Raw genomic sequence first — 114849 nt, forward strand, 5'->3', positions numbered from 1 at the left:
GCCATCGACCGGACCACCTACAAAGCCACCATCAGCATCAACATGATCCCGGCCAGCCCTTGACGCGCTACCCCAGCCCTAACTGAACGGCGTTGCCTCTAGGGGGCCGCGACCCGCTCGCGGCGCAGGACCGAGACCGTCATGGTCTCGTCCACGGCGTCCGGCGAGAGCACGTGGTCGAGCACCATCACCGCGCACCCGCTGATGCCCGCGCCCGCCCCCAGCCGGCTCGGCTCTATGCGCAGCCGCCGGGTGGCCAGGGCCGTGGAGCGGCGGTAGACGACCTCGCGGATGCTCGACACCAGCGGCCCGAACGCCTCGGCCACGTCGCCACCCAGCACCACCACGGACGGGTTGAGGATGTTGACCGCCCCGGCCAGCACCTCGCCGATATGGCGGCCGGCCTCGCGCACCGTGGCCATCGTCTCGGCGTCGCCCGCGCGCACCAGCGCGGTCACGTCCGCGATCGTCTTGACGTCCTTGCCCTGCGCCCGCAGGTCCCGCAGCAGCGCGACGCCGCTGGCCACGGAGTCGACGCAGCCGGTGTTGCCGCAGCGGCACAGCACGTCGCCGCCGTCGATCACGGGGATGTGCCCGATCTCTCCGGCCGCGCCCAGCGCGCCGCGCAGGATGCCGCCCCCGGCGATCACGCCCGCGCCGATCCGCGTCGAGATCTTCACGAACATCAGGTCGTCCAGGTCGGGGTAGGCGCCGCGGTGCTCGCCGATGGCCAGCACGTTCACGTCGTTGTCCACGAGCACGGGGACGGGGAAGCGCTCGCGGATGATCGGCGGGATCACCACGCCGGTCCACGAGGCCATCACGCGGGCGCTCTCGGTGCGCCCATGCGCGAACTCGACCGTGGCCGGCACGCCCATCCCGACGCCTCTGAGCATCGAGCGGGGCCGGTCGCCGAGCAGCTCGTCCCAGGTGTCCATGATCACCGGGAGCACGACGTCGGGCCCCTGCTCCACGTCCATCGTGAACTCTCGCCCGGCCAGCTCCTGCCCCGCCAGGTCGCAGACGGCCACCCGGGTGCGGCTGGCGCCGAGCGCCGCCACCAGCACCACGCCGCCCGCGGCGTTGAACTCCAGCCGGACCGGCGGCCGCCCGCCCGTGGACGGGGCGTCGTCGCGCTCCACGACCAGGCCGCGCTCCAGCAGCTCGCCGACGCGCAGCTGCACCGCGGGGCGCGACAGGCCGGTCACCCGGCCCAGGTCGGCACGTGTCACGGCCTCTCCGGTGCGGATGAGGCGGAGCACCTCGCCACTGGTGGCAAGGGTCGCGGCGGTACGTCGAGGCATCGGCCAAGTGAATCACATGAGGTTAGGTCATGAAAAGTCCCGACTTTTTTATCTCAAATGCCAAAACTCCGCTTGTGTGAGACCCAAACTCTCGTTAGTGTCCGTTCTGTCCCTGCTTGGTAGATCATCGGAGTCCGCAACCGTGTCCCCCGTGTCGACAACCAGCCCCGCCCACACCGCCGACCTCGTCGTCTTCGGCGGGACCGGCGACCTGTCCATGCGCAAGCTGCTCCCGGCGCTCTACCACAGCGACAGGGACGGCCGGCTCTCTCCGGAGACCCGAGTCATCGCCATGTCCAGGGGCGGTCTGACCGACGCCGACTTCCGCGGCAAGGTGGACGCCGAGGTACGCGACCGGGTCCCGATCGACGACCCCTCCGTCTGGCAGCGCTTCCTCGGCCGCCTGCACCACGTGTCGGTCGACGTCGGAGGTGCCGACAAGTCCGGCTGGGCGGCGCTGACCCGGCTGCTGGCCGGGCACGAGCAGCGTGACCGGGTCTTCTACCTGGCCAGCCCGCCCCGGACGTTCGGCCCCTTCTGCCGCGAGCTGGAGGAGGCCGGGCTGGTGACGCCGCGCTCGCGCGTGGTGCTGGAGAAGCCGCTGGGCCACGACCTGCCGAGCGCGCAGCGGATCAACGACGAGGTCGGCGCCATCTTCGAGGAGCGCCAGATCTTCCGCATCGACCACTACCTGGGCAAGGAGACCGTCCAGAACCTGCTGGTCCTGCGCTTCGCCAACGCCTTCCTCGAGCCGATCTGGAACTCCCTGTGGATCGACCACGTCCAGATCACCGCCGCCGAGACCGTCGGCACGCCGGGCCGGCGCGGCTACTACGACCACGCGGGCGCGCTGCGCGACATGGTGCAGAACCACCTGCTCCAGCTCCTCACGCTGACCGCGATGGAGCCGCCGGCCCGCAACGACCGCGAGGCCATCCGCGACGAGAAGGTCAAGGTCCTGCAGGCGCTGCGCCCGATCACGGGCACTGAGGTCGACCGCTTCACCGTGCGGGGCCAGTACACCGAGGCCGGCGAGATGCCGGGCTACCTCGACGAGCCCGCCTCCACGCCGCCGACCGAGGCGTCGCGCCGGGTGGAGACGTTCACCGCGATCCGGGCCGAGATCAAGAACTGGCGGTGGGCGGGGGTGCCGTTCTACCTGCGGACCGGCAAGCGGATGCCGAACCGCAGGTCGGAGATCGTGGTGCAGTTCAAGGACGTGCCGCACTCCATCTACCCCGGCGGCACGCCCAACCGCCTGGTGCTGCGCCTGCAGCCGGAAGAGGGCATCGAGCTGCACATCATGGCCAAGGAGCCGGGCGCGGGCGAGGTCATGCTCAAGCCGGTGCCGCTGTCGCTGAGCTTCGGCAAGACGTTCACCGCGCGGGTGCCGGAGGCGTACGAGCGGCTGCTGACGGACGTGCTGGCCGGGAACCCGACGCTGTTCATGCGGCGTGACGAGGTGGAGGCGGCCTGGCGCTGGATCGACCCGATCCTGTCGGCCTGGGAGTCGTCCGAGGAGCTGCCCGAGCCCTACCCCGCCGGCACCACCGGCCCCGCCGGAGCCCACGAACTGCTCGGCCGCAGCGGTCGTGAGTGGCACGAGGAGGACGTGTGAACAATCGATTCCGGGTTCATGGACCCGACGAAGGAGGCACCGTGAACCCCGTCATCCAGGACGTCACCGACCGCATCGCCGAGCGCAGCGCCACCAGCCGGGCCGCGTACCTGGCACGCATCCGGCGCGACGGCGAGGCCGCCAGGGCGAAGGGCCCGGCCCGCGCCCACCTCGGCTGCGCGAACCTGGCGCACGGCTTCGCGGGCGCGCCCGCCGAGGACAAGCTCGTGCTGCGCGGTGCGGCGAAGCCGGGCGTGGCGATCGTGACCAGCTACAACGACATGCTGTCTGCGCACCAGCCGTACGAGACGTACCCGCCGGAGCTGAAGGCCGCAGTGCGCAAGGCCGGCGGCGTGGCGCAGGTGGCCGGCGGCGTGCCCGCGATGTGCGACGGCATCACGCAGGGGCGGCCCGGCATGGAGCTGTCCCTCTACAGCCGCGACGTGATCGCGATGGCGACCGCGATCGCGCTGTCGCACGACATGTTCGACTCGACGCTGCTGCTGGGCGTCTGCGACAAGATCGTGCCCGGCCTGTTCATCGGCGCGCTGCACTTCGGGCACCTGCCCGCGATCTTCGTGCCGGCCGGGCCGATGGCCTCGGGCCTGCCGAACAAGGTCAAGGCGCGCACCCGCCAGCTCTTCGCCGAGGGCAAGGTCGGGCGCCAGGAGCTGCTCGACGCCGAGGCGAAGTCGTACCACTCCCCCGGCACCTGCACCTTCTACGGCACCGCCAACTCCAACCAGGCGCTGATGGAGGTCATGGGCCTGCACCTGCCCGGCTCGACGTTCGTCAACCCGCACACCGAGCTGCGCCACGCCCTCACCGAGGCCGCCGGGCGCCGCGCGGTGGAGATCACCGCGCACGGCTCGGAGTACACGCCGATCGGCGAGCTGGTCGACGAGAAGGCCATCGTGAACGCCTGCGTCGCCCTGCTGGCCACCGGCGGCTCCACGAACCACACCCTCCACCTGGTCGCCATGGCCGCCGCCGCGGGCATCGTGCTGACCTGGGACGACTTCGCCTGCCTGTCGCAGGTCGTGCCGTCCCTCACCAAGATCTACCCGAACGGCCAGGCGGACGTGAACCACTTCCGCGACGCCGGCGGCATGCAGGTCCTCATCGGCGACCTGCTGGACGAGGGCCTGCTGCACGGGGACGTCATGACCGTGGCCGGGCCCGGCCTCGACCGCTACCGCGAGGCTCCCGAGCTGGTGGACGGCGAGCTGGTGTGGTCGCCGGTCACCGGCGGCAGCTCCGACCTGGACGTCCTGCGGCCGGTCGCGGCGCCGTTCTCGCCGGACGGCGGGATCCACATACTGTCGGGCAACCTGGGCCGGGCCGTCTCCAAGGTGTCGGCGGTCAAGCCTGAGCACCTGGTGATCGAGGCGCCGGCCAAGGTGTTCGACGACCAGCTGGACCTGCTGCGGGCGTTCGAGGCGGGCGAGCTGGACGGGCAGGACTTCGTGGCGGTCATCCGTTACCAGGGGCCGAGCGCGAACGGCATGCCCGAGCTGCACAAGCTCACGCCGCCGCTGGCCGTGCTGCTCGACAGGGGGCAGCGGGTGGCGATCGTCACCGACGGCCGCATGTCCGGCGCCTCGGGGAAGGTGCCCGCGGCCATCCACCTGTCGCCCGAGGCCGCCGACGGCGGGTCGCTCGCTCTGGTGCGGGAGGGCGACGTGATCAGGCTGGACTCGTCGGCGGGGACGCTGGAGCTGCGGGTGCCCGCCGAGGAGCTGGCCCGCCGCGTGCCGCAGGGCCGCCCGCTGAGCGACGCGCAGTGGGTGGGGACCGGGCGCGAGCTCTTCGCGACCTTCCGCCGGATGGCGGGGCACGCGGAGCAGGGCGCCGGGATCTTCGGCGTCAGCGGCGCCGAGTCGCCCGACCACGGCCCCGGCCTGGGCTTCCTCGCCGAGGCCGGCACCTCCCACCTGGAGACGGGCGCCCCGGTGGGCGCCCAGCACGCCGGGCTGGCCCGATGACACCTCGCTGCCGGTACGACGGACAGCGGCTCCCCGCGCACACCCGCCCGTCGCGCGACGGGCGGGTGTGAGACAGCGGATGGGGCTCACCACTCCATCCGGTCACCGTGGGATCCTTCGGTGTGTGACTCCTCCGCTCCCCAAAGGGATCGGCTTCGCGCTCTCCCCGACCGGGGTGAGCGACGGACCGGCCCTGCCCGTTTCGAACCCGAGAACCGTTTCAGCGGCGCGACACCCCAGCCGGGTGAATCCGGCGGCGCCCTCAACAGACCCGATGGCGAGCGATCTTGACGCCGCCCTGGATGCCGGAGGTATGCGGTGAGTGCCTTTGACCTTCCGTGGCTGGTCGCCGACATCGGCGGGACCAACGCCCGGTTCGGCCTGGTCACCTCGCCGGGAGCGCGGCCGACGAACGTCGCGGTCCTGGCCGGGGCCGACTATCCGACCCTCCCCGAAGCCGTAGCCGCCTATCTCGCGGAACACGCGGGCGGAGTGCGACCGGGGGCGGCGTGCCTGGCCGTGGCGGGACCGATCGACGGCGACCACTACCGGCTCACGAACTCCGCGTGGGCCGGGTCCGCACGGGATCTCGACGTGCCGTACGCGGTGCTGCTCAACGACTTCGAGGCGCTGGCCGTGTCGCTGCCGCACCTGGAGGGCGACGACCTGGTCTCGCTGGGCGGCCCCGAGCCGGGTCACGGCGTGAAGGCCGTGCTGGGCCCGGGGACCGGGCTCGGCGTGGGCGGGCTGGTGCCGTCGGAGCACGGCTGGACGCCGATCCCGGGCGAGGGCGGGCACGTCACGGTGCCCGTGGTGGACCGGCGGGAGCTGGAGATCGTCAAGGTGCTGCAGGCGCGGGGGCTGGCGCACGTGGTGGCCGAGCACGTGCTGTCCGGGCCCGGGCTGGTCCGGCTGCACCGGGCGCTGGCCCAGGTGAACGGCGTCACCGCCCCGGAGCTGACCGCCTCGGACATCGTGACCCGCCTGGACGACTCGCTGTGCGCGGAGACGGTGGAGGTGTTCTGCGGGATGCTGGGCAGCTTCGCCGGGAACGTGGCCCTGACACTCGGCGCGCGCGGCGGGGTGTATCTGGGCGGCGGAGTGCTCCCCCGTATCGTGGAACGCGTGCGCACCAGCAGCTTCAGGACGCGCTTCGCCGACAATCCCGACATGGCCCACTACCTGGAGGCCATCGGCACCGCGCTGATCGTCGCCCCGCAACCGGCGTTGACGGGCGCGGCGGCCTTGCTGGCCCAGCGCGCCCGCAGGGAACTGGTGGGGTGACACCGGCCCGCCCTTGCGGGACCTGTACGTGACTAGACGGCCATGACCGGCCGACGAGGAGAAGAAGAACTCATGAGCTTGCTCGATCTCGCCCCGGTGATCCCCGTCGTGGTGATCGACGACGTGGAGAGCGCCGTGCCGCTGGCCAGGGCTCTGGTCGCCGGCGGCCTGCCGGTCATCGAGGTGACCCTGCGCACCCCGGCCGCGCGCGAGGCCATCGCCAGGATCGCGGCCGAGGTGCCCGAGGCGACCGTGGGGGCGGGGACCATCCGCAGCTCGGAGGACATCTCGGCCTCGGTGGCCGCCGGGGCGAGGTTCCTGGTGTCGCCCGGCACGACCCTGTCGCTGGTCGAGGCGCTGGATTCGAGCGGCGTCCCGTACCTGCCGGGGGCGGCGACCGTGTCCGAGGTGATGGCGCTGGCCGAGCGGGGGGTCAAGGAGCTGAAGTTCTTCCCCGCCGAGGCCGCGGGCGGCATCCCCTACCTCAAGGCGCTGGCCGGGCCGCTGCCGGACGTGCGGTTCTGCCCGACGGGCGGGATCCGGGTGAACACGGCGGCCGACTATCTCGCGCTCCCGAACGTGGGGTGCGTCGGCGGCACCTGGCTGACCCCGGCCGACGCGCTGGCCACCGGTGACTGGGGCCGCGTGGAGAAGCTCGCCTCGGAGGCCGCGGCCCTGCGCTGAGCGCGGCGGCAACGGGCCGGCGGCCCTGGAGGCAGCGGCTCGCTCCGCTGAGCCTCAGCTCCAGATCGACACGTGGATCGGCGGGCGGAAGCGGCTGCGGGGGATGCCGTCGTCCGGGGTGCGCATGAGCTGGGTGGCGGCCGGGGTGGTGAGGAAGTCCAGGAACGTGCCCGCCGCCGCCGACCGGTTCGGGGGTTCCAGGGTGGTGGCGTACCAGTACGCGGCCAGCGGGGTGGCGGCGGTCTCGATGACCACCAGCTCACCCCTGCGTAACTGGGAGGCCACCAGGTGGGCCGTGGCGGGTGCGACGCCGGAGCCCTCGGCGGCGGCCTTCCAGGCGGCCGTCTGGTTCGCGAAGACCCGGACCTGGGACTCCGGGACGCGCAGCAGCCGCAGCAGCCGGCTGGTGTCGCTCAGCGGGTCCGTCCCGGAGGGGCCGACCAGCCAGTGGTCGCGGCGGCCGCGGGGCGAGCCGACCACGATCAGGCGGCAGCGCAGCACCGGGCGGCTCACCAGGCCCTCGCCCGTCGCCTGGGCCCCGAGGGCGACGTCGGCCAGGCGGCTGGACAGCAGGAGCGGGATCTCGGCCGTGGCGGCCACGCCGGTGGTGGCGTCCACCGACTTGCGCTGGGTGAAGAGGCAGACGAGCGGCCCGGCCACGTACTCGGCGAGCCCGGCGTCCATGACCACGTGCAGCCCGGCGCCGCGGCCCGGCTGGACGGCGGCGACGGCCTCCGCGCCGAGCGCGACGATCTGGGCGGCGATCCCGAGCAGCCGCCGCCCGCCCTCCGTCAGCACCATCCGGTCGCCGGCGCGGGTCAGCAGCGGGTCGCCGAGGTGCCTGCGGAGCTGGGCCAGCGACTGGGAGACCGCGGGCTCGCTCACGCCCAGCGCCCGTGCCGCCGCCTTGACGGATCCCAGACGGGCGACGAAAACGAACGCCCCGAGCTGGCTGAGTGTCACCCACCCTTCATAGTTCTCCGGTCCCCATTAAGGAATCCCTTATTTGCGGATTGTCGCGACAAATCGGCACTAGCAATGTGCAGTCATGCAGGTTCCCGCGAGGTTCGAATACGAGAGAGCGGACAGCGTGCCGCACGCGCTCGAACTGCTGGCGCGCTACGGCCCCGAAGCCAGGATCGTCGCAGGTGGGCACAGCCTCATCCCGATGATGAAGCTGCGCCTGGCCCAGCCGGAGGCGTTGATCGACATCAACGGGCTGGCCGAGCTGGGGCGGATCGCCGTCGAGGGTGACGAGCTGGCCATTGGCGCGCTGGTACGCCACACAGAGCTGCTGGACAGCAGCACCGCCACCGACCTTTTCCCGATATTTCGGGATGCGGAGCGAGTTATTGCCGACCCGATAGTGAGAAATCGGGGGACCGTTGGCGGCTCGCTGTGCCAGGGCGACCCTTCCGAGGATCTGGCCGCCGTCTTCTCGGCGCTGCGGGCGCGGGCGGTCATCCAGGGCGCGGACGGTCCGCGTACCGTGCCGATCAGGGACTTCCACGAGGGCCCGTACGAGACCGCCGTCGGGCCCGGCGAGCTGCTGGTCCAGCTCCGCGTGCCGATCACGCCGGGCACGGGCAGCGCGTACGAGAAGGTCGAGCGGCGCGTGGGCGACTGGCCGGTCGCCGCGGCCGGAGCGGTCGTCACGGTGCGGGACGGCGTGATCGTACGGGCGGGCATCGGGCTGACCGCGGTCGGCGCCGAGCACTTCTGCGCCCCCGAGGCCGAGAGCCACCTCGAAGGCAGGCGGCCCGGCGAGGAGGCGTTCGCGGAGGCGGGCAGGATCGCCGGCGAGCACTGCGACCCCCACGCCGACCAGCGCGGCCCGGCCGACTACAAGCGGCACCTGGCCGCCGAGCTGACCCGGCGGGCACTGGCCCGGGCAGCGGGGAGGATCTGACATGCGCATCACGGTCTCGGTGAACGGGCAGCCGTACACCAGAGAGGTCGAGCCCAGGCTGCTCCTCGTGCACTTCCTGCGCGACGAGCTGGGTCTGACCGGCACCCACTGGGGCTGCGACACCTCCAACTGCGGCGTCTGCACGGTGCGACTCGACGGCGTGCCGGTCAAGTCGTGCACGGTGCTGGCGGTGATGGCCGACGGCCACGAGGTCAGCACAGTGGAGGGCCTGGAGAGGGACGGGGAGCTGGACGCGGTGCAGAAGGGGTTCGTGGAGTGCCACGGGCTGCAGTGCGGGTTCTGCACGCCCGGCATGCTGCTGACCGCACGCGCGCTGCTCGACCGCGTGCCCGACCCCGACGAGGGCCGGATCCGCGAGGCCATCTCCGGGCAGCTGTGCCGCTGCACCGGCTACGAGAACATCGTCCGATCGATCCGCTGGGCTGCCCAGGAGGAGGCGAAATCATGAGCTACGGGCGCATGCACCGCAAAGAGGACGCCCGCTTCATCAGGGGCCGCGGCAACTACACCGACGACGTCCGGCTGCCCGGCATGCTGTACGGCGCTGTGCTGCGCAGCCCGCACGCCCACGCCAGGATCGTCTCCGTCGACACGAGCGCCGCCGAGGCCCACCCGAAGGTCAAGGCCGTCATCACCGGGCAGACCCTGGCCGGGCTCGGCCTGGCCTGGATGCCGACGCTGTCGCAGGACACCCAGGCGGTGCTGGCCACGGACAAGGTGCGCTTCCAGGGCCAGGAGGTCGCGTTCGTGGTGGCCGAGGACGCCTATTCGGCCCGCGACGCGCTGGAGCTCATCGACGTCGAGTACGACCCCCTCGACGCCGTCATCGACGCCAGGAAGGCCCTCGACCCGGACGCCCCGGTCATCCGGGACGATCTCGAAGGGCGTACCGGCAACCACATCTTCGACTGGGAGGCCGGCGACCGCGCCCGCACCGACGCCCTGTTCGAGCAGGCGGAGGTGACGGTCGCCCAGGACCTGCTCTATCCGCGCGTGCACCCGGCGCCGCTGGAGACGTGCGGCGCGGTCGCGGACTTCGACAGGGTCACCGGCAAGCTGACCGTCTGGTGCCCCACGCAGGCGCCGCACGCCCACAGGACGCTGTACGCGATGGTGGCCGGGCTGCCCGAGCACAAGATTCGGGTGATCTCGCCGGACATCGGCGGCGGCTTCGGCGGAAAAGTCGGGATTTATCCGGGCTACGTCTGCGCCATCGTCGGCTCGATCGTCACCGGCAAGCCGGTCAAATGGATGGAGGACCGCTCCGAGAACCTCATGAGCACCGCCTTCGCCCGCGACTACCACATGCGCGGCGAAGTGGCCGCGACGCGTGACGGCCGGATCCAGGCGATCAGGGTCAAGGTGACCGCCGACCACGGCGCGTTCAACGGCACCGCCCAGCCGACCAAGTTCCCGGCCGGCTTCTTCCACGTCTTCTCCGGCTCGTACGACATCGAGGCCGCCCACTGCGAGGTCACCGGCGTCTACACGAACAAGGCCCCCGGCGGCGTCGCCTACGCCTGCTCCTTCCGCGTCACCGAGGCCGTCTACCTGGTCGAGCGCATGATCGACGTGCTGGCCGCCGAGCTGGACCTCGACCCGGCCGACCTGCGGATGCGCAACCTGCTCAGGCCCGAGCAGTTCCCCTACCACTCCCCCACCGGCTGGGAGTACGACTCCGGCGACTACCCCAGGACGCTGCGCCTGGCCATGGACATGGCCGGCTACGACAAGCTCCGCGCCGAGCAGGCCGACCGGCGGGCCAGGGGCGAGCTGATGGGCATCGGCGTCAGCTTCTTCACCGAGGCCGTCGGGGCGGGCCCGCGCAAGCACATGGACATCCTCGGCCTGGGCATGGCCGACGGCGCCGAGCTGCGGGTGCACCCCACGGGCAAGGCCGTGCTGCGGGTCTCGTGCCAGTCGCAGGGCCAGGGGCACGAGACCACGTTCGCCCAGATCGTCGGGCAGGAGCTGGGCATCCCGGCCGACGACGTGGAGGTGGTGCACGGCGACACCGACCAGACGCCGTTCGGCCTGGGCACGTACGGCTCGCGCTCCACCCCCGTCTCCGGCGCGGCCACGGCCATCGTGGCCAGGAAGGTGCGCGACCGCGCCAAGATCGTGGCGGCGGCCATGCTGGAGGCCGCCCCGGAGGACCTGGAGTGGGCCGACGGCAGGTGGTCGGTGGTGGGCGACCCGTCCACCGGCAGGTCGATGGCCGAGATCGCGCTGGCCGCGCACTCCAGCCTGGAGCTGCCGGAAGGCGTCGAAGGCCACCTGGACGCGGTCACCGTCTACAACCCGCCCAACCTCACCTACCCGTTCGGCGCCTACATCTGCGTGGTCGACGTCGACCCGGGGACGGGGCAGGTGAAGGTGCGCAGGTTCGTGGCGGTGGACGACTGCGGCGTGCGGATCAACCCCATGATCGTTGAAGGGCAGATCCACGGCGGGCTGGCCGACGGGGTGGGGATGGCGCTCATGCAGGTGATGGCGTTCGACGAGGACGGCAACCACCTGGGGGCATCGTTCATGGACTACCTGCTGCCGACCTCGATGGAGTGCCCGTCGTGGGAGCTGGGCGAGACCGTGACGCCCTCGCCGACGCACCCGATCGGGGCCAAGGGCGTGGGCGAGTCGGCCACCGTCGGGTCTCCCGCGGCGGTGGTCAACGCCGTGGTGGACGCGCTCAGGCCGTACGGCGTGCGGCACGCCGACATGCCGCTCACCCCGGCGAACGTCTGGCGCGTCATCAACGGCGACCCGTTCCGCACGGACCTGGCGATCCCGTGAGTGAGCGCAGCGAGCGAACAATCAAACACAGCCGAGCCTCGCTCATGCGTCCGACGGAGGAGGGCGCATGAGCGAGTTTCTTGGCATGCCGGCGTCCCGGCCGCGGCCGGCCGCCGACCTGGACGCCCGGGTCGCGCGGCTGCGGTCGGGGCGGGAGCCGTACGTGCTGGCCACGGTCGTGCGGGCGCAGCGGCCGACCAGCGCGAAGGCGGGCGACCGCGCGCTGGTGCTGCCGGACGGGACGATCGAGGGGTTCGTCGGCGGCGTCTGCGCCACCGACACCGTCCGGGCGCAGGGCCTGCGGCTGCTCGAACCCCGGCACGCGGGGCGGGCGACGCTGCTGCGCATCACGCCGGAGGCGGGCGAGCCCCACGAGGAGGAGGGCCTGGTCGCCGTGGGCCAGCCGTGCCTGTCCGGCGGCACGCTGGAGATCTTCCTGGAGGCCGTGCTCCCTCCCGCGCTGGTCCACGTGCACGGCGACAGCCCCATCGCCCGGGCCTTCGCCGCCGTCGGCACCGCGCTGGGGTACCAGATCGAGACCGGCCCCGGGGTCGCCGCCGGCGCCGACGCCGTCCTGGTCGCCTCGCACGGGATCGGCGAGGAGCCGGTCCTGCGCGACGCGCTGGCCAACGACGTCCCGTACATCGGGCTGATCGCCAGCCGCAGGCGCGGCGCGGCGGTGCTGGCGCGCGTGGAGGGAGGCGAGCGGGTGCGGGTTCCGGCGGGTCTGGACATAGGTGCCAGAACGCCCGGTGAAGTGGCGGTTTCCGTGTACGCCGAGATCATCAGCCTGCGTTAACGGACGGCAGCCGGGTACGCCAAGGGAAGGACAACCGCAGCCCCGGGAAGCCCCTTTCGCTCTCCGGAGAGCGAAAGGACATCAATGCCGACGGAACTGATCCGCCAAGAGCAGCGCATGACGGACGACCGCCCCGTTGCCCAGCCGGGCAGCCTGGAGCGGGGGATCGACATCCTGCTGGCGCTCAGCGCCGCCTCCCACCCGGTCAGCCTCTCGCAGCTGTGCCGCATCACGGGCCTGCCCAAGACGACCGCCCACCGCATCCTGGGCGTGCTGTGCTCGCGCGAGCTGGCCAGGCGGGTCGGCAACGGCTACCTGCCGGGCGAGCTGCTGGAGACGATGGCCGGCATCACGCGGGCCCGCGTGCCCGGCACCCGCAAGGTCGTCCTGCCTTACCTGCTCTACCTGTACGAGGCCACCAGGCAGACGGTCAACCTGGCCGTCCCCTCCGGCCTGGAGGCCCGCTACGTCGAGCGCCTCTACAGCCACAACCGCGTCGACTCCCGTTCCGACGGCATGGACCGCGCGCCGCTCCACTGCACGGCGACCGGCAAGGCGCTGCTGGCCTTCGACCCGAGGCTGCGCCAGGAGCTGCTGGCCCGTGGCTCGTTCGAGCGGCTGACGCGCCGCACGATCACCACGATGGCCGGGCTGGAGCGCGAGCTGGCCCAGGTCCGCCGGTACGGCGTGGCGTACTCGCAGGAGGAGTTCACCGAGGGCGTGGCGTGCGTGGCCGCGCCGGTGTTCGGCCCGGGCGGCCGGATCTGCATGGCCCTCGGCGTGGCCGCCCCCGCGGGCGCGGCGCCGCTCGCCAAGCTCGGCATCTCCGTACGCGGCGCCGCCCAGGCCATCTCGGCCGCCCTGCTCGGCCCTTAGGCGTTCCGGCCATCGGAACGTTTCCGCGGCGCCCCGCCGGAAGTGTTCCGGTGGCCGAAACCCCCGATTGCGAACGCGGCGCCACGGGAGATCACATCGCCATATGGACTTCCATCCTGCTCCGGCCACTCAGGAGGCGCCCGCGGTCCGAGAGGTCCGGGCCCGCATGGCCACGGACCCGCGGGCGCCGGTCGGAACACGGAAGGCCGCGCGTGCCTAGGAGCCTCCCCCGTGCCACCGTGCTGGAGAGCCTGCGCCTGGCCTCCACGATCGCCCGGCCGGGCGTGCCGCACCTGATGCCCGGCCGCGACCCGCTGCGCTCCCGCGCGCTGCTGGCCGAGCTCGAGTCCAGGTACGGCGGCCGCCCCGTCCTGGTGCGCGGCCGGCGCGGCCCGGCGCTGCTGGTCATCTCCAAGCGCGACGCCCTGCGCGTGCTGTCGGAGGGGGGCGAGTACGCGCAGGGCGTCGAACAGCGCCCCTTCGGCCTGCCGACCGACGTGCTGCGCCCGACGTTCATCGAGATCGCCAGGGAGGAGGCCGGGGAGCTCACCTCCGGCGTGGTGGACCACGACCGGCTCAACGCCCAGTGGCAGCGCGTGGCCAGGCGCTGCGTCTACGGCGACGGCGCGGCCGGCGACGTGGAGCTCACCCGCCTGCTGGCGGGCCTGACGCGGGCCGGCAGGTGGCGCGACAGGCGGCGCCAGGACCTCCTGTCGGGCCGGTACGGCGCCCGCCTCATCGACCACCTGCGCCGCGCCGAACCCGGCAGCCTGGCCGGCCTGATCGCGGAGACCCCCGGGCTGGCCCGCTCGCGCGGGCTCATGCAGGCGGCGTTCTGGCTGATGGGCCTCGGCGTGCTGTCGCCGGGGCTGATGCAGACCCTGGCGCTGCTGGCCGCCCATCCGGCCCAGCGCAAGTCGGCCCGCCGCGACGCCGACTACCTGCGGGCCTGCCTGCGCGAGGGGCTGCGCCTGTGGCCGCCGGTGCCGACTCTGTCGCGGGTCACCACCACCCGGACCGACTGGTACGGCACCACCCTGCCCGCCGGCACCACCGTGCTCGTGCCGGTCGCGGCGCACCAGCGCAGCCTGCGCCTGCCGTACGCGAACACCTTCGCCCCCGAGGTCTGGCTGGACGGCACCGCGGCGAACGAGTGGTGGGCCAGACCGGGGTGCGACGGCACGCACCTCACGCTCGCGGTCGGCACCGCCTTCCTGGCCGGCATCGTCCGCGCCGCCCGCCCCAAGCCGGTCGGGCGGCTCCTGTCCCCGCACCGCCCTCTCCCCTACGCCCTCAACCTCTCGCGTCTGCGGGTGACGATGCGCCCGTTGCGCATCCACGGCGCTCCCACGCCTGCTCAGAACTAGTGGCCACCGGGCAGGCACTTCCTCCGTTAGAGTCTTGGGTACAAATGACGTGCCGGGCGGAGGAACGGTTCGGATTGCGACGGGATGACGACGGCGAGAGGACGGCAACCTTGGGGCGCTCCGCAGGCACTCCGCTGGAGCCGGAAGATCCGCCGGCGATCGGCCCCTATGAGCTGATCAGCCGTCTCGGCTCCGGTGGCATGGGCGTGGTCTACCTCGCCAAGGCGGCCGACGGCTCGCGGGTGGCGCTCAAGGCGATCCGCCGCGACTACACCGCCGACCCGGTCTACCGGGCGCGCTTCCACGAAGAGGTGTCCAACGCCCGCAAGGTGGCCTCGTTCTGCACGGCCCGCGTGCTCGACCACGGCGAGGACCGCGGCGTCCTCTACCTCGTCACCGAGTACATCGACGGCATCTCGCTCGAGGACCACCTGATCGAGCACGGCGCGCTGTCGCCGTCGGTGCTGCACTCCGCGGCGGTCGGCGTGGCCGCCGCGCTGACCGCGATCCACGCGGCCGGGCTCGTGCACCGCGACCTCAAGCCGGCCAACGTGATGCTGACGCTGGCCGGGCCCCGGGTGATCGACTTCGGGCTGGCGCGGTCGACGCACGTGAGCTCCCGGCACACCAACGCCGGCATGGTGATGGGCACGCCCGGGTGGATCGCTCCCGAGCAGGTCTTCGAGGGGCGCACCAGCCCGGCGGGCGACGTGTTCGCCTGGGGGTCGCTGATCGCCTACGCGGGGCTGGGCGGGCATCCGTTCGGCGAGGGCGACGCGTACGTGATGGCGGCCCGGGCCCGCAGCGCGCCGCCGGACCTGCGGGGGCTGCCCGCGCCCCTGGACCGGCTGGTGGCGGCGGCCATCCACCCCGACCCGGCGCGCCGGCCCGCGGCCAAGCAGCTGCTGCTGGAGCTGGTGGGGGCGGCCGACGAGCCCGCGGCGCAGCTCGCCGCGACCAAGCACCTGACCAACTCGTGGAACCCGTCGGACTTCCCGATGATGCCGCGGCAGCCGCACCCGATGCCCCCCGACCGCACGGGCCAGGTGCCGGGCGCGGGCCGCCCGGGCCCGCCCCGCCGTCCCGAGGCGCGTGCCCCGCATGCCGAGCCCCGCGGCCCGCAGCCCCCGCCGCCCGCCGAGCGCACCGGCCCCACGCCGGGGGCGGCGAGCCACGTGCCGCCGGCCGAACGCACCGGTCCCAAGCCCGGCATGATGCCGCCGCCCGCCGAACGCACCGGGCCCACCCCCGGGATGATGCCGCCGGCCGCCGAACGCACCGGCCCCACGCCCCGGATGGCGCCGCCGCCGGCCGAGCGTCGGGGGCCCAATCCGGGGCAGTTGCCGCCGCTCGCGGAGCGGACCGGGCCCGTGCCTCCTGCTCCCCATCCCGAGCGCACCGGCCCCGTGCCGGGGACCGGGCGGGGGCTGCGGGGGCCGCACCCGGACCTCACCGGGCCGGTCCCCCACCACCAGACCGGGCAGGGGCCGATGCCCCACCCCTCGGCCACCGGTCAGGGGCCGCTGCCGGGCTACCCGCCCGCCAAGCGCAAGCGGGGCGTGTTCGCGGGCTGCATGACCGCGTTGATCATCGCGTTCGTGCTGGTGGTAGGGCTGATCGTGGTGCTGACGTGGGTGCTGCGCTCGCCGGCGGCCGGCGAGGACGGGCCCGTGCAGGACGGCAAGCTGCGCTTCGCCATCACCGGCACGAAGTGCCCCAAGCCCGCGAAGTCGGCGCCCACGCGCACCTGCCAGATCGGGGTACGCGTCAGCAACGTCGGCCAGGAGGCCAGGGTCCTCTACCCGGGCCAGCAGAAGCTGGTCGACGAGGACCAGGAGTTACACGGCGGCACCAAGCTGCTCGACCAGGACGGCAAGGAGATCACGCCGATCCGCATCGAGGCGGGCCAGTCGTTCGCCGGCGCGCTGGTGTTCGAGCTGCCGAAAGACCTCGCCCCGGCCGCGCTCGAGGTGCACGACTCGGGGCTGAGCGGCGGGGCCCGGCTCAACCTCGGCTGAGCCGGCCCATGAGAAGTGTCAGAACCCCCGGGACGGGGAGACCACGCCCTCCAGCGGGGCGCCCTCGCCGAAACGCCGCACGTTGGAGGTGACGCGCTCGGTCAGGCCGCGCCAGTAGGAGGAGGGCGGGTTCGCCGAGTGCGGCGTGATGAGCACGTTGTCCAGGCTCCACAGCGGATGACCGTCGGGCAGCGGCTCGGGGTCCGTGACGTCGAGCGCCGCGCCGCCGATGCGGCCCGCGCGCAGCGCGTCCACCAGCTCGTCGGTGACGACGAGGCTGCCTCTGGCGACGTTCACCAGCCAGGCGTCCTCCCGCATGAGCTCGAACTCACGCTTCCCGAACATGCCCCTCGTCTCCGGCGTGGCCGGCGCCAGGACGACCACGTAGTCGGCCAGGGGCAGCACCTCGCGGTAGCGGGCGCGCGGCAGCACGAGGTCCGCGCCGGGCGCCTCGCCGCTGTCGGTGACCGCCAGGACCCGGCAGCCGAACGGCCGCAGCATCGGCATGAGCGCCCGGCCGATGCCGCCGAAGCCGACGATCGCGACCGTCGAGCCCGCGAACTCCCTGGACGTCTTCGGCTCCCACGTCTTCACCCTGGCCGACCGGTACAGGGCGCGGGCGGCGGCCAGCATCAGGGCCATCGAGTGCTCGGCCACCGGCAGACCGTAGGAGCCGGTGGCGGCGGTGATGACCGGGTGCTCGGAGATGATCCCGGCATCGGCGAACCGCTCGATGCCCGCGCTCGGCAGCTGCACCCAGCGGATGCCGTCGTGGAGCATCGGCCGCAGCTGGTCGGGGCCGCCACCGTAGAAGACGATCGCCTCCGCCTCGTCGAGCGGCACGACCCTGCCGCCCGCCCGCTGCACCGCTTCGATGAGCACGGGCACCGGCTCGGGTCCGACATGGACGGCGACGGTCATGCTGGGGCCTCCTTCTCGCCACGGGATCACCAGCGTATCGGTGATGCCCGAGCACGCCGTTCTCCGGCCTCAGCATCTCTTCAGCCTTCGTGGGTAGGTTGGGGCGGGTGTCCGCTGCCGCCGCCCAGCCCGTCACCGTCCCCGTCCCCGCCGCCTCCAGGCTCGCGTGGCTGGACGCGCTCAGAGGGATCGGCGCGCTGGCCGTGGTCGCCGAGCACCTCCTGCCGTGGTTCCTGCCGCAGCTCAGGCCGTACTGGTTCAGCCTCGGCGTCTACGGCATCCTCGTGTTCTTCCTGGTCAGCGGCTACATCATCCCCACCTCCCTGGAACGCCACGGCGACGTGCGCAAGTTCTGGATCGGCCGGTTCTTCCGGCTCTACCCGCTCTACCTCGGTGTGATCGCCCTCGTGCTGGCGCTGGCCTGGTGGGTGCCGGTGCGGGCCGAGGTGCCCAGGGACGGCAGCGCGGTGGCGGCGCACGCGACCATGCTGCTCGACGTCGTGAACGTGGGCGGCGTGGCCGACACCATGTGGACGCTGTCGTACGAGATGGTCTTCTACCTCCTGGTCACCGCGCTGTTCCTGGTCGGGGGGCACGGCCGGAGCGGGCTGCTGGCGATGTCGTTCGGGGCGGGGGCCGTGGCCGTGGGGCTGGTGGCGTCGGGGGCGGTGGTGACCGGCGGGTGGCCGGCCTACGTCTCCGGCGTGGTGTTCGTGGCCGGGCTGGCGTGTGTCGTGTGGGGGCGCCTGCGCACGGCCGCGGCCTGCGTGCTGGGTCTGACGGCGCTGGCGTTGCCGCCGCTGAGCGGCCGGGTGCCGTGGCTCGGGGTGGCGGTGCTGGCGGTGATGTTCGCGGGCACGGCCATCCACCGGTGGGAGCGGGGCCGCGGGCCGCTGTGGCCGGTGGCGGTGACGGCGGCGCTGGTGGCGGTCGCGCCTCTGTGGGCCGTCCAGGGCGGCTGGTGGTGGGTTCGGGCCGACGTGTGGCTGACGACGATCGCGCTGGCGGCGGGCACGTTCGCGGCGGGGATGGCGCTGCGCGGGCGGCGGCTGCCCAGGGTGCTGACCTGGCTCGGGCTGATCAGCTACTCGCTCTACCTGGTGCACCACCCGCTGCTGAAGTATTTCGTGGCGATCACCGGTGACCTGCGGTGGGCGGAGCCGGCGTACCAGCTCACGATGGCGGCGCTGGCCCTGACCGTGGTGCTGGCCGTCAGCACGCTCTCCTACAGGTACGTCGAACGGCCCATGCAGGCGCTGGGCCGCCGGCTCTCAGACCGGAGCGCCCGCCGGCTCCAGGGCGCGGGCGATCGCCGGATGGCCGGACAGGACGCGCGACACGACGGGGTCCTCGGCGAGGAGGAAGGCCAGGTGCCTGATCGCGTGCGCGACCACGTTGGCCAGGGCGACGCGCTCAGGTGACGGGGTGGCGGGGGCCTCGCCTCTGGCGATCTCCAGCACGGGCGCCTCGACGGCGGGCAGCCACGGCGCCGGGTCGGGACAGATCGCATAGGTCAGCACGAACCTGCCGTCCGGCTCGTACCGCCAGCTCGTGGAGTGGACCACGGTCCCGGGGTCCTGGGCCTCGACCTTGCCGAGCCGCCGCGCCGCCTCGTCAGGGCTTTCCCCGCGCCGCGGCCGGATACGGGCATGCCGGTAGGACCAGCGATTGTCGGTGCCCACCCGTAGCATGAGCGTCTCAACCAGGACCACGTGTCTTCCCGTCACCGCCACCAACTTACTGCCAATCATATGCAAGTACGTCCCAGACGCATCGTCTGACGCTCTTGAAAGCCGTGGCGGGCCCGGATGTAGTCGATGGCACGCGAGAAAGGGGCCGACAGCCATGCCGGGTTTGCTGGTGTTGATGGGGTCGGGCGAGACGAGCCCGACCATGGTCGAGATCCACCGCGCGGCGGCGCGTTCGCTGCGCGCGGGAGCGCGGGCCGTGCTGCTCGACACTCCCTACGCCTTCCAGGAAAACTCCGCCGACATCTCCGCCCGCGCCCGCCGCTACTTCGCGCACAGCGTCGGCCTGGAGGTCGAGGTGGCGGCCGGGATCACGGGCGCCGACTGGGTCTTCTCCGGCCCCGGCAGCCCGACCTACGCGCTCGACCGGTGGGCCGACTCGGGCGTGGCCGGCGACCTGCGTGCCCGGGTTCGCGCACGTCAGGGGGTGACGGTGCTGGCCTCGGCCGCCGCCTGCACGGCGGGTCTGGCCACCGTACCGGTCTACGAGGTCTACAAGGTCGGCGCGGATCCCCACTGGCGTGAGGGCGTCGACCTGCTGGAGCCGCTCGGGCTGCGGGCCGTGCTGATCCCCCACTTCGACAACACCGAGGGCGGCACCCACGACACCCGCTTCTGCTACCTCGGCGAGCGCCGGCTGTCGCGCATGGAGCGCGAGCTGCCCCCCGGCACCGCCGTCCTGGGCCTCGACGAGCACACCGCCCTGGTGATCGACCTCGACACCGAGTCGGTGCGGGTGGCGGGCCGGGGCGGCCTGACCGTCCGCCGGCCCGGCTCCGCGACGGTCCTGCCCACGGGCACCCTGACGGACCTCGCCGGGCTGCGCCGCCTGGCCGAGGGCGGCCCCGGCACGGGCGCCGTCACCCCGCCGCCCCCGGCGGACCCCGCGCCCGCCGAGGTCACGCTGGAGGAGACGATCCACACCTCCGAAGACCTGTTCAAGGCGGCGGTGTCCCGGCCGGACCTGGTGGCGGCGGCCCAGGTGGTGCTCGACCTGGAGGCGGAGCTCGTCAAGTGGGCGGCCGACACGGAGGAGGACGCCGGCGGGGTCGAGCAGGCCAGGGAGCTGATGCGGCTGCTCATCGCCCGCCTCGGCGAGCTCGCCTCGGCCGCCGGCCTCCGCTCGCGAACCCTCCCCGCCCTGGTGGAGCCCCTGCTGACGCTCCGCGCCCGGCTGCGGGAGGAGGGGCGGTACGAGGTGGCGGACGCGTTGCGGGAGGCGATGCAGGAGGGCGGCATCCTCGTGGAGGACACCCCGGACGGACCCCGCTGGACCTGCGCCTCCTGAGACTTCCGGCGGATGCCCGACGCGATCGGTAAAGGCAGGGTAACGTGGCCCCGTCACTCGACGTGCTCATACGAATACACCTGGCTCTGTGCCTCAGTGCGTGCACGTGTCGAATCCGTGGAAGGCGATGAGGCGATGACTGCTGCGCCCAACGACGGCTGGCTTGCCGCACACCCGCCGCCACGGCGCGTCAGGCTTTTCGCCTTGCCGTCGGCCGGCAACGACTACGCCGTCGAGGACTGGCTCAAGCTGCCCGAAACCGGGGAACGCATCGAGTTGATCGACGGGAGTTTCATAGTGAGCCCCATGCCCGCATTCCCTCATGCGCTCTGCGCGGGGCGACTTCGACAGATCCTGGTCGAGGCGGCACCTGAGGCATTCGAGGTGGTCGCGACGGGCAATCTCGAAGTCGGCGAGGACGGCCTCATTCCCGACGTCCTGGTAGGACGTGCCGAGGCGATGCTGACCGACGTCACCATGCTTGCCGCCGCGGACACCGCGTGTGTGGTCGAGGTCGCCAGCCGGAGGCGCATCGACGAGGTCAAGCCGCCCAAATACGCCGCAGCGGGCATCCCGGTCTTCATCAGGGTCGACCTCCGGGGCGATGACGCACCTCGCGTCGAGGTCTTCAACCTGAGTGACCAGGGCTACGAGCTCGTCGCGGAGGGGAAGGCGGGCAACGTCCTCTCACTGGACCAGCCCTTCCCCGTGTCCTTCGACCCGGCGGTGCTGACCGGGCCGCGATCGATGGCTCAGGGCTAGAACGTCCTAGAGATCCGGCGGGCGTGTTCGTCGGCCTGCTTGCGTTCGGCCTCGTACGAGCCCGTGAGCGTCGGGTGGTGGCGGATCTCCTGGATGTCGGCGATGCCGGCCCAGCGGAGCCAGTCGCCGAAGGACGTCGACTGGAAGTCGGCGCCGAACTCCGGCCCCAGGCCGGGACCCCAGACGGCGCTGGTGTAGACGACGGCGGCGCGCTTGCCGGTCAGCAGGGCGCGGTAGCCGGTCTCCGGGTGCACGTCGAAGATCATCGCCGGCTGGCTGACCACGTCGATGAACTGCTTCAGCTTGTAGGGCACGCCCCCGTTCCACATCGGCACGCTGAAGAGGTAGCGGTCGTAGGAGTCGAAGCGCTCGAACGTGCGCACGGCCGCCGCCCACGCCTCCGCCTGCTCGCCCTCGGGCGTGCCGCCGCCGAACACGGTCATCTTCGCGCCCGCGGCGGCGGGGCCGAACTCGGGGAGCGTGCCGTCCCACAGGTCGAAGTGGTCGACCGTCGCATCGGGCCGGGCGGCGCGGTACTCCTCGACGAACGTCCGCGCGATGCCCAGCGAGATCGACTCGCCCCCACGGGGAGAGGCGGAGATGTGCAGCAGTCTGCTCATGGTTTAGCGTCCTTTCCGGACTGCGGTCCGTTTACTGGACACAAATATACGGACTGCGGTCCGGTTGGTCAACGAGACGCGCGCCGGCGTAAGGCGTAAGGGAGGAAGGGTCAGCGGCGAGGGGGGTCGATGCGGGCGCCGTCGAGGGTGAAGATCATGATGCGGGAGAGGTCCACGCCGACCTTGGCGGCGTCGCCGGTGCGCCAGACGGGGCGGCCGCCCAGGCGGACGATCAGGTCCGAGCGGCGGTGGATGCCACTGTTCGGGTGCTGGCCGACCTGCTCCTGCTCCTGATGTTCCTCCTGCCGCTGCCCGGAGAAGATCCGCCGCACCAGCCCCGACAGCTTCCCCGAGCCGTGCTTGTCCCCGTTGAGCCGCACGCGCGGGTCCGGCGGCTCCGGCACCGGTACGGCGGGCGCCCCGCACTCCAGGTACGCCAGCCACTCGTGCCCGTGATACTCCAGCGCCCGCACCCGCCCGAAGAACGACGGCCCGTCGTACGACTCCGGCACCGGGACCAGCCCGTCCGGGCGCAGGCCCACCAGCACCTGCCCGCCCGTGTGCTGCGAGATCGCGTACGCCCGCGGATCGCTCCACTGCATCGTGAGCCGGTGCGGGCCGAAGTCGAGCATGACGTACTGGTTCTGCGGCGTCCTGACGTTGGCCGCCAGCAGGTTCAGCTGCTGGGAGTTGAGGAACGCCGCCACGAACGCGGTGGCCGGATCGTTGTAGATCTGCCCGGGGGTGCCGAAGTCCTGGAGCACCCCTCGGTTCAGGATGGCGATCCGGTCGGCGAGCGTCAGCGCCTCCACCTGGTCGTGCGTCACGTAGATCGTCGTGACGCCGAGCGACCTGACCAGCGCCGAGATCTCCATGCGGAGCTCGGTGCGCATGCCGGCGTCCAGGTTCGACAGCGGCTCGTCCATGAGGAACAGCTTGGGCTGCCGGACGATGGCCCGCCCCATGGCCACGCGCTGCCGCTGGCCGCCGGAGAGCGTGCCGGGACGGCGGTCCAGCGTCTCGTCGATGTGTAAGGCCTTCGACAGCTCGGTCACCCGCTCGCGCACCATCGCGGGGTCCGACTTGGCGATCTCCAGGGGGAAGGCGATGTTCCCGCGTACTGTCCGGTGCGGATACAGGGCGCCGTTCTGGAACACCATGGCGACGTCGCGATCGCGCGGGGCCAGGTGGTTGGCCAGCTCGCCGTCCAGCCACAGGTCACCCTCGGTGATCTCCTCCAAGCCTGCGATCATGCGGAGCAGCGTGGACTTGCCGCATCCGGAGGGGCCGAGGAGGACGAGGAACTCGCCGTCTTCCGCCCGCAGGCTCAGCCGGTCGACTGCGAGGTAGTCGCCCGGATACACCTTGGTCACTTTGTCGAGAACGACCGAGCTCATGGGCCTACACCTTGCGCGCGTGTCACCTGTGACGAGGCTGATTGAAGAGGTAGTACATCGCGCCTTAACGCTAGATGTCCACCCTTGACATAAAGAATCTCCTGCGCGGGCGTTTAGGTCGAGGGCTTTGGGGGTTCTTAAGCGAAATTTCCGGATTAGAGGTGTATGTAAGGACTTGCGTAAACTTGCGGCAAGGGATTTCATAGTCGGGACCGTCAGGGGGAGACTATGACCGCATGGTGGCGAGACGCCGCGATTTACCAGGTGTACGTGCGCAGCTTCGCCGACGGCAACGGCGACGGCGTGGGCGACCTGATCGGCGTTCGCGATCGCCTGCCGTATCTGGCCGGGCTCGGCGTCGACGCCATCTGGCTGACGCCCTTCTACCCCTCCCCCATGGCCGACTTCGGCTACGACGTCGCGGACTACCGGGACGTCGACCCGCTGTTCGGATCGCTCGCCGACGCCAAGGCGCTCATCGACGAGGCGCACGCCCTCGGCCTGCGGGTGATCACGGACGTCGTCCCCAACCACACCTCCTCGGCCCACCCCTGGTTCCAGGAGGCGCTGCGCGGCGAGCACCGTGATCGTTACGTCTTCCGCGACCGGCCGAACGACTGGGAGTCGATCTTCGGCGGCCCCGCCTGGACGCAGGTCGAGGACGGGCAGTGGTACCTGCACCTGTTCGACCCCGCGCAGCCGGACCTCAACTGGGACAACGACGGGGTGCGCGGCGAGTTCGAGTCGGTCCTGCGGTTCTGGCTCGACCTGGGCGTCGACGGCTTCCGCGTGGACGTGGCGCACGGCATGGTCAAGCCGCGCGGCCTGCCCGACATCGGCCACCCGAACCAGGCCAGGCTGATCGGCAAGGATCCGGTGCCGTACTTCGACAACGACGGCGTGCACGACATCCACCGCGCGTGGCGGCGCGTGCTCGACTCCTACCCCGGCGAGCGCATCGGCGTGGCCGAGGCGTGGGCGCCGACGGCCGAGCGGCTGGCGATGTACGTCCGTCCGGACGAGCTGCACCAGGCGTTCAACTTCCACTACCTGTTCACCCCGTGGGACGCCGCCGAGCTGAGGGCCGTGATCGACTCCTCGCTCGCCACGGCCGGCTCCGTGGGCGCCCCGACCACCTGGGTGCTGTCGAACCACGACGTCAAGCGGCACGTCACCCGCTACGGCAGCCTGGCCAGGGCCCGCGCCGCCGCGCTGCTGACGCTCGCGCTGCCCGGCTCGGTCTACGTCTACCAGGGCGAGGAGCTGGGCCTGCCCGAGGTGCTCGACCTGCCGGACGAGGTGTGCCGGGACCCGCAGCGGCTGCGCGACCCCGACAGCGGCCGGGACGGCTGCCGCGTCCCGCTGCCGTGGACGCGCGAGTCCGGCTGGCAGGACCCGTGGCTGCCGATCCCGTCCGAGTGGGCCGGGCTGAGCGTGGAGGCGCAGGAGGGCGTGCCCGGCTCGACGCTGGAGCTGTACCGTACGGCGCTGGAGCTGCGGCGCGCGCTCGACGGGGACCTCGTCTGGCACGAGTCGCCCGAGGGCACGCTCGTGTTCTCCAGAGGGCGGTTCGTCTGCGCCGTCAACCTCACCGGAACGCCGGTGGACTTCGAGATCGACGGGGACGTCCTGATCGCCTCGGATGTCCCTGGAGCAGGGGATTCGGCGGCCTGGTGGAAAGTAAAGTGAGTGGCATGAACGGTCACGCTCGCCTTGCCGACATCGCCGCCCAGGCCGGGGTGAGTGAGGCCACGGTCAGCAGGGTGCTCAACGGCAAGCCCGGCGTCTCGGCCGCCACCCGCCAGGCGGTGATGACCGCGCTCGACCTCATGGGCTACGAGCGCCCGCCGCGGCTGCGCCAGCGCAGCAACGGGCTGGTCGGCCTGGTGACCCCGGAGCTGGACAACCCGATCTTCCCCGCGTTCGCGCAGGCCATCGAGAAGGCGCTGACCCAGCACGGCTACACGCCCGTGCTGTGCACCCAGCTGCCCGGCGGCGCGCCGGAGGACGAGTTCACCGAGCTGCTGGTCGATCGCGGGGTGAGCGGCATCGTGTTCATCTCCGGGCTGCACGCCGACAGCACCGCCCGCATGGACCGCTACACCCGGCTGACCGACCGCGGGCTGCCGATCGTGCTGGTCGACGGCTACAGCGAGCACATCGACGCGCCCTTCATCTCGCCCGACGACCGCATGGCCGCCCGGCTGTCCGTGCAGCACCTGGTCGACCTCGGCCACGAGCGGATCGGCATCGCGCTCGGGCCGCGCAGGTTCGTGCCGGTGATCAGGAAGATCGAGGGCTACAAGCAGGCCATGGCGCAGCTGCTCGGCGCGACCGACGTCGACGAGCTGATCGCCCACTCGCTGTTCTCGGTCGAGGGCGGGCAGGCGGCCGCCGCGCAGCTGCTGTCGCGCGGCTGCACCGGCATCGTGTGCGCGAGCGACCTGATGGCGCTGGGCGCGATCCGCGCCTGCCGGGAGAGGGGGTTGTCGGTGCCGGGAGAGGTGTCGGTGGTGGGCTTCGACGACTCGCCGCTGATCGCGTTCACCGACCCGCCGCTGACCACCGTACGCAAGCCGATCGGCGCGATGGCCTCGGCGGCCGTGCAGACGCTGCTCGAAGAGGTGAACGGCGCCTCCGCCAAGCACGTCGAGCTGATCTTCCAGCCGGAGCTCGTCGTCCGCGGCTCCACCGGCTCGGGCCCGCTGGTCAACCGGTGAGCCGCGATGTCTTGGTCCTCGGCGGTGCCGGGGTGGATACGACGGTGTACGTGCCCGAGCTGCCGCTGCCGTACCGGGACACCTACCACGTGCCCCCGGTCGTCGACCGGATCGGCAACACGGGCGCGGGCGTGGCGCTGGGCTGCCACGCGCTCGGGCTCGCCGTCGCCTTCGCCGACCTGATCGGCGACGACCCGCAGGGCGCCCTGGTCCGCCACGCGCTGCGCGAGGTCGACTGCTCCTTCGGGCCCGCCGCGGCGGGCACCCGGCGCAGCGTCCTGCTCGTGGGGCCGGACGGCCGCCGCACCTCGCTCCACGACCCGAAGGTCACGCCCGGCGAGCGCCTGCCGCGCGAGCTGTACGCGAACACGCGCGCCCGGCACGTACACCTGTCGATCATGGACTTCTGCCGCCACGTCTACCCCGACCTCGACGGCACGCCGGTCTCCACCGACCTGCACGACTGGGACGGCGTCAACGACTACCACCAGGACTTCGCCTACCGCTCCGACCTGGTGTTCCTGTCGGCCACCGCACTGAGCGACCCGGTCGCCACGATGCGCGACATCCTCCGGCGCGGCCGCGCCCACACCGTCGTCTGCACGCGCGGGGCCGAGGGCTGCCTCGTCCTGACGCGCGACTCCGGCGTGCGCGCCTTCCCGGCCGCGCCGCTGCCCGGGCCGGTGGCCGACAGCAACGGGGCGGGCGACGCGTTCGTCTCCGGCTTCCTGTACGGCACCTTGCGCGGCCGGTCTCTGGAGGAGTGCGTACGGCTGGGCTCGGCGGCGGGGGCGCACGCCTGCACGGTCGCCGGCACGCACGAGTCCCCGATCACGGAGTCCGCGCTACTGGCTACGTCTTCGCGGTAGACGGCTGGTCCAGCTCCCGCCAGGCCCGGCAGACGAACGGCGGGATGGACGTGATCAGGTAAAGGCCGGTGAACGCGTAAAGCGTGGTCCGCAGGCCGGTCACCTCGGTGAGCGAGCCGGCCAGCAGCCCGCCGAGCGGCATGGCCGCGTACGCGGCGGCCGTCATCGTGCCGAGCGCCCGCGCTCTCATGGGGGCGGGGATGCGGCCGAACTGCAGGATGCCGAGAATCGGGTTGATCGCGCCGGCCGCGAACCCGGACAGCGCGGCCGTGGCGAGCGCCACGGGGAACGGCACGCCGAGCGCCAGGACCAGGACGCGGGGCACGCCGGCGACGAGGAAGCACACTCCGTAGGTCAGCCTCATGGGTAATCGTTCGCCGGCCGCTCCGTACACGATCGTCCCCGCCACGGCGCCCGCGCCGAGCGCGCCGGTGAGCAGGCCGAACGCGCGGGGGTCGCCTGTCACGTCGCGGGCGTACAGGGCCAGCAGCACCTGTGTCACGCCCGTGTCCAGCATGTTGACGACCACGATCATGCTGGTGGCGCTCAGCTGCAGGCGGTCGCGCCAGAGGAAGGTCAGGCCGTCGCGCAGGTCGCGGAGGTAGCCGCCGGATTCGCGTTGCCCGTTCTCGATGCGCGGGACGCCGCCGGCTATGAGCGCCGCCGACAGGAGGAAGGTGATGCCGTCGACGATCAGGAGCGTGCTCGGTCCCGCCCAGAGGATCAGGATTCCGGCGAGCGGGGCGCCCACCATGGTCGCGCCGCGGCTGGCGCCGTCGTACGCCGCCGTCGCGCGTTCGATGCGTACGCGGCCGAGGGCCGCCAGGTCGGGCAGCATGGCCTTGCGCGCGGTCTCCCCCGGCGTGGCGGCCAGCCACCGTACGAACAGCAGGACCAGCAGGAACGGATAGGACAGCCCGGTCGTCAGGAACAGCGCGGGGATGGCGAGGACGACCAGGCCGCTCACCAGGTCGGACGCCACGCTCGCCCCGCGGAATCCCAGCCAGTCCACCAGCGTGGCGCCGAACGCGGCGGAGATGACGATCGGGAACGTGGTGGCGAAGGCGGCCAGCCCCGTGAGCCCGGCGCTCCCCGTGGTCTCCAGGACGAACCAGGGGACGGCGAGCATGGAGAGCACGTTTCCGGTGACGGATAGAGCGTTGGCCGACAGCAAGGTGATGAATGGACGCCTCACGCGTTTATGCCCCCGGCAACGTCTACCACCTCAGCGTTCCTCAGGGTCGGCGCGCGGTCAAGGGAGCGTTTTGGACGGAATGTCGTCACCGCGTCCTGTCACCGCCCGCTCAGCCGGACCGGTGGGCGGACAGGCTGGCGTGGTGGTCGGCGCCGGCGGGGCCGTGCGGGTCGGTGTGGACGGTGGCGGCTCTCAGGCGCGGCAGTTCGTGGATGAGCCGGTGCTCGGCCTCCACCGCCACCGCGTGGGCGTCCACCACCGACAGGTCGTGATCCACCAGGATCTCCACCTCGGCGTGCAGGGCGTGGCCGATCCAGCGCAGGCGTACGGATCCGACGTGGCGAACCCCGTCCACCGCGCCCAGGATGCGCTCGGCGCGGTCCACGAGGGCGGGGTCCACGGCGTCCATGAGCCGCTGGTAGATCTCGCGGGCGGCGTCCCGCAGCACGAAGCAGATGGCGAACGTGATCAGCAGGCCCACCATCGGGTCCGCCAGGGGGAAGCCGAGCGCGGCGCCGCCCGCGCCCAGGAGAACGGCCAGCGAGGTGAAGCCGTCGGTCCTGGCGTGCAGCCCGTCGGCCACCAGGGCGGCCGAGCCGATCTCCCGGCCGACCTTGATCCGGTAGCGGGCCACCCACTCGTTCCCCGCGAACCCCACCAGGGCCGCCCCCGCCACCCATCCGACGGCCCGGAGGTCCTGGGGGTTCAGCAGCCGCGTGACGGCCTCGTACCCGGCCAGGCCCGCCGAGGCGGCGATCAGCAGGACGATGACGATGCCCGCGAGGTCCTCGGCCCTGCCGTACCCGTAGGTGAAGCGCCGGGTGGCGGCGCGGCGGCCGAGCGAGAACGCGATCGCCAGCGGGACGGCGGTGAGCGCGTCGGCCAGGTTGTGCAGGGTGTCGCCGAGCAGCGCCACCGACCCGGAGGCCACGACGACCACCGCCTGAAGCGCGGCGGTGGCCATCAGGACGGCGAACGAGCCGGCCAGCACGCGCATCCCGCGACGGCCGGCTTCCAGGGCGGCGTCGGTCCTGTCGACGCTGTCGTGGGTGTGGGCGCCGAGCGGATGATGAGCCGCAACCTGGTGCGCCACCCGGGCGAACCACCGGCGGCTGGGTCCGTGCTCATGTTCGTGTGACGCATGGTCAGCATGGTTTCGCTGGTCGGTCATGACGTCCCTCGCCTTGCGCAATTTATCCCGCTTGACCAGGCTATGTAGTTATGTACGCACGCGACAACGACTCAGCTGCCGGCCGGCCTCCGGAGCAGCCCACTCCCGCCCAGGTGAACGCGGCCGTGGACGCCTTCCGCATGCTCAGCGACGGCACCCGGCTGAGGCTGATGTGGTTGTTGTCGTCGGGCGAGCAGGATGTGAACTCGCTTGCCGAGGACATCGGCGTCCCGCGCCCGTCCGTGTCGCAACACCTCGCCAAGCTCCGGCTCGCGGGGCTGGTGGACACCCGCAGGGACGGGCGTCGCGTGCTCTACCGGGCCCGCGACTCCCACGTGCGGACTCTCATCGCGGAAGCCCTGTTCCACGCCGGCCACGAGGTGTCCGGCCTCCCCCGCCACGACTAGGACGACGTGGAGGTCGGGGTACTGCCTGGCGTCCAAGCCCTGCTCCGGGTCAGGCGCGGGCGGCCAGCTTGGCGACCACGTCGACGATGCGGGAGGCGCGTTCCAGCTCCGCGCGGTGGAACACCGGCCCGTCCGCCCTGGCGACCACCAGGTGCAGCCCCTGCGCGACCACCGGCAGCAACATCAGGCGCAGCTCGTCGGCGTCCATGGTGGCGGCTCTCGGCGGCGGCTCGGGCAGGTTCAGCTCGAACTTCTCGGGAGCGGCCAGCGAGGCGTGCCGTACGGCGCCGTCGGCCAGCGCCACCGACCATTCCGCCCCGCACAACCCCGGCAGCGCGTCCACCAGCGCGGCGAACCCCCGGGCGGGCTGGGAAACGACGTGCATGAGGAGGTCGTAGTCCAGCGCCGAGCCCGGCACCTCCTTGGTCGCCCAGACGCCCTCCACCCGCACACCCGGCATGGCCGACAATCGTTCGCGAGCGTCTGAGGGGGTCACCGGCCCAGGCCAGGAAACGGTGAAATCGTCCACGGCCCGCCCGGCCTCGCGTTCGAGCACGGTGACCTGCAGGATGTCCGCGCCGAGCGCTCCAAGAGACTTGGCGACCTGACCCAGGCCGCCAGGCCGGTCCGGCAGCGACACCCTCAGTCGCAGCAGCATTGCCGCCCCCTTTCAGAGGCTCTCACAGTGCCGTGGAAAAGTTTCGGGCATGTTCCACGGATATGTCGCGCATGCTGCGGTTATATCCCAGCATGCAGCGTTAAGTCCGGAATGTCGATAAAGGCCTGGCGCGGTTTCCGCCTGCCTCGCCGGGCGTCCGACACGGGCGGGCGCCGCCAGGGCACCCGTCGTGGTGGACTGCCCGGCCGAGGCCCAGGCGGGCGCCCACGGCAGGGGCCGCGCGACACGGGCGGCCCGAGCGGCGGGGGCGGATGCTTCGGGTGACGGCCGGGGGCGGGTCAGGCGAAGACGTCCTGCTGGTAGCGGCCGGAGGACTCCAGGGCGGCCAGCCAGCCGGCGCCGTCCTCCCCCGTCCGCGAGCGGTAGACGTCCAGCAGCGCCTGCCGCACCGCGGGAGCCATCCGCAGCCCGTCCCCGCAGACGTACACGTACGCCCCCCGGGAGAGCAGCTCCCACACCTCCTCGGCGTGCGCCGCAATGGCGTCCTGGACGAACCGGTACGGGTGCCCGGGCACGGCCGAGTACGCGCTGTGCGCGGGCACGCCCCAGCGGGCCAGGTCGTCCGCGTACAGCGCGTCGTGCCGCGGGTGCCGGCAGCCGGTGAAGACGGCGGCGGGGCCGGGAGCGCCGGCCAGCAGGCGCTCCTCGAGGAAGCCGCGCAGCGGCGCGAACCCGGTGCCGGGGCCGACGAGGATCACCGGCGTGGCCGGGTCGTCCGGCAGGCGGAACGGCGGCGCGGGAACGCGGATGTAGCCGTAGAACACCTCGCCGGGCTGAAGTGCGGCGAGGTAGGCCGAGCACATGCCCTGGTAGGTGCCCGTACCGGACCAGGCGGGGCCCTCGACGAGGCCGACGGTGAGGCGCACGAGCGAGGGGTCGGCCAGCGGGGAGGAGGAGACGGAGTAGTAGCGCGGCTTGATCGGCCCGGCCATCTCCAGGAACACCGGCAGCGGCAGCTCGATCGCGGGGAGGCGTTCGAGCAGGGTCAGCGCGGAGACGCGCTTGGCGAGGATCTCGTCGGCGTAGTTCGCGGTCAGCTCGGCGAGCTGGCCCTTGGTCCAGGGGCAGGCGGTGTGCGCGGCCAGCGCCTCGAGGTCGGACCTGGTGGCGACCTCCTGCAGCTCGGCGAACTCGGTCAGCAGCAGGCCCGCCGTGACCGCCGTGTCCACGGGCAGGTGGGTCGCTCCGGCGGCGTGCAGGCGTACCACCTGATCGCGGGGGACGCGCAGGCAGCGCAGCGCCCACTCCACCAGCTCGGGGTCGTTCTTGGCGAAGACGGCCACGTGGTCGCCCGCCGAGTACGTGATGCCCTCAGGCAGCCGGGCCACGATGGAGCGCACGCCGGGGCGCGGCGCCTCGGTCGAGAAGTCCCACAGGCCGGTCGGGTCGGAGGTCAGCTCCTCGTTGGAGACGACAGTCAGCGGGAAGGCGCGCGAGGAGACGACGGCGGGCCTGACCTCGGCCTCGCTGAGCACCTCCATCTCATAACGCGGCCCGGCGCTCTCGGTGGAGGCCGAGTACTCCTCGGCCAGCGCCGCCCACAGCCGGGCGGTCCAGGCGGTCACGTCGCCGTCGAAGTCGCCGTCCGCGTCGGCCTCGCCGCGCTCGATCAGCGGCACCGCTCCGGCGGCGGTCAGCTTCTCGTACGCCCGCTTCGGGAACTCCTGGTACGTGGGCCACTGCGTGTTCCCGCAGCCCAGCACGGCCAGCCGGACCCCGGACAGGTCGGGCAGCGCCTCCAGGGCGTCGAAGCGCTGGGCGTTGTCGGGCGCCTTGCCGTTGTAGGAGGAGGCGACCACGACCAGCAGGCCCTCGCCCGGCGGCGTCAGGTCGTCGAGCGTGGTCAGCGTGGTGGTGAAGCCCGCGCGACCGGCCCGCTCTGCCAGGCGTTCGGCGATGTCGGAGCTGGTGCCGAGGTTGGAGCCGTAGGCGACGGTGAGCGGCACGCCGCCGGTGACGGCGATCTCCTGGTGCTCGCTCCGCTCGGCCTCCTGGGCCACGACGGCGGCCCGCTCGTGCGCGCGACGCTCGCGCACCCTGATCGTGAACCCGTCGGGCTTGATGGTGAGGGTCTGCTTGATCTTCATGCGGTAGACGTTCGGGTCGGAGATCGCGAACCGCCGCAGGATCATCGCCAGCGCCAGCCTGGCCTCGGTCAGCGCGAACTGGCGGCCGATGCAGGCCCGCTCGCCGTTGCCGAACGGCTTGTACGCCCCGGGGTGGTGGCCCTTCTTGTTCTCCGGCAGCCAGCGGTCGATGTCGAACTCGTCCGGCCGCTCCCACGCCTTGGGGTTGCGGTGCAGCACCGGCAGCAGCACGGCGACGCTCTGGTCCTTGGGGATGGGGTAGCCGCCGATCTCGGTGTCCTCGATCGCGCTGACGCTGATCGCGGGGATCGGCGACCAGTGCCGCAGCGTCTCCTCCAGGATGCGCGCGATGACGTCGAGCTTCATGATCGTCTCGTACGTGGGCGGCTCGTCGCCCGGCAGCAGCCGGTCCACCTCGTCGTAGGCGCGCGCCAGGGTGTGCGGGTCGCGCAGCAGGTTGTACAGGGCGAAGGAGAGCAGGCCGCTGGTGGTCTCGTGGCCGGCGATGAGGAAGGTGAGGACCTGGTTGCGGATGTTCTCGTCGGACAGGCGGGCGCCGCTCTGCGGGTCGGACGCCTCCAGCATGAGGCCGAGCAGGTCCTTGGAGCCGGTGGCGCCCTCGGCGCGGCGCTGCCTGATCACGTCGTCGACCAGCGACTGCATGGTGGCGATGTCGCTCCGGTACGCCTCCTCGTGCCCGCGCTTGAGCTTGGTGACGAACGGCAGCTGCTGGTTGCGCAGCATGGCCTCGGTGAGCGCGCCGCCCATGGCCCGCAGGAACGGGTGCAGCTCGGGCGAGTCGAAGGAGCGGAACCGGTAGCCGAACCCGGTGAGCGAGATCGTGTCCAGGGTCAGCCTGGTCATGTCGTCGGAGACGGGCAGGTCCTCCCCCTGGCGGGCTGCCCACGACTCGACGAGCTGCTCGGCGATCTCGAGCATCTGCCCGTAGTACGCCTTCATCGCCCGCTGGCTGAAGGCCGGCATCAGGATGCGGTGCGCGTGCCCCCACACCGGCTCGTCCGGCTCGGCCGTGAACAGGCCGTCGCCGGCGAAGTCGCGCACGATCGACAGCGGCGACTTGATCCGCTTGACGAACCGGCTCTCGTCGCACACCTCGGCGACCAGGTCGGGGTCGTAGACCATCACGATCTTGCGGCCGGCGATCTCCAGCTTGTAGATGCCCTCGTCGTACTGGGAGGCGACCTGGATGAAGTGCTCCACCGGCGAGTGAGAGGGAATCTGCAGCGTGTTGCCGAGGATGGGCAGGCCCTGCGGGGCGGGGATCTCCGCCATGATTGCTCCCTTCGAGTAGCCATACACCGTATGGCTGACGCTACCATACGGCGTATGGCAGTGAGTGCGCGAAGGGGTGCCCCCCTCAATCTCGACGAGATCAGCTCCACGGCGGTGCGCCTGATGGAGGAGAGCGGCGTGGAGGGGCTGTCCATGCGCAAGCTGGCGGCCGAGCTCCAGGTCAACCCGATGTCGCTCTATCACCACGTGGAGAGCAAGGAGGCGCTGCTGGGGCTGGTCTGCGCCACGGCGGCCCAGCGCATGCACGTGCCGCCGGACGACGACACCCCGTGGCAGGAGCAGCTCAGGGCGCTGGGGCTGGCCTACCACCGGCACGCGAAGGAGCACCCGGCCGTGTGGGGATATGTCCACACCCACCCGAGGCTCGTCTCCGACCGGCGGCTGCCCGTCTGGCAGACGCTCTACCGCATCCTGCGGCTGGCGGGGGTGCCGGAGCCGGAGCTGCGGCGCACGAGCGAGATCCTGCACGCGTTCGTCTCGGGGTTCATCCTGGCCGAGACCCAGGGGCACATGTCGGACGACCCTGAGGAGATCGACCGCACCTTCGACGCGGCCATCCAACTGATCGTCGACGGTGTGGCGGGCTTCACCTCCTCCTCATAGGGCGTCCGTTGGAAAACCCAACCCACCCGGGCTAGAGTGGGTTCAGTTTTCCAACTGACGAGGAGGGCGCGATGCGTGATGCCGTCATCGTGCAAGCCGTACGTACTCCGATCGGCAAGGGCAAACCGGGCGGCGGCCTGTCCGGGATCCACCCGGTGGACCTGCTCGCGCACACCCTGCGCGCCCTGATCGAGCGCAGCGGCGTGGACCCGTCCCTGGTGGACGACGTGATCGGCGGCTGCGTCGACCAGGTGGGCGAGCAGGCCATGAACACCACCCGCAACGCCTGGCTGGCGGCCGGCTTCCCGGAGTCGGTGCCCGCGGTCACGGTGGACCGGCAGTGCGGTTCGTCACAGCAGGCCGTGCACTTCGCCGCCCAGGGGGTCATGTCGGGCGCGTACGACCTGGTGGTGGCGTGCGGCGTGGAGTCGATGAGCCGGGTCCCGATGTGGTCGAACGTGCCCGCGGGCGCCGACCCGTTCGGCCCCGGCCTGGCCGAGCGCTTCCCCGAGGGCCTGGTGCCGCAGGGCATCAGCGCCGAGCTCATCGCCGCCAAGTGGTCGCTCGGCCGGGATCAGCTGGACGAGTTCTCGGCCGGCTCGCACCGCAAGGCCGCCGCCTCCTCCTTCGCCGCCGAGCTCGCGCCCGTCGGCGGGCTGGACCGGGACGAGTCGGTACGCCCGAGCACGACGCCGGAGATCCTGGCCGGGCTCGGGCCCGCCTTCGCCGACCCCGGCTACGCCGAGCGGTTCCCGCAGATCGACTGGTCGGTGACCGCGGGCAACAGCAGCCCGATCAACGACGGGGCGGCGGCCGTACTGGTCACCACCTCGGAGACGGCGGCCCGCCTCGGCCTGCGGCCCCTGGCCCGCCTGCACAGCTTCGCCGTCGTCGGCTCGGACCCGATCCTCATGCTCACGGGCGTCATCCCGGCCACGGAGAAGGTCCTGCGCCGAGCGGGGCTGGACCTCGCCGACATCGACCTGTTCGAGGTCAACGAGGCGTTCGCGAGCGTCGTACTGGCCTGGCTCCAGGAGACCGGCGCCGATCCGGCCAAGGTCAACGTCAAGGGCGGCGCCATCGCCCTCGGCCACCCGCTGGGCGCCAGCGGCGCCCGCATCGCCACGACCCTGGTCCACGCGATGGCCGAGCGCGGCGCCCGCTACGCGCTGCAGACCATGTGCGAGGCCGGCGGCCTCGCCAACGCCCTCATCCTCGAACGTCCGTAACCCACACCTTTGGAGCCGTCCTCATGAAGATCTCCGGCAGCGTCGCGCTCGTCACCGGCGCCAACCGCGGCCTGGGCGCCGCTTTCGCCCAGGCCCTCCTGGACCGGGGCGCCCGCACCGTCTACGCGGCCGCCAGGAACCCCGCCACGATCACCGACGCGAACCTCACCCCGATCGAGCTCGACGTCACCGACCCGGCCGCCGTCGCGGCCGCGGCCGAGCGCTGCGGCGAGGTGAACCTGCTCGTCAACAACGCCGGCATCTCGCGGGCCGGCAGCTCGGACCTGGACGCGGCGCGCGCCGAGATGGAGACCAACTACTTCGGCCCCCTGTCCATGAGCCGCGCCTTCGCCCCCGTGCTGGCCCGCAACGGCGGCGGGGCGCTGGTGAACGTCCTGTCGGTGCTGTCGTTCATCACGGCGCCCCAGGTGAGCGGGTACGCGGCGTCGAAGGCGGCGGCCTGGTCCCTGACCAACGCCCTGCGGCTGGAGCTGCGGGAGCAGGGCACCCACGTCCTGGGGGTGCACGCCGGCTACATCGACACCGACATGGCCGCCCGCGTCACCGGGCCCAAGATCACGCCCGCGGAGGTCGTCGCGCAGACCCTCGACGCCCTGGAGACCGGGGCCCACGAGGTGCTGGCCGACGAGATCAGCCGGCAGTCGAAGGCCGGGCTGTCGGGCGAGCTGGAGCGCCTCTACCCGGCGCTGGCCGCCGGCAGTTAGAGCCTCAGCCGCTCGCCTCCCAGACGGCCTCGAACGCCTGCTCGGTGATCTCGGCCAGCTCCCAGACCTCCAGCGGCTGGTCGGTGAGGAAGCCGTGCTCGTCCTGCAGGTGGCGCCACCAGTAGCGGCGGGCGGCCCGGTCGGCGCCCACCAGCACCTGCCTGATGGCCCACTGTTCGTGGCCGTCGCCCTCGACGCTCTCGAACAGCCAGGCCCGCCCGTCCTCGTCGCCCAGGTGCCAGTAGCGGCGGGGAGCCTCGGACTCGGCGAGCTGCCGCACCAGCGGCTGGCGAAGGTCTGGAAGCACCCGTCCACTCTAGAGCGAGCGCACCCCGCCTATGGCGATCTCGGCGGCGCGGGCCATCGACGCCACGATCTCCTCGTCCGACTGGCCCGCCTCGCGGGCGGCGCCGCCCACCCCCTGGACCGCGCCCACGAAGGAGCCGGCCACCGCCGCGGCGCTGATCGGGTCGAGCACGTCGGGGAAGGCGGCCAGCAGCTGCCGGGCGACCTCGCGCTGCACGCCGAACGTCATGTGCAGGGCCTTGGCCTGGACGGAGGGCACGGTCGCGACCAGGTGCTCGTAGACCTTGGCCAGCTCGCGGTCGCCGGCGATCGGGCCCCTGGTCAGGTAGTGGACGATGACCCGGTCGTACGTCTTGAGCAGCACGTCGGCGACGCTGTCGGACGGCTCCCGCTCGGCGACCGCGTCGGACATCTCCTCCATGTAGTCCATCACCTCGGCGAACAGCACGTCCTCCTTGGTGGGGAAGTAGTTGAAGAACGTCTTGGTGGCGACGTCGGCCGCGGTGGCGATCTGCGCGACGGTCGTCTGCTCGTATCCCTGCTCGGCGAACAACCTGAGCGCCGTGCCGACGAGCAACTGCCTGGTCTGCCGCTTCTTGCGCTCGCGCCGTGACTCCTCCATGCCCAGCAAGCTTACACTCACTGCATGTTTACACTCGCCGGGCGGAGCGTCGTCAGCGCTGGTAGGCCCCGGCGTCTGGGGCGCCGGTGAGCCGCTTACCGGCGAGGTCCTTGCCGAGCGCCTTGCCGCCGTACCACCTGGGGGTGAGGGGCAGGCCGCGGCCGAGGGCCGGCGAGCCGGGCCGCAGCCGCAGGTCGGTGCGGGAGACGAACTTCGGGTCGGCCACGACCGACTTCGGCCCCAGCTTGAACCGGTCCACCCGCCCCCGGTAGACGCTGCCGCCCTCGTCGGCCCCCTTGCCGTCCTCCCAGCCGGCCTCGCCGCCCACGACGATCACGTTGTTGCGCAGCTTGAGAATCGACGGAGAGCAGCCGTCGTGGCAGGACCAGCCGATGGTGTCCCTGGCCGGCAGGTAGACCGAGTTGTGGACGGCGACCGTGCCCTTGACGGGCCCGACGACGTGGCGCGGGCCGCGGGTGATGAGGAACGAGCCGCGGCTGCGGGAGGAGGTCACGACGTTGAAGGCGAACACGTTGCCGGTGGCGGTCTTGCCCTTCTGGGCGCCGAGCTCGGTGAACGTCTCGTTGTCGCGGGAGATGTTGTGGGTGACGCGGTTGCGGTCGCCGTCGAAGATCTCCACGGCGGCCCCGTCGGTGCCGTAGTCGGCGCTCTTGGCGAAGCTGCCGGTGATGGTGTTGCCGGTCACGAGGTTGTCGTCGCCGTTGAGCAGCACGCCGAAGGCGCCGGAGTCGTTGTCGCCGCCCTCGTCGTTGACGCTCATCCGGTTGTTGTCGGTCAGGACGCTGTCGCGGACGGTGTTGCGCGAGCCGGACGGGGTGACGTAGACGCCCGCGATGTTGCGGTCGGCCTGCACGCCGGCCAGCACGTTGCCGTCGCCGGCGACCTGGAAGCCGGCCCAGCGGCAGCCGGAGGCCCGCAGGCCGCCGACGCGCCAGTGGTTGCCGCTGATCACGACGCAGTCGTCGTCCATGCCGCTGATCCTGGCCAGCGGGCCGGTGCCGTACGCCTGGACGACGATGGGCTTGGCCGCGGTGCCGTCGGCCTCCAGCTTGAGCGGGCCGGTGAAGGAGCTGCCGCGCTTGAAGCTGACGGCGTCGCCGGGCTTGAGGTCGGCGGAGTTGACCTTGTCGAGGGACTTCCACGGCGCGGTGGCGCTGGTGCCCGCCGCGTCGTCGTTCCCCGACCTGGAGTCCACGTAGTACGTGGTGCCCGCCAGCGCGTGCGCCGGGGCCGCCGGCGTGAAGGCAGGCAGGACAGTCGCCATGACGGCTACGTGCAGCAACCTCATTCGAGCACACCACTATCGAGTTGGAGCGGAAGGGGGGATGCCAAAGGTAGCGTGATCAACGCGTGAGACGCCAGAGACGCACCGAAGGTCCGTCACCCGGCAGCACGTCCCCGTCCTCTGCGTCATAGAGGCCCTGGGCGTGGACGCCGAGGCGGAGCGGCGCGCCCGGCGCCCGCCGCACGCACACCAGGATCGACTCCTCGTACGTCTCCCGCGCGAAGACCAGGCAGTCGGCGTCGGCGTGCAGCCAGCGCAGGCCGCCGTGGCGCAGCGCGGGCTCGGCTCGCCGCAGCCCGAGCAGCTCCCGGTAGGCCGTCAGCGTCGCGAGGTCCTGGTCCGCGGGCCGGTTCCAGGGCATCGGGGTGCGCGAGTGCTCGCCGTTCACCCCGGTCAGGCCGAACTCGCTGCCCGCGAACACCATCGGCGTGCCCGGCAGCGTGGCCTGCAGGCCGAGCGCGAGCAGGTGGCGCGCGCGCGAGCCGGTGACGGTGCGGATGCGGGGCGAGTCGTGCGAGTCGAGCAGCTGCCAGGAGTGGACGAGCGAGCGCCACGACATGTGGGACGCGAACGACCGGAACGTGGCCAGCGCGGCGACCCCGTCGCGCGACGGCACGCCGCCCGGCACGCCGAGGAAGTGGTCCAGGTCCAGCTCGGGCCCGCGCAGCCAGGTCCAGACGGGGCGGGTGAAGCCGCCGTAGTTCATGGTGCCGTGCCAGCCGTCGCGGTCGAGGTCGGGCGAGGCGTCGTGGTTGTGCTCGGCGATGAACGCGGCCCCGGGGCCCACCGCGGCCCGCAGCAGGGCGGCGGCCTCGTGGTTGTGGTCGTCGGAGCCGCGCCTGCCGGTCATGTTGGCCACGTCCACGCGCCAGCCGTCCAGCGGCCCGAGCCACCTCTTCAGCACGGCCCGCATGCGGGCGCGGACGAGCTCGCTGCCCCAGTTGAGCTTGGGCAGCGTCTTGATGCCCCACCAGGACTCGTAGTCGCCGGTGTCGCGGTCGAAGTAGAACATCTCGCGCTCGGCCGCGTTCACGTCGGAGACTGCCGCGGTGAACCATTCGTGGGTGTCGCCGCAGTGGTTGGTGGTGATGTCGCCCAGCAGCCGCATGCCCCGGGCGTGCAGCGCGCCCGACAGCCGGTGCAGCGCCTCGTCGCCGCCGAGCAGCGGGTCGACGTGCTCGAACGTGGAGGCGTTGTAGCGGTGGTTGGAGCGGGCGGGGAAGATCGGCGTCAGGTAGACGGTGTCGACGCCGAGGCTCTGGACGTGGTCGAGCCGCTGGATCACGCCGTCGAGGTCGCCGCCGTAGAACTGGTCCGCGGTGCCGGGGCCGCTGGGGATGACCGGATCGACGTCCCAGTCACGCGGCAGCGCCCAGTCGGGCAGGTCGCGCATGGGCCGGGAGCGGTCGAAGCGGTCGGGGAAGATCTGGTAGACGATCGCGTCCGACATCCAGGGGGGCGGCGGCCGGTGGCACACGAGGCGGAAGTCGCCCGCGTCGGTCACGTCGTGGGTGACGAGCCCGGCCGCGGTCAGCCACGCCTGCCCGCCCCGCGTGGCCAGCAGGAAGCGGTACGGGGTGACGGGGTTGACCGCGGTGATCTCGGCCCGCCACCAGACGTCCGTGCCGCCGTAGCCGCCGGCGTCCCGGCGCGACGGGTCCGGCGCCGCCTCGGCGAAGCGCGGCTCGCCGTCGTGCACGGTACGCACGTGCACGCCGGTGATCCCGGCGGCCAGCGGCGCCCGCAGCCACAGCGCCACCCGCGAGCCGAGAGCGGGCTCCTGCTTGGAGACGTACAGAGCTGAGCCGTCGTGATGCGGCTCCCCGATGAAGCGCAAATCCACCTATCCCTTGACAGCCCCGGCGGTGAGCCCGGAGACGATGTACTTCTGCAACCAGAGGAACACACTCACCGTGGGAATCGCGGTAAGCAGCGTGGCCGCGGCGAACATGCCGAAGTTCGCGTTGCGGTGGTCGCCGGCGATCATGCCGTACATGCCCACGGCGAGGGTCTTGCTCTCGGGGTCGCGCAGGAACACGTTGGCCATGAGGAACTCGCTCATCGTGCCGATGAACGCCAGCAGCGCCGTGACCGCGAGGATCGGCGTGACCAGCGGCATGATGACCCGCCAGAAGATCTGCGCGTGCGTGGCCCCGTCCACGGTGGCGGCCTCGTCCAGCTCCTTCGGCACGGTGTCGAGGAAGCCCTTCATCAGCCAGGTGTTCACGCCGAGCGCGCCGCCGAGGTAGAGCAACATCAGCCCCCACACGGTGTTGAACCCGAAGGCCGGATACAGCTCGGTCACCCTCGTGAAGATCATGAAGATCGTCACGATGGCCAGGAACTGCGGGAACATCTGGATCAGCAGCAGCGCCAGCAGCCCGACCCGGCGGCCCGCGAAGCGCATGCGGCTGAAGGCGTACGCGGCGAGCATCGACAGCAGCAGGCTCGCGAACGACGCCACCAGCGCGATGAACACCGAGTTGAAGAACCACCGGCCGAACGGGTAGCTGTCGGAGCTCAGCAGGTTGGCGAAGTTGCTCAGGCTGGCCCCGGTCGGCAGCAGGTCCGTGGAGGCCAGCGTGCCCATGGGGTTGATCGCGGCCGAGACCACGAACAGGATCGGGAAGAGCGCGAACGCGCACACGACCAGCACGAAGACATGCCTGAGGGCGAGCTTCACGCGTAGACCTCCTCCTGCTTGCGGGTACGCCGGAACGCCACGGCCGAGATGACGGCCACGATCGTGAAGATGAACACCGAGACCGCCGCCGCGAAGCCGAACTGCGCGCCGCCCGCCCCGAACGCCAGCCTGAAGGTGTAGGTGATCAGCAGGTCGGTGCCGCCCACCTGCGGATTGTCGGCCGGGAACGGGCCGCCCTCGGTGGTGAGCCCGATCGCGTTGAAGTTGTTGAAGTTGTAGGCGAACGACGAGATCAGCAGCGGCGTGAGCGCGACCAGCAGCAGCGGCAGCGTCACCCGCCGGAACGCCTTCCACGGCGTGGCCCCGTCGATGGCCGCGGCCTCGGTCAGCTCGCGCGGGATGGCCTGCAGCGCGCCGGTGGTGACGAGGAACATGTACGGGAAGCCGAGCCAGAGGTTGACCAGGATCACCCCGAACCGGGCGGTCGCGGTCTGGCCCAGCCAGTCGACGTTGGCGCCGAGAAGCTGGTTGATCAGGCCGAAGTCGCGGTTGAACATGTCACGCCACACCAGCAGCATGGCGAAGGCGGGCATCGCGTACGGCAGGATCAGCGCGATCCGGTAGAACCGAGTGCCGCGCATCCGCGGGTGGTGCAGCGCCAGCGCCACCGACATGCCGAGCGCGAACGTGCCGAGCACGGAGGCCAGGGCGAAGACCAGGTTCCAGCCGAACACCCCCGCGAAATAGCCCGAAATAGTCGGATTTGTCAGGACGCGAGCGAAGTTGTCGAACCCGACGCCGACCTGCCAGCCCTGTGCCAGGTGCTCGCCCTTGGCGTTGACGAAGTAGCCCTGGCCCTCGTCGGCCGTCCAGGTGTCGCCGTTGCCGCGCACGCAGTCGCAGCCGGCGTCGTACACGAGCGCCGCCTTGCCCTCGACCGCCCGGCTGAGCCCGTTCGCCTTGATCGCGCCGTCGCCGGTCGGCACGGCCAGCGCGGAGATCTCCCGCCCGCGGGCGGCGGCCTCGGGCGCCTTGAGCACGGTCAGCCCGGGGGCCGCCAGCACCTTGCCGGTGACCCCGACCTGGGCGTCCGCCAGCGGCGACAGCCCCTTCGCGTCGCCCAGCCGCGCCTGCTTGGTCTTCGGGTCGACCAGCAGGAACACCAGCTCGTCACCGCGCAGCGCGGCCGTCAGGGCGTACTCGGGCGAGCCGGGGGTCTGCCGCACCGAGCCGGTCTCGATGGCCGTGACCGCGGCGGCCTTGTCGCCGCGGTGCCCGTCGCCAAAGTTCGTGAACGCGGTGGTGACCGTGTAGACCACGGGGAACACCTGGAACGCGATCAAGAAGACGGTGCCGGGCACCAGATACTTGGCCGGGACGAAGCGGCGGGTCAGGTAGAGCCAGGCGATGGCCGCGCTGACGGCGCACAGCAGCGCGAGCGAGCCCCACGACTCGGCGGCGACCAGCGGCGGCACGGCGTAGAGCAGGATCGCGGCGGCCACGGCCAGGACCGCGATCCTGCTCACCACGAACGCCGTGGTGATCTCCCGGCGGGGCCGTGGAGCCGGCTTGCTCTCCACGGCTTCGCGCACGTCGAGCGCCATGATCAGTGCTTGAGCGAGCCGTCGATGGCCTTCTGCGCGGCCGCGGCGGCCTTGGCCGCGTCGCCGCCCTTGACGACGGCGTTCTCGGCGATGCCGAACGGCTCCCAGATCGCCGCCATCTCGGGGATGGCCGGCATCGGCAGGCCGTCCTTGCCCGCGTCCATGAACTTGACCGCGTCAGGGTCGCTCGCCTGGACCTCCTGGAGGGCGGCGGTCAGCGCCGGGGGCCGCGGGTCGGCCTCGTACAGCGCCTTCGCGACGTCCTTGTTGGTCACGTAGTTGGCGACGAACTCCTGGGCCAGCGCCTTGTTCTTGCCCTTGGAGGCCACGAAGAACGTCTGCACGCCGACGAACGGGGTGGCCGGCTTGCCGCCCTTGAACGCCGGGACGGCCGTGATGTCGTACGAGATGCCGCCCTTCTTGACCTCGCTCATCGCCCACGGGCCGGAGATCAGGTAGGCGCACTTGCCGCCGGCGAAGTTCACGATGTAGTTCTCGTTCGTGATCGACGTGCGCAGCGCGCCGTCGCCCTTCTCGCCCAGGTCCTTCAGCTTGCCGAACGCCTTGACCGAGTCGGCCGAGCCGACCAGCACCTGCTTGGGGTCGGGGTCGCCGGTGGAGGTGGCGCCGAACAGCGCGCCGCCCGCCGAGGCGAAGATCGGGTAGACGTGGAAGGCGTCGCCCTTCTGGCCGACGGGCAGGCAGAGCACCTCCTTGACCTTGCCGGCCGCCTTGAGCTCCTTGCCCTTGGCGATCATGTCCTCGATCGAGGCGGGCGCGTCGGGGGCGAGCTTGGTGTTGCGGATCAGGGCGATGTTCTCCACCGCGTACGGGGCGCCGTAGACCTGCCCGTTGAACGTCACGGCCTGCATCGCCTTGGCCGAGAAGGCGGCCTTCTGCTCGTCGGTCAGCGTGACCGGGTCGATGGCGCCGTTCTGCACGAGGTTGCCGATCCAGTCGTGCGCGCCGATCATGATGTCGGGGCCGCTGCCCTGCTGGGAGGCGGTGAGGAAGGTCGTCTGGTTGTCCTTGCTGATCTCCTTCACCTCGACGGTCACGCCGTTCTCGGTGCCGAACTGGTCGGCGAACGGCTTGAGCGGCTTGACGCGGCTGGGGTCGGCCCAGATCACGAGCGTGCCGCCGCTCTTGGCCGCCGGGGCGGAGGCGGACGCACCGGGTGCCGCCGAAGTGGCCGACGGGGCAGCCGGCTGGGAATCGCCGCAGGCCGTGGCGGCGAACGCGAGGGACGCGAGAGCGGCCACACCCAGAGCCCGCATGCGCATGAGACCTCCTGAGGTCACGGAGGAACGGCGGCGCCGCGCAAGCACCGCCGGAAGAAAGCTCTAACGTTTCCGGGACGTTAGCGGCTCTTTGCAAGAATTGGAAGAACTTGCGAAAGAGCGTTACGTGATCCTCACCGAACAGGGCGAAAGCGACTCCCAGCCCCTTCTGACACCCGATCCCGGAGGAAGTACGGGCGGGTCAAGGTGACTTCTGCAACTTTCCGCAAGTTGCGCTTGACCCTCACCTAACCGTCGCGACATCCTTCACCAGGACATCACCGACATCTCACGCAAAGGGACAGCCATGCTCGGCAACGACGACTGGTGGCGTGACGCCGTCGTGTACCAGGTCTACCCTCGCAGCTTCGCCGACGCCGACGGCGACGGCACGGGCGACCTCGCGGGCGTGCGCGACCGCCTCGGCTACCTCGCCGACCTGGGCGTGGACGCCATCTGGCTGAGCCCCTTCTACACCTCCCCCATGGCCGACGGCGGCTACGACGTGGCCGACTACCGGGACGTGGACCCCATGTTCGGCACGCTCGCCGACTTCGACGCCCTCGTCGCGGACGCCCACGACAAGGGCATCAGGGTCATCGTGGACCTGGTGCCGAACCACTCCTCCGACCGGCACCCGTGGTTCCAGGCCGGGCTGCGCGACCGCTACATCTTCCGCGACCGGCCCAACGACTGGGAGTCGATCTTCGGCGGCCCCGCCTGGACGCAGGTGGCGGACGGGCAGTGGTACCTGCACCTGTTCGCCCCCGAGCAGCCGGACCTCAACTGGGAGAACCCGGACGTGCGCGCCGAGTTCCGCGACATCCTGCGCTTCTGGCTCGACCGGGGCGTGGACGGCTTCCGCGTGGACGTGGCGCACGGCATGATCAAGGCCGACGGGCTGCCCGACGTGGGGCCGAAGGAGGGCCGCCAGGCCGAGATGCTCGGCGACGAGCAGCTGCCCTACTTCGACCAGGACGGCGTGCACGAGATCTACCGCGAGTGGCGGCCGATCCTCGACTCCTACCCCGGCGGCCGGATGGCGGTGGCCGAGGCGTGGGTGTCCTCCCCCGAGCGGCTGGCCCGTTACGTCGGGCCCGACGAGCTGCACCAGGCGTTCTCGTTCGAGTTCATGATGGCCGACTTCCACGCCAAGTCGTTCCGTACGGTCATCGAGAAGGCGCTCAAGGAGGCCGAGCTGGTCGGCGCGCCCACCACGTGGGTGCTGTCGAACCACGACAAGCCCCGCCACGTCACCCGCCACGGCGGCCTGGCCCGCGCGCGGGCGGCCACGCTGCTCATGCTGGCCCTGCCCGGCTCGGCCTACCTCTACAACGGCGAGGAGCTGGGCCTGCCCGAGGTGCTCGACCTGCCGGACGAGCTGCGCCAGGACCCGGCGTTTCGGCGCACGGGCGAGAGCCGCGACGGCTGCCGGGTGCCGATCCCGTGGACGGCCTCCGGCGACTTCGGCTGGCGCGACCCATGGCTGCCGATCCCCGCCTCGTGGGGGCCGCTGTCGGCCGAGGCCCAGGAGCACGACCCCGCCTCCACGCTGAACCTCTACCGGGCCGCGCTGAAGCTGCGCAGGGAGCACCCGGCGCTCGGCGGCGGCACCCTGACCTGGCTCGACTCCCCCAAGGACGTGCTGGCCATCGAGCGCGACCCCGGGCTGGTCGTGGTCCTCAACACGGGCGAGGAGCCGGTGCGCCTCGACCTGGGCGGCGAGGTGCTGCTGTCCAGCGGACCCCTGGCCGGGGACGGGGTCGTCCCGCCGGACACCGCGGTCTGGATCCAGCGCTGACCGGATAGTGGCGTGGATTGGGGGAATCTTTCCCTTAACGCGACAAATGTCGGTAATCACGCTCGGTAACCTCACAGGGTGCCACCCTGGTGGGCCAGGTCCCTGCGCGGACGCGTCACCCTCATCGCGACGGCGGTAGCCGCCCTCGTGCTGATCCCTGTGGCCGTCGCCGGGGTGATCACCGCCAGGTCGCTGATGACCGCCAGCGTGTTCCGCGACACCCGGGACACGGCCGAGCGGATCGCGTACGAGATGCGCGGCGGCGCGCTGCCCATGGGCGCCGCCATCCCGGTGCCCAACCCGCCGGTGGACCTCATCCAGGTCGTCGGCCCCAACGGCCAGATCCTGGCCAGCAGCGACGCGGCCAGGAACCTGCCGCCGCTCAGCGACATCCGCCCGACACCCGAGAACCGGGTGATCAGCATGATGAACTGCCTGCCGACCGAGTGCGTCCACGTCACAGCCGTCAGGGTGAGCCTCTTCGCCGACTCCCCCGTGGTCTACGCGGGCCGCAGCACGCCCGACCTGCTGGCCAACCGCGGGCTGGAAGTGGTGGTGTTCATCGAGGTCGGGGTGCTGATCGGGCTGGCGTCGTGGGCCACGTGGCTGGTCACGGGACGCGCGCTGCGGCCGGTGGCGACCCTGCGGGCAGAACTGGACGCCGTGCACGCGGGAGACCTGAGCCGGCGCGTCACGCAGCCGCCGGGCGCCGACGAGGTGGCCCAGCTCGCCAGGTCCGTCAACGGCACGCTGGCCCGGCTGGAGCGCTCGGCGCAGCAGCAGCGCCAGTTCGCCTCCGACGCCTCGCACGAGCTGCGCACCCCCATCGCGGGCCTGCGCGCCCAGTTGGAGAGCGCCCAGCTCTACCCCGACGACACCGACGTCGAGGCGCTGGTGGACAGCGCGCTGCGCGACACCGACCGCCTGGAGGCCATCATCACCGACCTGCTACTGCTGGCCAGGATCGGCTCCCGGGTGGACGTGGTCAAGGAGCGGGTCGACCTCGCCGAGCTGGTGCGCCAGGAGCTGTCCGTGCGCTGCGACAAGGTGCCCGTGCAGGTGGAGCTGGCCGAGGGGGTGCAGGTCGAGGGCGTACGGCTCCAGCTCGCCAGGGTCCTGACGAACCTGCTGGACAACGCCCAGCGCCACGCCGAGCACACGGTCCAGGTCGAGGTCCACAAGGAGGGCGCGCACACGGCGTTGCTGGCGGTCGAGAACGACGGCGTGGAGATCGCCGAGGGCGATCGCGAGCGGATCTTCCAGCGCTTCACCCGCCTGGACGCCGCCCGCAGCCGCGACGCCGGCGGAACGGGTCTGGGCCTGGCCATCGCGCGGGACGTCGCGGTGGCCCACGGAGGCCAGATCACCGTCGAGGATCGCGCGGGCGGAGCGAGGTTTGTGTTGAGACTTCCGGCCGTTTGACCGCTTTTCGTAGATTTTCGGAGCTCAGGTCATAGATCATGGTGCCATGACGGAACAAGCGCCGCAGGGCGTCGACCCTCACATCCCTAACGCGGCGCGCATGTACGACTACTTCCTGGGTGGCAAGGACAATTTCCAAGCCGACAGGGATCTGGCCGAACTGGTCCTGAGCGCGGTCCCCGAGACCCGCGAGGGCACCAGGGAGAACCGGGCGCTCATCGGCCGGTTCGTGCGTTACCTGTGCGAACAGGGCATCACGCAGTTCCTCGACCTCGGCTCCGGCCTGCCCGCGCAGGAGAACGTGCACGAGGTCGCGCTCCGCCACACCCCCGATGCCCGCGTGGTCTACGTGGACAACGACCCGGTGGTGGCCGCGCACGGCAGGGCCCTGCTGGCCGACCCGGAACGGGTGGCCATGGTGCTGGGCGACGTGCGCAGGCCGGCGGAGATCCTGGCCAACCCCGAAGTGCGCGCGCTCCTGGACTTCGAGCGGCCGGTGGCCGTGCTGATGATGTTCATCCTGCATCTGATCCCCGACGAGGACGACCCGAACGCCTTCGTCGCCGCCTACCGCGACGCGATGTCGCCGGGCAGCTATCTGGCGCTCTCGCACGTGGGCAGCGACTCCCACTCGGCGCAGACGGACCGGGTGGTCCAGTTCTACCAGCGCGCCAACATGCCGTTCAGGCCGCGACCCGGCAAGGAGATCGCGGCCTTCTTCGGTGATCTGGAGTTCATCCCGCCCGGCCACCTCGCCAACGGCATCGGGCCGGAGCTCGGCTGGCCCTACGTCGACCGCGACGTCCCGATCTTCCTGGACGCTGACATGGCGCGGCTGGGCTACGCGGGCATCGCCCGCAAACTCTAGACCTTCGACAGCTCCCGGTCGCCGGACTCGTCGGGCCCGGGGCGGTCGTCCTCCTCGTCCTCGTCCAGCAGCGTCGCCTCGTCGAACGGCGCGTTCCCGGCGAGCACCTCATTGGCGCGCTCCCGGTCGAAGTCACCGGTCCAGACGGCGACGAGCACGGTGGCGACGGAGTTCCCGGCGAAGTTCGTCAGCGCCCTGGCCTCGGACATGAAGCGGTCGATGCCCACGATGAGGCCGACGCCGTCGACCAGCGCGGGGCGGTGCGCCTGCAGCCCGCCGGCCAGCGTGGCCAGCCCGGCCCCGGTCACGCCCGCGGCGCCCTTGGAGGCGATCATCATGAACAGCAGCAGCGCGATCTGCTCGCCGAACTGCAGCGGCGCCCCGGTGGCCTCGGCGATGAACAGCGTGGCCATGGTCAGGTAGATCGCCGTGCCGTCGAGGTTGAAGGAGTAGCCGGTCGGCACCGTGATGCCGGCGACGGTCTTGCTCACGCCCAGGTGCTCCATCTTGGCGATGAGCCTGGGCAGGGCCGTCTCCGAGGAGGAGGTGGACAGGATGAGCAGGAACTCCCGGCCCAGGTACTTCAGCAGCGACCACAGGTTGATCCGGGCGACCAGCCACAGGATCGAGCCGAGCACGACGCCGACGAACAGCAGGCAGGTGATGTAGAAGGCGACCATGATGATCGCCAGGCTCTTGAGCGCCTCCAGCCCGGTCTCTCCCACGACCGCGGCGATCGCGCCGAACGCGCCGACGGGCGCGGCCCACATGATCATGGCGAGGATGCGGAACGTCAGCCGCTGGAAGTGCTCGATGCCGCGCAGGATCGGCTCGCCCTTGGCACCCATGGCCTGGATCGCGAACCCGGCCAGCAGCGCCACCAGCAGCGCCTGCAGCACCGAGCCGCCGGTGAGCGCGGACACGAGCGTCTTGGGGATGATGCCGAGCAGGAAGTCGACCGTGGACGACTCGCCGCCCTTGGCCGCCTGCGCCTCCGCGGCCTGCTTGGCGGCGTCGCTGAGGTGCAGGCCCGAGCCCGGGTCGATGACGTTGCCGACCACCAGGCCGATGAGCAGGGCTACCGTGGACATGACGATGAAGTAGCCGAGCGCGAGGCCGCCGACCTTGCCGACCTTGGCCGCCTGGCGTACCGAGCCGATGCCCAGCACGATCGTGCAGAAGATGATCGGCCCGATCACCATCTGGATGAGCGCCACGAAGCCGGTGCCGAGCGGTTTGAGCTCCTTGCCCACGTCCGGCCAGACGAATCCGACCAGGATGCCGAGTAGGACCGCCCCGATGACGGCCAGGTAGAGGTAGCGAGTGCGATCACGCATGGGGGGCTCTCCAGCGGTGATGGAATGACCTTCTAGACGCCCGAGTATGCCCCTCACAGTGACATAGGTCACCATTGAGTAAGTTTCGTTCACAGGAGAGATGTCAGATGCGGCGCTGGAGCCTGGCGGGCCAGATGCTGGTCCTGCAGCTGCTCGTGGTCGCCGTCACGGTGGCGGGCGGCGCCGTGCTCGCGCTCGTGCAGGCGCGCGACCTGCTCACCGAGGAGGCGGCCGCCAAGGCCAGAGCCGTCGCGGTGAGCGTGGCGGCCTCGCCCGACGTGCTGGCCGCCCTCGACGGCCCGAACCCGTCCGCGCGGCTGCAGCCGTACGCCGAGCGGGTACGTCACCAGACGGGCGTCGACTTCATCACCATCATGAGCCCGGACGGCATCCGCTACACCCACCCCAACCCCGCCGAGATCGGCAAGCGTTACCTCGGCCACATCGAGGAGGCGCTGACGGGCAGGACGTTCACCGAGACCTACACCGGCACGCTCGGCGAGTCCAGGCGGGTGGTGACCCCCGTCATGTCCGGCGGCCGGGTGCGGGCGCTGGTCAGCGCGGGCATCACGATCGAGAAGATCAGCGCCAGGGTCCGCGACCAGCTCGCCTGGGGCGGCCTCCTCATCGCGCTGGCGCTCTCGCTGGGCGCCGCGGGCACGTGGCTGGTCACGGCGCGGCTGCGCCGCCAGACGCACGGCCTCGGCCCGGTGGAGCTGGGGCGCATCCACGAGCACCACGACGCCGTCCTGCACGCCGTACGGGAGGGACTGCTGCTGGTGGGCAAGGACGGCACGCTGACGCTGTGCAACGACGCCGCCAGAATGCTGCTCGGCCTGCCCGCCGACGCCGAGGGGCGGCACGTGGCCGAACTGGGCCTGTCGGAGCTGCTGGCCGCCGACGACGAGCGCGTCCACCTGGTCGGCGACCGCGTCCTGGCGGTCAACAGCGCCGCCAGCCGGCTCGGCACCGTCGTGACCGTACGCGACCACACCGAGCTGCAGGCGCTGACCGGGCAGCTCCACGCCGAGCGCGACTTCGCCGAGTCGCTGCGCTCGGCCGCCCACGAGGCCGCCAACCGGCTGCACACCGTCATCACGCTGGTGGAGCTGGGCCGCACCGAACAGGCCGTGGCGCTCGGCACGGCCGAGCTGCGCGCCGCGCAGGACCTGACCGACCGGGTGGTCGGCGCGGTCCGCGAGCCCGTGCTCGCCGCGCTGCTGCTGGGCAAGAGCGCCGAGGCGGCCGAACGCGGCGCCGAGCTGGTGATCAGCCAGGACAGCGAGCTCGACGACCTGGGCCTCGACCCGCGCGAGCTCGTCACGATCGTCGGCAACCTGATAGACAACGCCATCGACGCGGCCTCCCGGGTGGAGGTGCACCTGAGCGCGGGCCGCGGCGAGGTCCTCATCAGGGTCGCCGACAACGGCCCGGGGCTGGCCGACCCGCAGGCGTTCGAGAAGGGCTGGACCACCAAGGGCGACGGGCGCGGGCTGGGCCTGGCGCTGGTGGGGCAGGCGGTGCGGCGGCTGGGCGGCACCATCGAGGTGGCGGGCTCGGTGTTCACCGTGCGGCTGCCGGTCCCGGAGCGGGTGCGATGACGAACTCGACGATCTCCGTGCTCGTCGTGGAGGACGAGGAGATCACGGCCGAGGCCAACCGCATCTACGTCGAGCGGATGCCGGGCTTCGAGGTGGCCGGGGTGGTCAGGACCGGCGGCGAGGCGCTGCGCTTCCTGCGCGGCCGGCCCGTGGACCTCGTCCTGCTCGACCTCTACCTGCCGGACATGCACGGGCTGGAGGTGTGCCGGGCGATCCGCGCGGGCGGGCTCATGTGCGACGTGATCGCCGTCACCTCGGCCCGCGACCTGGCCATGGTGCGTTCAGCGGTCTCGCTCGGAATATCCCAGTACCTGCTCAAACCGTTCACCTACGGGACACTCGCCGAAAAGCTGACGCGTTACGCCCGGTTCAAGGACGAGGCGGGCCTGGCCGTCGGGCAGGGCGACGTGGACCGGGTCCTCGGCACCCTCCGGGGCAGCTCGGAGCTGCCGAAAGGCATGGCGCGCGACACCCTCGACACGGTCGCCGCGAAGCTGCGCGACAACCCCGGGGGCATGGCGGCGCAAGCCGTGGCGGACGCGATCGGAGTGTCTCGTGTGACGGCCCGCAGGTACCTGGAATACCTGGTCGAGCTGGGTGTGGCGGCCCGCATCCCGCAGTACGGCGGAGTCGGCCGGCCAGAACTCCTCTACCGGATCCCCATGGAAAGTTAATGATGGTGACGCTGGCCGTTCAATCCGGGCCTCTAGCTTCTGGGTGCAGTCCGATGCACTGAGGAGACAGATCTTGCGAGTCCTGGCCGTAGTTCCCGCCCGCGGAGGTTCGGCGGGCGTACCCCTGAAGAACCTCGCCCTGGTCGGCGGCGTGCCGCTGGTCACCCGAGCGGTTCGGGCCGCCCAGCGGGCCGAACTGGTGGACCAGGTCGTGGTCAGCACCGACCACGCGGGGATCGCCGAGACCGCCCGCGAGGCGGGGGCGATCGTCGTGGAGCGGCCCGAAGAGCTGAGCGGCGCGACCGCCTCCAGCGAGTCGGCGGTGCTGCACGCGCTCGACGCCCTCGGCGAGGACCCCGAGGTCGTCGTGCTGGTGCAGTGCACCAGCGCGTTCATCGACCCGGAGGACCTTTCCGAGGCCGTGCGCAAGGTGCTGGACGGGGAGGCCGACTCGGTCGTGTCGGGGCTGCCGACGCACGAGTTCCTGTGGACCGCCGCCGGGGGCGGCATCAACCACGACCCGGCCGTCCGGCAGCGCCGGCAGGACCGCGACGCCCAGTTCCGCGAGAACGGCGCCTTCTACGTCATGCGCGCCTCCGGCCTGCGCGAGCACGGCCACCGCTTCTTCGGCGAGGTCGCCGTCCAGCCGGTCTCGCCCAAGCACGGCGTCGAGATCGACAACCCGGAGGACCTGGAGCTGGTGCGCGCGCTCGCCCCGTTCATCGACGAGCCCGAGCCGATCGACGTGGACGCCGTCATCACCGACTTCGACGGCGTGCACACCGACGACCGCGCCTACGTCGACTCCGACGGCCGCGAGATGGTGCTCGTCAGCCGCTCCGACGGGATGGGCGTCGCGCTGCTGAAGCGCTCCGGCGTGAAGGTGCTGGTCATGTCCACCGAGCACAACCCGGTGGTGGCCGCCCGCGCCCGCAAGCTCGGCGTCCCCGTGCTGCAGGGCCTGGCCGAGAAGCGGACCGTGCTGCGCGACTGGCTGACCATCGAGGGCCTCGACCCCGCCCGCGTCGCCTACGTCGGCAACGACGTCAACGACCTGGGCCCGATGGGCGAGGTCGGCTGGCCCATCGCCACCCCCGACGCCCACCCGCGCGTGCGCGCCGCCGCCCGGGTCGTGCTGACCAGGCCCGGCGGGTCCGGCGCCGTGCGCGAGCTGTGCGACCGCGTCGTGGCCGCCCGGCCCGAGCCGCCCGCGGCCGAGGTCCGCACCCGGCCCAGGCTCGGCCCCGTCGCGATCGGCGACCTCCTGGTCGGCGACGGCGAGCCCGTGTACGTGATCGGCGAGATCGGCATCAACCACAACGGCGACCTCGACATCGCCCGCCGGCTCATCGACGTGGCGGCCGAGGCCGGCTGCCAGGCGGTCAAGTTCCAGAAGCGCACCCCCGCGATCTGCGTGCCCGAGGAGCAGAAGAGCCAGCTCCGGCAGACGCCGTGGGGCGAGATGACGTACCTGGAGTACAAGGAGCGGACCGAGTTCGGCTACGACGAGTACCGGCAGATCGCCAAATACTGCGACGAGCGCGGCCTGCACTGGTTCGCCTCGCCGTGGGACGTGCCCTCCGTGGAGTTCCTGGAGGAGATGGACGTCCTGGTGCACAAGGTAGCCTCGGCCAGCATCGCCGACCACGAGCTGCTGCGGGCCCTGGCCGCCACCGGCAAGCCGATCATCCTGTCCACCGGCATGTCCACGCTGTCGGAGATCGACGCGGCCGTCGAGACCCTCGGCACCGACAAGCTGATCATGATGCACGCGACGTCCACGTACCCGCTGCCGCCGGAAGAGGCGAACCTGCGCACGATCACCACGCTCAAGGAGCGCTACGGCGTGCCCGTCGGCTACTCCGGCCACGAGCGCGGCCTGCAGATCTCCCTGGCCGCGGTCACGCTCGGCGCGGTCACCGTGGAGCGGCACATCACCCTCGACCGCACCATGTGGGGCTCCGACCACGCCGCCTCGCTGGAGCCGGCCGGCCTCGAGCACCTCGTCCGCGACATCCGCATCATCGAGCAGGCCATGGGCGACGGCGTCAAGCGCGTCTTCCCCGGCGAGGAGGCTCCCAAGGCCCGCCTGCGCCGGGTGACCGTCTGACCTCGTCCCCACTCTGGAGAGACAACTCTTGATCACTCTCTCGGTCGTCGTGCCGGTGCTGAACGGCGAGCGGTACATCGCGGACGCGCTGTCCTCGCTCTGCCGCAACGCCCGGCACGACTTCGAGTTCATCGTCGTCAACGACGGGTCCGTGGACGCCACCGGGGACATCGTCGAGGACTTCACCCGCGACCTGCCCGGGCTGACGATGCTGCGTAACCCGAGCCCCGTCGGGCTGGCCGACGCCCGCAACACGGGCCTGTCGGCCGCCTCGGGCCGGTACGTCACGTTCATGGACGCCGACGACTGGCTCGCCCCCGGCTACCTGGCGCGGCTCGTCGAGGCGATCGACGGGCTCGGCTGCGACTTCGTCCGCGCCGACCACGTGCAGGTCGAGGGCCGCAAACGGGTCGTGCACCGCGCCCCCATGGCGCGGAGGGGCGTGGTGCTCGACCCGCGGGACGCGATCCTGCCCTCGGGCGTGCGGACCATGGTCGACTACCCGTACGCGTGGGCCGGGATCTACCGGCGCTCCCTGCGCGACCTGCTGCAGTTCCCCGGCTCCCTGCACACCGCCGAGGACCGGCCGTGGATCTGGCGCCTGCACCGGGAGGCCGCCACGTTCGCGGTGGTGTCGCTGGCCGGGGTGTTCTACCGCCGCCTGGTGTCCGGGTCGCTGACCCAGGTCGGCGACGAGCGCCAGCTGCACTTCTTCGACGCGTTCGACCTGGTGTTCAAGGACCTCGAACCGGAGTTCGTGCCCAAGGCGGTGCGGAACTTCTGCGCGCTCCTGGCCCACCACCTGGAGATCGCCGACCGGTTCACGCCGGCGCTGCGCTCGCGCTTCGAGGAGCGCGGCGCGCACATGGTGCGCGCGCTGCCCCCCGAGATCGTGTCGGAATCGGTGGCGCGCATGTCCGTCGAACGCGAGACCACGCTGCGGGCCCTGGTGCCCGACCTGCCGCCCAGCCCGCACGTCCGCGTCCGCCGCGACCGGGAGGAGACATAGTGAAGGTCTTCTACGCCTCGACGCTGTTCGGGGCGATGTCGCTGGCCGCCGCCATCGACGACGGCCGCTTCGGCGACGGGCGCCGCGTCCTGATCGTGTCGAACAACGCGGCCATCCCCGAGGTGTCGACGCCGCTCGACAAGACGCCCGGCTTCGCCGTGCTGCGCTCGCGCTTCGACGCGGTCCACTCGTGGAACGACCTCATCGCGCCGCTGCACCCCTCCGACTGGCGGGCCCGCGTCATCGAGGTGCCGATGATGGAGCGCCTCCTCCGCACCGCCTGGGACCTGGACGACGTCGACGAGCTGGTGCTGGAGTCGATCGCGGTGCCCCCGGCGCGGACCATCGCCGGGCTGGTGCGCGACTGCCCGATCACCGTCTACTCCGACGGCCTGATGAGCTACGGCCCCACCCGCGACCCGCTGCCGGCCGAGATCTTCCGCCGCATCGGACGCCTGTTCCACCTGGACCTGGTGCCGGGCCTGACCCCGCTGCTGCTCAGCGAGTACGACGTCGCGCCCTCGATCCTGCCGGACGAGCGGTTCATGTCGATCGTGCACGAGGTCACCGCCACCGCCCCCGACACGATGCCCGGCCAGGCGATGATCCTCGGCCAGTACCTGTCGGCCCTGGAGATCGTCACTCCGGAGGAGGAGGCGGGGCTGCACGAGACGATGCTCAAGGCCCTGGCCGCGCGCGGCTACACCGACATCGTCTTCAAGCCGCACCCTGCCGCCGGCCGGCGCCACGCCCAGCTCCTGCGGGCCGCGGCCGAGCCCCTGGGCGTGCGGCTGTCGGTGGCCCCGGAGAGCGTGCCCGCCGAGGTGTGCTTCGCGGCGCTGCGGCCGGAGCTGGTCGTGGGCTGCTTCTCGACCGGGCTGCTGACCGCGCAGCGCTACTTCGGGCTGCAGGTGGCCTCGTACGGGACGGACCTGGTGCTCGACCGGCTGGCGCCGTACGAGAACAGCAACCGGATCCCGGTCACCATCGTGGACGCGCTGCTGCCCCGGCTCTCGCCCGAGGGCGCCGTCGAGCATCCGAAGGCGGTGGACCTGCGCGGGCTCGTCCGGGCGGTGGGCTACTGCATGCAGGCCGAGACGTATCCGGAGCTGCGGCCCACGAGCATCCAGTTCGACGCCCGCTACTTCAAGCGCAAGCGCCTGGAGACCCTCGGCCTGGTGACCCGCCCCACGGCACTCACCCGGCTGCGCCGCAAGATCCGCTCAGCGATGTGACGCTCCTGCACAAAGGACCGCGACCCCTGTGACGACGGGGGTCGCGGTCCTTTCTCGTGGGGGGCCAGGCGACCGCACCACGGCCGACGCCCCACCGCGACCGGCCCCGCCACCCCGCACCACGGCCGGCCCGGTCATCGCGTTTTCCTGGGGACCGCAACTCCGGACGGCGGGAGGGACCCTCTCCCACCGTCCGGAGTTGCGGTCCTTTCGGGGAACCGGGGCGCGGGCGACCGCCCACGCCCCGGGCGGTCCTTTCGGGCCGGCGATCAGCTGAGGGCTTTGAGGTAGCGCCGCATCCGGCGCTTGGCCCGGTAGCCGGCCCGCAACATCGACGGATGCACCTCCACCCGCAACCGCGCCCGCCGCCGCGCCGCCGCGTGCTCGGGCCCGTCCAGCAGCGACCGCGCCGGTACGCGCGACCCCGCCGCCACCAGCCCGGCCAGCCGCACGGCCCAGTCGTTGTGCCCCGCCGGGTGGAAGTAGTTGGCCTCGCACCACTCGGACGAGGCCGGGCGGAAGCCGCCCTTGGCCAGCTCGTCAAGGGTGCCGAGCAGCCCGCTGCCCTCGAACACCAGGTTGATCATCTCGGCGCTCACGCCGAAGTCCGACAGCACCAGCGACGGCACGCCCAGCGCGATCGCCTCCAGCGCCGCCGTCGAGCTCACCGTGACGAACCCGGCCGCCCGCTCCAGCTGGTCGTGCATCGACCCCGCCGCGAACTCCAGCCGCCCCGGCTCGCCCATCTCCCGCCACAGCCGCTGGTAGTGGTGGCGCTCGTTGTGCGTCTGCCGCTCGTCCTCAAGGGCCCGCAGCTTGACCACCACGTCCAGCTCGGGCCGCAGCCGGGCCAGCTCGGCCAGCGCCAGCAGGATCCGCTCGCGCTGCTCGCGCTCCCGCGGCACCTTGGCCTGGGTGGCGAACACGACCCGGTTCCCGCCCCCGGCGACCACGTCGGAGCGCAGGAACGGCAGCCGGGCCAGCCCCACCGCCCCTCCCCCGCCGAGCCGGCCGGCGATCTCGGAGAACTCGGCCACCTCACGCTCGCTGTGCACCACGAACAGGTCGCACCCGCTGCGGAACACCCACGCCTTCTCCGTCGCCGGCACCGAGATGCCCGGCAGCCCGCTGACGAACACCGGCCGCGGCCGCAGGTCGCCGAGCACGTCGGCCACCAGCACGTCCACCACCGGGCCCGTGCAGGCCACGAGTATCACGTCCGGCCGCGTGCGCTCGGCCAGCCGCCGCACGGACCGCGCCGAGACCACCGGCGGCGGCTCCAGACCGCCCACTGCTGCGGCGATCTGCTCCGGCGAGGGCGCGATCGGCGTGCGCACCACCACCAGTTCCGCCGTGTCGCCGGGGGGAAGGTCGCCGAGCAGGCAGGCCGCCCACTTCAGATACGAGTCGGAGTCGGCGACCGCCAACACTTTCAACCGGACACTCCTGTCAGATGCGAGCGAAGGGCGGGGGCCGCCCTGCTGGTCCACCAGTCGTCAGGAACGTCCACGGGCTCCACGGCGACACCGCGCGGGCTGAGCAGCACCCGCAGCGAGGTGATCGCGGTCGAGGGCAGGCTGAGCACGCGCTGGCTCGCGTCCAGGCCGCGCAGCGTCAGCTCGGCCGGCGCGCCCACGTCGTGCACGGTGATGCCGGGGCGCTCCCGGATCAGGGCCACGTCCACGGGGTCCTCGCGGCGGTGCGGGTAGTACGCGAGCGGCTCCTGCGCCGCCAGGTCCGTCAGCCAGCGCAGGTAGTGGTCACGGTGCACGAGGCCGTTCCTGACGAGCGAGGTGCCCAGGACGACCGTGCGCTCCGCGGGCCCCTCCGCGCTGGGCGGCTGGGCGCGCAGCCAGGCGAACTGGTGGCGTACCAGGTTGATCCCGGCCCGGCGTACCCCGTCCTCCAGGGCCTCGTCCACGGGCAGGGCGGTGAAGACCGACACGTCGCTCAGGCGCAGCCGCAGCGCGGCCGCCAGGCCCAGCGCGGAGCGCAGCTTGGCCGGCTCGGCCCTGGCCCGCAGCAACGGCTTGAACGGCCCCGCGGCCAGCAGCTCCAGCAGCCGGAGCGTGGCCAGCCCGTCGTCCACGATGACGATGCGGCCGGGACGCGAGGTGAGCCAGCGCAGCTGCACCCTGCCGGAGAAGGCGTCACCGACGGCCTGCACGCGTCTGGGCATGCGCTCAAGCGGCTCCGCCAGCTCAAGGCCGGCGGGCAGCCCGAGAGACCTCAGCTCTCGACGCGTGGCCTTCAGCGGTCGCAGACCGGCGCGCGGCACGACCACCGTCTCGGGGCCGAGCACGCCCGCGTGATGGGCCTCGACGGCGCACAGCATCTGGAGCGGAGACTCCACCCAGGCCGACGCCTGTTCGACCACTCCTTGTCCTCCCAGCCGGGTGATGGCCCGTTCACGACCGCTTCAAGCTAGCCCCGCCGCCTTAAGCCACTAGAAACGTGACGTGAACAATGGAGGGTATGAACTCGCTCATGCTCAACACCGACGGCGTGCAGATCCCGCAGCTCGGTTATGGCGTCTGGCAGGTCCCCGCCGATGAGGCCGCGCAGGCCGTCGCCACCGCGCTGCGGGCCGGCTACCGGCACATCGACACCGCCGCCGCGTACGGCAACGAAGAGGGCGTGGGGCAGGCCGTGCGGGAAAGCGAGCTGCCGCGCCGGAAGGTGTTCGTCACCACCAAACTGTGGAACGCCGACCACGCCCGCGCGGAGGCGGCCTTCGACGAGTCCCTGGCCCGGCTCGGCCTCGACCACATCGACCTTTTCCTCATCCACTGGCCGGTGCCGCAGCAGGACAAGTACGTGCAGGCGTGGAAGGCGATGGAGAAGATCTACCGTGACGGGCGCGCCAAGGCCATCGGCACCTCCAACTTCACCATCGCCCACCTCACCCGCCTGATGAACGAGACCGGCATCGTGCCCTCCATCAACCAGATCGAGCTGCACCCGTACCTCCAGCAACGGGAGATGCGCGCCTTCCACGAGGCCAACGGCATCCTCACCGAGGCGTGGAGCCCGCTCGGCCAGGGCCAGGGGCTGCTGAACGACCCGGCGCTGGCCAAGCTGTCCGACAAGTGCGGCAGGACGCCCGCGCAGATCGTGCTCCGCTGGCACCTTCAACTCGGCCACGTCGCGATCCCCAAGTCGGTCACCCCGTCGCGCATCGCCGAGAACATCGGCGTCTTCGACTTCATCCTCGACGCCGAGGACATGGCCGCGATCGGCGCGATGAACAAGGGCCTTCGGATCGGGCCCGACCCCGACACGTTCAACATGACCTGATTCGTCTACGATCTCCCACGTGCGGGATTTTGCGTGGGGCATTGCAGCGACAGGCGTCATAGCGCGGACCGTCGGCGCGGTCATCGCGGCCGAACCGGGCATGCGGGTGGCCGCCGTCGGCTCGCGGAACCTTGAGCGGGCGCAGGCGCTGGCCGCCACGCTGGGCGCGGAGTCGGCGTACGACTCCTATGAGCGGCTCTGCGCCGACCCCGCGGTGGACGCGATCTACGTGGCGACGCCGCACGCCCAGCACCTGGAGGTGGCCGAGGCCGCCATCGCCGCGGGCAAGGCCGTGCTGTGCGAGAAGCCGCTGGCCGCCACCGTGGACGACGCGGAGAAGATGGTGCGGCTGGCACGCGAGGCAGGCGTGTTCCTGATGGAAGCGATGTGGATGAGGTTCAACCCCCTCATCCAGAAGATCGCGGCCGACGAGCGCTTCGGCGACCTCCGCTCGGTGCACGCCTCCTTCGGCTTCGCCAAGCCGTACGAACCGGCGCACCGGCTGTGGGCGCCGGAGCTCGGCGGCGGGGCGCTCCTCGACCTGGGGATCTACCCGTTCGGCCTGGCCCAGCTGCTCCTCGGCATGCCCTCCGACCTGCGGATCACCGGCTCCCTGGCGCCCAACGGCGTCGACGCGGAGGCCGGCGGCGTGCTGCTCTACGCCGATGGCAGGAAGGCTCTCGTGGAGACTTCGTTGCTCGGGAATTACCCGAACCATGCCAGCGTTGTAGGCACTCAGATGCGGGCGGACATCCAGGCACCGTTCTGGGCACCGCGGCGGATCGTACTGTCCGGGCCCTCGATGGAGCCGGAGGAGCACACGCTCGATTCGGTGAACGACGGGTACGCCGGGGAGCTCCGCGAAGTCCGCACCGCGACGGCCGAAGGCAGGACCGAAAGTTCGATCATGCCGCTTGACGAATCCCTTGCCATGATGGGGCTTCTGGCCGATGCCCGCAGGCAACTCGCCTAGCTGGGCCTTTATGGATTTGTAAGCCTCTTGCCTTATGCATTACGTTTGAGGCATTCTTGAGACATAAGTCCGGTTTGTCCGGTCTTGTCCGACCATCGCACGACACATCACAGGACCGTCCTGTGACCGCTGAATCCGCCTTCGGGCGGAGCCGGGGACCCACGTCCTTTGGGGTGAATCGGCACTTCGGTGCCGTAGGGCAGCTTCCACGTCCGAACCCGTCAGCTAACTCGGTAAGCGGCATGGAAGCAAGGAGTAACCCCCTCGATGGCCAGCATCCGCTTTACCTCTGCTGCGAAGCACAACATCGCCCGCGCCCTTCTCGGCGCCACCGTCCTCGGCTCCGTGTTCGGCGTCCACATGACGAGCGCCGGCGCCGCGGAGAAGCAGCCGATCGACACGGCCGCCGTCGCCGACCACGCCGAGCGCTCACGCGAGACCCACGTCGGCGCCACCGCCGCCCAGGTCCTGGCGCTCGCCAAGTCCCAGATCGGCATCTCCGAGAACGCGGCCGGCGGCGGCACCAAGTTCCAGCAGTGGTACGCCGGCTCGCAGCGGGCCGCGGAGACCATCGCCCGTGACGGCGGCACCCGCGCCGAGTACCTGAACGCCGCCTGGTGCGCGATGTTCGTCTCCTGGGTCGGCGACCAGACCGGCGCCCGCACGCAGATCGGCTGGGACGCCTGGACCGTCGCCCACGCCAAGTGGTTCCAGGCCAACCAGCGCTTCGGCACCGAGCCCAAGCCCGGCGCCGTCGTGTTCTTCTCGTGGAGCGGCAGCAAGAACCTCAAGGACATCAACCACGTCGGGTTCGTCGAGAAGGACAACGGCGACGGCACCATCACGACCGTCGAGGGCAACACCGGCCGCGGCAAGGTCGAGGAGCGCGTGCGGCCCAAGTCCCAGGTCGTCGGCTACGGCTACCCGCAGTACCGCGGCTGACCGGACTCCCCCACAGCGCCGAACGAGCGCGCGTCCCGTTCACGGGACGCGCGCTCGTCGCGTTCGTCGCGTTCGTCCCCCGTGCGTGCGTGCGGCGGCCCGCCACCGGGGAGGACCCGAGGCAAGCCGTCCACGACCGCACCGAGGAGCCGCCCACCATGCCACCGCACACGTGGAGGGGCCCGTGAGGAGGGGCGGGCTGCGGTGGATCGCCGACGGGCTCTTCCCGAGCGGCGCCAACCCGCACGGCGTCCTGCCCGCCCTGCTGATCCTCCTGGCCCTCGTCACCGGCCTCGTGGACGCCGTCAGCTTCCTCGGCCTGGGCCGCGTCTTCGTCGCCAACATGACCGGCAACATCGTCTTCCTCGGCTTCGCCCTGGCAGGGGACCCGCAAATGTCCAAATGGGCCTCGCCGGTGGCCCTGGCCGCCTTCGGAGCCGGCGCCTGGAGCGCCGGCCGGGTGATCAAGCGGGCCACGAACCCGCGACGCGCCTTCGCCGCCGCCACCGCCGTGCACGCGCTCCTCGTCGCCGCCGCCCTCGTCGTCGCCCTCGTCGCCGGACCCCACACCGCCGGGCCGCAGGCGGCCCCCATCGCCACCGGGCCGCAGGCGGCCCTCATCACGCTGCTCGGCTACGGCATGGGCCTGCAGAACGCCTCCGTGCGCGCGCTCGGCGTACCCGACCTGGTCACCAACGTCCTCACCACGACCCTCACGGGCCTGGCCACCGACACGCCGGGACGGGCCGCCCTGCGCCGGGCCGCCTCCGTGGCGGCGATGTTCCTCGGCGCGCTGGCCGGCGCCGTCCTCCTCCTCACCACCGGCCCCGCACCCGCGCTGGCGGCCGCCCTGGCCCTGCTCGTCGCCGTCACCCTCATGTCCCGCAGGACTCACTAGCCTCAGCTGAGGAAAAACTCCGCCAGCGCCCGCGCCACCCCTGCCGGATCGTTCTCCATCGGGATGTGCCCCGCCCCCGGGACCCGCACCAGCGTCGTGTTCGGCACCTCCGCGGCGAATCGCTCGGCGTGCCGGACCTCCTGGAACGTGTCGTCCTCCCCCCACACCAGCAGCTTCGGCGTCTCATCCGCCTTGAGCGCGGGCATCAGGTCCAGCGTGTAACGGCCGTCGGCCGCCCCCGCCAGCGCCATCCACGACCGGCCCACCCGCGGGTCGTTCCACGGATCCAGGTAGTCCGCCAGCTCCGCCTCGCCCGCGGGCCGGCCCAGCGCGACTGTGACGGCCTTGCGGCGGGCGTCCAGCAGCTCCTCCACGGTCGTCGCCGCCACCACGGCCGGATCCCGGTAACGGGCCACACCGGGCACCGGCCAGGAGTCGTACGTGACCGAGTTGACCAGCGCCAGCCGCCGCACCTCCCCCTCGACCAGCAGGTGCTGGGCGACCGCGCCGCCGATGTCGTGCCCCGCCACCGACAGCGGCTCCCCCGCCCCCACCGCCGCCGCGAACCGGCGCACCCACGCCGCCAGCGCCGGAACCGCCGCCGTCTCCGCCGTCAGCTCCCCGCCAGAACGGCCCAGCCCCGGCAGATCCACCGCCACCGGGCGCAGCCCCGCCGCCGCCAGCCCGTCGATCACCGGCGCCCAGACCCGGCTCCAGTACGTCCCGTGCAACAGCAACACCACCGGGCCCCGCTCGCCCGCCGTCAGATAACTGGCCACAAGGCCATCGACGTCAACCGTCATTCGCTCGACCATGGACATAACCATCGGGTTCTGGAAGCCCCTTGGTCAAATACCAATTAAGGTATGCCGGTATGACATTGGCGCAGCTCAGAGTGCTGGTCGCGGTCGCCGAACACGGCGGCTTCACCACCGCCGCCGACCACACCGGCATGTCCCAGCCCGCGGTCAGCCGCGCCGTCGCCGCCCTCGAACGCGAGCTCGGCGCCACCCTGTTCGTCCGCCACCGCGACGGCATCGCCCTCACCGAGGCCGGCCGGCGAGCCGTGGCCCGCGCCCGCGAGGCCCTGCGCCACCTCGACCTCATCCGCGCCGACGTCGCCGCCGCCAACGGCCAGATCACCGGCGAACTCCGCCTGGCCAGCCTCCCCAGCGCCACCGGCACGCTCGTCGCCAAGCTGCTGCGCGCGTTCACCGACCGCTACCCGCAGGTCCGCGTACGCCTCTTCGAGGGCGTGGACGACGACATCCGCGAATGGCTGCACCGCGGCGCCGCCGAGGTCGGCGTCGTCACCCTCCCCGCCCCCGGCCTGCACACCGTCCACCTGAGCACCCACGACATGGTCGCCGTGCTGCCCGCCGACCACCCCCTGACCGCCCGCCCGGCCATCACCCTCGCCGACCTGGCGGGCCGGCCGTTCATCCTGACCACCGCCGGCTGCCGCCCCCTGATCATGGGCGCGGCACTGACGGCCCAGGTACAGCTGGACATCGCCTTCGAGGCCGGCGGCCCATCCGCCATCCTGGAGATGGTGGCAGCGGGGCTCGGCGTCAGCATCGTCCCCGCCCTCGGCCTCCCCGCCGACCTGGGCACCGTCGTCACCCGCCCCCTGGAGCCGAAGATGACCCGCTCACTGGCCCTGGCCGTCCCATCGGCGGATGATTGTGCCCCGACGGCGCGAGCCTTCCTCGACCAGCTGGGCGCCTTTACAATGTAGATTCCGAACTGGCCGAGTTGAATTTCCGGCGGACGTGTCGATCCCGCCCATCGCCGTTCGACGCGTTCGACGAGAGCCCGAACGAGACGAAAGAGAGACACCACCCATGAAGTTCATGATCGTCGGCAAGGCCAACGCGGAGACCGAGGCCGGGGCGCTGCCCAGCCAGGAGCTCGTGGACAACATGCACGCCTACAACGAGGCGCTGACCAAGGCAGGCGTGCTGCTGGCGGCCGAAGGGCTCTACCCGAGCTCGCAGGGCGCCCAGATCGCCTACACCGGCGGCAAGGCGACCGTGATCGACGGCCCCTTCGCGGAGGCCAAGGAGCTCATCGCCGGCTTCTGGCTGATCCAGGTGAAGTCCCGGGAGGAGGCGATCGAGTGGGCACTGCGCGTACCGGTCCCGCCGGGGCACGAGGGGATCGGGCTGGACGTCTGGCGGGTGTTCGACGCTTCGGACGTACCGGACGACTCGCTGCCGGCGGACGAGCGGGAACGCGAACACGCACTACGCGACCGCCTCGGCGCCGACACCACCCCCAACACCTGACCCACCCGGGGCCCGCCTGCCCGCGACGCCAGGCACGCACCTTCCCGCTCACCTCCTCACCAGTCCCACCCCCACTCCTGGCTTCGCCCTTACCACCGCCCTCCCCCGTACCCGACCGGCGCACATCGCACGACGCAACCGGGCAGTGGGCAGAGCACTAACCCGAGCGGCCAAACCACCAGCCATCGATCGCCCAGGTCGACACAGCGAGCCGAGCAACCGAGCCGAGCTTCCGAGTGGAGCAGCCGAGCCGAGAGGACCGCGGCTTGCCATCGGCGGCATGATGCTGCTCTCATGGGCCGGTGACGGCTTCCGACACCGGCGACCAGGTCCGAGCCCAATCCCGCACCCCCGCCCAGGCTCCAGCCGACTCCCAGGACAGCACCCAGCCCCAGCCTCAACCCCAACCCCCCACACCTACTCGCCCTCGCAGCAGGACTGAGACCCACCGGGCCATCGGGGCCATCGGGGCCATCGAGGCGGTGTGGCGGATCGAGGCGGCCCGGCTCATCGCCGGGCTCGCCCGGCTGGTGCGCGACGTCGGCCTGGCCGAGGAGCTGGCCCAGGACGCGCTGGTGGCCGCCCTGGAGCAGTGGCCGGAGTCCGGCGTGCCCCGCAACCCCGGCGCCTGGCTGATGACCGTGTCGAAGCGCCGCGCCATCGACCTGATCCGCAGAAACGAACGCCTCGAACGGAACCTCATCGAGCTCGGGCACCGGCTCGACGCCGAGGAGGACCCGCCCGAGGTGGACGAGATCGAGGACGACCTGCTGCGGCTGGTGTTCACGGCCTGCCACCCAGCGCTCTCCATGGAGGCGCGGGTGGCCCTCACGCTCCGCGTGCTCGGCGGCCTGACCACCGACGAGATCGCCCGCGCGTTCCTGGTCCCGGAGTCCACGGTCGCGCAGCGGATCGTCCGCGCCAAGCGAACCCTGGCCGACAAGAAGATCCCTTTCGAGGTCCCCCAGGCCACCGAGCTGTCGGTGCGCCTCGAATCGGTCCTGGAGGTCATCTACCTGATTTTCAACGAGGGCTATTCGGCGACGGCCGGCGACGACTGGATGCGTCCGGCCCTGTGCGAGGACGCCCTCCGGCTGGGCCGGGTCCTGGCGGGCCTGATGCCCAAGGAGCCGGAGGTCCACGGCCTGGTCTCCCTCATGGAGATCCAGGCCTCCCGATCGGCGGCCCGCGTGGGCCCGTCGGGCGAGCCGATCCTCCTCCTCGACCAGAACCGCGCCCGCTGGGACCGGCTCCTCATCCACCGCGGCCTCACCGCCCTGGACCAGGCCGAGAAGCTGAGGGACGGCGAACTCGGCCCGTACACCCTCCAGGCCGCCATCGCCGCCTGCCACGCGCGAGCCCTCAACCCGGAGGACACCGACTGGGTACGCATAGCGAGCCTGTACGAAGCGCTCGCCAAGCTGTCCCGCTCCCCCATCGTCGAACTCAACCGGGCCGTCGCCCTCTCCATGGCCTACGGCCCCGCCGTCGGCCTCCAACTCCTGGACCAGATCGTCGACGAGCCATCCCTCAAGGACTACCACCTGCTGCCGAGCGTACGAGGAGACCTGCTCTTCAAGCTGGGCCGCCGCGATGAGGCCCGCGCCGAGTTCGAGCGGGCAGCACAAATGACCCGCAACACCCGCGAACGCGCCCTCCTCCAGGAACGCGCCACCACCTGCCACCCATAGGGCAACAAGCCCCACCACCCTCACTCAGGGGAGCCCCCGGGATGCAGGCCGCCACAGGACCCTGCCCGCGAAAACGGGACGGATCAGCAAGAGACGATCTACAGGTCGCCCCGGCGTCGGCAGGACAGCGTCAGGACGAGGTGACCACCAGGCGCCCACCCACGAAATGCATTCCCGACACGTATCGCGTTCGGCGTGTGACAATGAGTCCCATGCCGTTGGCCGTCACGCCTTCCCACGCATGCCACGCCGGATGCGCGACGCCCTCTTGAGGAGATCATGACGACCACGCACTGGCCCGTCTTCAGCCCCTTCGCCCGCCAGCACTTCGGCCGCGGCCTCGAAGAAGGCCGCACCAAAGGCATAGCGGAGGGCAAAGTCGAGGGCAAGGCCGAGGGCAAAGCCGAAGGCATGGCCGAGGGCAAGGCTGAAGGCAAGGCCGAGGAGGCGGCCCGGATAGTCCTCCTGCTGCTGACCAACCGCGGCCTTGACGTCCCAGACGACACACGGGCACAGATCACCGCCACCACCGATCTCACCCAACTCGAGACCTGGGTCACCCGGGCGGCAACCGCCCACACCCTCCGGGACCTGTTCAGCGACACCGACGAGCAGCTCCGCCCGAACTAGGCAGCTCAAGCGCAGAGGGCCTTCCGGGGGGCGAGCCCCCCGGAAGGCGGCGCGGCCGAAGGGCCATCGTGCGCGGCGGCGCCCGTTGCGGAGAGTCGCGGTGTTCGCCCCCCCGAACCGCCGGAGGCCCCGCCGCTTCCGAACGGGCTTCTCACTGGTGGTGTGACCGGGAGAAAGCGTGGTGGGTGCGGGTGACATGCCCTTGATGCGACACAAAAGATGCCTCTTGAGGTGGGAGCGCTCCCAAGACGTCCTTTGCGAGGTATAACGCGAAAAATCCCGTTCCACGGTGACAAACCGCCCCATTGGTAACGGTTGCGTTTCGGTGGATTGACGTGCAGACCACGCAAGTGCACCCTTTGTGGGAGCGCTCCCAAAGACTCCCACCGCGGCGGAGCGCGTGCCGCGGTGCACTCCCCCAACATTCACCCGAGAAGGGGTCCACCATGATGATCAGCAAGCGTCGCGGCGGTCTGGCCGCGGCCTCTGCCCTGGCCGCGGCGGCGCTGGCCGTCGCGTCCTGCAGTTCCGGCGGCGGCACCGGTACGGGGTCCAGCAGCGCTCCCGCCTCCTCGGCGGCGGCCGAGCCGGTCACCATCCGTGTTCAGACTTTCGGCGGCGGCACCAACTTCGGCTACAAGAACGCCATCACGAAGTGGAACGCCGAGCACAAGGACATCCAGATCAAGGAAGAGCACCTGACCGACCAGTTCGAGCAGCAGTACTGGCCGCAGATGATCCAGTGGCTACAGGCCGGCAACGGCGCGGGCGACGTGGTCGGCATCGACGAGGGCGGCATGGGCCTGGCCAAGGCGCACCCCGAATGGTGGGCCGACCTCAAGGAGTACGGCCTGGAGTCCCGCAAGGCGGACTTCCCGGCGTGGAAGTGGGAGAACGGAGTCACGGCCAGCGGCCAGTTGTTCGGCCTGGGCACCGACATCGGCGGCATGAGCATCTGCTACCGCACGGACCTGTTCAAGAAGGCCGGCCTGCCGACCGAGCGGGACAAGGTGAGCGCTCTCTGGCCGACCTGGGACGAGTTCATGAACGTCGCCAAGACGTTCCAGTCGAAGGTCAAGGGCACCAAGTTCGCCGACGGCACGAACACGCTCTACCAGGTCGTCCTCTACCAGGAGGCGGCCAAGAACGGCAACGTGACGTACTTCGACAAGGACAACAACCTCATCGTCGACAAGAACCCGGCGGTGAAGGCGGGCTTCGACTTCGCCACGAAGATGAGCCAGCAGGGGCTGACCGCCAAGCTGCGCAACTTCACCGACGAGTGGGCGGCGGGCACCCAGAAGGGCGCGTTCGCCACGGTCGGCTGCCCGTCCTGGATGCTGGGCGTGGTCAGCGGCAACGCCGGCGACGGCGGCAAGGGCAAGTGGGACGTGGCCGGCGTGCCGGGCGGCGGCGGCAACTGGGGCGGCTCGTGGCTGGCCGTGCCCAAGCAGTCGAAGCACCCGAAGGAAGCCGCGATGGTCGCCGACTACCTGACCAACGCGCAGACCGAGGCGAGCATCTTCACCGACTTCGGCAACATGCCGAGCAACACCAAGGCCCAGCAGGACCCGGCCGTGCAGGGCGCGAAGAACGAGTTCTTCAACGACGCCCCCATCGGTGACATCTTCGCCAAGTCCGCGTCGAGCCTGCAGCCGGTCTTCCTCGGCGTGAAGCACGCCCAGGTCAAGAACGCCATCGAGTCCGTCATCCAGGGCATGGACGACGGCTCCGTCCCGTACGACAAGGCCTGGCAGCAGCTGGTCGACGACGCGGTGAAGGCCGCGGGCTAGTCTCCCCGCCCGGCCCGCGAGCAGCGGGCCGGGCGTGTTGCCGTCGACAAGCTGCCGAAAGGTTCCGCTATGAGCATCGACACCCTTCCGCGGGCGGCGCGGAACAACCATCACCGCGCCCGCCCGCCCGGCCAGCGCTGGCGTTCGCGATTCGACGTCAAGGCCATGCCGTACGCCCTGGTGTCCCCGTATTTCCTGCTGTTCGCCGCCTTCGGGCTGTTCCCGTTGGCCTTCACCCTGTACTACTCGCTCTACGACTACGACCTGGCCGGGACCGTGGAGTGGACCGGGCTGGGCAACTACACCGCCCTGCTCGGGGACGAGGACTTCTGGAACGCCGTGGTCAACACGGTGGCCATGTTCGTCATCGCCACCGTCCCCCAGATGATCCTCGCGCTGCTCCTGGCCAACGCGCTGAACAAGCGCCTGAAGCTGCGCCTGGCCATCCGCATGAGCGTGCTGCTGCCGCTGGTCACGTCGGTGGTCGCGGTCGCGGTGGTGTTCACGCAGCTCTACGCCCGCGACTGGGGCCTGGTCAACTGGGTCCTGAGCGCGTTCGGCGTGGACAACACGAACTGGCGGGCCGAGCGCATCCCGTCGTGGATCGCCATCGCCACCATGGTCGACTGGCGCTGGACCGGCTACAACGCGATCATCTTCCTGGCCGGCATGCAGACGATCCCCCGGGACCTCTACGAGGCCGCCGCGATCGACGGCGCGTCGCGGCGCAGGCAGTTCTGGCAGATCACGCTGCCGATGCTGCGCCCGACGATGATCTTCGTGGTGCTCAACTCCACGATCGGCGGCCTGACGCTGTTCTCCGAGCCGACCACGTTCTACAACGGCAACGTCGACGGCGGCTCGCAGGGACAGTTCCAGACGGTGGCCATGTTCATCGTCAAGCAGGGCTTCCGCGAGTTCGACTACGGCTACGCCGCGGCGGCCGCGTGGCTGCTGTTCCTGCTCATCCTCATAGGAGCGGCGATCAACTTCCTGTTCGTGCGCCGGATCGGGGGCACGAAATGAACAACTTCTCCCCCACCCTCGCCACCAGGCTCATGCTGGCCCTGGCCGTCCTGCTGTCGGCGTTCCCGCTGTACTGGATGCTCGTCATCGCCTCCCGTACGAACGCCGACGCGGTGACGGTGCCGCCCCCGTTCCTGCCGGGCGGGAACCTGGGCGACAACATCGTCGCGGTGCTCAACAACGAGGACGCCAAGTTCCTGCTGGGCCTGACGAACTCGTTCATCGTGTCGAGCATCGTCACCATCTCCGTGGTGATCATCTCCACGCTGGCCGGCTTCGCGTTCGCGAACCTGAGCTTCAAGGGCAGGAACCTGCTGCTGGTGCTCGTGCTGCTGACGATGGCGGTGCCGTTGCAGCAGATGGGCGTGGTGCCCCTCTACCGGCTCATGGTGAGCCTGGAGTGGACCGGCACGCTCAAGGCCGTCATCCTGCCGTACCTGCTCAACGGGTTCGGCGTGTTCCTGATGACGCAGTACACCCGCCAGGCCGTGCCGATGGAGCTGGTCGAGGCCGCCCGGGTCGACGGCGCCGCCACGCTGCGGATCTGGTGGAACGTCGTCCTGCCCGCCGTGCGCCCCGGCATGGCGGTGCTCGGCATCAACACGTTCATGCTCATGTGGAACGACTTCATGTGGCCGCTGATCGTGCTGACCCCGGACAACCCGACCGTGCAGATCGCGATCACGTCGCTCAACGCCAGGTTCTCCACGAACTACACGTTGATCTTCGCGGGAACGGCTCTGTCCATCATTCCGCTCATCGCAGTATTCGTCGCTTTCGGCCGCCAGATCGTGGGCGGCCTCATGGAAGGTGCGGTCAAGGCGTGACGACACAAGAGGAACAGACGCGTGCCGGGCTGCGCTTCCCTGCGGGCTTCGCGTGGGGCTCGGCGACCTCGGCGTACCAGATCGAGGGCGCGGTCGACGAGGACGGGCGCGGCGTCTCCATCTGGGACACCTTCACCAGGACGCCCGGTCGGATTCTCAACGGCCACAACGCGGACGTGGCCATCGACCACTACCACCGGTACCGGGAAGACGTCAGGATCATGGCGGAGCTGGGCCTGTCGGCCTACCGCTTCTCGGTCTCCTGGCCCCGCATCCAGCCCGCCGGCTCCGGCCCGATCAACCAGAAGGGCCTGGACTTCTACCGGCGGCTCGCCGACGAGCTCCGCCGGCACGGCATCGACCCCTGGCTCACCCTCTACCACTGGGACCTGCCCCAGGAGCTGGAGGACAAGGGCGGCTGGCCCAACCGCGACACGGCCTACCGGTTCGCCGACTACGCCGCGGCCGTGCACGACGAGCTGAAGGACTACATCCACACCTTCAGCACCGTCAACGAGCCATGGTGCGCCGCGTTCCTCGGCTATGCCTCGGGCGAGCACGCCCCCGGCAGGCGTGAGCCGCAGAACGCGATCAGGGGCGCGCATCACCTCAACCTGGCGCACGGGCTGTCCGTCCAGGCGATGAACGCCCGGCGGGTCGGCGGCTGCGTGAACCTGTACGCGGTCACCCCCGCCACCGACAGCGCGGAGGACCTGGAGGCGGCGCGGCGCATCGACGGCCTGCAGAACAGGTTCTTCCTGGACGCGATGCTGACCGGCCGCTATCCGGAGGACGTGCTGGCCGACCTGCCCCTCGAGATCGACTTCATCGAGCCCGGCGACATGAAGACCATCGGCGCCCCCATCGACGTGCTGCTCGTCAACTACTACAGCCGCTTCACGGTCTCGGGAGCACCAGGCGGCAGGCAGTCGGCGGCGGCGGCCCCCACGGACACGGCTTCTCCGTGGGTGGGCAGCGAGCACGTGTCGTTCGTCAGCGGCGGCCACCCGACCACCGCGATGGGCTGGGAGATCGACGAGGGCGGCCTGGTCGAGGTGCTCACGCGGGTCGCGCGGGAGTACCCGCCGATCCCCATGGTGGTCTCCGAGAACGGCGCCGCCTTCGAGGACGTGCTCGAGGACGGCCGGATCCACGACCGGGAGCGGCAGGCGTACGTGGAGGCGCACCTCGGCGCCTGCAAGGAGGCCATCGAGGCCGGCGTGCCCCTGGAGGGGTATTTCGCCTGGTCACTGATGGACAACTTCGAGTGGGCCTGGGGTTACGGCAAGCGGTTCGGCCTGGTACGTGTGGACTTCGAGACCCAGGAGCGGCTGGTCAAGGACAGCGCGCTCTGGTACTCGGAGATCATCCGGCAGAATAGGCGCCATGAACCGACCGACTCTTGAGGCAGTCGCAGCTCGGGCCGGTGTGGGCCGGGGCACGGTGTCGAGAGTCATCAATGGCTCGCCGAACGTCAGCGCCAGGGCCCGCGAGGCCGTGGAGCTGGCCATCCGCGAGCTGGGCTACGTGCCCAACCGTGCGGCGCGCGCCCTGGTGACGCGCCGCACGGACGCGGTGGCCCTGGTGGTGTCCGAGTCGCAGCTGCGGGTGTTCGACGACCCGTTCTTCGCGGGCACCATCCGCGGCATCGGCTCGGCGCTGTCGGAGACCGGGCTGCAGCTCATCCTGGCGATGGCCCGCACCGAAGAGGAATACGACCGGCTGGAGCACTACCTGACCGGGCAGCACGTCGACGGCGTGCTGCTGCTGTCGCTGCACGGCGCCGACCCGCTGCCGGGGCGGCTCGAGGAGATGGGCGTGCCGACCGTGCTCGGCGGCCGGCCCGTCGGGCTCGACCCCTACAGCTACGTCGACATGGACAACAGGGCCGGTGCCCGGCAGGCGGTCAAACACCTGCTGGGCCTCGGCCGCACCCGCATCGCCACCATCGCCGGTCACCAGGACATGGGCGTGGGCGTCGACCGTCTGGCCGGCTATCGCGACGCGCTGTTGCCCGCCGGGCTGCCGGAGCTGGTGGTCTACGGCGACTTCTCGGAGGAGAGCGGCTCGGCGGCGATGACCGAGCTGCTGGCCGGCCACCCCGATCTCGACGCGGTCTTCGCCGCGTCCGACCCGATGGCCCTGGGCGCGATGCGCGTGCTCAAGGCCGCGGGGCGGGCGATCCCGGAGGACGTGGCGGTGATCGGGTTCGACGACTCCAAGGCCGCGCTGCACGCCGACCCGCCGCTGACCACCGTCCACCAGCCGACCGAGCAGATGGGCCGGCAGATGGCGCAGCTGCTGGTGGCCCGCATCAACGGCGAGGAGCTGCGCCAGCCCGTCGTGATCCTCGACACCCACCTCGTACGCCGGCAGTCAGCCTGAAAGGCCCCCGTGGACAGTAGAACAAAGCGCCGCTTAACCGAGCCCGAGCTCGACGCCCTGGCCCGCCGGGCGCTGGGCACGGGGGTCGTGGCCGTCACCGAGCTGACCGACGGCTACGCCAACGCCGTCTGGCGGCTGAAACTGGAGGACGGGCGCGAGGTGGTGCTCAAGCTGTCCCCGCCGCCCGACCTCGACCAGCTCAGCTACGAGCGCAACCTGCTGCGCATGGAGGCCGACGCGTACGAACTGGTGGCCCAGGCGGGGGTGCCGGTGGCGACGCTGCTGCGCGCCGAGTTCGACGACCCGGTGCTGGGCGGCGACTACCTCCTGCTCGGCGCGCTCGACGGGGTCTCGTGGAACGACGTCAAGCCCGAGGGCGAGGAGGCGCTGCGGCGGGAGCTCGGCCGCCATCTGGCCAGGTTCAACGCGGTGCGCGGCGAGGTCTTCGGCTACCCCCACGCCGGGATCGTCGGCGCCACCTGGCGTCAGGCGTTCCTGGCGATGGTGGGGGCGCTGCTCGGCGACACCGAGCGCTACCCGACGCGGCTGCCGCGCACCCCCGCGGAGATCATGGCGGTGATCGAGGCGGCCTCGCCGGTGCTGGACGAGGTGACGACGCCGCGGCTCGTGCACTTCGACATCTGGCAGGGCAACGTCTTCCTCGACCTCAGCGGCCCGCCCCGGATCCAGGCCATCATCGACCACGAACGCGCCTTCTGGGGCGACCCGCTCGCCGAGTTCGTCACGCCGACGATCTTCGGCGAGCTGACGGAGGACGACCCGCTGCTGGCGGGCTACCGCGAGGTGACGCCGCTTGAGCTCACCCCGGCGGCGCGCACCCGGATCGACCTCTACCGCGCCTACCTCTACCTGATCCTGCTGGTGGAGAACGGACCCCGGCAATACCCGGAGGACGAGTACGCCAGGCTCCGCGACGCCTCGTTCGGCTCACTTACCGCGGTGCTCGACCGCCTCGTAGGCCCCTCCTCTGGAGGCCTCGGCTAGCCGGACGCACGCCCTCACGCCCTTGTTGGGCACGCCGAGATCGACGGGTTTGTCGCCGGTGCACACCAGCGCGCCGCTGATCGTGGTGCCCGACAGGATCGGCGCCGTGTTGCCGGTCAGCAGGACGGCGCCGCGCAGGTCGGCGCCCACGATGGTCAGCGCCTTGGCGCCGCTGACGTTGAGCGCGCCGGTGAGGGACGCCTTGAGCACGTGCACGGCGGCCGGCTGCGCGGCGGTGACCGTGCCGGCGATCCGGCCGCCCTTGATCACCAGCGAGGCCCCGGGCTTCACCGTGATGGGCCCGCTGACCTGGGCGCCGTCGAGGCAGGTGACGCCGTCGGCGACGAGGAGGGGGCCCTGGTACGCGCCGGTGACCGTGCGGGTGCAGGCGGGCGGCGGGGCGATCGTGGTGACGGTGAAGCTCTTCGGCGTGCCCTGGTTGCCCGCGGCGTCGATCGAGCGGTACTCGATCGTGTGCCGGCCGCGCGGCAGCTTCCCGTACACGAGGGAGTCGATGACCGTGCCGTCCTCGCTGAACGTCCACGGCAGCTCCGAGGAGGTCGGCCAGCCGAAGTAGTTGAACCAGCCGTCGCCGTCCACCCTGGACTCCGAGACCACGTAACCTGCGCGGTCGTCCTCACCCGTCAGCCGCATGGAGAAGGGGCCGTTGTAGACGTAGGCGTCGCCGGACGCGGCGAGCGGTTCGGACAGCTCGTAGCGGGTGACGGGCTGGTTCGCGTCGATCTGCCAGTTGAGGGTCTGGCCCCCGATGGCCGCGGTGAGGGTGTGCGGGCCCGGCTTCAGGTCCAGCCTGCCCAGGTCGAGCTCGGTGCCGGTGGCCGCCGGGCGGCCGTCCACGGTCCACGTCACCTGGGGTGCGGCCGTGGCCGGGTGGGTGGTCTCCACGTAGACGACGTCGGCGCGGCCCAGCGGCCGCTCGGTGGGCGTGGAGGAGACGAACGCGGCCTCGACGCCGTCCGGCGGGGTGGTCAGCGACGTGTCCACCGTCCAGGCGCGGGACTTGGTGACGGCCGCCCTGATCGCCGGGTCCCTGACGAACTCGGTCGGGTCCGAGACGGTGGCCGTGACGGTGTGCGTTCCCGGGGTGAGGCCGAGCGTGCGCAGGTCCAGGACGTCCTCGTGGCTCGCGAGGTCCTTGCCGTCCACGTTCCAGGTGGTCGTCAGCGAGTGGCCGACGGGGCGCATCGGCTCGACCCACAGCACCCGGTCGGCGCCGACGGGCTGCTGGTTGGGCGCGGCGTCCTGGATGACCATGGTCTTGGCGGTAATGCGCTGGACCATGACCTCGCGGCTGACCTGGTCGTAGTAGTAGCCGAGGGTCTTCATCATCGAGTGCCGGCTGGGGCGCCAGACGCCGCTCGTGTAGTACAGGCCGCCCTCGTAGCGGCCGATGGGGCCGCCCGACTCGCTGGGCTCGCCCAGCCAGCGCCACCATTTCTTCTGCTGGTCCTTCAGCTGCTGCTCGGTCAGCAGCGAGTGGTGGGCGCTGGACGGCTCGGGGCCGGTGTAGGCGCCGCCGGGGACGCCGCGCTGGTAGTAGTCGTACTCGTCCTGCAGGCCGCCCAGGGAGTGGCCCAGCTCGTGCGGGCTGATCAGGGCGGACATGCTGTTGCTGCCCGAGGCGGTGGCGTACGAGCCGCCCGCGCCGCCGTACGTGCCGCTGTTGCCGAGCGCGAGGATCTGCCTGTTGCCGGAGGAGGTGCCGGTGACCAGGTCGGCGTAGCGGGTGGCGGCGGTGTTGTCCATGGTGATCAGCCGCTGGACGCTGCCGGGGTTGCAGCGGCCCCAGAATCCCATGCTGAGCGGGGTGGTCTTCTTCGGCGAGTCGAGCCCCGGGTCGCAGCTGATGCCGGACTCTCCGGAGACGATGTCGACGCGGTAGACGTTGATGTAGTTCCGATATGTCTTGAACGGCTCGATCGACCACATCACGTTGAGGTGCCGGTCCACGTCGGCCCGGAACCTGGCCAGCTCCGGCTCCGTGTAGCCGTCTCCCATGATGATCAGGTTGAATCGCCTGGCCGGGGAGCCGGTGACCTGCACGGGCACCACGTTGGCCGCGCCCGCCTCGGCGGCCGCCGCGGGCATGGGTAACACGGGTAACAGTGCGGCGGCCAGCACCAGGGCCGCGAAGATACGCATGCCCTGCACTATCTACGATCAAACGCGTGTGACCAAGTCCCTAACTGCGTGTCAGGCCGTCGGCAGCTCGGCCAGGAGGATCGGCTGGGTCGTCGGTCTCCTGGACCCGGCCGCCGGCTCGACCGTGAGCGCCACGCGGTCGTCCGCCCGGTCCGGCGTGATCAGCAGCGGGGTGGTCAGGTCGCCCCTGGCCCGGTCGAGCATCCCGGCCGGGCGCGGGCCGTCGGGGCCCATCAGCCACAGCTCGTATCCCTTGGACCGGGGCAGTTCGGACAGGCCGGACGAGGCGAACATCATGCGTCCCCTGGAGCGGGAGATCACGACCGTGCCGGTGCCGCCGGAGGTGACGGGCCGGCGTACCGTCTCGGCGTCGGGGGCGGCCAGCACGGCGATCAGCTCGTCGTTCCTGGCGGTCAGGTCGCTCACGTCGCGGCGGGCGTCGAGGGCGACGGCGCCGAGCGCGACCGCGGCCGCCGCGGCGACCGCCGCCAGGCCCGCCGTCAGCCTGGCCCGCCCGCGCCTGAGGGGCACGACCCGGCCGCTCTCGGGAGCCACGGGGATCTCCGGCGTGGTCCCGGACACCACGGGCTCCTCCGGCCTCGTGGTGAACGCGGCGGGCCGCTCGGGCTCGCGCAGGACCCTGAGCGTCGGGGCGTCGTCCGGCACGGGCCTGCGCAGCTCGTGGGCGGCGGCGAGCAGGCGCTGCCGGAGCATCGCGGGCGGCGGCTCGGCCACCGCCTCGGCGAGCCTGGCCGCCGTCTCCCGCAGCCGGCGCACCTCCACCCAGCAGGCCGAGCACGCCAGCAGGTGCTCCTCGAACAGCACCCACTCGGCGTACGGCAGTGCGTGCACGGCGTAGGCGCCCGAGAGGGTGTGGAGTTCGTCCGTCATCATCCACTCCCTTTGTGAGAGGCGGCTCACGCATGTACTTCGGCGGCTCGGGCATGTCGGATGGCCGTGGGGGCTTGCTCTTTTCTCATGGCGTGAGACAATCTCATCGGGTGATGAATTATGAGCTGTGTCATTGCAGGCGGCGGACCGGCCGGCGCGGTGCTGGCCCTGCTGCTGGCCAGATCGGGTGTCGAGGTCACGCTGCTGGAGAAGCACGGTGACTTCCTGCGCGACTTCCGGGGCGACACGATCCATCCGTCCACGCTGCAGGTGCTCGACGAGCTGGGGCTGGCCGAGGAGTTCCTGAAGATCCCCCACTGGAAGGCGTACGGGATCACCATGGTCACCGACCGCGGGGACGTCAGGATGGCGAGCCTGCGCGGGCTGCCCGGCAAGTACGACTACATCGCGTTCGTACCGCAATGGGATTTCCTGAACCTCATCACATCGGCCGCCGCCCGCTACCCGCATTTCCGGCTGCTGATGAACGCGGAGGCGTACGACCTGATCCGCGAGGGCCAGGCCGTGCGCGGGCTGCGCTACCGGGACGAGTCGGGCGAGCACGAGATCAGGGCCGACCTGACCGTCGCCGCCGACGGACGCCACTCGACCCTGCGCGAGCGCGCAGGGCTCGTGCCGGAGGAGCTCGGCGCGCCGATGGACGTGGTGTGGTTCCGGCTGCCCAGGCACCCGTCCGACCGCGACGACACGTTCCTGCGGCTCTCCAGCGGACGCATGATGGTGTCCATCAACAGGCAAAGTTATTGGCAACTCGCGTACGTGATCCCCAAGGGCGGGTTCGACGAGCTGGTGCGTTCCGGGATCGACGCGCTGCGCGAGCCCGTCGTGTCGCTGCTGCCGTGGCTGGCCGACCGGGTCGGGCAGATCGGGAGCTACGACGACGTCAGCGTGCTCACCGTCGTGATCAACCGGCTGCACCGCTGGTACCGGCCCGGGTTCCTGTGCATCGGGGACGCCGCGCACGCCATGTCGCCGGTGTTCGGGGTCGGGATCAACCTGGCCGTCCAGGACGCGGTCGCCACCGCCAACCTGCTGGCCGGCTCGCTCAGGTCCGGCGCGCCGATCCCCGAGTCGGCCCTGCGCCTGGTGCAGAAGCGGCGGATGCCGCCCACGCGGGTCACGCAGGCGGCCCAGCGGGTTTTCCAGAATCTGGTGGTCAAGCGGGCGCTGCGCAGCAGGATCGACCCGTCCGGGCTGCCCCGCGACATGACCGGGATCCCCCTGCTCAACCGGGTGGCCCGGCGTTTCATCGGCCTGGGGGTGCGGCCCGAGCACGTGACCGTAAAGGAAGTTTGACCGCCTCGGAGTCCACAGGGGTATAACTGCATTCTCACAACGTGGACAAGGGGGTCCGTGGGGCCGCGGCCGGTGGATTACCCTCGTATCTCGTGAGCAGCAATCTCGTGGATCTCGATTCCTGGCGAGCCCTCCCCGCGGCGCAGCAGCCTGACTGGCCCGACCGCGGCGAGCTCGACAAGGTCGTCGCCGAGCTCGGCGGCCTGCCCCCACTGGTCTTCGCGGGCGAGTGCGACCAGCTCAAGGAGCAGCTGGCCGCCGTCGCCCGCGGTGAGGCATTCGTCCTGCAGGGCGGCGACTGCGCGGAGACCTTCTCCGGCGCGACCGCCGACAACGTGCGCAACAAGCTCAAGACGCTGCTGCAGATGGCGATCGTGCTGACCTATGCGGGCAAGATTCCGGTCGTGAAGATCGGCCGGGTCGCGGGCCAGTTCGCCAAGCCGCGCTCCAAGGGCAGCGAGACCCGTGACGGGATCGAGCTGCCCGCCTACCGGGGCGACATGGTCAACGGGTTCGACTTCACCGCCGAGTCCCGCCGGCCCGACCCGTGGCGGCTGCTCAAGGCGTACCACTCCTCGGCCGTGACCCTCAACCTCGCGCGCGCCTTCACCAAGGGCGGTTACGCCGACCTGCGCCAGGTGCACGCGTGGAACCAGGACTTCGTGGCCGAGTCGCCCGCCGGGCGCCGCTACGAGCAGCTGGCCAGGGAGATCGACCAGGCGCTCGCGTTCATGCGGGCCTGCGGGGCCGATCCCGAGGAGTTCCACACCGTGGAGTTCTACTCCTCGCACGAGGCGCTCATCCTCGACTACGACCGGGCGCTCACGCGCATCGACTCGCGTACGGGGCTGCCGTACGACGTGTCGGCGCACATGGTCTGGATCGGCGAGCGCACCCGCCAGCTCGACGGGGCGCACGTCGACTTCTTCTCCCGCATCCGCAACCCGATCGGCGTCAAGCTCGGGCCCACCACCTCGCCCGACGAGGCCCTCGGGCTCATCGAGAAGCTCAACCCGGGCAACGAGGCGGGGCGGCTCACGTTCATCACCCGCATGGGCGCCTCCAAGATCCGCGAGCACCTGCCGGCCCTGGTCAAGGAGGTCACTGCCACGGGGGCGCGGGTCGCCTGGATCTGCGACCCGATGCACGGCAACACCTTCGAGGCGCCCAGCGGGCACAAGACGCGCCGCCTCGACGACGTGCTGGACGAGGTGGCGGGCTTCTTCGAGGTGCACCGGTCCCTGGGGACGCATCCCGGGGGGATCCACATCGAGTTCACGGGTGACGACGTGACGGAGTGCGTGGGCGGCGGGCACGAGATCGTCGAGGACGACCTCGCGACCCGCTACGAGACGGCCTGCGACCCGCGGCTCAACCGCGGCCAGTCCCTCGACCTCGCCTTCCGCGTGGCCGAGCTCTACCGCGGCTGACCTCACTCGCACCTGAGGGGACGCGGCGCTCACCGAGCGCCGCGTCCCTTTCGGCTTTCCGGCCCCCGCCTCGGTGCCCGCCCTGCCCGCCACGGACCGCGGGCCGGTGTGGCGGATGGGGTTACCGGGGGCGAGGGGGCCGGGGCGGGGCGTGATGGAGGTGAGTGATGTGCGTCTCACTGGTCGAGAGAGTAGAACCGAATTCCGGGGAAACCGGGGAGCTCGCAGATATGATCGCCCGCAAAAAGGCCGAAATTTCGGGAGAAATCGTGGACAGTGCCCCCGAGGGGGTGGACCCTAACGTCCCCAACGTCGCGCGTATGTACGACTACTTCCTCGACGGTAAGGACAACTTCGCGGCCGACCGGGCAGCCGCCGAGCAAATCCTGCAGACGTTCCCCAACACCAAGGAGGGCGCCCGCGCGAACAGGGCGTTCCTGCGCCGCGCCGTGCGGCACCTGGTCGATTCGGGCGTGCGGCAGATCGTGGACCTCGGCGCCGGGCTGCCGACCCAGGGGAACACGCACGAGATCGCCCCTGAGGCGCGCGTCGTCTACGTGGACAACGACCCCGTGGTCTGCGTGCACGGCAGGGCGCTGCTGGCCAGGACCGAGGACGTGCTCTTCCTGCAGGCCGACGTGCGCGAGACCGACACGCTGCTGGACAAGCTGCGGGACATGATCGACTTCGATCGTCCGGTGGCGTTCCTGATGCTGGCGATCCTGCACTTCATCCCGGACGACGTCGCGTACGACATGGTGGGCAAGCTGCGCGCGGTGAGCGCGCCCGGCAGCAGGTTGGTGATCAGCCACGCCATCGACACCACGCCGGACACCACCCCGCAGGCCATCGAGATCTACCGGCGGGCCACGGCCGCGCTGAGCCTGCGCACCGGCGAGGAGATCCTGCGGTTCTTCGAAGGTTACGAGCTGGAGGAGCCTGGGCTGACGTACCCGAACGGGTGGCGGCCCGACGACCCCGACGCGCCCGGGAACGGGATCACATTCGGGTACGTCGGGGTCGCCGTCAAACCCTGAGACCCTCGGGGAAGGGTCAGTTCTGCTTCATTTCCTCGGCGAGTTCGGCCCTGATGCCGTCCATGTCGAGCGCCCGCACCTGCTTGATCAGGTCCTCGAGTGCGGGCGCCGGGATGGCGCCGGCCTGGGCGAAGACCACGATGCCGTCGCGGATGGCCATGAGCGTCGGGATCGAGGTGATGTCAAAGCCCTGCGCGAGCCCCTGCTCGGCGTCGGTGTCGATCTTGCCGAACGTGATGTCCTCGTGCTTGCCCGACGCCTGCTCGAAGATCGGACCGAACTTCTTGCACGGCGGGCACCACTCCGCCCAGAAGTCGAGCAGCACGATCCCCTTGTCGGCGATGTCGTTGAAGTTCTGCTCTGTTACTTCGATGGTCGCCACAAGTGGCTCCTCGTCCCTCGCTGAAACTTATCCATGGGTATGAACCTCTACCCCTTCGCCGGCATTCCACTGTCCATGCCTGCCCGAACTCTGCCACACCGCAAGGACGGTCGGACAAGATCGGGATGAAACCGGCGGACAGCGGGTGGCCCTCGACCGAACGAGGCCCGGCCTGGCGGGGTGTTGTGACGTTCGTCACCGCGTTCCGGCCGGGGGCGGGGCTCCGCCACGGCAGGCGAGGCGGAGAGAGCCACCACAATCAGTGCAGCCAGGGAGGCTTGGGATAAAGCGCGCATGTCCGGCACTTTGCGAAGGTGCGAGGAGTTTAGAACGCATATTTCCCCGCAAAAGTGGATAGAACATAAAAACATCGAACCTTGACGCCGTCTCGGGCGGGTATGACCTCTTCATGGACTGGGTCACCTGCGCGTATTCGGCTGCCTGCACCGGAATCGCCAGCCGGACGACCGGCTTCTGCCTCGCACACCTCGCACCCGATCAACTCCCTGAGGCTCTCGCCGAGATGTCTCCCGGCCGCCTGCTCGACCTGCGCGGCACCACAGTGAGCGGCGAGCTGCTGTCCCGGGTGCTCGACGCCACCGGCGGCAGGCCCGGCAGGGCCCGGCTCGACCGGGTCAGGTTCACCGGCGACGTACGGCTGTCCGGTGTGACGTTCACGGGCGACGTCTCGCTCGACGGCGCCAGGTTCGACCGGCTGGCCTCGTTCTTCGGTGCCCGCTTCGAGGGCAACGTGTCGCTGGCCGGCGCCAGGTTCACGCGCGAGCTGTCCTTCCACGGCGTCACCGTGCGCGGGCACGTCTCGCTCGACCGGGCCGTGATGTCCCGCGACGCGCTGTTCAGCCAGGCCGTCTTCGGTCACGGGCTGTCGTGCGAGCGGGCCAGGTTCGACGGGTACGCCACCTTCGACGGAGCCAGGCTGGGCGACGGGGCCGCCTTCAGAGGGGCGCGCTTCGGCCGTACCCTGTCCTTCCGCAAGGTCAGCGGGCACGCCGGGTTCGAGGCCGCGCACTTCGCCGCCGACGCGTACCTCTCGGCCACCGGCAGGCTGTCGGCGGCCAGGGCCCGCGCCGACGGGCTCCTCGACGTGGCCGTGTCCCGGTGCGGCGTGGACCTGCGCGGCGTCGAGGTGGCCGGCGCGACGACGCTGCGGCTGACCGACTCCCAGGCCGACCTGGAGGGCGCGGTGCTGCGCGGCCCCGCCACCGTGACCGGGCGGGGCAGGTCCGTGCTGACGTCACTGCGCCAGGTGGAGGCCGCCGAGCTGGCGCTGTACGGGCTGGACCTGTCGGCGTGCAGGTTCGCCGGTCTGGCCCATCCGTCGGGGGTGCGGGTCAAGGACTGCACGTTCGCGTTCACGCCGCGTGCCCTGCGGGTGAGCCTGCGCTGGCCGATGCTGCGCTGGTTCTCCCGCCGGCGCGCGCTGGCCGACGAGCACACCTTGCGCGGCTGGGCGGCGCCGGGCGACCCCGGCGCCACCCCCGACCGGCTGGCCGACCTCTACGCCGGGCTGCAGCCCAGCGACCGCGCCACCTCGGCCGACTTCGCGTTCGCGGCCATGGAGATGCGGCGCCAGGCCGGTCACCGCTGGTGGCTGTCGGTCTCCTGGCTCGTGTGCGGGTACGGCATGCGCATGGGCCGGGCGGCCGGCTGGTTCGCGCTGCTGCTGGCGATCACCACGGCAACCGTGATGTGGACGTCCACCCCGTAGGCCGCAGCCCACTTTCCCGCCCTCAGCCGCCGAGCCCCTCCACGACGGCGGCGATGGCGCGGAAGTGCCGCGAACGCCAGCCGCCGCCCATGATCCGGCGGGAGAGCTGCTGCAGCTCGTCGTCCGGGTCGAAGCCCTCGTGGTCGAGGAACAGCCTGGTGCCCCTGCCCTCTGGCTCCAGCCGCCAGGTGACCGTCCAGTCGACCCGCTTGCGGTCGCTCCAGCTGATCTTGAGCAGCTTCTCCGGCTCCAGCTCCAGCACCTCGCAGTAGACGATCCCGTCGAAGCCGACCTGCGGCTTGGGCTCCGTGGTGAACGTGAACCGGTGCCCCACCTCCGGCTTGAAGTCGTTGGGCATGAGCCAGCGGGCGACCAGCTCGGGCTCGGTCAGCGCCCGCCACACCTTCCTCGGCGGGTGCGCGATGAACTGGTCCACCCTGATCGCGCGCAGGTCCTCGGCCGCCGGGTCACGGGGCATGGTCGTCGTCCTCCATCTCGTCGAGCAGGGCCGTGAGGCCAGACAGCTTCTCCCGCCAGAACCGTTCGTACGGGGTGAGCCAGTCGCGCAGCTCCATGAGCGGCGCCGCCTCCAGCCGGTAGTGCCGCTCCCGCCCCATGCGGGTCTCGGCCACCAGCCCGGCGTCCCTGAGCACCTTGAGGTGCTCCGACACGCTGGGCCGGCTCATGTCGAACCGCTCGGCCAGCCGGCCGGCGGGCTGGGCGCCCTCGTCGAGCAGCAGGCGCAGCAGCTCCCGCCTGGCCGGGCTGGCCAGCGCGGCGAACACGTGGTCGGCCGTCATGCCTGGCTGACCACGAACCCGTTGCCGAACGGATCCTGGAACAGCAGCTGGCGCCCCCACGGCTCATCGCTCGGCCCCTCGAAGGAGGTGCCGTGCTCGCGCAGCCGCGCGGCCAGGGCGTCGAGGTCGGGCGCGGCCACCACCAGGCCGCCGATCGGGGCCATGGCGGGGAACCAGGAGGCCAGCAGCAGCGTGGTCGCGGCCCCCTTGGGGGCGACGGTCAGCCAGCGGCCCATCGGGAACGGGTTGTCCGTGCGCACCTCGAAGTCGAGGACGCCGGTGTAGAAGGCCAGCGCCCGCTCCTGGTCGGCGACGGGCACGGTGATGGTGAGGATTTGGGATATCAGCATGTCGGACACTATACGTAGGTTTTTTCCTACACATCAACCCCACCCCTGAAATATCGGGGAATTCCCCGATGGGACCCCGAGATCGTCCTCCGTAGACTGGAGTCCATGCGCATCGACGACTACGTGGCAGAGCTCGACCGCGCCCTGGCCGGCCCGCACGGGCCGAAGCGCGATCTGGTCGTCGAGGCGCGCGACAGCCTCACCGACACCGCCGACGCCCTGGAGGCCGACGGGCTCGACCGGGCGGAGGCGGAGCGGGTCGCGGTGGCGGAGTTCGGGCAGGTCACGGAGATCGCCCCGGGCTACCAGTCCGAGCTGACCGCCGTGGCGGGGCGCCGGCTGGGCTTCCTGCTGTTCATCAGCGTGCCGATCACCGCGCTGATGTGGTCGGTGATCTGGCGCATCTATCCCGGCAACAGCGATGCCTGGCAGCACGCGCCGCTCTGGTACCGGCCCGTCTCGCGGCTGCTCGACATCCTGCAGCTCTGCGTCGGGCTGTACGGCGGGCTCGCGCTGTTCGCGCTGAGCCGGGGCGCCCGGTGGATCCACCGGCCCCGGCTGGTGACCAGGTCGCTGGGCGTGCTCGTGCTGGCCATGCTGCCCGTCACCGTGGCGCTGGGCATGCTGCTGACCCTGGGCTCGAACGGGGCGAGCCGGCTGGACGTCCTGCCCACCGTCCTGGCCAACGCGGTGACGTCCGCCTGCTGGGGGCTGCAGCTCTACGGCGCGACGCGCTGCCTGCGCATCAGCCGGCAGCCCTTCGCGCGCCGCTGACCTCCCCCGCCCCGGCCGCCGTGGCGTCCGCGCGGAGCACGCTGCCGATCACGGTGGCGAACTCCTGCCACGCCGAACGCTCCCCTTCGAGCTGCTTCCTGCCCGAATCCGTCAACCGGTAGGTACGCCGCTTGCGCCCGCCCACCGTGGCCCACTCGCTGGACAGGTAGCCGATGCGCTCCAGCCGGCGCAGGGCCGGATAGACGGTGCCGGTGGGCACGTTCAGCGCGCCGCCGCTGCGCTCCAGCAGCGCCTCGATGATGGCGTAGCCGTGCAGCGGCTCCCGCTCCAGCACGGAGAGCAGGAGCGCGTCCATGTGCCCGCGCAGCGCGTCCGGATTCATGATTCCGATCCTAGACACCGCCCCGGCATTCCCCGCGCCCTCCAGCGAAGTGCTCTCATGTAGGCAGTCTACATGTAGGCTGTCTATATGTAGGTAGACACAACAACGGAGTTCGCGATGGATGTACTCGAACTGGCACGGACGCAGTTCGCCGTGACGGGAAGCCTCCACTTCCTGTTCGTCGTGCTCACGCTGGGCCTGGCGCCCCTGGTGGCGATCATGAACACGCGCTGGGTGATCTCGGGCAAGCCGCTGCACGAGGGCATGACCCGCTTCTGGGGGCAGATCTACGTCGTCAACTACGCGCTGGGCATCGTGACCGGGCTGGTGATGGAGTTCCAGTTCGGCCTGTCCTGGAGCGGCCTGTCCCACTACGCCGGCGACGTGTTCGGCGCGCCGCTGGCTATGGAGACCCTGGTGGCCTTCTTCCTGGAGTCCACGTTCCTGGGCCTGTGGATCTTCGGCTGGCGGCGGCTGCCCAAGGGGCTGCACCTGGCCTGCATCTGGCTCGTGACGCTGACGGCGTACGCGAGCGCCTTCTACATCATGGTCGCCAACTCGTTCCTGCAGAACCCGGTCGGCTCCGTCGACCGCGGCGACCGCCTGGAGCTGGTCGACTTCGGCGCCCTGCTCACGAACAAGAGCCTGGTCTTCTCCTTCCCGCACGTCATCGGGGCCGGGCTGTTCACGGGGGCCATGGTGCTGGTGGGGGCGAGCGCGTACCAGCTGCGCCGCCGTACCGAACACGTGGAGTTCTTCACCAGGTCGCTGCGGACCGGCGTGGTCGCGGCGGCGATCGGGATCTTCCTGACGACCGGGTTCGGGTACGCGCAGTTCGCCGGGGTCCAGGAGGGGAAGTTCAACGGCAACGTGGGCGCGGCGCTCCCGCTGGCGGTCATGATCGAGTTCGGGCAGCTGCTCGCGCTGGTCGTGCTGTTCGTGATGCTGCCGATGATCGGCGTGCTGCCGCGGTGGCGGTGGACGCATCCGCTGCTCATGGTGATGACGCCGCTGCCGTTCGCCCTGGCGATCATGGGCTGGCTGGCGCGGGAGGTCGGCCGGCAGCCGTGGATGATCTGGGAGAAGCTCTCCGTGGCCGACGCGATGTCCCCGGGGCTGACCTCGGGCATGGTCACGGCCTCGCTCGTCGGGTTCGCGGGGGTGCTGGGGCTGCTGGCGGTCGTCGACTACGTGCTCATCGCCAAGATCATCCGGCGCGGGCCGCGTGACCTGGCCCTGGGCGCCGCCCCCGCCGGTGAGTCCCGCTCCCCCGCCCTGAGCTACTGAGGAGTGCCGACATGGAAGTGATCTGGTTCGTTCTCTTCGCCGTGCTGCTGATCGGATATTTCGCCCTTGAGGGGTTCGACCTGGGAGTGGGGCTGCTGCTGCCGCTGATGGGCAGGACGCGCGAGGGCCGTGACCGCATGGTGGCCGCGATGGCGCCGTACGTGCTGGCCAACGAGGTGTGGCTGGTGGCGGTCGCCGGGACGATGTTCGGCGTCTATCCGATGCTGGAGGGCGAGGTGCTGTTCAAGCTGTACCCGCTGGTGGTGGCCATGCTGCTGAGCTGGATCGTGCGGGACGCGGGGCTGTGGTTCCGGCGGAGGCTGGACGGGTTCAGGTGGCGGGGGTTCTGGGACGCGATGATCGCGTTCGGGTCACTGGGGCTGTCGTTCGGTTGGGGCATGGCGATCTACGCGGCGGCCACGGGGTTCACGGCTCCGGCCGTGCACCCGGTGGGGATGATGCTGGGGGCGGTCGTGACGCTGCTGTTCGCCTTCCACGGGTGGACGTTCCTGGCGTGGCGGACGCCCGGGGTCTTCGGGGCGTCCCGGTCGGGGCGGGCCCTGGTGGTGTCGGGGGTCGTGGCGGCTGTCCCGGCGGTGGGCGTGCTCGTGGGCGCGATGCCGTACCTGCTGGCGCACAGCGCGCCCGCGGCCACCTTGAATGTGCTCAGTGTCATGGTGCTGCCGCTCGCACCCGTCGTCCTGGGCGCGCAAGTATGGGTGTGGCGCACTTTCCGTCCGGGGAAGGACGCCCTCCTGCTTCCGTCGTTCTTCTGAGGGCTCGTGCACAAGGATCTTCTACGGCTCATGCGGGCCGAGCGGTCGGTCCGCCGCCACCTCGCGGTGACCATGGCCGCCGCGGTGCTGGCGGGGCTGCTCGTGCTGGTGCAGGCCGAGTTGCTGGCCGGGGTGCTGTCCGGCAGGTTCACCGCGGTCGCCCTGGCGGGGCTGGCGGCGGTGGTGGGCGTGCGGGCGCTGCTGGCGTGGACGCAGGGCGTCTTCGCCGGGCGCACCGCGACCGGCGTGAAGTCGGCGCTGCGCCACCGGCTGCTGGCCCGGCTGCGCGACCTGGGCCCGGGGCGGCTCACGCAGCACCGCTCGGGCGAGCTGGTCACGCTCGCGGGGCGCGGCCTGGACGGGCTCGACGCGTACCTGACCGGCTACCTGCCCTCGATCGCGGTGGCCGCGGTGGTGCCGCTCGCGGTGCTGGTACGGCTGTTCGCCGCCGACCTGGCCAGCGCGGTCATCGTCCTCGTCACGCTGCCGCTGATCCCCGTCTTCGGCGCCCTGGTGGGCATGACCACCAAGGCCGTCACCGAGCGCCAGTTCCTGGCCCTGTCGCGGCTCGGCGGCCACTTCCTCGACGTGGTGCGCGGGCTGCCCACGCTGCGGGCGTTCGGCCGGGCCCGCTACCAGGCGGGCGTCATCCAGCAGGTCGCGGACGCGCACCGGAACGCGACGATGCGGACGTTGCGGGTGGCGTTCCTGTCGTCGCTGGTGCTGGAGCTGTGCGCGTCGCTGTCGTTGGCGCTGGTGGCGGTGCCGATCGGGCTGCGGCTGCTCGGGGGGTCGCTGGACCTGACCACCGCGCTGCTGGTGCTGCTGCTGGCGCCGGAGGCGTACCTGCCGCTGCGGGCGATGGGGACGCGCTTCCACGCCTCGATGGAGGGCGTGGCGGCGGCCGACGCGGCCTTCGCCGTGCTGGACGGCGCGGACGAGCCCGATCCCGTACGCGGGCCGGTCCGTGCGGCCGCGCAGGGGACGCCGCCGCCCGGCGCGCCGGAGATCCGCCTGGAGAACGTGACCGTCCGCTACCCCGGGCGTGACGTCGCGGCCCTGGAGGACGTCTCGCTCACGATCGGCCCGGGCGAACGGGTGGCGCTGGTCGGCGAGAGCGGCGGGGGCAAGAGCACCCTGCTCCACCTCGTCCTCGGGTTCGTCGAGCCGTCGGAGGGCCGGGTGCTCGTCGACGGCGCCGACCTTCGCGAGCTGGACCTGGGAAGCTGGCGGTCGCGGCTGGCGTTCGTGGCGCAGCGGCCCCACCTGTTCGCCACCTCCGTGGCCGGCAACATCCGCCTCGGGGCTCCCGAGGCCTCTCTGGACGCGGTCCGCGAGGCCGCGGCCGCCGCGCACGCCGACTTCGTGGAGGCGTTGCCGCAGGGGTTCGACACGATGGTGGGCGAGCGCGGCGCCAACCTGTCCGCCGGTCAGCGGCAGCGGGTCGCGCTGGCGCGGGCCTTCTGCCGGCCCGCGGCCTCGGTGCTGCTGCTCGACGAGCCCACGGCCCGGCTGGACGGGCGCAGCGAGGCCGCCGTGGTGGCGGCCACCGCGGACCTGGCCCGGGGCCGCACGGCCGTCATCGTCGCGCACCGCCCGGCCATGATCGACCTCGCCGACCGCGTCATCCGCGTCCACGAGGGCCGCGTCGTCTCCGACACCGTCCGCCGCGATGGACGGATCGGCCCAGACCAGACCAGCACAGACCGGCCCGGCGCCGCCGGGCAAGCGAGCCACGCCGGTGGGCCCGCGTCGTCCCCGGGCGGGGATCGGCAGGACGATCAGGTGGCGGCCCGGCGAGGCGAAGGGAGCGGGCGGTGAACCGGCGGATGGGGACGCGGCTCCTGTGGGCCGTGCTGGCGGGCGCGGCGGCGGACCTGGCCGGGCTCGGGCTCATCGCCGCCGCCGCGTGGCTGATCACCAGGGCCGCGCAGCAGCCTGGCCTGGCCGCCCTGAGCGTGGCCATCGTGGCGACCAGGGCGTTCGCCACGAGCAAGGGCGTCTTCCGCTACGCCGAACGCCTCACCGGCCACGACGTCGCGCTGCGCGCCCAGGCGGGCACCCGCGAGCAGCTCTACCGGGCCCTCATCCCGCCCCAGCAGCCCCGGCACGGCGGAGCCGACCTGCTCAGCCGCATGGTCGACGACACCGAGGCCGTGCAGGACCTGCTCGTGCGCTGCCTGCTGCCCGCCGCGGCGGCGGCGCTGGCGGGGCTGGCGGCCGTCGCCATCGGGCTGGCCGTCCTGCCGGTGACGGCGCTCGTGCTGGTGGCCGGGCTCCTGCTGGCCGGGGTGGCGCTGCCCGCCGGCACGGCCGCCGCCGCCCGCCGCTGGTCGGCCAGGATCGCCCCGGCCAGGGCGGCGCTGGCGGGCCGGGTGGCCGACCTGGTGCACGGCTCGGCCGACCTGGCCGCCTACGGCGCCGACGCGGAGGCACTGGCCAAGGCGCTGGCCGCCGACGAGTCCCTGGCCGCCCTCGAACGCCGCCAGGCCCGCGTCCACGCCACCGCCCTCGCCGGGGGCACCCTCGTGCAGGGCCTGACGGTGGCGGCCGTCGTCCTGCTCGCCCAGGGCGCGGGCGCCGGCTCGGTCGCGACGGCCGTGCTGGCGCTGACCGCCCTGGTGGCGTTCGAGCCGGTGCTGCCGCTGGCGGCGGCGGGTGAGCGCCTGGCGGGGATCACGGCGGCGCTCCGCCGCCTGCGCGAGGTCCGCACCGCCGCCCCGGCCGTCGCCGAGCCCGCCGCGCCCGCGCCCCGGCCCGAGGCCCCGCTGACCGTCGAGATCGACGACCTGGTGGTCCGCCACGGGTCCGCGCGGGCCGCCCTGGACGGGGTGTCGCTGACGCTCACGCCCGGCAGGCGGGTCGCGATCGTGGGCCCCAGCGGGGCGGGGAAGAGCACGTTGCTGGCCGCCCTGATGCGGCTGGTCGAGCCGGAGTCGGGCAGCATCCGCGTCAACGGCGTGGACGTACGCGACCTCGCCGGCGACGACGTGCGGGCGCTCATGACCGGCCTCACCCAGGACCCGTACATCTTCCGTGCCAGCCTGAAGGACAACCTGCGCCTCGCGGGTCCGGAAGCGGGCCAGGAGGAGCTCGACGCGGCCGTACGCGACGCCAGGCTCGACGGCTGGGTCGAGCGGACCGGGTGGGACGCGGAGCTCGGCGAGGACGGCAGGACCGTGTCCGGCGGGCAGTTGCAGCGCCTGGCCCTGGCCAGGGCGCTGCTGTACGACCCGCCCGTGCTGCTGCTCGACGAGCCCGCCGAGGCGCTCGACGAGGAGACGGCCGACCGGCTGATGGGCGACCTGCTCGACGTCACCCGCGACCGCACCACGCTCCTCGTGACGCACCGGCTCAAGGGGCTGGAGAGCGTGGACGAGGTCGTCGTGCTCGAAGAGGGCCGGGTCGCCCAGCGGGGCCGGCACGACGAGCTCGTCTCCGTGCCCGGCTACTACCGCGACCTTTGGGAGTCCGAGGTCCTGACCAGGCGCTGAGCCCCCAGACGGACAGGGGATTGAGTTGGCGTGGCAATCTGGTTTAAAGTACAAACCAGTTTGAAGGACCGAGGAGTTTGTCATGATGAGCGAGGACGAACAGGTGACGAGCCCCGAGGAGATGCTGCGCCTCATCGAGGAGCAGCGGGAGGCCACCACGAGGCGGCTGCGCGGCGACCCGCTCCTGCTCTACGTCCCCTGGGGCGTCGCCTGGCTGCTCGGCTTCACCGCGTTCTTCCTGCACTACGGCCTCGACGGCCACCCGTACGCGCCGATCTCCCAGATGCAGGCGCTGGCGGTGCTGATGGGCGCGCAGATCGTGGCCGGGGCGGTGGCCGCGTTCGGGATCGTGCGGATGAGCATGGGCATCCGCGGCGACCACACGGCCAGGGGCACGATGTTCGGGTACGCGTGGTTCGCCGGGATGCTGCTCGTGGTCGTCATCGCCACCAGGGTGAGCGCCCTCCTGCCGCCCGAGGAGAGCGGCCTGGTCTGGGGAGGCGCGTCGCTCATGATCGTCGCGGTTCTGCACATGGCCGGGGGCGCGATCTGGCTCAACTGGCCGATGTTCTTCATCGGCGCCTGGGTCGCCGGCGTCGACGCCGTGGGAGTGCTGCTCGGCGCCGGCTGGCACGCGCTGCTGACGGCCGTGCTGCTGGGAGGCGGCTTCATCGTCGCGGGCCTGTGGCTGCGGCGGGACGGCCGGTGACCGCCGACAACGCGCCGCCGGAGCTCGACCCGGTGATCCACGCGCAGGCCAGGCTGCGGGTGGTCGCCGCGCTCAACGTGCTCGGCGAGGGGAACGAGATGGCCTTCCCCTCGCTGAAGGACCTGCTCGGCATGACGGCGGGAAACCTGTCGGTGCACCTCACCAAGCTGGAGGACGCCGGATACGTCCAGATCGTCAAGACGCACAAGGGGCGCACCCCCGTCACGTTCGTGGCGCTCACCAAGCGCGGGCGGCTGGCCTTCGAGGACTACACCAAGGCGATCCGCGCCTTGCTCGACAACGCTGGAGGAATCTCATGACCATGCTCGCCAGGGCGATCGAGGTCACCCGTCGCTATGGCGACGTGCTCGCGCTCGACCGGGTCTCGCTCGACATCCGGGCGGGCGAGCTCGTCGGCCTGCTCGGCCCGAACGGCGCGGGCAAGTCCACCCTGATCAACCTGTTCGTGGGGCTGCGCCGCCCCACCTCCGGCACGGTCGAGCTGCTCGGCGGCTCCCCGCAGGACCCGGTCGTACGCCGCGGCATCGGCGTGACCCCGCAGGAGACCGGGCTGCCCGAGTCGTTACGCGTCGGCGAGATCGTCGACTTCGTTTCAGCACATTTTCCGAAAAAAGCGGATAAAGGGGAGCTGCTGGCGCGCTTCGGCCTGGACGACCTGGTCAAGCGGCAGGTCGGCGGCCTGTCCGGCGGGCAGAAGCGGCGGCTGGCCGTGGCGCTGGCGTTCGCGGGCGACCCGAAGCTGGTCTTCCTGGACGAGCCCACGACCGGCCTGGACGTCGAGGCCAGGCGCGCGCTGTGGGAGGGCGTCAGGTCCTTCCACCAGGCCGGCGGCACCGTCCTGCTGACCAGCCACTACCTGGAGGAGATCGAGGCCCTGGCCGAGCGGGTCGTGGTGGTGGGCCACGGCCGCGTGCTGGCCGACGACACCGTGCGGGCCGTACGCGACATGGTGGGCGTGCGGCGCGTCTCGCTCGTCGCCGACGACCTGCCCGAGCTGCCCGGCGTCATCGGCACCGAACGCGAGGACGGCCGGATCCACCTGCTGACCACCGACCCCGACCGGCTGGTCGTCGAGCTGGTACGGAGCGGCACGCCGTTCTCCGGCCTCGAGATCAGGCCGACCACCCTGGAGGAGGCCTTCCTCACCATCACCTCGAAGGAGTCCGCGCATGTCTAGCCTGGTCCTCGCACACACCCGCTATCTGCTGCTGGAGCAGCTCCGGGTGCCCATCAGCCTCCTGGCCAGCGCGTTCTTCCCGGCCGTGTCGATGCTGGCGTTCGTGGTGCCGTTCGCGGGGCAGGATCCGCGGGCGGCCACGATGGCGACGGCGTCGCTGATGTTCTTCGGGGCCATGTCGGGCGCGCTGATCGGGCTCAGCATCAACGTGGCCCAGGAGCGCGAGCAACCCTGGAACCCGTACCTGCGCACGCTCCCCGCGGGCCCGTTCCCCCGCTTCGCGGGGCGGATCCTGACGACGGTGGGCGTCATGCTCGTCTCGGTGATCCCCGTGCTGCTGGTGGCGGCGTTCCTCACGGAGGCCACGATCACGCCGGTGAAACTGCTGCTCGGGCTGGCCGTGCTGGTCGCCGGCGGGATCCCGTTCATGCTGCTCGGCCTGCTCATCGGCTACCTGCTGAGCTCGAAGGCCGCGATCGCGGTGTCTCAGGTCCTGTTCTTCCCGCTGGCGGTGCTGGGCGGGCTGCTGCTGCCGCCGCAGGTCCTGCCCGCCTTCATCGAGGCCGTCTCCCCGTACACGCCGACCCGGGGTGCGGCGGAGCTGCTCTGGGCGGTGACCGCGGATCGCGACCCGAACGTGGTCGCCATCGTCATGCTGGCCGTCTGGACGGTCGTCCTCGCCCTCGCCGCGGGCTGGGCCTACCGCCGCGACGAGGGCAGACGCTTCTCCTGAAAATGGGGGGTGTGCCGCCGAGTCCGCAGCGATCTCGACGGCACACCCGTCCGGGAGGGGGTCCTTGTTACTTCTTCTCTTCGAGGGTCACGGTGACGTCGGAAGTCTTGCCGTCCCTCATATATGTGATCTTGACCTGTTGGCCCGGTTTGAAACCTCTGACCTGCCCAACTACAGTATCGCCGCCGTCAACCACCTTGTCGCCGATCTTCGTGATCAGGTCGCCCTGCCGCAGTCCCGCCTTCGCCGCCGGGCTTCCGTCGGTGACCTGCCGGACGAGGGCGCCCGGCACGTCGCCGGTCGCGTCGGTGACGCTCACGCCGAGGAACGCGTGGCTGACCTTGCCGTCGCTGATGAGCTGCTCGGAGACCTGCTTGGCGGTGTTGACCGGGATGGCGAAGCCGACGCCGCCGCCCGCGGCGTCCGAGGCGATGGCGGTGTTGATGCCGATCAACTCGCCGGCGGCGTTCACCAGCGCGCCGCCGGAGTTGCCGGGGTTGATCGAGGCGTCGGTCTGGATCGCGCCGGCGATCGTGGTGGTCCCGCTCCCCTGCTGCTCCTGCTGCCCCCAGCCCCAGCCGGGCGGGATCTGCTGGCGCTGCTCGCCGCCGACGGTGAGCGTGCGGTCGAGCGCGCTGACGATGCCCGCGGTGACGGATCCGTCCAGGCCAAGCGGGCTTCCGATGGCCAGTACGGGGTCGCCGACCTTGACGATGTCGCTGTCGCCGAGCGTGGCCTTGCTCAGCCCCGAGACGCCTTCCGCCCGGATGACGGCCAGGTCGGTGGCCGGGTCGGTGCCGACGACGCTGGCCTTGGCGGTCTTGCCGTCGTTGAACTTGACGGTCATCTGGCCGCCGCCCTGACCGGCGCCCACGACCACGTGGTTGTTGGTGAGGATGAGCCCGTCCTCCGACAGGACGACGCCGGAGCCCTCACCGGTCTGACCCTGGATCATCACGACGGTCGGCTGCACCTTGGCGGCCACCTGCGCGACGGTGAGCTGGTTGGAGGCCGACTTGAAGACGGGACTCGGCGTGGCGCTGCTGGCCAGCTGGGTCGGCTGGAAGGCGTTGGCGACGACGGCCCCCACGATGCCGCCGCCGATGGCGGTGGCGGCCAGGGCGAGCCCGGCGACGGCCTTGCGACCTGGGTAGAAACCGGGCTTCTTCGGTTGCGAGGGGGGTGGCGGCAGTTGCTCCATGATGTGCGTGTCCCGCCGGGGAAAGCCCCCGGCGGCCGGCGGGGTGTTGCCGAACTGGCTCCACCCACCGGTCCCCTGCTCGTGAGGCTCGTTCGCGTTCATCTGTCATCTCCCTCGAGTACCGATGACTCAAGAGTGCCAACAAGCGCGTAAGAGCTGGTTAAGCCGCTGATCAGAGCTTCATGAGAAGGCTCACGGAAGCCTTATCGGACAAGGTGGGAGCGCGGGTGGCGGCGCGGAGAAATTGCGGAGAATTTACCCGGAAGCCGGCCAGTACTCGTCCCTGAGCAGGCGCTTATAGAGCTTGCCCGTCGGGTGGCGGGGCAACTGCTCGCGGAAGTCCACCGACTTGGGGCATTTGTAGTGTGCCAGACGCTCACGGCAGTACGCGACCAGCTCCGCCTCCAGCCCCGGTCCGGCCTCAGCCATGGACACCGGCTCGACCACGGCCTTGACCTGCTCGCCCATCTCCTCGTCCGGCACCCCGAACACCGCCACGTCCGCCACCTTCGGATGCACCGACAGGACGTTCTCGGCCTCCTGCGGGTAGATGTTCACGCCGCCGGAGATGATCATGTACGAGCGGCGGTCGGTGAGGTAGAGGAAGCCGTCGGCGTCCAGGCGGCCGATGTCGCCGAGCGTGGTCCAGCCCCGGCCCCGGGGGTCCTGCGCGGAGCGGGTCTTGTCGGGGTCGCCGTGATACTCGAACCGGCCGCCCTTCTCGAAGTAGATCGTGCCGTGCTCGCCAGGGGGCAGGTCGGCGCCGTCCTCGTCGCAGATGTGCACGATGCCGAGCAGGGAGCGGCCGACCGTGCCCTTGTGCCGGAGCCAGTCCTGGGAGTTGACGTAGAGGAAGCCGTTGCCCTCGGTGCCCGCGTAGTACTCGTGGATGATCGGGCCCCACCAGTCGATCATCTGCTCCTTGACGGGGACGGGGCAGGGGGCGGCGGCGTGGATCGCGTGCGTGAGCGAGGAAATATCGTACTTTGTCCGAGTTTTTTCGGGCAGTTTGAGCATCTTGATGAACATTGTCGGCACGAGCTGCGAGTGCGTCACCCCGTACCGCTCGACCAGCGCCAGGAACTGCTCGGGGTCGAAGCGCTCCATCACCACCACCGTGGCGCCGAGCCGCTGGAACGTCAGGCTGTAGCGCAGCGGGGCGGCGTGGTAGAGCGGCGCCGGCGAGAGGTAGACGCTGTCCGCCGACGGCGCGAACAGCGCCTGGATGAGCTGCAGCAGGGTGCCGGGCTCGGTGAGCGGGCCGTGCGCCGACGAGATCTTGACGCCCTTCGGCCGTCCCGTGGTGCCCGACGAGTAGAGCATGTCCACGCCCATGCACTCGTCGTCGATCGGGGTGGCCGGCTGCTTTGCGACCGCCTCCTCGTACGACTCGAAGCCCTCGGCGGCGCCGTCCAGCATGAGCCGCACCTCGACCCCGGGGGTGGCGGCGGTGATCGAGGTGGCGACGGCGGCCAGGTCGGCGCTGGAGACGAACACCCGGGCGCCGCAGTTGTTCACGATGTAGGCCAGCTCGTCGGTCTGGAGGCGGGAGCTGATCGGCGTGTAGTACAGCCCCGAGCGCTGCGCGGCCCAGGCGACGGCGAGGAAGAGGGGGTGGTTGGCGAGCATGAAGGCGATGTGGTCGCCGGGGCGCAACCCGGCCGCGCGGAACAGGTGGGCCAGCCGGTTCGACTCCTCATCCAGCTCGCGGTAGGTGATGATCCGTCCGGAGCCCGCCATGATCACAGCGGGCTTGTCTGGGGTGACTGCTGCGATGGCTCCCGGATACATGACCGAACACTATTCGGCGCACTGCGGTCGCGCCAGCACCCTCCCGCCCACACCCGCCCCCGCGACACCTGGCGCAGCGACGCCACGTGGGAGTCGGCTGCGCGAGCGAGCGCCCGGGCGGGTGAGCGCCCTGCCCGGCCACCGCGCCCAGGGGCTCCCGTGCAGGCCGGCACCGTGAGCCGAGCGCCGCGGGTGCGCGGTGGCCGGGGCCGGGGTGGGTGGGCCGGGATGTGCGAAAGCCGCGGCCTTGGTGCCTGGCCGCGGCTTTCGCGCTGGGACTGGCCCTCGGGGTCACTCGGCCGGGATGACCGAGCCCTCGTACTTCTGCTTGATGAAGTCCTTGACCTTCGGGTCCTGCAGCAGCTTGCCGAGGGTGACGATGTTGGCGTCCTTCTCGTGGCCGGCCTTGACGACCAGACCGTTCACGTACGGGTTGCCCTCGGTCTTCTCCAGCACCAGCGCCTGCGAAGCGGGCTTGAGCCCGGCCTCGATGGCATAGTTGCCGTTGATGACGGCGGCGTCCACGTCCTCGAGTGAGCGCGGGAGCTGGGCGGCCTCAAGCGGCTTGAACTGCAGCTTCTTCGGGTTGTCCACCACGTCGCGCTCGGTGGCGGCGGTGCCGGCGCCGTCCTTGAGCTTGACCAGGCCGTTGTCGGCGAGCAGCTTGAGCGCGCGGCCCAGGTTGGTGGCGTCGTTCGGGACGGCTACGGTCGCGCCGTCGGCCAGCGCGGACACGGACGTGATCTTCTTGGAGTAGAGGCCGAGCGGCTCCAGGTGGACCGGCGTGACGAACGTCAGCTTGGTCCCCTTGGAGGCGTTGAAGTCGTCAAGGTAGGGCTTGTGCTGGAAGAAGTTCGCATTCAGCTGGCCCTCGTCGAGCTGCACGTTCGGCTGCACGTAGTCGGTGAACTCAACGACCTCGAGCTTGAGGCCGGCGGCCGGGGCCAGGTTCTGCTTGACGAAGTTGAGGATCTCCGCGTGCGGCACCGGGCTCGCGCCCACCTTCAGCACGGTGTCGGCCGACTCGGCGGCCTTCGTCGCGGACTGCGACGTTCCGCATGCGGCGAGCGACAAGGCCAGCGCGACAGTACCCGCTATATAACGAAATTTCATGATTTTTCCTTATTTGTGAGATAGGCGCCGAGCGACCCAGTCGCCCAGGCTCTGCAGAAGTTGCACGATCACGAGGAGCAGGACGACGGTCACGATCATCAGCAGCGTCTCGAACCGCTGGTAGCCGTACCGGACCGCGAGGTCGCCCAGCCCGCCGCCGCCGAGCGTGCCGGCCATGGCGGAGTAGCCGATGAGCGCGACGACGGTCACGGTCAGGCCCGCGACCAGCCCGGGCAGCGCCTCGGGCAGCAGGACCTTGCGCACGATGGTGGTCCGGCTCGCGCCCATGGCCTGCGCGGCCTGCACCACGTCCGGGCCGACCTCCCTGAGCGCCGTCTCGACGAGCCGGGCGAAGAACGGCACCGCGCCGACGGTCAGCGGCACCACGAACGCGGCCGTCCCGATGGTCGTGCCGACGACGAGCCGGGTGAACGGGATGATCGCGATCATCAGCACGATGAACGGCAGCGACCGCCCGACGTTGACCACGAACCCGAGCCCCGACTTGAGCACCGGCGCCGGCCGCAGCCCGTTCCGGTCGAACACCACCAGCGCCACCCCGAGCGGCAGCCCGAGCAGCGCCGTGAACAGCGTCGCCCAGCCGACCATCTGCGCCGTCTCCAGCGTCGCCGGCCCGAGCAGCGGCAGGATCTCGTCCCACGTCATGCCTGCTCCACCTCCACGATCAGGCCCGCGTCACGCAGGTACGCCAGCGCCGCGGCGGACTCGGCGCCGTCGAGTGCGACGCGCAGGCGGCCCACCGAGCCGCCGGCGAGGTCCTCGATCGAGCCGCCCAGGATGCTCAGGTCCACCGAGAACTTCCTGACCACCTCCGACACCACCGGCTGCCGCGGGTCGCCGGTGAAGGTCAGCGTCACCGAGCCGGCCGGGGCGGGCTCGGGCAGCGGGAAGATCTCCCTGGTCAAGCGGGATCCAGGGGTACGGATGAGGTCGGCGATGGCGCCGGACTCCTCGATGCGCCCGTTCGCCATGATGGCGACCGAGTCGCAGACGCTCTTGACGACGTTCATCTCGTGGGTGATGAGCAGGATCGTCAGGCCCAGTTCGGCGTTGAGCCGCTTGAGCAGCGCGAGAATCGACTGGGTGGTGGCCGGGTCGAGCGCGGAGGTGGCCTCGTCCGACAGCAGCACGGACGGGTTGCCCGCCAGTGCCCTGGCGATGCCGACCCGCTGCTTCTGGCCTCCGGAGAGCTGGTTCGGACGGTCCTTGCCGCGGCCCGCGAGGCCGACGAGCTCCAGCAGTTCGGCCACCCGGCGGTCGCGCTCGGCCCTGGGCACGCCCATGATCTCCAGGGGGAAGGCCACGTTGCCCGCGACCGTGCGCGAGCTCAGCAGCGCGAAGTGCTGGTGGATCATGCCGATGCGCTGGCGGGCCCGGTTCAGCTCGGCGCTGCGCAGCGCGGTCAGGTCCTGCCCGGCGACGGTGACGGTGCCCGCGGTGGGGCGTTCGAGCAGGTTGACGCAGCGCAGGAGCGTGCTCTTGCCGGCGCCGCTCTGACCGAGCACGCCGTAGATCTCGCCTTCGCGCACGTGCAGGTCGACGCCGTCCAGCGCGACGGTGTCCCCGTACTGCTTGCGCAGGCCTGAAGCCTGGATCACGGAATATCCCCACGACTGAGAGCGGCCCGTCAGCGGGCCGCGGAAACGTACATCACATGAAGGAAGAAGCGCGCTGGTGTCAGCGGGTGCCGGGGTGGAAGGGCAGGTGGCTCAGCCTGCGCAGCACGAAACAAGGTGCGATCATGATGACCTTCGCGGAGGAACGGGCGGATCTCTGCTTCAGCTCGGCATTCGCCCCATACGACAACACGAGCCGTCCCGGTGGGTGCTCGTGTCGTACGCGTATGCCTCGTTCACGCCGGTGTCAACGGATCCCGGCACTCCCCTTATTCCCTACTTCTTTGGTGATCTGAGTCACGACCCGCCAGCCGTGGGCGGGGACGACGGCCGGATCCCCTCGATCGTCCTGGAAGGCGGGCCGCGCGTCGGCGAGGTGGAAGCGGTGCGGCCGGTCGCCGAGGTTCAGCAGCGTGACGACCTCCTCACCGGGCTCCTCACCGGGCTCCTCGCCGGGCGGGCGGCTGCGGAGCGCGACGGCCGTGTTGGTGAGCTGTTCGGCCGTGGTCCGGGCTCTGTGCAACCACGGGTGACGCCTGCGGAAGCCGATGAGCCGCTGGTGAAGCCGGTAGACCTCGGCCCCGTACGGCGCCAGCCCGCCGGGCTCCGCGGGGAACGCCGGTCTGATCGCGTCGTCGCCGCCCGCCCGTTCCTCCTTCAGCCCCTGGAACGCCCGCTCGTCCCCGTAGTAGACGCTGGGCAGACCCGCGACGGTGAACAGCACGGCCAGCGCGTGGCCCAGGTGGCGGGGGTCGTCGAGCCGGGTGGCGAGCCTGGTGACGTCGTGGTTGCCGACGAACGTGAGCGGCACGAACGTGTCGAGCAGCTGGTCGTGGCGGTCGAGGGCCCAGGCGAGCTCGAAGAGGTTCCGGTCGTTGAGCGAGCTCCAGACGGCCTTCCACAGCTCGTACTGGGTGACCGAATCGAGCCCTGATTCGCTGACATATCCGGCATAGTCGCCGTGGATCACCTCGCCGCCGAACCACGCCTCGGGATGCCGTTCACGTACCTCCGGCAGGATCTTCCTCCAGAACCACGCCGGCACGGCGTACGCGGCGTCGAGCCGCCACCCCGAGGCGCCGCGGCCGAGCCAGTGGTCGAGCACGCCGGCCACGTGCTTCTGCACGGCGGGTTCCGCGTGGTCGAGGGCGACGAGCCCGTGGTGGCCCTCGAAGACCTCGTGGTCGCCGCCGGGCCCCCGCCTGAACCACCGTTCGCCGGCCGCGAAGGAGCGGCCCACGTGGTTGAACACGCCGTCGAGGACGATCCGCAGCCCGCGCTCGCGCGCCTTGGCGACGAGGGCGTCGAAGTCGCGGTCGTCGCCGAGGCGCGGGTCGATCCTGAAGTGGTCGACGGTGTCGTACCCGTGGGACTCGGCGGCGAAGATCGGGCCGAGTTGGAGGCCAGAACAGCCCAGCTCGACCGCGTAGTCCAGCCACGGCTCCAGTTGCCGCAGCCGGTGCCGAACGCCGGCGGCGCCCGGGGGCGCGGTGGCGGGGGCTCCGGTGAAGCCGAGCGGGTAGACCTGCCACCAGATCGCGTGTTCAGCCCACGACGGCACGAACGCTCCTTTCCTTGCGTACCACCCAGGGCAGATACCCGAGCCCCAGGGCCAGCACGCAGCCGATGGCCGTGTCCGCGAGCCGGTATCCGATCGTGGCGGGTGGCACGCGTGCGCCGCCCTCCATGAGTAGCAGGACGAGCGGGGTCATGACGGTCGCGTACAGGGTGTAGTTGCGTTCCTTGAGCACCGGCCGGACCGCGGCCAGCACGGCGACGAGCAGCACGAACAGCCACGACGGCGGCACCCACAACAGCACGGCGGATCCGGCGGCCACCCCCGCGGCGGTGCCGGCGGCCCGCTCGACCGACCGCCGCGCCGCTCCGTCCATCCGGCGCCGGACGACGATCACGACGGTGACGGCGATCCACGACGCGGCCGGCTGGGGCCACAGGAGCCCGACGACCTCGGCGGCGGCGAGGCAGGCGGTCAGGCGGACGGGGTACTGCCACGCGGGCGCGCTCCCCAGCGTCCGCCACCAGCGCCGGAGCAGCGCTCTCGCGCTGGGAGCCGCCGGGCGCGCGGCGGCGGGCTCCTCTCGGGTGTCGCGGCGGGGGCGTCTCACGTGGACGCAGAGCGCGGTGACCAGCAGGCCCCAGGCTGCCCCTCCGGCGAACAGCACGGCGGCGGCGACCGGCTCGACGCCCTTCGCGGCGCCGGTGCTGATGACCATGAAGACGATGAAGCGGGTGCTGTGCTCGGCCATGGGACGGCTGATCCCGCCGACGACCGCGAGCAGGCCCGCGATCAGCACGACACCGACGACGGTGAGCCACCCGCGCCCCGCGACCGCGACCCCGGCGAGCCCCGCCACAGCCGTGTCCGCCACCACAACGGCCCCTTGTCGCAGGACGCGACTCAGGGAAGCGCCCGACGAGGCCCCGCCCGGAGGCACCCTGACCGGCGAGACCCCACCCGACGTAACCCCACCCGGGGAGACCTCGCCCGACGCGACGCCACCCAGGGAGACGCCACCCAGGGAGACGCCACTCGCGGCGAGGGCGCCGATGGCGGCCAGGGCGCCGAGCGCGGGCCGCCCCGAGGCGACTCCCCACGCGACCGGCCCGCCGAGCCCCAGCCCGGCGGCGACCATGTCTCGCCACTCGATCCGCACGCGGCACCTCCCGACGCCGGGAGCCTACCTCAATTTCCTACGCATTGCGTAGTAAGCTGCCGTGAATCACCACCGAATGCCGCCAAATTAGTAAGTGTTATCGTAGTAATCATGGAAGACGAGGAACTGCGGGCCACCGCCGTGGCGCTCCGCCGGGCGACCATCGGCCTGGCCCGGCGCCTGCGCGACGAGCGCCCCGCGCACGGCCTGGGCCGGCTGGCGCTCTCCCTGCTCGGCCACCTGCACCGGCGCGGCGCGATGACGGCGGGAGAGCTCGCCGCCGCCGAGCACCTCCAGCCCCAGTCCGTCACCCGCGTGCTCGCCTCGCTGGAGGAGCAGGGCCTGATCCGCCGCTCGCGCGGCGAGACCGACCGGCGCAGGCACCACATCGTCCTCACGGAGGACGGCACGGCGGCGCTCACCCGGCAGGTCGGCACCACGGATCTGTGGCTGGCCGAGGCGCTGGCCGCCAAGCTCACCCCCGCCGAGCGCCGCATCCTGGCGGTGGCCGCCGACCTGCTCGAACAGCTCCGCTAGCGGTACGGGTCGCGCAGCGGGGTGACGCGTTCGGCGAAGTCGGCCTTGATCCGCTCCATGCGCGGCCCCGGCGCGTAGAAGCGGCCCTTGGTCTCGCCGTACGGCCGGAGCCAGCCCTTGGCGGCCAGGTCGCGCAGGTCACGCGCGGCCTGCCCCTGGCTGAGACCTTCGTCGGCCTGGTAGCGGCTCCTGCGCAGCCGCCTGTTCACGAACACCTCGTAGAGCGCGGAGACGGTACGGCTGTTGAGCCCGTCGGCGTCGACCTGTTCCTCCAGGAGCATCCAGATCTCTCCGGCCTCGGCGAGGCGCTGACGGACCCGCTGGGCCTGCAGGTGATGCGCCTTCAAGCAGAACCGCACCCACGGCAGCGTGTCCCCGTGAGGGCCCCATCGCCGCCCTCCGACCTCGCCCAGCACGTCGTAGTAGTCGAAGGTGACGCGCTGCTGGCCGAGCCACTCCTCGATGGAGCAGAACTCGGGCAGCAGGATCTGCTCCCGGCCGAGGACGAGCGTCTGCAGCGCCCGGGACATCCGGCCGTTGCCGTCACGCCACGGGTGGATCTTGACGAGGTTGAAGTGGGCCATGGCGGCCCGGACATAGCCAGGGACGTCGAGGTCGCCCTCGTTCAGCCAGGTGACCAGCTCGTTCATCGCGCCGGGGACCAGCTCGACGTCGGGGCCCTCGTAGACGACCTCCCCCGTGTCGGAGTCACGGATGAAGATGGCTCCCGGCCGGATGACGCCCGGCCCTTTGTTGCGATGGTGACCGATGACCATGAAGTTGAGCGCGTTGAGCATCCCGGCGTCGTAGCGGAACACCGGCGCCCGCGACAGCACCTGGATGTACGTCAGCGCCTGCTGGTAGCCCGCGATCTCCTGAGCCACCGACGTCGACGTCTCCAGCGGCTCCTCCCCCGCCATGATCGACTGGATGTCCTCGACGCTGGCCTGGTAGCCCTCGATCGAGTTCGAGCCCTGGATCGCCCGCGCCTGCAACTGCCTGCGCAGCTGCCCGTCCCACCGGTGCGTCTCGGCGAGCCGGTATTTCAGGTCGCGCCGCATCTCCTCGATCTCTTCGAGGACGCCCTTGTCCACGGGCTCCAGCGCCGGGGTCTCGTACAACATGACCCCATAACAGCATGGGCGAATCATCCAGTCAAATGACTGAATGATTCGCCCATTTATGCCCCAATTAGGCGGCGACCGTGGCGGCCACCTGTGCCGGGGCCAGCGCGATGTCCAGGACCTCGCGCACGTCGCTCACCGTGTGGATGGTCAGCTCGCCGCGAACCTCCTCGGGCACGTCGTCCAGGTCCGGCTCGTTGCGGGCCGGGATGAGGACGGTGGTGATGCCCGCCCGGTGCGCGGCCAGGAGCTTCTGCTTCACGCCGCCGATCGGCAGGACCCGCCCGGTCAGGGAGATCTCGCCGGTCATGGCCACGTCACCGCGTACGAGACGGCCCGACAGGAGGGAGGCCAGCGCGGTCGTCAGCGTCACACCGGCCGAGGGGCCGTCCTTGGGCACGGCGCCCGCCGGGAAGTGGACGTGGACCGAGCGGTCCTTCAGCGCGGTGACCGGCAGCTCCAGCTCCGCCCCGTGCGAGCGGAGGTAGGACAGCGCGATCCTGGCCGACTCCTTCATCACGTCGCCCAGCTGGCCGGTCAGCGTGAGGCCGGTCTCGCCGGTCTCCGGGTCGGCCAGGGACGCCTCGACGTACAGGACGTCGCCGCCCGCTCCGGTGACCGCCAGGCCCGTCGCCACGCCCGGCACCGAGGTGCGCTGGGTGGACTCGGGCAGCGACGACTCCGGCACGAACCGCGGCCGCCCGAGGTAGCCCACGAGGTCGTCCTCGCCGACCGTGACGGGCAGCTCGTCCTTGGCCGACACCTTGCGCAGGATCCTGGCGACCGAGCGCTCCAGCGACCGGACGCCCGCCTCGCGGGTGTACTCGCCGGCCAGCTTGCGCAGCGCGTCGTCCTCGACCTTGACCTCCTCGGCCGTCAGCCCGGCCAGCTCCAGCTGCCTGGGCAGCAGGTGGTCGCGGGCGATCGCGACCTTCTCGTCCTCGGTGTAGCCGTCGAGCGTGACGATCTCCATCCGGTCGAGCAGCGGCCCGGGGATGGCCTCGAGCACGTTGGCCGTGGCCAGGAACAGCACGTCGGACAGGTCCAGCTCGACCTCGAGGTAGTGGTCGCGGAACGTGTGGTTCTGGGCCGGGTCGAGCACCTCCAGCAGGGCCGCCGTCGGGTCGCCCCGGTAGTCGGCGCCGACCTTGTCAACCTCGTCGAGCAGGACGACCGGGTTCATCGAGCCGGCCTCGCGGATGGCGCGGACGATGCGGCCGGGCAGCGCGCCGACGTAGGTGCGCCGGTGGCCGCGGATCTCGGCCTCGTCGCGTACGCCGCCGAGCGCGACGCGTACGAACTTGCGGCCCATCGCGCGGGCCACGGACTCGCCCAGAGAGGTCTTGCCGACTCCGGGAGGGCCGGCGAGGGCGAGCACGGCGCCGCTGCGGCGGCCGCCCACCACGCCGAGACCCTTGTCCTGGCGGCGCTTGCGCACGGCCAGGTGCTCGATGATGCGGTCCTTCACGTCGGACAGCCCCGTGTGGTCGGCGTCGAGCACGGCCCGCGCGCCGGTGATGTCGTAGTTGTCCTCGGTACGGTCGTTCCAGGGGATGTCGAGCACCGTGTCCAGCCAGGTGCGGATCCAGCCGGTCTCAGGGGACTGGTCGGAGGTCCGCTCCAGCTTGTCGACCTCCTTGAGCGCGGCCTCGCGCACCTTCTCCGGCAGGTCGGCGGCCTCGACGCGGGCGCGGTAGTCCTCTTCCTCGGTCTCGGTGTCGCCGTTGAGCTCCTTGAGCTCCTTGCGCACGGCGGCGAGCTGCTGGCGCAGCAGGAACTCGCGCTGCTGCTTCTCCATGCCCTCCTGGACGTCCTTGCGGATCGTCTCGGCGACGTCGAGCTCGGCGAGGTGCTCGCGGGACCACTCGATCAGCCTGGCCAGCCGCTCGGCGGGGTCGGCGGCCTCGAGCAGCTCGACCTTCTGCGCGGTGGTCAGCCAGGGGGTGTAGCCGGAGCTGTCGGCCAGCACCGAGGGGTCGTCGATCTGGTTGACCTGGTCGACCACCTGCCAGGCGCCGCGCTTCTGCAGGATCGTGGTGGCCAGCGCCTTGTACTCCTTGGCCAGCTCGTGGGCGCGCTCGCCGGCCGCGACGGTGTCGATCGTGTCTGCCTCGACCCACAGTGCGGCGCCCGGGCCGGTCGTGCCGGTGCCCACGCGTACGCGGTCGACACCCCGGACCACGGCGGCGGGCTCGCCACCGGGCAACCTCCCGACCTGCTCGACGACGGCCTGCACGCCGATGGCGCCGTAACGGCCGTCGATCCGGGGAACGAGGAGGACCCGCGGCTTGTTGCCACCAGATGCACGAGCCGCGTCGATGGCGGCGCGCACCTCGGAGTCGGACAGGTCCAGCGGAACCACCATGCCCGGCAGGACGACCTCGTCGTCCAACGGCAGGACCGGGAGGATCAAGCTCTCACTCATGCGAACTCCAAAGGGTTGAGTTATACCGACTCAATTCATTGGAGCCCTTCGTTGTTCCCTCTCTTGCCGATGTTCGCTCACGGCGATCGTAATTGTGTAATTGCTACCTGAGGGGGAGGGGCGGATCAAACCCTGGTGTGACGTCTGGCGGGGTGTGGATCCGTAAGCTTGACCAGGTGATCTCCGTCCCCGGCGCCCGATTCCTCAGCCGCCGCCGGCGCGCGACCGCCGAGGAGCGGGCAGGCGCGGCGACGTCCGGACTGCAACGCGATGAGGCGGCGTCCGAACCGCGCGGTGACGATGCAACGGCCCGGCGGCGTGGCGGTGGGGAGCCGTTGGGCGAACAGGCGGGCCGGTCGCGGTCCGGCACGGACGGCGAGCGAACCAGCGACGGGGGCAGCGACGGCGGCAGCGACGGGGGGCGCAGCCGCAGAAGCGAACGCAGCGGTGACGAGTGGCACGGCAGCAGCGAGCGCAGCGGTGGCGGACGGGACGACGCCGAGCGGGGCAGCGGCGAGCAGGGCAGCGGCGAGCAGGGCGCCAGCGAGCGGGACGCCAGCGAGCGGGACGCCAGGGAGCAGGACGACGCCGAGTGGGGCGCCCGCGAGGGGGGCGGACGCGGGCGGGGCAGCGGCGGGCGCAGCGGTGGCGAGGGGGGCGGTGGCTGGCGGGCGGGTTGGGGGCGGGTTGGGGTGTGGGTGAGGCAGGCCGTGCGGGCCGTTCCGGAGCCGTTCAGGCTTGCCTTCTTCCGGGGTGACGCCGATCCGCCCCCGAACACGCGGCGGTTGGCGATCCGGGTGCCGAAGTGGTTCAGGCTGCTCGTGCCGTTCGACACGGTCAACCTCGTCCAGGTGGCGGAGCTGTTACTGGCGCTGTTCCTCTACATGGCGACGCTGAGCATGCTGCTGTCGTGGAACGCCGACCCACCGCGCCCCCCGGCCGGAAGCGTGCCTGTCTGGGACGGCTTCATCTACCTCACCGCCGCCGCGGTCGGGCTGCCCATCGCCCTGCGTGACCGGTGGCCGCTGGCGGCCTGGCGGGTGTCGATCGTGCTCTTTCCGGTGGCCGAATGGGTGACCAAGAAGATCGGTGGCGCGAACCAGCCGTACCTGGCCTGGCTGATCGTCTCCTATCTGCTGGTCCTCTACTCCGTGGCCGTGCGCTGCGACCGGCGGATCACGGTGGCCGTCTGGATGGTCACGTTCCTGGGCACCTGGATCGTCGACCCCAACTCGATGCCGGTCGCCATGGTCATCGTGTCGGTGGTGGTGCTGTTCGGCTACAACGTGCGGGTCCGCCGTTCGGCCACGGCCCGGCTGAAGGTGGAGGAGCAGCGCACCCAGCAGGCCGAGAGCGCGCAGGCGGTGCTGGCGGAGCGGGCCCGCATCGCCAGGGAGCTGCACGACGTGGTCGCGCACCACATGTCGGTGATCGCGATCCAGGCGGAGGCGGTGCCGCTCCGGGCCAGGGGCGATGCCGCGCAACTGGAGGCGGGGCTGGCGGAGATCCGCGGGCTGTCGCTGGAGGCCATCGCCGAGCTGCGCCAGGTTCTCGGTGTGCTGCGCGACCAGGACGGACGCGTCGACACCGCCCCGCAGCCCGGGCTCGACCGGCTCGACGAGCTGGTCTCCAACGCCCGCGCCGCCGGGCTGGCCGTGCTCGTCAAGCGCACCGGCCCGCTCGACCGGCTGCCCCCGGCCGTGGGGCTGTCGGCGTACCGGATCGTGCAGGAGTCGCTCAGCAACGCGATGCGGCACGCGCCCGGCGCGACGGTGGCGCTGGACATCGCGCACAAACGGGGCGAGCTGCGGCTGCGTGTCGCCAACGGACCGGGCGCCGCGCCCGGGGCGGGGCCGGGAGCGGGCCAGGGGCTGGTGGGCATGCGCGAACGGGCGACGCTGCTCGGCGGCGCGCTCGACGCCGGGCCCGTGCCGGGTGGAGGCTTCGAGGTACGCGCCACCCTGCCCGTCACCGACGCCGGCGAGGAGGGCACCTTCCCATGAGCCTGTTGCCGCCGTCGGAGCTGAGCCCCTGCCGCGCCTTCGGCCCACGGCTCATCGCGGGGGATGGCATTGGATGACCAAGGAGAGGGAGAGCGGTTGATCCGGGTTCTGATCGCCGATGACCAGGGCATGGTGCGCACGGGGTTCACCGTGTTCCTGAGCGGGCAGCCGGACATCGAGGTCGTGGGCGAGGCGGCCAACGGGCGGGAGGCCGTGGAGCGGGCCCGGGCGCTGCGCCCCGACGTGGTGCTCATGGACGTACGCATGCCGGTCATGAACGGCCTGGAGGCGACCAGGGAGCTCCTGTCCCCCGGCGGCGGCGCGCCGAAGGTGCTCATCCTGACGACGTTCGACCTCGACGACTACGTCTACGAGGCGTTGCGCGCCGGGGCCAGCGGGTTCCTGCTCAAGGACGCCTCCGCCGCGCAGCTCGCCGAGGCGGTACGCGTGGTCGCCGCCGGGGACGCGCTCATCGCCCCGGCGATCACGAAGCGGCTGATCCACGAGTTCGCCAGGCTGGGCGCGCCGCGATCGGTGGCGGGCAGGCGGCCGGCCGAGCTGACCGAACGCGAGACGGAGGTGCTGACGCTGGTCGCGCAGGCGCTGTCCAACCAGGAGATCGCGGAGAAGCTGTTCGTGGCGGAGCAGACGGTCAAGACGCACGTCGGACGGGTGCTGATGAAGCTCGGCCTGCGCGACCGCGCCCAGGCGATCGTCTTCGCCTACGAGACCGGCCTGGTCCGGCCCGGCGAGTGACCCCCGACGAGCCGACTGCTCTTGAGACCGGTCGGCTCCCCTAATGCGTGGCTTGGCCGGGAGGACAAACCGGGTCAGCTCGTTCCCGGGCGGGGGCCGGCTCCGCCCTCGGGCGACGAACGCGGCGTGTCTCGGCGTCCCCTCGCGCGGCCCCGTTCCCCTGCGCGGGCCGCCGCCGTACAGTCGGCTGATGGACCCGGTTGAGCTCTTCCATCAGGTGGCGGCGACCGTTCCCGCCTACAGGGCCTTTCTGGCGGAGAACCACATCAACCCCGAGCAGATCGCGACATTTCAGGATTTCGTCGGGTTGCCGATGACGTCCAAGGAGAGCTACACCCACCGCCACCCCCTCCCCGACCTCTGCAGGAACGGCGTGATCGGGGACATCATCGCCGTGTCCTCCGGCTCGACCGGCGTCCCGTCCTTCTGGCCGCGCTCGGCGGCGGACGAGCGCGTGATCGCGGCCCGGTTCGAGGAGGTCTTCAGGGACTCCTTCGACGCCCGCGAGCACCGCACCCTCGCCGTCGTCTGCTTCGCCCTGGGCACCTGGGTCGGCGGCCTGTTCACCGTCAACTGCTGCCGCCACCTGGCCGAACGCGGTTACCCGATCACCGTGGTCGCCCCCGGGACCGACCGGAAGGAGATCCTGCGGGTGATCCCCGAGCTGGCGCCCCACTTCGACCAGGTCGTGCTCCTGGGCTACCCGCCGTTCCTCAAGAACGTCATCGACACCGAGGACCTCCCCTGGGCCGACTGGAACCTCAAGCTCGTCACGGCCGGTGAGGTGTTCAGCGAGGAGTGGCGCACGCTGGTCGCGCGGCGGGCCGGAATCGCGGATCCCGTCAGGGGCGTCGCCTCCCTGTACGGCACCGCCGACGCGGGGGTCCTGGGCAACGAGACCGCGCTGTCCGTCGAGATCCGGCGCTTCCTGTCCACCCGCCCGGACACGGCCAGGGAGCTGTTCGGCGAGTCCAGGCTGCCGACGCTCATCCAGTACGACCCGGATGTCCGCTTCTTCGAGGAGCAGGAGGGCACCCTGCTCTTCTCCGGCGACAACGGCATTCCGCTCATCCGCTACCACATTGCCGATGAGGGCGGCGTGGTGCCGTACGAGGACATGCTGGGCTTCGTCCGGCGGCACGGCTTCGAGCCGACGGCTCGGGGGCCGGAGCGGCCGTTCGTGTACGTCTTCGGCCGCAGCCACTTCACGGTGTCGTACTACGGCGCGAACGTCTACCCCGAGAACATCGCGGTCGGCCTGGAACAGCCCGAGGTCAGCGGGTCGGTCACGGGCAAGTTCGTGATGGAGGTGGTGGAGGACGCCGACCGGGACCGGCACCTGACGATCACGGTGGAGCTGATGCCCGGCGAGAAGCCGACCGACGAGATCGCCCAAGCCGTGGGCGAGTCGGTCCTGGCCCAGCTGCGCCGGCTGAACAGCGAGTTCGCAAACTATGTGCCGGTCTCGCAGCAGGCGCCGTTCATCCGGCTCCGGGAGTCCGGCGACCCCGAATACTTCCCGCCAGGCGCCAAACACCGTTACACACGCTGACAACGCGGCCCCTCGGTCCAGCACGCGCCGTAGCCCCGGGCCCCACTCCGGTACTCCGGAACCTGCGCTCCACCCCGGTACTCCTGAACCAGCGCCCCACTCCGGTACTCCGGAACCAGCGCCCCATTCCAGTACTGCCGAAACCCGCGCCCCACTCCGGTACTGCCGGAGCCCGCACCCCATTCCGGTACTCCGGAACCTGCGTTCCCTTCCGGTACTGCCGGAAGCCGCGTCCCCCTCCGGTACTACGGAAAAGGTCAAACCCTGCGGTGACGCGGGCGACGGGCCACTCTCCGTAACGTTCCCGGCATGCTCAGAAACCTTCTGCTAGCTGGGCTCGTGACGGTGGGCGCGCTCGTGCTGTGGCCGGGGCAGCCGAGCGGACGGCTGGTACGCGTCTACGGCGACCTGGCCACGGCCGACCGGGTCGCGGTCATCGTGCCGGGCGCCGACACCACGGTCGCCACGTTCGACGACGGCACGAAGCGGCCCGGAGGCGCGGCGAGAGCGCTGCTGGCGGAGGCCGTCCGGCTCGCCCCGGGCGAGCGGCTGGCGGTGGTGGCCTGGCTCGGCTACGACGCCCCACGCACGCTGAGCCTGAGCGTGATCACCATCGACGCGGCAGTCAAAGGGGCCCGGGAGCTGCGCCGCACCGTCACGGACCTCCACACGCGCACCCCGGCGCCGATCGCTCTGCTGTGCCACAGCTACGGCTCGGTCCTGTGCGCCAGAGCCGTCCCCGGCTTACCCGTCACCGACCTCGCCGTCTTCGGCAGCCCCGGCCTCGACACCCCTTCGGCCGCCACCCTGACCCACCCCGCACGCGCGACGACCGCCTCGACCCCACTGACACACGCGGCGCCCACCCTGGCCCAGCCGACACACACGGCGCCCACCCTGACCCCACCGGCACACGCGACGACCGCCCCGACCCCACCGGCACACGCGACGACCACCCTGGCCCAGCCGAAACACGCGGCGCCAACCACCCGAGCCGCAGGCAGTGCTCGCGACGCGACCGACGCACCCAACGTTCAGGGCGCGACGGTCACGCAGGACGCTCGGCCCGCAACAGGCGCCCAGAATGCCCAGGACACGGCAGGCCTGCGGGACACTCCACCCTCGGCAGTCGTGCGGAGTGGTGCGCAGGGCGGCGCGACGGGGGCGGCAGCGACGCCGCTGCGGGTGTGGGCGGGGCTGGGAGAAAGCGACTGGGTCAGGTTCGTGCCAAAGGTCAGACTCGGGCTGGCGGGCTTCGGCGCCGACCCCATGAGCCCTTCGTTCGGGGCCCGTGTCTTCGCGGTGGGCTCGGGCGGTCACAGCGACTACTTCACCCCTGGCACCCCATCACTGCGTAACCTGACCCTTATCGCTCTCGGCCACGCTGACGAGGTGACCTCTTGACGTGGTGTTTCCTGGGTACGAGAGGAGGAGAGCCAGGTTTTGATGACATGGTGTCGTCATCAGCTTGACGTCGGATGCCGATGTTTGTGACACTTCGTCATAAAACGTCTGTGCGAGTTGAGGTAGGCCGTGACCACGCCGTTCTCCGAAACCCTGAAGAACGCCACCTGGACCGACCACGAGTCCGCCGAAGGCGAGAGCTATCTCGCCGAGCTCATGGGCGGCCGGTTGAGCGAACACGAATACGGCGAGATGGTGGCCCAGCACTACTTCGCGTACATCGCGCTCGACGGCGTGTCGCGTGAGCTGGCCGACCATCCGGTGGCGGGCCGGTTCGTCTTTCCCGAGCTCTATCGGGAGCGGGCGCTGGAGCGGGACCTGGCGACCGTCTACGGCCCGAGCTGGCGGAGCCGGATCGTGCCGTCCAAGGCCACCCGCACGCTGGTCGCGCGGATCCACCAGGTGGCCGATTGGCCCAGTGGCTACATCGCCCACCACTACACGCGTTACCTGGGCGATCTGTCCGGCGGACAGTTCATCCGCATGGAGCTGCAGAAGATCTACGGGTACGGCTCTGGCGGGGGTGTCGACTTCTACATCTTCGACGGGCTGGGCAGCCTGCCGAGGTTCAAGAACGAGTACCGTGCGCGGCTGGACGAGCTGGAACTGGACGACCGGGAGCGGCAGCGCATGATCCGCGAGGTCAAGCTGGCGTACCAGCTCAACACCGAGGTGCTGGCCGAGCTCCTCCACGTCGTCAAAACCGCCGCCTGACCACCAGCGCCAGCCGCCCTCCGTACGCCCCACAACCGGCCACCACACCCCACAACCGACCGCCGCCCAACGACCCGGCCGCCGCCCAACAACCGGCGGCCGTCCTCTCCACGCCTTCACGACCGCCATCCGCGTACCAACGGCTCGCCGTTAAGACCTGCCGCCCCGCATCCCAGCGGCTCGCCGTCAGGACCTGCCGCCCAGCGGCCGGCGGCGATCTCGTCACGCCGTCACGGACCGCCTCTTTCGCGGATGGCCCCGACTACGCCGTCGGAACCGCCCGGTCGCTCAGCCGCCGGCGGGCGCTCTCCTCACAACGTCCCAACCGCCAACCGACCGCCGATGCCCACCCTCCCGACCACCGCCCAACCGCCGACGACCCATCGTTACGGCCACCGTCCGACCACCGGCACCCGCCGTTACCGCTGTCCCCCACCGCCAGCGGCACGGCGTCAAGACAACCCGACGACAACCGCCCTCACAGCCGCAGCCCGACCGTCAATGCCCGGGTCGCCGCCCGGCTACCAGTGCCCGCCAATGCCCCTTGCCGCCAACGGCACGGCGTCAAGACAGCCCGACGGCAACCGTCCTCATGGCTGTCGCCCGAGCGTCGACGGTGCGGGCGCTGACCCGGGCCCTACCAGCGGTGACCGGGGCTGGAGGGGGAATGAGGGGACCGTGCGGTGACTCGTTACGATCCCCGCCTACCATGGGCGTATGCCTCGGATCTCCGCCGCCACGATCGGCGAGCATCGAACGCAGACGCGTGACCGCATCCTCCAGGCCGTCTCCCGGCTGTCCAGGGTGCACGGCATCGATGAGATCTCGATGACGGACGTGGCCGGCGAGGCGGGGATCACCAGGACCGTCCTGTACAACTACTTCCCGGACAAGGCTGCTCTATTGCTGGCGTTCACCGAGCGGGTGACTCAATACTTCATCGACAGCTACGAGCAGGAGCTGCCGGAGAGCGCCTCTCCGGCAGATCGGCTGCGGGCGTTCGTGCGGCTGCAGTTGGCCGGGCTGCTCGCCCATCCTCATCCGGGTGCCGCCGATCTCAGTGCCGCACTCGGGCCCGACGCCTACCAGCAGTTGGCCGAGCATGTCGCGCCCATGCAGCGCATCCTGGTGGAGATCCTCGAGAGCGGTGCCGAGTCCGGTGATTTCCGGGTGCTCGACGTGCAGGCCACGGCTCGCATGATCCTCGCGGTCGTCGGCGCCGAGCGGGTTCCGCTGATCAGCGGGAACGTGACGGTGGACCGGGCCGGGGAGCTGGTGTCCGAGTTCGTGCTGCGGGCCATCGGCGGGCTCGCGTGAGCGCTGCGGGCGACGGCGTGGGAACGGCGGCCGGGGACGGCCACGTCCAGCTCGGGTCCGTGCGCGGCCGGTGGATACTGGCCGCGACCGTGCTCGGCTCGGGGCTGGCTCTGCTCGACAGCACCGTGGTCAACGTCGCCCTCCCGTTCCTGGGCGACGAGCTCAACGCGGGCATGGACGGCCTGCAGTGGACGATCAACGCGTACACGCTCACCCTCGCCGGGCTGATCCTGCTGGGCGGGTCCCTGGGCGATCGGTACGGGCGGCGGAAGATCTTCCTGATCGGCACCGTGTGGTTCGCGGTGGCGTCGGCGCTGTGCGGGCTGTCGCCGAACATCGAGTTCCTGATCGCGGCCCGGGCTCTGCAGGGCATCGGCGGGGCGCTGCTCACGCCGGGCTCGCTGGCGATCATCCAGGCGTCGTTCGTGCAGCACGACCGGCCGCGGGCCGTGGGAGTGTGGTCCGGGCTGGGCGGCGTGGCCAGCGCGATCGGGCCGCTGCTCGGCGGCTGGCTGGTGCAGAGCGTGGGGTGGCGCTGGGCGTTCCTGATCAACCTGCCGTTCGCGGTGCTCATCGTGTTCGTGACGATGCGGCACGTGCCGGAGAGCAAGGACGAGCAGGCGGCGGGGCGGTTCGACGTGCTGGGGGCGGCGCTGGCCGCGCTGGCGCTGGCCGGGATCACGTACGGGCTGATCGAGAAGGGCGCGCCGGTGCCGCTGATCGCGGGGCTGGTGCTGGGGGCGGTCTTCGTGGTGACCGAGATCCGCAGGTCGCCGAACGCGCTGGTGCCGGTGGAGATCTTCCGCAACCCGGTGTTCACCGCCGTGAACGTGGTGACGCTGATCATGTACGCGGCCATGGGCGTGGTGTTCTTCCTGCTGGTGGTGCAGCTCCAGGTGGTGTCCGGGTTCGGGCCCATCGCGGCGGGGCTGGCGATGTTGCCGACGACGATCCTGATGCTGCTGCTGTCGCCACGGGCCGGTGAGGTGGCCAAACGCATCGGGCCGCGCTGGCCGATGACGGCCGGGATCCTGCTCGCGGCCTGCGGTTTCCTCGCGATGAGCACGATCGGGCCGGGCGCGTCCTACCCGCTGCAGGTGCTGCCCGCGGCGACCCTCTTCGGACTGGGGCTGTCGGCGACGGTCGCGCCGCTGACCTCG

Annotated in this window: 100 protein-coding genes and 1 riboswitch (1 of these 101 only partly in view); of the genes, 64 read left to right on the top strand and 36 right to left on the bottom strand. The window is 71.2% G+C overall.

What is annotated here, in order from left to right:
* Positions 1-98: 98 nt before the first annotated feature.
* The gene (locus ABZS69_RS00005; RefSeq protein WP_355363736.1) at positions 99-1304 is read right to left on the bottom strand and encodes an ROK family transcriptional regulator; all 1206 of its coding nucleotides are present in this window, start codon (positions 1302-1304) and stop codon (positions 99-101) included.
* Between the two features lie 151 nt (positions 1305-1455).
* On the opposite strand from ABZS69_RS00005, the gene zwf reads away from it, so the two are divergent.
* The 4 genes from zwf to eda all read left to right on the top strand — a co-directional run bounded on the left by zwf (position 1456) and on the right by eda (position 6875).
* On the top strand, positions 1456-2922 hold the full coding sequence (gene zwf, locus ABZS69_RS00010; protein WP_355363739.1) for a glucose-6-phosphate dehydrogenase: 1467 nt from the start codon (positions 1456-1458) through the stop codon (positions 2920-2922).
* 41 nt (positions 2923-2963) lie between these two features.
* Positions 2964-4907 (top strand): phosphogluconate dehydratase, encoded by a 1944-nt coding sequence (gene edd, locus ABZS69_RS00015; RefSeq protein ID WP_355363742.1) that lies wholly within the window; start codon positions 2964-2966, stop codon positions 4905-4907.
* Between the two features lie 318 nt (positions 4908-5225).
* Entirely contained in the window at positions 5226-6191 is a 966-nt protein-coding gene (glk, locus tag ABZS69_RS00020; RefSeq protein WP_355363745.1) for a glucokinase, read from the top strand.
* 72 nt (positions 6192-6263) lie between these two features.
* Positions 6264-6875 (top strand): bifunctional 4-hydroxy-2-oxoglutarate aldolase/2-dehydro-3-deoxy-phosphogluconate aldolase, encoded by a 612-nt coding sequence (gene eda / locus ABZS69_RS00025; RefSeq protein ID WP_355363748.1) that lies wholly within the window; start codon positions 6264-6266, stop codon positions 6873-6875.
* Positions 6876-6929: 54 nt separating this feature from the next.
* Here eda and ABZS69_RS00030 read toward each other — a convergent pair whose 3' ends face one another.
* On the bottom strand, positions 6930-7838 hold the full coding sequence (locus ABZS69_RS00030) for a LysR family transcriptional regulator (protein ID WP_355363751.1): 909 nt from the start codon (positions 7836-7838) through the stop codon (positions 6930-6932).
* A gap of 85 nt (positions 7839-7923) precedes the next feature.
* On the opposite strand from ABZS69_RS00030, the gene ABZS69_RS00035 reads away from it, so the two are divergent.
* The 7 genes from ABZS69_RS00035 (at position 7924) to ABZS69_RS00065 (ending at position 16658) form a co-directional block, all read left to right on the top strand.
* Positions 7924-8784: a xanthine dehydrogenase family protein subunit M gene (locus tag ABZS69_RS00035; protein ID WP_355363754.1), complete on the top strand. Its 861-nt coding sequence runs from the start codon at positions 7924-7926 to the stop codon at positions 8782-8784.
* 1 nt (position 8785) lies between these two features.
* Positions 8786-9253, top strand: coding sequence for a (2Fe-2S)-binding protein (locus tag ABZS69_RS00040; protein WP_355363757.1), 468 nt, complete (start codon positions 8786-8788; stop codon positions 9251-9253).
* Positions 9250-11598: an aerobic carbon-monoxide dehydrogenase large subunit gene (locus ABZS69_RS00045; RefSeq protein ID WP_355363760.1), complete on the top strand. Its 2349-nt coding sequence runs from the start codon at positions 9250-9252 to the stop codon at positions 11596-11598. Before ABZS69_RS00040 ends, ABZS69_RS00045 begins: the two co-directional genes overlap by 4 nt.
* Positions 11599-11665: 67 nt before the next feature.
* Positions 11666-12397, top strand: a complete 732-nt coding sequence (locus ABZS69_RS00050; RefSeq protein WP_355363763.1) for an XdhC family protein — start codon at positions 11666-11668, stop codon at positions 12395-12397.
* Between the two features lie 84 nt (positions 12398-12481).
* On the top strand, positions 12482-13273 hold the full coding sequence (locus ABZS69_RS00055) for an IclR family transcriptional regulator (protein ID WP_355363766.1): 792 nt from the start codon (positions 12482-12484) through the stop codon (positions 13271-13273).
* A 212-nt stretch (positions 13274-13485) separates the two neighbouring features.
* A complete protein-coding gene (locus tag ABZS69_RS00060) occupies positions 13486-14640 on the top strand; it encodes a cytochrome P450 (protein ID WP_355363769.1) in 1155 nt (384 codons plus the stop codon).
* 110 nt (positions 14641-14750) lie between these two features.
* On the top strand, positions 14751-16658 hold the full coding sequence (locus ABZS69_RS00065; RefSeq protein ID WP_355363772.1) for a protein kinase: 1908 nt from the start codon (positions 14751-14753) through the stop codon (positions 16656-16658).
* Positions 16659-16676: 18 nt separating this feature from the next.
* Here ABZS69_RS00065 and ABZS69_RS00070 read toward each other — a convergent pair whose 3' ends face one another.
* Positions 16677-17579, bottom strand: coding sequence for a D-isomer specific 2-hydroxyacid dehydrogenase family protein (locus ABZS69_RS00070; protein WP_355363775.1), 903 nt, complete (start codon positions 17577-17579; stop codon positions 16677-16679).
* A gap of 107 nt (positions 17580-17686) precedes the next feature.
* Here ABZS69_RS00070 and ABZS69_RS00075 point away from each other — a divergent pair, with 107 nt between their 5' ends.
* From ABZS69_RS00075 to ABZS69_RS00085, 3 genes are all read left to right on the top strand, one after another.
* The gene (locus tag ABZS69_RS00075) at positions 17687-19000 is read left to right on the top strand and encodes an acyltransferase (protein ID WP_355363778.1); all 1314 of its coding nucleotides are present in this window, start codon (positions 17687-17689) and stop codon (positions 18998-19000) included.
* A gap of 424 nt (positions 19001-19424) precedes the next feature.
* Positions 19425-20615, top strand: coding sequence for a hypothetical protein (locus ABZS69_RS00080; RefSeq protein ID WP_355363781.1), 1191 nt, complete (start codon positions 19425-19427; stop codon positions 20613-20615).
* Between the two features lie 117 nt (positions 20616-20732).
* A complete protein-coding gene (locus ABZS69_RS00085) occupies positions 20733-21377 on the top strand; it encodes a Uma2 family endonuclease (protein WP_355363784.1) in 645 nt (214 codons plus the stop codon).
* Here ABZS69_RS00085 and ABZS69_RS00090 read toward each other — a convergent pair.
* Together ABZS69_RS00090 and ABZS69_RS00095 are read right to left on the bottom strand one after the other, a co-directional pair.
* Positions 21374-21997 (bottom strand): NAD(P)H-dependent oxidoreductase, encoded by a 624-nt coding sequence (locus ABZS69_RS00090; protein WP_355363787.1) that lies wholly within the window; start codon positions 21995-21997, stop codon positions 21374-21376. The two genes, ABZS69_RS00085 and ABZS69_RS00090, sit on opposite strands and share 4 nt — an antisense overlap.
* Positions 21998-22107: 110 nt before the next feature.
* The gene (locus tag ABZS69_RS00095; RefSeq protein WP_355363790.1) at positions 22108-23394 is read right to left on the bottom strand and encodes an ATP-binding cassette domain-containing protein; all 1287 of its coding nucleotides are present in this window, start codon (positions 23392-23394) and stop codon (positions 22108-22110) included.
* Between the two features lie 228 nt (positions 23395-23622).
* Here ABZS69_RS00095 and ABZS69_RS00100 point away from each other — a divergent pair, with 228 nt between their 5' ends.
* From ABZS69_RS00100 to ABZS69_RS00110, 3 genes are read left to right on the top strand one after another with little or no spacing between them, the layout of a single operon-like run.
* Positions 23623-25083 carry a glycoside hydrolase family 13 protein gene (locus tag ABZS69_RS00100; protein WP_355363793.1) on the top strand — a complete coding sequence of 487 codons (1461 nt, stop codon included), beginning with the start codon at positions 23623-23625 and terminating at the stop codon, positions 25081-25083.
* A 5-nt stretch (positions 25084-25088) separates the two neighbouring features.
* A complete protein-coding gene (locus ABZS69_RS00105; RefSeq protein WP_355363796.1) occupies positions 25089-26114 on the top strand; it encodes a LacI family DNA-binding transcriptional regulator in 1026 nt (341 codons plus the stop codon).
* 32 nt (positions 26115-26146) lie between these two features.
* Complete coding sequence (locus ABZS69_RS00110; protein WP_355363799.1) at positions 26147-26983, top strand: PfkB family carbohydrate kinase; 837 nt, start codon at positions 26147-26149, stop codon at positions 26981-26983.
* Here ABZS69_RS00110 and ABZS69_RS00115 read toward each other — a convergent pair.
* Both ABZS69_RS00115 and ABZS69_RS00120 read right to left on the bottom strand, forming a co-directional pair.
* Complete coding sequence (locus tag ABZS69_RS00115) at positions 26967-28178, bottom strand: MFS transporter (RefSeq protein ID WP_355363802.1); 1212 nt, start codon at positions 28176-28178, stop codon at positions 26967-26969. The two genes, ABZS69_RS00110 and ABZS69_RS00115, sit on opposite strands and share 17 nt — an antisense overlap.
* 109 nt (positions 28179-28287) lie before the next feature.
* Entirely contained in the window at positions 28288-29271 is a 984-nt protein-coding gene (locus ABZS69_RS00120) for a cation diffusion facilitator family transporter (protein ID WP_355363805.1), read from the bottom strand.
* A gap of 128 nt (positions 29272-29399) precedes the next feature.
* On the opposite strand from ABZS69_RS00120, the gene ABZS69_RS00125 reads away from it, so the two are divergent.
* Entirely contained in the window at positions 29400-29756 is a 357-nt protein-coding gene (locus tag ABZS69_RS00125) for a metalloregulator ArsR/SmtB family transcription factor (RefSeq protein WP_355363809.1), read from the top strand.
* Positions 29757-29805: 49 nt separating this feature from the next.
* Here the strand turns inward: ABZS69_RS00125 and ABZS69_RS00130 are convergent, their stop codons facing one another.
* Together ABZS69_RS00130 and ABZS69_RS00135 are read right to left on the bottom strand one after the other, a co-directional pair.
* On the bottom strand, positions 29806-30414 hold the full coding sequence (locus tag ABZS69_RS00130) for an amino acid-binding protein (protein WP_355363812.1): 609 nt from the start codon (positions 30412-30414) through the stop codon (positions 29806-29808).
* Between the two features lie 299 nt (positions 30415-30713).
* Complete coding sequence (locus ABZS69_RS00135; protein WP_355363815.1) at positions 30714-33815, bottom strand: cytochrome P450; 3102 nt, start codon at positions 33813-33815, stop codon at positions 30714-30716.
* A 54-nt stretch (positions 33816-33869) separates the two neighbouring features.
* Between ABZS69_RS00135 and ABZS69_RS00140 the strand changes: the two genes are divergently transcribed.
* The 3 genes from ABZS69_RS00140 to ABZS69_RS00150 all read left to right on the top strand — a co-directional run bounded on the left by ABZS69_RS00140 (position 33870) and on the right by ABZS69_RS00150 (position 36393).
* Positions 33870-34439, top strand: a complete 570-nt coding sequence (locus ABZS69_RS00140; RefSeq protein ID WP_355363818.1) for a TetR/AcrR family transcriptional regulator — start codon at positions 33870-33872, stop codon at positions 34437-34439.
* A 71-nt stretch (positions 34440-34510) separates the two neighbouring features.
* Positions 34511-35668: a thiolase family protein gene (locus ABZS69_RS00145; RefSeq protein ID WP_355363821.1), complete on the top strand. Its 1158-nt coding sequence runs from the start codon at positions 34511-34513 to the stop codon at positions 35666-35668.
* A 23-nt stretch (positions 35669-35691) separates the two neighbouring features.
* On the top strand, positions 35692-36393 hold the full coding sequence (locus tag ABZS69_RS00150) for an SDR family oxidoreductase (protein ID WP_355363824.1): 702 nt from the start codon (positions 35692-35694) through the stop codon (positions 36391-36393).
* A 4-nt stretch (positions 36394-36397) separates the two neighbouring features.
* On the opposite strand, the gene ABZS69_RS00155 is transcribed toward ABZS69_RS00150, so the two are convergent.
* The 7 genes from ABZS69_RS00155 to ABZS69_RS00185 all read right to left on the bottom strand — a co-directional run bounded on the left by ABZS69_RS00155 (position 36398) and on the right by ABZS69_RS00185 (position 44158).
* Entirely contained in the window at positions 36398-36700 is a 303-nt protein-coding gene (locus ABZS69_RS00155) for a hypothetical protein (RefSeq protein ID WP_355363827.1), read from the bottom strand.
* A 9-nt stretch (positions 36701-36709) separates the two neighbouring features.
* Positions 36710-37321, bottom strand: a complete 612-nt coding sequence (locus ABZS69_RS00160; protein ID WP_355363830.1) for a TetR family transcriptional regulator — start codon at positions 37319-37321, stop codon at positions 36710-36712.
* Positions 37322-37373: 52 nt separating this feature from the next.
* On the bottom strand, positions 37374-38606 hold the full coding sequence (locus tag ABZS69_RS00165; RefSeq protein WP_355363833.1) for a right-handed parallel beta-helix repeat-containing protein: 1233 nt from the start codon (positions 38604-38606) through the stop codon (positions 37374-37376).
* Between the two features lie 79 nt (positions 38607-38685).
* A complete protein-coding gene (locus ABZS69_RS00170) occupies positions 38686-40470 on the bottom strand; it encodes a glycoside hydrolase family 13 protein (protein WP_355363836.1) in 1785 nt (594 codons plus the stop codon).
* A complete protein-coding gene (locus tag ABZS69_RS00175) occupies positions 40471-41310 on the bottom strand; it encodes a sugar ABC transporter permease (protein WP_355363839.1) in 840 nt (279 codons plus the stop codon).
* Positions 41307-42875, bottom strand: a complete 1569-nt coding sequence (locus ABZS69_RS00180; RefSeq protein WP_355363842.1) for an ABC transporter permease subunit — start codon at positions 42873-42875, stop codon at positions 41307-41309. Before ABZS69_RS00180 ends, ABZS69_RS00175 begins: the two co-directional genes overlap by 4 nt.
* A 2-nt stretch (positions 42876-42877) precedes the next feature.
* Positions 42878-44158, bottom strand: a complete 1281-nt coding sequence (locus ABZS69_RS00185; protein WP_355363845.1) for a maltose ABC transporter substrate-binding protein — start codon at positions 44156-44158, stop codon at positions 42878-42880.
* A gap of 304 nt (positions 44159-44462) precedes the next feature.
* On the opposite strand from ABZS69_RS00185, the gene ABZS69_RS00190 reads away from it, so the two are divergent.
* The 3 genes from ABZS69_RS00190 (at position 44463) to ABZS69_RS00200 (ending at position 48246) form a co-directional block, all read left to right on the top strand.
* The gene (locus ABZS69_RS00190; RefSeq protein ID WP_355363848.1) at positions 44463-45956 is read left to right on the top strand and encodes a glycoside hydrolase family 13 protein; all 1494 of its coding nucleotides are present in this window, start codon (positions 44463-44465) and stop codon (positions 45954-45956) included.
* Between the two features lie 78 nt (positions 45957-46034).
* Positions 46035-47378: a HAMP domain-containing sensor histidine kinase gene (locus ABZS69_RS00195; RefSeq protein WP_355363851.1), complete on the top strand. Its 1344-nt coding sequence runs from the start codon at positions 46035-46037 to the stop codon at positions 47376-47378.
* A gap of 46 nt (positions 47379-47424) precedes the next feature.
* Positions 47425-48246: an SAM-dependent methyltransferase gene (locus tag ABZS69_RS00200; RefSeq protein WP_355363854.1), complete on the top strand. Its 822-nt coding sequence runs from the start codon at positions 47425-47427 to the stop codon at positions 48244-48246.
* On the opposite strand, the gene ABZS69_RS00205 is transcribed toward ABZS69_RS00200, so the two are convergent.
* Positions 48243-49583 carry a cation:dicarboxylase symporter family transporter gene (locus tag ABZS69_RS00205; RefSeq protein ID WP_355363857.1) on the bottom strand — a complete coding sequence of 447 codons (1341 nt, stop codon included), beginning with the start codon at positions 49581-49583 and terminating at the stop codon, positions 48243-48245. The two genes, ABZS69_RS00200 and ABZS69_RS00205, sit on opposite strands and share 4 nt — an antisense overlap.
* Positions 49584-49690: 107 nt before the next feature.
* Here ABZS69_RS00205 and ABZS69_RS00210 point away from each other — a divergent pair, with 107 nt between their 5' ends.
* From ABZS69_RS00210 to ABZS69_RS00230, 5 genes are all read left to right on the top strand, one after another.
* Complete coding sequence (locus ABZS69_RS00210; RefSeq protein ID WP_355363860.1) at positions 49691-51184, top strand: sensor histidine kinase; 1494 nt, start codon at positions 49691-49693, stop codon at positions 51182-51184.
* On the top strand, positions 51181-51858 hold the full coding sequence (locus ABZS69_RS00215; RefSeq protein WP_355363863.1) for a response regulator: 678 nt from the start codon (positions 51181-51183) through the stop codon (positions 51856-51858). The genes ABZS69_RS00210 and ABZS69_RS00215 overlap by 4 nt, the downstream gene beginning before the upstream one ends.
* A 73-nt stretch (positions 51859-51931) precedes the next feature.
* Positions 51932-53968 (top strand): N-acetylneuraminate synthase family protein, encoded by a 2037-nt coding sequence (locus ABZS69_RS00220; RefSeq protein ID WP_355363866.1) that lies wholly within the window; start codon positions 51932-51934, stop codon positions 53966-53968.
* Between the two features lie 28 nt (positions 53969-53996).
* Positions 53997-54977, top strand: coding sequence for a glycosyltransferase family 2 protein (locus ABZS69_RS00225; RefSeq protein ID WP_355363869.1), 981 nt, complete (start codon positions 53997-53999; stop codon positions 54975-54977).
* On the top strand, positions 54977-56212 hold the full coding sequence (locus ABZS69_RS00230; protein ID WP_355363872.1) for a polysialyltransferase family glycosyltransferase: 1236 nt from the start codon (positions 54977-54979) through the stop codon (positions 56210-56212). The genes ABZS69_RS00225 and ABZS69_RS00230 overlap by 1 nt, the downstream gene beginning before the upstream one ends.
* Positions 56213-56481: 269 nt before the next feature.
* Here the strand turns inward: ABZS69_RS00230 and ABZS69_RS00235 are convergent, their stop codons facing one another.
* Positions 56482-57642 (bottom strand): DUF6716 putative glycosyltransferase, encoded by a 1161-nt coding sequence (locus ABZS69_RS00235; protein WP_355365278.1) that lies wholly within the window; start codon positions 57640-57642, stop codon positions 56482-56484.
* 2 nt (positions 57643-57644) lie between these two features.
* Entirely contained in the window at positions 57645-58589 is a 945-nt protein-coding gene (locus ABZS69_RS00240; RefSeq protein WP_355363875.1) for a hypothetical protein, read from the bottom strand.
* 98 nt (positions 58590-58687) lie between these two features.
* On the opposite strand from ABZS69_RS00240, the gene ABZS69_RS00245 reads away from it, so the two are divergent.
* The 4 genes from ABZS69_RS00245 (at position 58688) to ABZS69_RS00260 (ending at position 62322) form a co-directional block, all read left to right on the top strand.
* Positions 58688-59509, top strand: a complete 822-nt coding sequence (locus ABZS69_RS00245) for an aldo/keto reductase (protein ID WP_355363878.1) — start codon at positions 58688-58690, stop codon at positions 59507-59509.
* Between the two features lie 19 nt (positions 59510-59528).
* Positions 59529-60482, top strand: a complete 954-nt coding sequence (locus ABZS69_RS00250; RefSeq protein ID WP_355363881.1) for a Gfo/Idh/MocA family oxidoreductase — start codon at positions 59529-59531, stop codon at positions 60480-60482.
* 117 nt (positions 60483-60599) lie between these two features.
* Positions 60600-60737: riboswitch (cyclic di-AMP (ydaO/yuaA leader) on the top strand.
* Between the two features lie 12 nt (positions 60738-60749).
* Positions 60750-61424: a CHAP domain-containing protein gene (locus tag ABZS69_RS00255; RefSeq protein ID WP_355363884.1), complete on the top strand. Its 675-nt coding sequence runs from the start codon at positions 60750-60752 to the stop codon at positions 61422-61424.
* A 184-nt stretch (positions 61425-61608) separates the two neighbouring features.
* Positions 61609-62322, top strand: coding sequence for a YoaK family protein (locus ABZS69_RS00260; protein ID WP_355363887.1), 714 nt, complete (start codon positions 61609-61611; stop codon positions 62320-62322).
* 2 nt (positions 62323-62324) lie between these two features.
* Here ABZS69_RS00260 and ABZS69_RS00265 read toward each other — a convergent pair whose 3' ends face one another.
* Complete coding sequence (locus tag ABZS69_RS00265) at positions 62325-63125, bottom strand: alpha/beta hydrolase (protein WP_355363890.1); 801 nt, start codon at positions 63123-63125, stop codon at positions 62325-62327.
* A 71-nt stretch (positions 63126-63196) separates the two neighbouring features.
* On the opposite strand from ABZS69_RS00265, the gene ABZS69_RS00270 reads away from it, so the two are divergent.
* From ABZS69_RS00270 to ABZS69_RS00315, 10 genes are all read left to right on the top strand, one after another.
* Positions 63197-64060 (top strand): LysR family transcriptional regulator, encoded by an 864-nt coding sequence (locus tag ABZS69_RS00270; protein ID WP_355363893.1) that lies wholly within the window; start codon positions 63197-63199, stop codon positions 64058-64060.
* Between the two features lie 106 nt (positions 64061-64166).
* The gene (locus tag ABZS69_RS00275; RefSeq protein WP_355363896.1) at positions 64167-64610 is read left to right on the top strand and encodes a YciI family protein; all 444 of its coding nucleotides are present in this window, start codon (positions 64167-64169) and stop codon (positions 64608-64610) included.
* A 455-nt stretch (positions 64611-65065) separates the two neighbouring features.
* Complete coding sequence (locus ABZS69_RS00280; protein WP_355365281.1) at positions 65066-66301, top strand: RNA polymerase sigma factor; 1236 nt, start codon at positions 65066-65068, stop codon at positions 66299-66301.
* A gap of 279 nt (positions 66302-66580) precedes the next feature.
* Positions 66581-66931: a hypothetical protein gene (locus ABZS69_RS00285; protein WP_355363899.1), complete on the top strand. Its 351-nt coding sequence runs from the start codon at positions 66581-66583 to the stop codon at positions 66929-66931.
* A gap of 446 nt (positions 66932-67377) precedes the next feature.
* On the top strand, positions 67378-68724 hold the full coding sequence (locus tag ABZS69_RS00290) for an extracellular solute-binding protein (protein WP_355363902.1): 1347 nt from the start codon (positions 67378-67380) through the stop codon (positions 68722-68724).
* Positions 68725-68793: 69 nt separating this feature from the next.
* Positions 68794-69750: a sugar ABC transporter permease gene (locus ABZS69_RS00295; RefSeq protein ID WP_355363905.1), complete on the top strand. Its 957-nt coding sequence runs from the start codon at positions 68794-68796 to the stop codon at positions 69748-69750.
* The gene (locus ABZS69_RS00300; RefSeq protein ID WP_355363908.1) at positions 69747-70577 is read left to right on the top strand and encodes a carbohydrate ABC transporter permease; all 831 of its coding nucleotides are present in this window, start codon (positions 69747-69749) and stop codon (positions 70575-70577) included. The genes ABZS69_RS00295 and ABZS69_RS00300 overlap by 4 nt, the downstream gene beginning before the upstream one ends.
* Positions 70574-71983, top strand: coding sequence for a GH1 family beta-glucosidase (locus ABZS69_RS00305; protein WP_355363911.1), 1410 nt, complete (start codon positions 70574-70576; stop codon positions 71981-71983). The genes ABZS69_RS00300 and ABZS69_RS00305 overlap by 4 nt, the downstream gene beginning before the upstream one ends.
* Positions 71964-72962 (top strand): LacI family DNA-binding transcriptional regulator, encoded by a 999-nt coding sequence (locus ABZS69_RS00310; RefSeq protein ID WP_355363914.1) that lies wholly within the window; start codon positions 71964-71966, stop codon positions 72960-72962. The genes ABZS69_RS00305 and ABZS69_RS00310 overlap by 20 nt, the downstream gene beginning before the upstream one ends.
* 9 nt (positions 72963-72971) lie before the next feature.
* Positions 72972-73967, top strand: a complete 996-nt coding sequence (locus ABZS69_RS00315; protein ID WP_355363917.1) for an aminoglycoside phosphotransferase family protein — start codon at positions 72972-72974, stop codon at positions 73965-73967.
* Here the strand turns inward: ABZS69_RS00315 and ABZS69_RS00320 are convergent.
* The gene (locus tag ABZS69_RS00320; RefSeq protein WP_355363920.1) at positions 73911-76130 is read right to left on the bottom strand and encodes a M64 family metallopeptidase; all 2220 of its coding nucleotides are present in this window, start codon (positions 76128-76130) and stop codon (positions 73911-73913) included. The genes ABZS69_RS00315 and ABZS69_RS00320 overlap by 57 nt on opposite strands.
* Positions 76131-76181: 51 nt before the next feature.
* Positions 76182-77024, bottom strand: coding sequence for an anti-sigma factor (locus ABZS69_RS00325; protein WP_355363923.1), 843 nt, complete (start codon positions 77022-77024; stop codon positions 76182-76184).
* A gap of 117 nt (positions 77025-77141) precedes the next feature.
* Here ABZS69_RS00325 and ABZS69_RS00330 point away from each other — a divergent pair, with 117 nt between their 5' ends.
* The 3 genes from ABZS69_RS00330 to ABZS69_RS00340 all read left to right on the top strand — a co-directional run bounded on the left by ABZS69_RS00330 (position 77142) and on the right by ABZS69_RS00340 (position 80805).
* On the top strand, positions 77142-78338 hold the full coding sequence (locus ABZS69_RS00330) for an FAD-dependent oxidoreductase (RefSeq protein WP_355363926.1): 1197 nt from the start codon (positions 77142-77144) through the stop codon (positions 78336-78338).
* A gap of 92 nt (positions 78339-78430) precedes the next feature.
* Positions 78431-79768: a class II 3-deoxy-7-phosphoheptulonate synthase gene (locus tag ABZS69_RS00335; RefSeq protein WP_355363929.1), complete on the top strand. Its 1338-nt coding sequence runs from the start codon at positions 78431-78433 to the stop codon at positions 79766-79768.
* A gap of 230 nt (positions 79769-79998) precedes the next feature.
* Positions 79999-80805, top strand: a complete 807-nt coding sequence (locus ABZS69_RS00340) for an SAM-dependent methyltransferase (protein ID WP_355363932.1) — start codon at positions 79999-80001, stop codon at positions 80803-80805.
* A gap of 16 nt (positions 80806-80821) precedes the next feature.
* Here ABZS69_RS00340 and ABZS69_RS00345 read toward each other — a convergent pair whose 3' ends face one another.
* Positions 80822-81187: a thioredoxin family protein gene (locus ABZS69_RS00345; protein WP_355363935.1), complete on the bottom strand. Its 366-nt coding sequence runs from the start codon at positions 81185-81187 to the stop codon at positions 80822-80824.
* Positions 81188-81596: 409 nt separating this feature from the next.
* On the opposite strand from ABZS69_RS00345, the gene ABZS69_RS00350 reads away from it, so the two are divergent.
* A complete protein-coding gene (locus ABZS69_RS00350) occupies positions 81597-82916 on the top strand; it encodes a pentapeptide repeat-containing protein (RefSeq protein ID WP_355363938.1) in 1320 nt (439 codons plus the stop codon).
* Between the two features lie 22 nt (positions 82917-82938).
* On the opposite strand, the gene ABZS69_RS00355 is transcribed toward ABZS69_RS00350, so the two are convergent.
* From ABZS69_RS00355 to ABZS69_RS00365, 3 genes are read right to left on the bottom strand one after another with little or no spacing between them, the layout of a single operon-like run.
* Positions 82939-83394 (bottom strand): SRPBCC domain-containing protein, encoded by a 456-nt coding sequence (locus ABZS69_RS00355; protein WP_355363941.1) that lies wholly within the window; start codon positions 83392-83394, stop codon positions 82939-82941.
* Positions 83384-83716 carry a metalloregulator ArsR/SmtB family transcription factor gene (locus ABZS69_RS00360; RefSeq protein WP_355363944.1) on the bottom strand — a complete coding sequence of 111 codons (333 nt, stop codon included), beginning with the start codon at positions 83714-83716 and terminating at the stop codon, positions 83384-83386. Before ABZS69_RS00360 ends, ABZS69_RS00355 begins: the two co-directional genes overlap by 11 nt.
* On the bottom strand, positions 83713-84066 hold the full coding sequence (locus ABZS69_RS00365; RefSeq protein ID WP_355363947.1) for a VOC family protein: 354 nt from the start codon (positions 84064-84066) through the stop codon (positions 83713-83715). The genes ABZS69_RS00360 and ABZS69_RS00365 overlap by 4 nt, the downstream gene beginning before the upstream one ends.
* A gap of 105 nt (positions 84067-84171) precedes the next feature.
* Here ABZS69_RS00365 and ABZS69_RS00370 point away from each other — a divergent pair, with 105 nt between their 5' ends.
* Positions 84172-84840, top strand: a complete 669-nt coding sequence (locus ABZS69_RS00370; RefSeq protein WP_355363950.1) for a permease prefix domain 1-containing protein — start codon at positions 84172-84174, stop codon at positions 84838-84840.
* Here the strand turns inward: ABZS69_RS00370 and ABZS69_RS00375 are convergent.
* On the bottom strand, positions 84812-85183 hold the full coding sequence (locus tag ABZS69_RS00375) for a helix-turn-helix transcriptional regulator (protein ID WP_355363953.1): 372 nt from the start codon (positions 85181-85183) through the stop codon (positions 84812-84814). The two genes, ABZS69_RS00370 and ABZS69_RS00375, sit on opposite strands and share 29 nt — an antisense overlap.
* 117 nt (positions 85184-85300) lie before the next feature.
* Here ABZS69_RS00375 and ABZS69_RS00380 point away from each other — a divergent pair, with 117 nt between their 5' ends.
* The 8 genes from ABZS69_RS00380 to ABZS69_RS00415 all read left to right on the top strand — a co-directional run bounded on the left by ABZS69_RS00380 (position 85301) and on the right by ABZS69_RS00415 (position 93380).
* On the top strand, positions 85301-86470 hold the full coding sequence (locus ABZS69_RS00380; protein WP_355363956.1) for a cytochrome ubiquinol oxidase subunit I: 1170 nt from the start codon (positions 85301-85303) through the stop codon (positions 86468-86470).
* Positions 86471-86481: 11 nt separating this feature from the next.
* Positions 86482-87246, top strand: a complete 765-nt coding sequence (locus ABZS69_RS00385) for a cytochrome d ubiquinol oxidase subunit II (protein WP_355363959.1) — start codon at positions 86482-86484, stop codon at positions 87244-87246.
* 6 nt (positions 87247-87252) lie between these two features.
* On the top strand, positions 87253-89067 hold the full coding sequence (gene cydD / locus ABZS69_RS00390) for a thiol reductant ABC exporter subunit CydD (protein WP_355363962.1): 1815 nt from the start codon (positions 87253-87255) through the stop codon (positions 89065-89067).
* The gene (cydC, locus tag ABZS69_RS00395) at positions 89064-90740 is read left to right on the top strand and encodes a thiol reductant ABC exporter subunit CydC (protein WP_355363965.1); all 1677 of its coding nucleotides are present in this window, start codon (positions 89064-89066) and stop codon (positions 90738-90740) included. The genes cydD and cydC overlap by 4 nt, the downstream gene beginning before the upstream one ends.
* A gap of 82 nt (positions 90741-90822) precedes the next feature.
* Positions 90823-91449 (top strand): hypothetical protein, encoded by a 627-nt coding sequence (locus tag ABZS69_RS00400; RefSeq protein WP_355363968.1) that lies wholly within the window; start codon positions 90823-90825, stop codon positions 91447-91449.
* On the top strand, positions 91446-91769 hold the full coding sequence (locus tag ABZS69_RS00405) for a transcriptional regulator (RefSeq protein ID WP_355363971.1): 324 nt from the start codon (positions 91446-91448) through the stop codon (positions 91767-91769). Before ABZS69_RS00400 ends, ABZS69_RS00405 begins: the two co-directional genes overlap by 4 nt.
* Entirely contained in the window at positions 91766-92647 is an 882-nt protein-coding gene (locus ABZS69_RS00410) for an ABC transporter ATP-binding protein (protein ID WP_355363974.1), read from the top strand. The genes ABZS69_RS00405 and ABZS69_RS00410 overlap by 4 nt, the downstream gene beginning before the upstream one ends.
* Positions 92640-93380, top strand: coding sequence for an ABC transporter permease (locus ABZS69_RS00415; RefSeq protein WP_355363977.1), 741 nt, complete (start codon positions 92640-92642; stop codon positions 93378-93380). The genes ABZS69_RS00410 and ABZS69_RS00415 overlap by 8 nt, the downstream gene beginning before the upstream one ends.
* 67 nt (positions 93381-93447) lie before the next feature.
* Here ABZS69_RS00415 and ABZS69_RS00420 read toward each other — a convergent pair whose 3' ends face one another.
* From ABZS69_RS00420 to ABZS69_RS00450, 7 genes are all read right to left on the bottom strand, one after another.
* Positions 93448-94683, bottom strand: a complete 1236-nt coding sequence (locus tag ABZS69_RS00420) for a trypsin-like peptidase domain-containing protein (protein ID WP_355363980.1) — start codon at positions 94681-94683, stop codon at positions 93448-93450.
* A 153-nt stretch (positions 94684-94836) separates the two neighbouring features.
* A complete protein-coding gene (locus tag ABZS69_RS00425; protein ID WP_355363983.1) occupies positions 94837-96372 on the bottom strand; it encodes an AMP-binding protein in 1536 nt (511 codons plus the stop codon).
* Positions 96373-96663: 291 nt separating this feature from the next.
* Positions 96664-97485, bottom strand: a complete 822-nt coding sequence (locus ABZS69_RS00430) for a MetQ/NlpA family ABC transporter substrate-binding protein (protein WP_355363986.1) — start codon at positions 97483-97485, stop codon at positions 96664-96666.
* Between the two features lie 9 nt (positions 97486-97494).
* Positions 97495-98151 carry a methionine ABC transporter permease gene (locus tag ABZS69_RS00435; protein ID WP_355363989.1) on the bottom strand — a complete coding sequence of 219 codons (657 nt, stop codon included), beginning with the start codon at positions 98149-98151 and terminating at the stop codon, positions 97495-97497.
* On the bottom strand, positions 98148-99104 hold the full coding sequence (locus ABZS69_RS00440; RefSeq protein ID WP_355363992.1) for an ATP-binding cassette domain-containing protein: 957 nt from the start codon (positions 99102-99104) through the stop codon (positions 98148-98150). Before ABZS69_RS00440 ends, ABZS69_RS00435 begins: the two co-directional genes overlap by 4 nt.
* A 265-nt stretch (positions 99105-99369) precedes the next feature.
* Positions 99370-100683: an alpha-amylase family protein gene (locus ABZS69_RS00445; RefSeq protein ID WP_355363995.1), complete on the bottom strand. Its 1314-nt coding sequence runs from the start codon at positions 100681-100683 to the stop codon at positions 99370-99372.
* On the bottom strand, positions 100667-101797 hold the full coding sequence (locus ABZS69_RS00450; protein WP_355363997.1) for an FUSC family protein: 1131 nt from the start codon (positions 101795-101797) through the stop codon (positions 100667-100669). The genes ABZS69_RS00445 and ABZS69_RS00450 overlap by 17 nt, the downstream gene beginning before the upstream one ends.
* 111 nt (positions 101798-101908) lie before the next feature.
* Between ABZS69_RS00450 and ABZS69_RS00455 the strand changes: the two genes are divergently transcribed.
* Positions 101909-102334 (top strand): MarR family transcriptional regulator, encoded by a 426-nt coding sequence (locus ABZS69_RS00455; protein ID WP_355364000.1) that lies wholly within the window; start codon positions 101909-101911, stop codon positions 102332-102334.
* On the opposite strand, the gene ABZS69_RS00460 is transcribed toward ABZS69_RS00455, so the two are convergent.
* Complete coding sequence (locus ABZS69_RS00460; RefSeq protein WP_355364003.1) at positions 102331-103458, bottom strand: Fic family protein; 1128 nt, start codon at positions 103456-103458, stop codon at positions 102331-102333. The two genes, ABZS69_RS00455 and ABZS69_RS00460, sit on opposite strands and share 4 nt — an antisense overlap.
* Before the next feature lie 67 nt (positions 103459-103525).
* On the bottom strand, positions 103526-105883 hold the full coding sequence (gene lon, locus ABZS69_RS00465) for an endopeptidase La (RefSeq protein WP_355364006.1): 2358 nt from the start codon (positions 105881-105883) through the stop codon (positions 103526-103528).
* Positions 105884-106059: 176 nt separating this feature from the next.
* Between lon and ABZS69_RS00470 the strand changes: the two genes are divergently transcribed.
* The 7 genes from ABZS69_RS00470 to ABZS69_RS00500 all read left to right on the top strand — a co-directional run.
* Positions 106060-107886, top strand: coding sequence for a histidine kinase (locus ABZS69_RS00470; protein ID WP_355364009.1), 1827 nt, complete (start codon positions 106060-106062; stop codon positions 107884-107886).
* A gap of 96 nt (positions 107887-107982) precedes the next feature.
* Positions 107983-108642: a response regulator transcription factor gene (locus ABZS69_RS00475; protein ID WP_355364012.1), complete on the top strand. Its 660-nt coding sequence runs from the start codon at positions 107983-107985 to the stop codon at positions 108640-108642.
* A gap of 190 nt (positions 108643-108832) precedes the next feature.
* Positions 108833-110194 carry a phenylacetate--CoA ligase family protein gene (locus ABZS69_RS00480; RefSeq protein WP_355364015.1) on the top strand — a complete coding sequence of 454 codons (1362 nt, stop codon included), beginning with the start codon at positions 108833-108835 and terminating at the stop codon, positions 110192-110194.
* A gap of 309 nt (positions 110195-110503) precedes the next feature.
* A complete protein-coding gene (locus ABZS69_RS00485) occupies positions 110504-111598 on the top strand; it encodes an alpha/beta hydrolase (RefSeq protein WP_355364018.1) in 1095 nt (364 codons plus the stop codon).
* Positions 111599-111727: 129 nt separating this feature from the next.
* Positions 111728-112372, top strand: coding sequence for a biliverdin-producing heme oxygenase (locus ABZS69_RS00490; RefSeq protein WP_355364021.1), 645 nt, complete (start codon positions 111728-111730; stop codon positions 112370-112372).
* 717 nt (positions 112373-113089) lie between these two features.
* Positions 113090-113689 carry a TetR/AcrR family transcriptional regulator gene (locus ABZS69_RS00495; RefSeq protein ID WP_355364024.1) on the top strand — a complete coding sequence of 200 codons (600 nt, stop codon included), beginning with the start codon at positions 113090-113092 and terminating at the stop codon, positions 113687-113689.
* Positions 113686-114849, top strand: the 5' portion of a protein-coding gene (locus tag ABZS69_RS00500; protein ID WP_355364027.1) for an MFS transporter. 258 nt of this gene lie beyond the right edge of the window; only the first 1164 of its 1422 coding nucleotides appear in the window; it begins with the start codon at positions 113686-113688; the stop codon falls past the right edge of the window. Before ABZS69_RS00495 ends, ABZS69_RS00500 begins: the two co-directional genes overlap by 4 nt.

It is taken from the genome of Nonomuraea sp. NPDC005650 (genome assembly GCF_040605375.1).
Lineage (GTDB): Bacteria > Actinomycetota > Actinomycetes > Streptosporangiales > Streptosporangiaceae > Nonomuraea.

What these genes read in the sequence shown, in the direction of transcription:
- ABZS69_RS00310 (WP_355363914.1), top strand. Translation starts at nt 71,964, where the DNA reads ATGAACCGACCGACTCTTGAGGCAGTCGCAGCTCGGGCCGGTGTGGGC.
- ABZS69_RS00045 (WP_355363760.1), top strand. Translation starts at nt 9,250, where the DNA reads ATGAGCTACGGGCGCATGCACCGCAAAGAGGACGCCCGCTTCATCAGG.
- lon (WP_355364006.1), bottom strand. Translation starts at nt 105,883, where the DNA reads ATGAGTGAGAGCTTGATCCTCCCGGTCCTGCCGTTGGACGACGAGGTC.
- ABZS69_RS00125 (WP_355363809.1), top strand. Translation starts at nt 29,400, where the DNA reads ATGTACGCACGCGACAACGACTCAGCTGCCGGCCGGCCTCCGGAGCAG.
- ABZS69_RS00375 (WP_355363953.1), bottom strand. Translation starts at nt 85,183, where the DNA reads ATGAATCCGGACGCGCTGCGCGGGCACATGGACGCGCTCCTGCTCTCC.
- ABZS69_RS00320 (WP_355363920.1), bottom strand. Translation starts at nt 76,130, where the DNA reads ATGCGTATCTTCGCGGCCCTGGTGCTGGCCGCCGCACTGTTACCCGTG.
- ABZS69_RS00430 (WP_355363986.1), bottom strand. Translation starts at nt 97,485, where the DNA reads ATGAAATTTCGTTATATAGCGGGTACTGTCGCGCTGGCCTTGTCGCTC.
- ABZS69_RS00245 (WP_355363878.1), top strand. Translation starts at nt 58,688, where the DNA reads ATGAACTCGCTCATGCTCAACACCGACGGCGTGCAGATCCCGCAGCTC.
- ABZS69_RS00210 (WP_355363860.1), top strand. Translation starts at nt 49,691, where the DNA reads ATGCGGCGCTGGAGCCTGGCGGGCCAGATGCTGGTCCTGCAGCTGCTC.
- ABZS69_RS00420 (WP_355363980.1), bottom strand. Translation starts at nt 94,683, where the DNA reads ATGAACGCGAACGAGCCTCACGAGCAGGGGACCGGTGGGTGGAGCCAG.
- ABZS69_RS00285 (WP_355363899.1), top strand. Translation starts at nt 66,581, where the DNA reads ATGACGACCACGCACTGGCCCGTCTTCAGCCCCTTCGCCCGCCAGCAC.
- ABZS69_RS00365 (WP_355363947.1), bottom strand. Translation starts at nt 84,066, where the DNA reads ATGCTGATATCCCAAATCCTCACCATCACCGTGCCCGTCGCCGACCAG.
- ABZS69_RS00355 (WP_355363941.1), bottom strand. Translation starts at nt 83,394, where the DNA reads ATGCCCCGTGACCCGGCGGCCGAGGACCTGCGCGCGATCAGGGTGGAC.
- ABZS69_RS00205 (WP_355363857.1), bottom strand. Translation starts at nt 49,583, where the DNA reads ATGCGTGATCGCACTCGCTACCTCTACCTGGCCGTCATCGGGGCGGTC.
- ABZS69_RS00385 (WP_355363959.1), top strand. Translation starts at nt 86,482, where the DNA reads ATGGAAGTGATCTGGTTCGTTCTCTTCGCCGTGCTGCTGATCGGATAT.
- ABZS69_RS00270 (WP_355363893.1), top strand. Translation starts at nt 63,197, where the DNA reads ATGACATTGGCGCAGCTCAGAGTGCTGGTCGCGGTCGCCGAACACGGC.
- eda (WP_355363748.1), top strand. Translation starts at nt 6,264, where the DNA reads ATGAGCTTGCTCGATCTCGCCCCGGTGATCCCCGTCGTGGTGATCGAC.
- ABZS69_RS00005 (WP_355363736.1), bottom strand. Translation starts at nt 1,304, where the DNA reads ATGCCTCGACGTACCGCCGCGACCCTTGCCACCAGTGGCGAGGTGCTC.
- ABZS69_RS00370 (WP_355363950.1), top strand. Translation starts at nt 84,172, where the DNA reads ATGCGCATCGACGACTACGTGGCAGAGCTCGACCGCGCCCTGGCCGGC.
- ABZS69_RS00295 (WP_355363905.1), top strand. Translation starts at nt 68,794, where the DNA reads ATGAGCATCGACACCCTTCCGCGGGCGGCGCGGAACAACCATCACCGC.
- ABZS69_RS00400 (WP_355363968.1), top strand. Translation starts at nt 90,823, where the DNA reads ATGATGAGCGAGGACGAACAGGTGACGAGCCCCGAGGAGATGCTGCGC.
- ABZS69_RS00330 (WP_355363926.1), top strand. Translation starts at nt 77,142, where the DNA reads ATGAGCTGTGTCATTGCAGGCGGCGGACCGGCCGGCGCGGTGCTGGCC.
- ABZS69_RS00340 (WP_355363932.1), top strand. Translation starts at nt 79,999, where the DNA reads ATGATCGCCCGCAAAAAGGCCGAAATTTCGGGAGAAATCGTGGACAGT.
- ABZS69_RS00190 (WP_355363848.1), top strand. Translation starts at nt 44,463, where the DNA reads ATGCTCGGCAACGACGACTGGTGGCGTGACGCCGTCGTGTACCAGGTC.
- ABZS69_RS00350 (WP_355363938.1), top strand. Translation starts at nt 81,597, where the DNA reads ATGGACTGGGTCACCTGCGCGTATTCGGCTGCCTGCACCGGAATCGCC.
- ABZS69_RS00325 (WP_355363923.1), bottom strand. Translation starts at nt 77,024, where the DNA reads ATGATGACGGACGAACTCCACACCCTCTCGGGCGCCTACGCCGTGCAC.
- ABZS69_RS00090 (WP_355363787.1), bottom strand. Translation starts at nt 21,997, where the DNA reads ATGAGCAGACTGCTGCACATCTCCGCCTCTCCCCGTGGGGGCGAGTCG.
- ABZS69_RS00035 (WP_355363754.1), top strand. Translation starts at nt 7,924, where the DNA reads ATGCAGGTTCCCGCGAGGTTCGAATACGAGAGAGCGGACAGCGTGCCG.
- ABZS69_RS00165 (WP_355363833.1), bottom strand. Translation starts at nt 38,606, where the DNA reads ATGGCGACTGTCCTGCCTGCCTTCACGCCGGCGGCCCCGGCGCACGCG.
- ABZS69_RS00460 (WP_355364003.1), bottom strand. Translation starts at nt 103,458, where the DNA reads ATGTTGTACGAGACCCCGGCGCTGGAGCCCGTGGACAAGGGCGTCCTC.
- ABZS69_RS00255 (WP_355363884.1), top strand. Translation starts at nt 60,750, where the DNA reads ATGGCCAGCATCCGCTTTACCTCTGCTGCGAAGCACAACATCGCCCGC.
- ABZS69_RS00095 (WP_355363790.1), bottom strand. Translation starts at nt 23,394, where the DNA reads ATGAGCTCGGTCGTTCTCGACAAAGTGACCAAGGTGTATCCGGGCGAC.
- ABZS69_RS00455 (WP_355364000.1), top strand. Translation starts at nt 101,909, where the DNA reads ATGGAAGACGAGGAACTGCGGGCCACCGCCGTGGCGCTCCGCCGGGCG.
- ABZS69_RS00265 (WP_355363890.1), bottom strand. Translation starts at nt 63,125, where the DNA reads ATGACGGTTGACGTCGATGGCCTTGTGGCCAGTTATCTGACGGCGGGC.
- ABZS69_RS00080 (WP_355363781.1), top strand. Translation starts at nt 19,425, where the DNA reads ATGCCGGGTTTGCTGGTGTTGATGGGGTCGGGCGAGACGAGCCCGACC.
- ABZS69_RS00480 (WP_355364015.1), top strand. Translation starts at nt 108,833, where the DNA reads ATGGACCCGGTTGAGCTCTTCCATCAGGTGGCGGCGACCGTTCCCGCC.
- ABZS69_RS00150 (WP_355363824.1), top strand. Translation starts at nt 35,692, where the DNA reads ATGAAGATCTCCGGCAGCGTCGCGCTCGTCACCGGCGCCAACCGCGGC.
- ABZS69_RS00180 (WP_355363842.1), bottom strand. Translation starts at nt 42,875, where the DNA reads ATGGCGCTCGACGTGCGCGAAGCCGTGGAGAGCAAGCCGGCTCCACGG.
- ABZS69_RS00360 (WP_355363944.1), bottom strand. Translation starts at nt 83,716, where the DNA reads ATGACGGCCGACCACGTGTTCGCCGCGCTGGCCAGCCCGGCCAGGCGG.
- ABZS69_RS00495 (WP_355364024.1), top strand. Translation starts at nt 113,090, where the DNA reads ATGCCTCGGATCTCCGCCGCCACGATCGGCGAGCATCGAACGCAGACG.
- ABZS69_RS00215 (WP_355363863.1), top strand. Translation starts at nt 51,181, where the DNA reads ATGACGAACTCGACGATCTCCGTGCTCGTCGTGGAGGACGAGGAGATC.
- ABZS69_RS00380 (WP_355363956.1), top strand. Translation starts at nt 85,301, where the DNA reads ATGGATGTACTCGAACTGGCACGGACGCAGTTCGCCGTGACGGGAAGC.
- ABZS69_RS00415 (WP_355363977.1), top strand. Translation starts at nt 92,640, where the DNA reads ATGTCTAGCCTGGTCCTCGCACACACCCGCTATCTGCTGCTGGAGCAG.
- ABZS69_RS00145 (WP_355363821.1), top strand. Translation starts at nt 34,511, where the DNA reads ATGCGTGATGCCGTCATCGTGCAAGCCGTACGTACTCCGATCGGCAAG.
- ABZS69_RS00425 (WP_355363983.1), bottom strand. Translation starts at nt 96,372, where the DNA reads ATGTATCCGGGAGCCATCGCAGCAGTCACCCCAGACAAGCCCGCTGTG.
- ABZS69_RS00130 (WP_355363812.1), bottom strand. Translation starts at nt 30,414, where the DNA reads ATGCTGCTGCGACTGAGGGTGTCGCTGCCGGACCGGCCTGGCGGCCTG.
- ABZS69_RS00185 (WP_355363845.1), bottom strand. Translation starts at nt 44,158, where the DNA reads ATGCGCATGCGGGCTCTGGGTGTGGCCGCTCTCGCGTCCCTCGCGTTC.
- ABZS69_RS00100 (WP_355363793.1), top strand. Translation starts at nt 23,623, where the DNA reads ATGACCGCATGGTGGCGAGACGCCGCGATTTACCAGGTGTACGTGCGC.
- ABZS69_RS00040 (WP_355363757.1), top strand. Translation starts at nt 8,786, where the DNA reads ATGCGCATCACGGTCTCGGTGAACGGGCAGCCGTACACCAGAGAGGTC.
- ABZS69_RS00435 (WP_355363989.1), bottom strand. Translation starts at nt 98,151, where the DNA reads ATGACGTGGGACGAGATCCTGCCGCTGCTCGGGCCGGCGACGCTGGAG.
- ABZS69_RS00290 (WP_355363902.1), top strand. Translation starts at nt 67,378, where the DNA reads ATGATGATCAGCAAGCGTCGCGGCGGTCTGGCCGCGGCCTCTGCCCTG.
- ABZS69_RS00410 (WP_355363974.1), top strand. Translation starts at nt 91,766, where the DNA reads ATGACCATGCTCGCCAGGGCGATCGAGGTCACCCGTCGCTATGGCGAC.
- ABZS69_RS00140 (WP_355363818.1), top strand. Translation starts at nt 33,870, where the DNA reads ATGGCAGTGAGTGCGCGAAGGGGTGCCCCCCTCAATCTCGACGAGATC.
- ABZS69_RS00105 (WP_355363796.1), top strand. Translation starts at nt 25,089, where the DNA reads ATGAACGGTCACGCTCGCCTTGCCGACATCGCCGCCCAGGCCGGGGTG.
- ABZS69_RS00050 (WP_355363763.1), top strand. Translation starts at nt 11,666, where the DNA reads ATGAGCGAGTTTCTTGGCATGCCGGCGTCCCGGCCGCGGCCGGCCGCC.
- ABZS69_RS00160 (WP_355363830.1), bottom strand. Translation starts at nt 37,321, where the DNA reads ATGGAGGAGTCACGGCGCGAGCGCAAGAAGCGGCAGACCAGGCAGTTG.
- ABZS69_RS00300 (WP_355363908.1), top strand. Translation starts at nt 69,747, where the DNA reads ATGAACAACTTCTCCCCCACCCTCGCCACCAGGCTCATGCTGGCCCTG.
- ABZS69_RS00275 (WP_355363896.1), top strand. Translation starts at nt 64,167, where the DNA reads ATGAAGTTCATGATCGTCGGCAAGGCCAACGCGGAGACCGAGGCCGGG.
- ABZS69_RS00485 (WP_355364018.1), top strand. Translation starts at nt 110,504, where the DNA reads ATGCTCAGAAACCTTCTGCTAGCTGGGCTCGTGACGGTGGGCGCGCTC.
- ABZS69_RS00070 (WP_355363775.1), bottom strand. Translation starts at nt 17,579, where the DNA reads ATGACCGTCGCCGTCCATGTCGGACCCGAGCCGGTGCCCGTGCTCATC.
- ABZS69_RS00055 (WP_355363766.1), top strand. Translation starts at nt 12,482, where the DNA reads ATGCCGACGGAACTGATCCGCCAAGAGCAGCGCATGACGGACGACCGC.
- ABZS69_RS00200 (WP_355363854.1), top strand. Translation starts at nt 47,425, where the DNA reads ATGACGGAACAAGCGCCGCAGGGCGTCGACCCTCACATCCCTAACGCG.
- ABZS69_RS00135 (WP_355363815.1), bottom strand. Translation starts at nt 33,815, where the DNA reads ATGGCGGAGATCCCCGCCCCGCAGGGCCTGCCCATCCTCGGCAACACG.